Below are 113228 nucleotides of genomic sequence, written 5' to 3' on the forward strand. Positions count from 1 at the left end.
GAATGCACCAAGGGTCTGGCCCAGGTGTCCATGGAGTTCGGCGTGCCGGTCGCTTTCGGCGTCCTGACCGTTGATTCCATTGAGCAGGCCATCGAACGTTCCGGCACCAAGGCCGGTAACAAAGGTGCCGAAGCTGCCCTGTCCGCTCTGGAAATGGTCAGCCTGCTGGCGCAGTTGGAGGCCAAGTGATTAGCGACGAAAGCGATCGTTTCAACCCGCGCGAACCGCGTTCCGCCGACGCCGGCAAGCCTTCGAAAAGTGAAAAGCGCCGCGCTGCCCGTCAGTTGGCGACTCAAGCGCTGTATCAGTGGCACATGGCCAAGCAATCGCTGAACGAGATCGAAGCGCAGTTTCGCGTTGATAACGATTTCACCGATGTCGACGGTGCCTACTTCCGCGAAATCCTCCACGGGGTTCCGCAGTTCAAGACCGAAATCGACACAGCTCTCACGCCTTGCCTGGATCTGGTGATCGAAGAGCTCGACCCGGTTGAACTGGCAGTGCTGCGTCTGTCCACCTGGGAACTGCTCAAGCGCGTCGACGTGCCGTATCGCGTGGTGATCAACGAAGGGATCGAACTGGCGAAAGTCTACGGTTCCACCGACGGTCACAAGTTCGTCAACGGCGTGCTCGACAAGCTGGCCCCGCGCCTGCGTGAAGCTGAAGTGAAGGCGTTCAAGCGCTGATGAGCGCTTGATATCGCAATGGGCGAGTTTGAGCTGATCCGCAATTTTTTCGCCGCCGCGCCCTGTGCGCAGGGCGGCGAGGGCGTTGCTCTCGGGATCGGCGATGACTGCGCCTTGCTCGCTGTTCCTTGCGGGGAACAGTTGGCGATTTCTACCGATACGCTGGTGGCCGGTGTGCATTTCGCCGACCCCTGCGATCCGTTTCTGCTCGGTCAGCGCTCGCTGGCCGTCGCGGTCAGCGATCTGGCCGCCATGGGCGCCACGCCCGTTGCCTTTACCCTTGCCCTGACTGTGCCGACGGTGACCGCCGCTTGGCTGCAAACCTATGCCCGTGGTTTGAACCGCATGGCGCAGCGTTGCGGCGTGGCATTGGTCGGCGGCGATACCACGCGCGGGCCATTGAGCCTGACCGTCACCGTGTTCGGACGCGTTCCCGCTGGCCTGGCCTTGACCCGTAGCGGTGCGCAGCCGGGTGATTGGCTGTGTGTCGGCGGTGAGCTGGGCAACGCAGCCGGCGCCTTGCCGCTGGTGCTCGGTCAACGTGATACCGAACCGCAGATTGCCCAACCGCTGCTCGATCATTACTGGTCGCCACAACCGCAATTGGCGCTAGGCCAGGCCTTGCGCGGCAAAGCCACTTCGGCGCTGGACATCTCCGACGGCCTGCTCGCCGACTGTGGCCATATCGCCCTGGCATCGAAGGTGCGGCTTGAGATTGAACGCGAGCGCGTACCGTTGTCGGATGCTTTAGTGGCGTTTCTAGGTCTGCGCGGCGCTGAACGTGCGGCATTGAGCGGTGGCGATGATTACGTGCTGGCGTTCACGCTACCGCCCGTCGAGTTGCCGGCGCTGCTTGCCAATGGCTGGCCGATCCATGTGATCGGTCGCGTGGCTGAAGGTCAGGGCGTGGTGCTGCTGGATCGCAACGGCCATGACATCACCCCGCAAATCCGGGGCTATCAACATTTTCAGGAGACACCGTGACAGATCACCCGAAACAGGTTCCGGCCGAATTCGTTCCGCCGTCGGTCTGGCGCAATCCCTGGCATTTCCTCGCGTTCGGCTTCGGTTCGGGCACCTTGCCCAAGGCGCCGGGCACGTGGGGCTCGTTAGTTGCGCTACCCTTTATTCCGTTGTGGCAGATGTTGCCCGACTGGGGTTACTGGCTGATGCTCGGGATCACCATGCTGTTCGGCTTCTGGCTGTGCGGCAAAGTGGCCGACGATCTGCGGGTACACGATCACGAAGGCATCGTCTGGGACGAAATGGTCGGGATGTGGATCACCCTGTGGCTGGTGCCGGAAGGCTGGTACTGGTTGCTTGCGGGTTTCCTGATGTTTCGCTTTTTCGACATTCTCAAGCCTTGGCCGATCCGCTGGATCGACCGGCATGTGCATGGCGGCGTCGGGATCATGCTCGATGACGTGCTGGCAGGTGTATTTGCCTGGCTGGCGATGCAGGGCCTGGTGTGGATTTTCGCCTGATTCCAAGGGATATCAGGGTCAAGTGAGGGAACTAGGGATGGCTCGACGCTGGCTGGCGTTAGCGGTTTTTGCTTTGCTGAGCACCGTCGCCGGTGCGCAGGAAGCTGCGCCGCCGCCTGCGGTCATCCACCTGGCCAGCGAAGACTGGGAAGACTACACCGCCGCCGACGGCCACGGCCTGGGTTGGGATGTACTGCGAAAGGTCTTCGAACCCGCCGGGGTCAAGCTGGACATTCGCACGGTGCCTTACACCCGTTCGGTCGGGCTGGTGCAGTTGAAGGAAGTCGACGCGCTAGTCGGCTCTTACCGTGACGAAGCCGAACAGGTCGTGTACCCGCACTGGAATTTCGATTCCGACCATATTTACGCGTTGGGTCTGGCCGGTAACCCATCGCCCACCCAGGAGACGCTGGGCAAGTATCGGCTGGCCTGGGTGCGCGGCTATCGCTACGAAAACTACCTGCCGAACATCAAACGCTACAACCAGATCGAGCGCCGCACCGGGATTCTGTCGATGCTCAAGCAGGGACGCGCGGATTACTACATTGATGCACTGACCGAGATCGAAGCTGTGGTGAAAACCGCAGCCGACCCAGCGCAGTATCGGTATTCGCATCTGGCCGAGTTGCCGTTGTTTCTCGGCTTTGCCGACACCCCACAGGCGCGAGCGCTGATGACGCTGTATGACCAGCGCATGGAACAGTTGGTGAAGAGCGGCGAGTTGAAGCCGATCTTCGAGAAGTGGAAGCAGCCGTACCCGTTCGTCTCGAACTGACCACATACCCTTGTGGGGGCGAGGCAACTCGGTTGTTATCAAACTTTTTGATCGTTATGCCCGATAATTCAGCCTAAGCGTCGGTAAGAAGCTGCTGTTACAATGCCGGCCTGCGAATTTTCAGACTCTTTAGATCAGGAGCACACCGGTGCCTGTCGTCTTTGTCGCCGCTTCCAAGCTGCCCACACCCTTTGCGCAATTCACCATGCACGGTTTTCTCGATGAAGCCACCGGTCGCGAGCACGTGGTGCTCAGCCTGGGTGAAATTGCCGACGGTGCCCCGGTACTCGGCCGGTTGCACTCCGAATGCCTGACCGGCGATGCCTTGTTCAGCCAGCGTTGCGACTGCGGCTCGCAACTGGAAGGCGCCCTCAAGGCCATCGCCCGTGAAGGGCGTGGCGTGTTGCTGTACCTGCGTCAGGAAGGTCGTGGCATCGGCCTGCTGAACAAAATTCGCGCCTACGAATTACAGGACGGCGGCGCCGACACCGTTGAAGCCAACGAGCGTCTCGGCTTCGCCGCCGACCAGCGTGACTACGCCATGTGCCTGCCGATGCTCGAGCACCTCGGTGTCAAATCCCTGCGTCTGATGACCAACAACCCGCGCAAGGTCAAAGCCCTGACCGACATGGGCATCACGGTCGCCGAGCGCGTGCCGCTGCACACCGGCCACAATCCACACAACAAACTCTATCTGGCGACCAAGGCCAGCAAGCTCGACCACATGATGGGCAATGAGCATCAGGGCGAGGTTGATCGCGCGTGACGCGGGGTCAGGTGCGCCGCCGGTTGGCGGTCGACTGGTGGAAATACCTCGCACTGGCGCTGCTGCCGTTGTTTGTCCTCAACGCGCTGTTTGGTCAGGGCGAAGGGGTTCTGCCGGTGCTGGCGATGCCGTTGTTTATCGCCGGTGTGGCGTCGATGTTTGTCAGCCTGAAGTTTTTCGGCGGCTACAAACACGCGCTGATCGCCACGCAGAAGGCTCTCGACACGGCGGATGAGCCGGCGGCATGGATTGCACTCGCCGCTCGTCGTCGTACTGCATTTCTTGCCGCAGCGCTGCCCGCGTGGATCGGCGCACTGGCGGTGTTCGTCGCTCTCGAAGCCGTGCCGTTGATGCTGCTGGCACTGTCCACAGCGGTGCTGTTCTACCTCTACCGTATCCCGCGTCAACTCGGCTGATGCGCCGGTACTGGCTGGCGGTTCTGCTGCTGGCCGTCAGCGGCCCCGCGCTATCGGCGCTGCGGGTCGTCAGTCTCGCTCCGTCTCTTTCTGAAATCGTTGTTGAACTGGGTTCGGCTGATCTGCTGGTCGGTGTGCTGGATGCGGGAGAGCGTCCGGCGGAAATTGCCAGCGTGCCGTCTGTTGGCCGCTATGGCCAACTCGACATGGAACAGTTGCTCAGCCTCAAACCTGACTTGCTGTTGCTTTGGCCCGGCAGCGTCGGCCCGGCGCAGCGTGATCAACTCAAGCGCCTGGGGCTGCCGACCTTCGTCGCCGAACCGCATTCTCTTGAACAACTCGCCACGCAGATCGAAGCCATTGCCGCGCAATTGGGGCGTCCCGAACGCGGGCTGACACGGGCGGCAGCGTTGCGCGAACAACTCGCAGAACTGCGCCAGCACTATCGCCGGGAAGTGCCTTTGCGGGTCTTCTACCAGGTCTGGGACAAGCCGCTGTACACCGTCGGTGGCGGGCAGATCATCAGCGATGCGCTGGAGGTATGCGGGGCGCGCAATGTGTTCGCTGACCTGAGTCTGCCGGCGCCGCAGGTGAGTATTGAGGCGGTGTTGCAGCGCGACCCTGAAGTGATTCTGGCGAGTGATCAGGCGCAGTTGAATGCGTGGAGCGCCTGGCCGCAGGTAGCAGCGGTGAAGCAGGAAAAATTACTGTTGGTCACCGACAAAGGGCTTGAACGCCCCAGCGGCCAGATGATCGATGCAACGGCCAAGCTCTGCCAATTGATTGCACCAGGCCGCTGAAACCGAGGTGACTTCTTTCGCGAGCAAGCTCGCTCCCACAGGGGGAATGCATTCCAAATCGTGGGAGCGAGCCTGCTCGCGAAGGCGCCAGTCAGATCACTGCAGATTTCAGGTCAGAGTTGAGGAGTCCAGGTGACGCCGAACATCCACACCCGACCTTCCTCGCGATAGCCATATTGACTGCCGTCATAGCTGTAATTCGCCCGGCTGTAACCTTTGTCGAACACGTTATCGACCTTCAGATCCAGCTTGATCTCTCGGTTGAGCGCCCAACTGCTGCGCAAGCCGAATAACGCATAGCCACCCAGCGGGTTTTCATTTTTCAGATCGTCATAACTGCTGCTCACCGCCTGCCAACTGGCGCCGAGGCCAATCTGGTCGAACTGGCGATCAAGGTCCCAACTCGCGGTGCGACGTGCGCGGCGAGCCAGGGTATGGCCGGTGTCACGATCTCGCGGGTCGATGATCGCCACGCCCAGATTGCTCTGCCAGCCGAACAGTTCCTGCTTCAGCGCCGCTTCAAAGCCATTGATTCGCGCCGAAGCGACGTTCTCTGGACGTGAATTGCTGCCGAAGATGATCGCGTCTTCCAGATCCGTTCGGTAAATCGAGGCTTCCAGGCGACTGCTGTCGGTCAATTGGCTGCGCCACTGCAGCTCGTAGCTCTTCGAGGTTTCCGGCTTCAGGTCCGGGTTGCTGAAATCCGGGTAGTACAGGTCGTTGAAGGTCGGCGCGCGGAAGCCTTCGCTGTAGCTCAGCAACAGATCGTTGTCCGGATTCAGCGGCAGGGTGAAGGTACCGCTCCAGGTGTTCTGGCTGCCGAACTGCTGGTTGTCATCGTGGCGCAGGCCGAGTTCGGTAGAAAAACTGTCCGCCTGATAGCGGTGCTGGATAAAGGCAGCGCGGTTCCAGCGGCTGTCCTCGTCGAACACGGTGCTGCTGTTGACCCGGTCTTCGTACCAGTCGCCGCCGAGGATCAGGCTGTTGCGTGCATCCAGGGTCAGGTCGTTCTGCCAGTTCACCGAGTCGCGGTAGGTGTTGAACACCGTGCGCTCGTCGCTGAGCTTGTCGAAGGTCTTCTCGCGGTTTTCGGTGTGGCCAAACTCAAGGCGGGTGTTCCAGGTTTCGTTGACCCGGGCATCGACGTAACTACTGACGCTGTTGACGTTGAAATCGCTGTAGGGCTGCTGCTGCACCGACTCGAACGTGTTCATGTCGAAGCGGCCGAAGGGGTTGTCGAACTCGCTTTTGCCGCGGTTATCCAGCAGGTTGGCGCCGACTTCGATGTCGTCGGTCAGCGCATGGCTGAGGCTCAGGCTCACGGACTTGTTGCGATAGGCGTCGTGATCGCCATCGCTCGGGTACGACTCGTGGGTGCGGTCAATGCCGGCGGTTTCGTCCAGGCTGGCGCCAAGGTTGAAACGGGTTTTCTCATCGCCGCCGGACAGGCCAAGGCTGCGCTCCCACGTCTGGTTGCTGCCCAACCCGACGTGCAGACGCGGCTGCAAACCCGCCTCACTGCCACGGCGAGTGAAGATCTGAATCACTCCGCCAATCGCGTCGCTGCCGTAAATCACCGAACGCGAACCGCGCAGCACTTCCACCCGCTCGATCTGTTCGATGTTCAGGTGCTGCAGATTGCTGTCGCCCGAGGTCGAGTTGCCGATGCGCTGGCCGTCGACCAACACCAGGCTCTGCGCCGATTGCGTGCCGCGAACGTACACCCCCGGCAGACTCCCGCGTCCGCCGGTCTGCGCGACTTGCACGCCGGGTACTCGACGCAGCAAGTCCGCAACATCGCTCGGCTGCAGGCGATCAATGTCTTCGCGAGTGAACACGGTGTTGGCGGCGCTGCTGTCGTTGCGCGCTTCGACCTGACGGTTGGCGGAGATCAGCACGTCCGGCAGCTTCAGTGCCTGATCGCGTTCGAAGGTGTCAGCGAAGGCATTGATCGATGGCAGCAGAAGGAAGGGCAGGGCGAGGCGCGAGAGGTTCATGGCAATCCATCGGGATTTCAGATGTACACAAATCAAATGTGGGAGCGGGCTTGCTCGCGAATGCAGTGCATCAGTCAACACTGCGTTGATTGACGGTCCACTTTCGCGAGCAAGCCCGCTCCCACAGGGGTATTGCGCGTTACTTGTTGAGCAACTCCAGACGCTCACGAATCGAGGCTTCGATCCCGGCCTCGTCCAGCCCGCATTCGGCCAGCATTTGCGCAGGCTTGGCGTGCTCGACGTAAACATCCGGCAAGCCCAGATGCAGCATCGACTTGAGGATGTTCTCCCGTGCGAGGAACTCGCTGACCGCACCACCGGCGCCGCCCATGATCGCGTTCTCTTCGAGGGTCACCAGTAACTCATGGCTGCCGGCAATCTCGCGCACCAGCGCTTCGTCGAGCGGTTTGACGAAACGCATGTCGACCACGGTGGCATCCAGTTTCTCAGCCACCTTCAGTGCCTCGGCCAGTTGCACGCCGAACACCAGCACAGCGACTTTGCTGCCCTGGCGACGAACGATGCCCTTGCCGATTTCGATCGGTTCGAGGTCTTTGTCGATGGTCGCATTCGGGCCGCTGCCGCGCGGATAACGCACCGCCGCCGGACCGTTGTAGAGGTGGCCGGTGGTGAGCATTTTACGCAGTTCGTTTTCATCGCTCGGGGTCATGATGACCATGCCCGGGATGCAGCGCAGGTACGACAGATCGAAGCTGCCAGCGTGGGTCGGGCCGTCTTCGCCAACCAGACCGGCGCGGTCGATGGCGAACAGCACGTCGAGGTTCTGCACCGCAACGTCATGCACCAGTTGATCGTAACCGCGCTGAAGGAATGTCGAGTAGATCGCCACCACCGGTTTTGCGCCTTCGCAGGCCATGCCGGCCGCGAACGTCACCGCGTGTTGCTCGGCAATCGCCACGTCGAAGTAGCGCAGCGGGAAACGCTCGCTGAATGCGACCAGATCCGAGCCTTCTTTCATTGCCGGGGTAATCCCGACCAGACGTGGGTCGGCAGCAGCCATGTCGCACAGCCACTCGCCGAACACCGCCGAATACTTCGGCCCGCCCGCCTTTTTCGGTGCAGCGGCCGGAGCGTCCAGTGGTTCGAGCTTGGTAATCGCGTGATAACCAATCGGATCGACTTCCGCCGGGGCGAAGCCTTTGCCTTTCTTGGTGACGATGTGCAGGAACTGCGGGCCTTTCAGGTCACGCATGTTGCGCAGGGTGGCGATCAGGGTCGGCAAGTCATGGCCGTCAATCGGGCCGATGTAGTTCCAGCCCAGCTCCTCGAACAGGGTGCCGGGAACCAGCATGCCTTTGGCGTATTCTTCGGTGCGACGGGCGATTTCCCAGGCGCCGGGCAGGCGCGACAGGACTTTCTTGCTGCCTTCACGCATGCTCGCGTAGGTGCGGCTGGAAAGGATCTTCGCCAGATAATTGGACAGACCGCCGACGTTGCGCGAGATCGACATGTCGTTGTCGTTGAGGATCACCAGCATGTTGGCGTTGACTTCCGGCGCGTGGTTCAGCGCCTCGAAAGCCATGCCGGCGGTCAACGCGCCATCGCCGATCACGGCAATCGCCTTGCGATCACTGTTTTGCAGGCGGGCGGCAATGGCCATGCCCAGCGCTGCGCTGATCGACGTGCTGGAGTGGCCGACGCCAAAGGTGTCGTACTCGCTCTCGGAGCGGCGCGGGAAAGCGGCGATGCCGTCCTTCTGCCGCAGGGTGCCCATGCGCTCGCGGCGACCGGTGAGGATCTTGTGCGGATACGCTTGATGCCCGACGTCCCACAGCAGACGGTCGTCCGGTGTGTCAAAGACGTAATGCAACGCGATGGTCAGCTCGATCACGCCCAGGCCGGCACCGAAATGCCCACCGGTCTGACCGACCGTGTAGAGCAATTCCAGGCGCAATTCATCGGCCAGGGTTTCCAGCTCGGCTTCGCCTAACCGGCGCAGGCCGTCCGGCGTGTTCGCGCGGTCGAGCAGGGGCGTGGTCGGGCGCTTGCGGGGAATCTCATGAAACGTCGTGGGCATCAGGCGAATCGTTATAGGTATAGAAGATGCGGCAGTTTACCTGATGCATCGCCCCCTGCCCACGCGTTGGTCTTTTTTGGCGGATACGCCGTCAGCTGCGGCGCTCGACGATGTACCGGGCCAGCTCACGCAACGGCTCGGCTGCCGCGTCAAACGGTCGCAGGGCGTGCAGGGCCTGATCACGCAAATCCAGCGCATACGCTTTGGCCGCTTCGAGGCCGAGCAGGGCCGGGTAGGTTGGCTTGTCCCGGGCAATGTCGGCGCCCTGGCGTTTGCCCAGGGTTTCGGTATCGCTTTCGACGTCGAGGATGTCGTCCTGCACCTGAAAGGCGAGGCCGATGGCCTGTGCATAAGTCTGCAGCGCCTTGAGTTCATCTTTTTCAGCACGGCCGCTGGCCAAGGCGCCCAGTTTGACGCTGACTTCGATCAGCGCGCCGGTCTTGTGCCGGTGCATCTGTTCGAGGGCTTGTTGATCGAGCTTGAGGCCGACCGAACCGAGGTCGATCGCCTGGCCGCCGACCATGCCCGCCGGGCCAGCAGCCTGCGCCAGTGCGGTGACCATGTGCAGGCGGATGTCGCTGCTGCAATCGCTCAGGCGCGGATCGAGCAGGGCGCTGAACGCCAGGCTCTGCAAGCCGTCACCGGCGAGAATCGCGCAGGCTTCGTCGAATTTTTTGTGGGTGGTTGGCTGGCCGCGACGCAGATCGTCGTCGTCCATCGCCGGTAAATCGTCGTGAACCAGCGAATACGCGTGGATCAGCTCAACTGCACAAGCGGCGCCATTGGCTTGTTCTGCCTTGCCGCCGAGGGCTTCGCAGGCGGCGTAGGCCAGTAGCGGGCGCACGCGTTTGCCGCCGTTCATGACGCTGTAGCGCATTGCTTCGTAGAGGCGCGCCAATTCCGGCAGCGGCGCGTTGAACAGGGTTTCCAGCGCCGCGTTGACCCGGGCCTGGCTGGTCGCCGTATACGCTGCAATCATTCTGGCTGTTCCGCGTCGAAGGGTTCCTCGGCGAGTTCGCCATCGCGCTCCAGCAGCACTTGCACCTTCTGCTCGGCCTGCGCCAGCGCTGCCTGGCAGTCACGGGTCAAGCCGATGCCCTGCTCGAAAGCGGTCAGCGAGTCTTCCAGCGACAATTCACCGTTCTCCAGACGCTCGACCAATGTTTGCAGGTCGGCGAGGGACTGTTCGAAATCCAGTGCAGCTTTTTTGCGGGCCATGGCGGCGATTTCCGGTTGACGTTAAACCGGCGCGACACTAGCAGATAGGGGGGTTATGGGCAAATGAGCGGGGCGCGGCTGACCCTTGATCCTGTGGCGAGGTAGCAAGCTCCGTCGCGACAGGATTTGTAGTGATTAAGCACAGGTGAGGCTTATTCGGCTCACGCCTGTCGACTGTGCAAGTTTCCTGCAGCAATAGCACAGGTATCCGATTGTTAAAAAATCGCCGAATCGCTAATCTTCGCGCCTTCTACGACCCGGCAGTCACGGGTCTTTCAGACGAAACGCAGTTTCACCGCTGTGAAGTACCGAGGATCGGGTGCAAGGTTTCGTTCAGGCATGGCAGGAGGCATCACATGCGTTCATTCATTTTGCTGCTGATCGGCCTGGCCTGCGCGCCCGTGCTGCAGGCCGCGCCGACGGCCGAGTTGTCGGAACCGGTGGGTGGCTGGCGCTATCACGGTTTGCTCGACCGCAGCGAAAACCCGCAAGTCGCCTACCCCACGCCGCCGATTGATCGCGGCATCCAGCGCAATCGCACGATGATCCAGGGCCAGCTCAAAGCCATCGGTCATCTGCGTCCGCCGCACAGTCTTGCCGTGAATGGCAATCCACTGAATCTGTACACCGACGACCAAGGGCGTTTCGCCCGACCCTATGCATTTGGTGCGGGCTCCAACAGCGTCGAGGTGATCAGTGCCGAGGGCCAGTCGCTCAAGCGCGTGCAATTTTATGAAGCAAACAATCTGCGCACGCCGGCGCGAATTCGTCTTGTCTTGGGATGGGACGATCCGAAAGCCGAACTCGATCTGCACATAGTCACACCCGACGGTCAGCACGCCTTCTGGGCGCGGCCGGCGCTGAGCAATGGTGGCGGCCTCGACCCGGATGGCGTCGATGGCCCCGGCCCGGAAATGTTCACCATGACCGCGCCGCTGCATGGCACCTATCTGGTTTACGTCAACTATTGGGGCAACTTCGGCAACGGCGGCTATAACTTCGAGGAGACCAGCAACCAGAACGAGGTGATCACCTCGCAAATCACGCTGGTGCTCAATGAAAACACCGTCGACGAAAAACGCGAAACGTTCATCGTGCCCCTGCGGGCAATCGGTGATCTGCTGCTGGTCAAGACGTTCAACTATTAAGTATTCCGCCACGGATGAGATCGGGTTTTTTGAAGATGAGCGATAACACTGTTACTTCGGCTGCCGACACGCCAGCGGCCAAACCTTCGCGACGCTGGCCCTTACTGCTGGCCGGGTTGTGCCTGGTGGCCGGGGTGGCGGGCGGATTTGGCTGGCTGCTGCTCAAGCCCAAGGCGCCGCCGGCGGAGTTGGCAAGTGACAAGCTCGGCCTGAGCCGCCCCGACGCGTTGCTCGAGACCCGCTCCCTGAGCCAGTTGCCCAAGGATCTGCTGACCGTGCCGTTCCTCAAGGCCACGCTCACCGAAGATTTCGTCTTCTATTATGAAACCCACGCTGATCGTCTAGGGCTGATCGGCAGCTTGCGCCGGATCATCTACGAGCACGACCTGAAACTGCAGGACAGCCTGATCGAACAGCTTTTCGACCAGCCGGCCGATATCGCCTTGTGGCGCGGGGCTGATGGTCGCTTGAAAGATTTTCTGTTGGTGATGGATCGTGGCGGACTGGCCAAAGTGTTCGAACCGCTGGCGAAGGTCGCACTGGACGACACGCAGCTCAGCCAGATGGCAGAAATCAAGGTCGGCGGCGATAGCGTGCCGCTGTACCAACTGACCTACAACGCCAGCAAATCCATGTTGTTCGCCTCCCACGGCGACAAGCTGGTGGTGCTGTCGAACCCGGCCAGGTATTACGACCCGCAAAGCGGCGCCTCCGAAGAGTCGGGCCACGTCTCGCCGCAAGCGCTGGCGGCACTGCTCAACGGCGAAAAACTGTTCCCCGAAGCATTCGGCCTGCCGGCGAAAACTCCGGAAACCAGGCAACGCCTGTCGCTCAATTCCAGCGTTCTCGCCATGGGCTATCAACGCTTCATCCCGAATTTCGCCGGGCTGCGTTTCGACATGGACGACAAGGGCTGGCACAGCTACCTCGCCATGGATGAGCTGGAAAACCAGCCGGATTTCGATTTCAAACCGGTCTGGCAAGCGATGCCGCTGGGCGCCAGTGCCTGCGTGACCCTGCCGGTGGCTGCCGAACCGCAAAAACCGTTGCTGGTGAAACTCGGCGCCGAAGAGGCGGTGGCGCAGACCCTCACCGAACACGTGGCCGGCGCTGCAGGCCTGTGCTGGTATGCCGATTCGCGGTTGTACACGCCATTGCTGGTGGTCAGTCTGAAAGACGAGGACAGCAGCAAGCTCGACGGCGACCTCGGCAAATTGTTCGGTTCGATGGTCGGAGCGTTCGAGGCCAACGTTGAAGAAAACGTCTTCCCGGTGGTCGAGAAGCAGGAAGTACGGAGCCACGTCTGGCAGCGTCAGGTCAGCTCCAGCTTCGGCCCGTATGCGGCGAAAACTGCCGAGAACCCGGAGGCGATCTCCGGCAGGGCGTTCATGAAAGTCAGCCTCGCCCGCCACGGCTCGACACTGTTGTTTTCCCTTGACGACAAACTCGTCGACAAGGCCCTCGGCACCCTCGACAAACGCTTCCCGCCGATGGCCGACGTGCTGCCCAGGGATGTGCTGATGCCGATCTACTTCGGCCCCGATTCGATGGCGCAACTGATGCAGCAGGAAACCCTCGACAGTCTGCCGCAGGACATGGAGCCGGTGTTCTACAACGCCGCGCAAACCTACCTGATTCCGAACCTGCGTACCCTCGGCGGTTACGGCAAATATGCCCTGACCTTGCCTGAAGGCAGCGAGCCTGACGGCCACTGGCAGTGGCTGCCGCTGGAGTGGAAAGCGCTGTGACGGCACTGATCCGCAGCCTCGGTCTGTTGGCGTTGCTGCTCAGTGCGGGCGCCTGCGCCATCGAAGCGCCGGCACTCGATCCGCAGCAATCCCAAGTGTTCCGCGCCTGGTTCGTGCGCATCGCCCAGGAGCAACTCAGCCAGGGCCCGAGTCCGCGCTGGTATCAACAGGATTGTGCCGGGCTGGTGCGGTTTGCCGCCAACGAAGCGCTGAAAGTCCACGACGACAAATGGCTGCGCAGCAATGGTCTGTCCAATCGTTATCTGCCGCCGGAACTGTCGCTCAGCGATGAGCAGCGCCAGCTTGCCCAGCAATGGCAGCAGGGCGGCGGCAAGGTCGGGCCATACGTCAACGCGATCAAACTGATTCAGTTCAACAGTCACCTGGTCAGCCGCGACGTGTCCCAGGCACGGCCCGGTGATCTGATGTTTTTCGATCAGGGCGACGACCAGCACCTGATGATCTGGATGGGCCGCTACATCGCCTATCACACCGGCACCACCACCCCGACTGACAACGGCATGCGTTCGGCAAGCCTGCAGCAACTCATGACATGGAAGGACACCCGATGGATACCCGACGCAGCCAACCCCAACTTCATCGGCGTCTATCGACTGAACTTTCTCTCCCAATGACCGGTGCCCGCATGTTGCGACTCTGCGCTCGAATTCCTCTGCTGTTGGCGCTGTTGCTGCCACTGGCGACCGTCAACGCTGAAGATTCGGTGGCACCGAGCGGCTATTCGCCGGTTGCCGGCGAGAGTTTCTTCCTGCTGGCCGACAGCAGTTTTGCCAGTGACGAGCAAGCGATGGTGCGCCTCGAAGCGCCGGGCCGCGATTACCGCCGTTTCCGCATGGAGCCCTATGGCGGCGCCGATATTCGCGTGTACCGGATCGACAAGCCTCTGGACTTCCTCAAGCGCCAGAAGAACCTGCACCGCGTGGTCAGCGACGGCCAGTTCAAGGGCGAAGGCCTGTCCAACACCCTCGCGTACCTGTGGGACAACTGGTACCGCAAATCCCGTCGGGTGATGCAGCGCGCGTTCTCCTATGAATCGCGCAAGCAGGTCACCGAGGAAGTGCCGGAACTGAAAATGGGCAACGCCATCGCCGCGCCGACGCCGTATGACGCGCAGCCGCAGTTTGCCTTGATTCCGGGGCTGCCGGTGGTCAGCCAGTTCCGCTATCCGCTGTGGCAGGCCAAGCCGATCCAGCCTCCGACCGGGGTGAATCTGGCCGGGTCTTCCAGCGATTTCGTCAGCGTCGCGCCGGGCAACGTCTATATCCCGTTGGGCAATTTGAAGCCGGGTCTGTATCTGGTGGAAGCGCTGATCGGCAAGTACCGCGCAACCACCATGGTCTTCGTCTCCAACACGGTGGCAGTGAGCAAGATTGCCGGTGACGAATTGCTGGTCTGGGCGGCGCGCAAACACGAAGGCAACTCGGTGCCCAAGGTCAATGTGCTGTGGACTGACGGTCTTGGCGTGATGAGCAGCGGCGCGACTGATACCGACGGTTTGCTGCGCCTGAAACACGTCAGCCCGGAGCGTTCGTTCGTCATCGGCGAGGACGAAGAGGGCGGTGTATTCGTCTCCGAAAACTTCTATTACGACAGCGAGATCTACGACACCAAGCTCTATGCCTTTACCGACCGGCCGCTGTATCGTCCGGGGGATTGGGTGTCATTGAAGATCGTTGGCCGCGAGTTCAGGAATGCACGGGAATCAGTGCTGCCGGGGGCTGCGGATGTGGCTGTCAGCGTGCTCGATGCCACCGGTACCGAGTTGCAGCATCTCGATTTGAAACTCGATTCGAAGGCCGGTACTCAGGGCCGCTTCCAGTTGCCGGACAACGCGGTGGCGGGCGGTTACGAGATTCGCTTCAACTACAAGGATCAGGCCTACAGCAGCGCTTTCCGTGTGGCGGAGTACATCAAGCCGCACTTCGAAATCTCGCTCAGTCTGGCCAAGCAGGATTACCGCACCGGCGAGCCGGTCAAAGGCAGTCTGGTGCTGTTGTACCCGGACGGCAAACCGGTGGCCAACGCCAGGCTGACCCTGAGCCTGCGCGCCCAGCAACTGTCGATGGTCGACAACGAACTGCAATACCTCGGGCAATTCCCGGTGGAGCTGACCAGCACCGAACTGAGCACCGACAGCAAAGGCAACGCGACCCTCGACCTGCCGGCCGCCGACAAGCCGAGCCGCTACATGCTCACCGTGTTTGCCAGCGATGGCGCGGCGTATCGGGTCAAGACTACCAAGGAAATCCTCATCGACCGTGGCGCCGCAAGTTTCCGCTTGAGTGCGCCGCAGCGTTTCAGTGCGGTCGGCGACAAGGTTGCGTTCAGCTACGCCAACCAGGGCGGCAGCGAGCAAGGCAAAGCGGTGACGCCGAGCACCTATGCCTGGGTGCGCCTGGAAGACCAGAGCACGGGCGAAGGCAAGCTGGCGGCAACGGACAAGGGTTTCAGTGTGGCGTTTGATCGTCCGGGCACTTACAACCTGACGCTCAAGGATCAACACGGTCGCATCCTCGGGGCTACCGGGCATGCGGTCACTGGCGAAGGTGTCAAAGCCGTGCCGGGCACCGTGGAGATTGTCCTCGATAAACCTGAGTACAAAACGGGCGATGAAGCACTGGCGCTGATCACCTTTCCGGAGCCGGTCAGCGATGCGCTGCTGTCGCTGGAACGCGACAAGGTCGAAGCCACTGCGCTGCTGGCCAAGGGCGGTGATTGGCTGAAACTGGAAAAACTCAGCGACACCCAATACCGCGCGCGCATTCCGGTGAAGGATCACTTCGCGCCGAACCTGACCTTCTCCGTGCTCTACACCAAGGGCGGTCAGTACAGCTTTCAGAACGCAGGGATCAAAGTGGTTGCGCCGCAAATCGATGTGGCGATCAGCACCGATAAAGCGGTGTATCTGCCGGGCGATACGGTCACCGTTGACCTGACCACGCAGTTCGCCGGTAAAGCGGTGCCGGCGCACCTGACGGTGAGCGTCGTCGACGAAATGGTCTACGCGCTGCAACCGGAAGTCGCGCCGACCATCGACCAGTTCTTCTATCACCCGCGCCGAAATAACGTGCGCACCAGTGCCAGCCTGTCGTTCATCAGTTATGACGTGGCGTTGCCGGGCAGCCCGGGTGCGCCGGGTAAAGCCAACCGCAGCGAGCGTGGGGTGAAAGTGCTGGAGCGACCGCGTCGTGAAGACGTCGACACCGCCGCGTGGCAACCGGAGTTGTTGACCGGTGCCGACGGCAAGGCTCGCTTCACCTTCAAGATGCCGGACTCGCTGACCCGCTGGCGCATCACCGCCCGCGCCATTGCCGATGGCGGGCAGGTCGGGCAGAAAAAGCAATTCGTCCGCTCGGAAAAACCGCTGTACTTGAAGTGGAGCGGGCCAAGCACATTCCGCAAGGGCGATCAGCCGCAGCTGGGTGTGTTCGCCTTCAGTCAGGCCGAGAAACCGGTCAAGGCGGAACTGGTCACGCATTACGCTGGCGCCGAGCAACGCCTGCCGGTGACCCTGAACAGCGGCATCAATTACCTGCCGCTGCCGGCATTCGCCTTGGCTTCCGGCGAGTGGACAGCCGAACTGGTTCAAGACGGCAAAACAGCCGATGCGCTGGCCGTAAACCTCAGTGCAACCGGTGATGGCTGGCAAGTGACGCAGACGCAAAGCCTTGATGTCGTCAGCGGTGACACGCCTTTGAGTTTGCCGGCGGACGCCACGGATATCCGCCTGCGCCTGGATGACAGTCCGCAAGCGCTGTTCCGTTCCGCCCTCGATGATTTGCTCCGTTACCCGTATGGCGGCGTCGAACAAACCGCCAGCCGTTTGCTGCCGCTGAGCATTGCTTATCCTTCGCTGGCATCGAGCCCGCAGATTCGCGATCGCTTGCGCCTGATCATGCAGAACAGTCGTCTGCGTCTGGTACAAATGGCCGGGCCGTCAGCGAGTTTCACCTGGTGGGGTTACGAGGGGGAGCCGGATGCGTTCCTCACCGCTTACGCCTACTACGCCGACTGGAACGCTAGTCAGGTGTTGGCGTTGACCTTGCCGCCGGAGCATTGGCAGCGGGTGCTGGAGGTTTACGCCAGGCAAGCGCCGAACACGCCGTTGCTGCAACGAGCGCTGATTCTGTCATTCGCTAGGCAGATGCATCTGCCTGTGAATACGCTGCTCAGCGGTCTGATGGACGACCTGATCAAAGCCGGTGAAGGCAGCGCCGCAACCCTGATGGACGATGGCCAGGACAGCCTGGTGATGAGCGATCCGGATTCTGCGCTCGGTCTCGCGGCGGCGCGGGTATTGACCGCAGCGTTGGCAACGCAAGCGAAAGTGGCGCTGCCAGAAGCATTCAATCGTCAGGTGGGCGCTGCGCAACAGCGCCTGTCGGTCAGCTCGCAGCCGTTTGTCGAAGCGCTGAACCTGTCGCTGCAACCGTTTGATCTGGCCCGAGCACAAGCGCTGCTGCAACGTCTGCTGCCGCAACAATCGACCCTGGAACGTGCGCTGGCGCTGACCTGGCTGCAACGCAGCATCGCCCAAGCCTCGCCGACCATCGCCCTGACGCCGGGTGAAGGCTGGAAGAAAAACTACGGTGCCAGCGGCGAGATGTTCTGGACGTGGCAGGGTGCAGGGCCAGTGCCGGCCGTGTTGACGGTGTCCGGTACGCAAGAGCGTCCGCTGCGTGCAGCGCTGAGCTTCCAGACCCGGCAACCGCCGGTCGACCCGATGGCCGTCACCATCACCCGACGTCTGTCGCGACTGGTGCCGGGCGACAAAGCGTTCACCTTCAAACTGGAGCCGGTCGGCAGCAAGCCGCTGTCCAGCGACAGCCTGTACCTGGACGAAGTGATCCTCACCGGCAACGCGCCAAAACCGTTGCGCTACGGCATGCTCGAAGTGCCGCTGCCGCCGGGCGCTGATGTCGAGCGCACCACGTGGGGCATCAAGTTGCAGGGCAAGGACGGCACCGAACCGACCGCGCTGGAGAAGGCGCGTTTCGAACCGGGTCAGTTGGCTTACGCGGTGCCGGTGGATGCGCTGAGCGGCGAGTTGCGCCTGCGTCATCTGGTGCGGTTCTCGCAGAAAGGCCAGTTCACTCTGCCGCCGGTGCGCTTCATCCAGGTGTATGCGCCGCAGCATCAGGCCCAGGAAGCGAAAGCCGCCCTCGGTCAGGTCACGGTCAACTGACATGAACGGGCCGCTGTTGTGGCTGACGATGTGTCTGATACCCGCGCTGGCGACGGCGCAGGAGCAGCCGTTGCGCGTGGCGTACAAGGGCGAGCTGCTGTCGCTGAGTCAGACGCAGTTGATCGCCCGTGAACCCTTGCCGCCATCGCTCGATACGCCGCTGGGCAGTCTGTGGAAGCTGTTCGTCTACGCGTGGCTGGTGGATACCGGCGCGCGGGAACCGGTGTATCAATGTCGCGGGCAATCGAAGGAAGAGGTGTATTGCTGCGCAGCCGGCGGCAAGATCGAGCGTGATCAGGCGCTGGTTAAATCCTGCGGGTTGTATTTTGAACCTGCACGGTTGGGTATTGCGGCGGCGGATTGGCGTGCGTATTGGCAGGCACGACAGGCGCCGTTGTGGTTGCTGGATTTGCCGTCGGTGCAGCCGGCTCAACGCGTATCCGTCGTCGAGTTGCTGAAAGCGTTGGCCACTTTGCCGGCGCAGGATCAGGCGCGGCGGGTGCTGCTCGAAGTGCTGCTGGACGCAGCGGACGGTAATGTCGTCGGCGAGTTGGGCGGGCGTCTGCGGGTGAAAACCTGGAGCTGGCTCGGCGATCAGGACGCGCAGTCACGCCAGGGTGGATTTGCTGGCTGGACGGTCGATGGCTCGCCAGTGTGGGCGGGCGGTCGCGGGACCAGTCAGATGGTTCTGCGTCATTACGGACAGGCATTGGCGACGGTGTTGCCAGCGGCATGGCCGGCAGACGCGGGTCGTTGTGTCGAAGTCGGCCTGTTCTCGCGTTATCCGCTCAAGCGGGTTTTGACTGACGGGCGGGTGGTGGCTTCGGGGCCGCTGCACGGCGATTACCGCGTCGAATTCGCCAACGGCAATGCGCTGGATATCCACAGCAACGGCGAGCTGTTTTTGCTCGACGACAAACTTGTCGCTCGCCTGGATCGTGAAGAGTATGTCGCCCGGGTGCTGGAACGCGAAGCCAGACCCGAACCCGCCGAAGCCGCCAAAGCCCTGGCCGTGGCCATCCGCACTTATCTGCTGCAGAACGCGGGGCGCAATGGCGAGTGCCTGAGTATCGACGACAGTAGTCATCGCCAGCGTGTCGCTCCGCGTCCTGCCTCCAGCGAATCACGCCATATCGCCGCGTGGACAGCCGATCTGGTGCTGGCCGGCAGCCCCGTCACTTATCACTCCGACCAACCCGGCCCGGACAAGCTCGCCTGGCAACAAGCGGTCGAGCAAGCCAATGCGGGCCAGCGCTACGACGCGATTCTGCTCCGCGCCTATCCCCGAGCCAGCCTCAGCCGCTGGGACAACCCGGTCGCCTCCTGTGTAGCGCTGCCCGCCGCGCAAGACTGGCTGCAAAAGCAGCGTCGTGGCTGGCGTCCGAAGCTGGAAAGCGAAACCGGCTACAACGAGGTCAGCACGTTCGCCGTGTGCAAACTCGCGTTCGGCCGGCCCTTCGTTGATCGCGAGCGCCAGCGCATCTACGTGCGTGGCGTACTCAGCCTGCAGGATCGCCTCGACCTGACTCACGAATATCTGCACCTGGCCTTCGAAGCGCATCCCAATGGCCAGGATGAAACCTACATTGAAGGGCTCGCCCGTCACCTTTTGCTGGAATAGACCATGACACTCCGTTATCCACAGGTCTTGCTGCTGCTCTGCACGTTGACCGCGTTATCGCCGGTGATGGCTGCGGACGGCGTCAAACTCGACACACCGGTCGGCGGCTGGCGCACCGGCGCGCCGGAGGGCGAGGGCGAAAGCTTCCGCCAGACCGTCAACTATCCGGCTTCCTCGGTGAGCACCCCGCTCGGCCAGGCCAACACCGCCCGCATCAGAGGTGAAATCAGGGCTACGCCGAAAGGCAGCGAACCCGCACGACTGATCGTCAACGGCGTCAGCATGCCGCTGAAAGTCGACGCCAGCGGTCGCTTTGACCGACCGTTTTCTTTTCCCAACGGCAGCAACAGCGTCGAAGTGCGCAGCCCCGATGGCCAGCAACGCCATCGAACGCAATTCCTCAACGCGCGCGGCGGCGCCACCCCGGCCAAGCTGCGCGTATTGCTGGCGTGGGACAGCGACGGCACCGACCTCGACCTGCACCTCGTCACCCCCGACGGCGCGCACATCTGGTACGGCGACCGTGTCGTACCCAATGGCGCCGCTCTCGATGTTGATGTCACCACTGGCTACGGCCCGGAAATCTTTGCCATGCCGGCACCGATCAAGGGTCAGTATCTGGTGTATGTGAACTACTTCGGCGGGGGTTACCGCAGTGATGAGGATAGCGCAGAAGAGGCCGTGAAGCCGTTGACCACCGCGCAAGTGACGGTGATTACCGAAGAGGGAACACCAAGCGAAAAGATGGAGACCTTTGTGGTGCCGATGCGCGCGGCAGGCGAGTTGACGTTGGTGAAGTCGTTCAGTTATCCGTGAACAGGATTGCAACCGGTGCGCATCCAGGGCATGGATGCGCTGGGTTCAGAAGGGAGAACCGGGCAAGCCGGTGGCAGCCCTTCTGCAGCAACGCACTCGTTACTTGGCAATGGACCTGATCGGAATTTCCGGCCAGTCCAGATGCGGTGTGACCCGAATGCGGTGAACACCATATTGCGAGCCCCGGTCCGCCGCCAATTCGGAAGAAATAATCTTGAACAACGCGGTTAATCGCTCCGAGTGAACGCCGCCGTCGCGCAGGAAGATGCCGATTTTCACCGGTTCAGTGCCAGGTAAGCCCTCGGGCTCGCCCAGAATGCGCGCTGATGCGTTAACGCTGTACTTGAGCATGAACGATATTCCGATCCCGGCTGAAACCGCAGAGCTGATCGCGTTCAGGTTATCGCTGCTCAGCGCCACTCGCCACGGAATGCCATGAGCATCCAGCTTTTTCAGAGCCTTGTCCTGCCAAGGGCAACTGCTGGCAAACGCAATGATCGGAATCTCTTGCCCTGTCGGCAATTCAAAGCCATTGGCTGCGACCCAGACCAGATCCTCATCCCATACAAATGCCGGGAAAGCCTCGACAGAACTGGGGTCGGCGATAACGATTTCGAGTTTTGATTCACTCAGCAGCCTGGACAGGGTTTTACTGTCGTTGACGACAATTTCCAGGCGAACGCTTGGATGAGACTTGGTGAAGCGCTCCAGAACCGTAGGTAATGCGCCGACGGCGATGTCTTCCAGCATACCGATGCGGATGGTTTCCACTTGGCTCATGGACTCCATCAAACGCCTTATTTCTGCGCTCAGGCTCAACATCCGGGTGGCATAGGGCAGAAGTGCGCTGCCGGCGGCACTGGCAACGATGCCTTTCGGTGAGCGTTCGAGCAGCCTCACGCCCATATCGTCCTCAAGGCGCTTCAATTGCAAGCTCAGGGCGGCCTGGGTCCTGTGAAGAGTGACGGCGGCTTTACTGAAACTTCCTTCTTCTAGAATCGTCACAAATGTACGAAGCAAATCATTGCTTACGTCAAGCTTCATGCTTTCTCCCCTGAAAGGCGTTTCTCCCGGGGCGATCATACACGACTGACGAGACCGCAGGGGCGTGCTGGCCAAGCCTTATAAATACCGCTAATACCTCAATAAATATTACTTGATCGCGTTATAACAAGTCGCACAGGTAGTATTGGCCCTGCCGGTCGGGAAAGACTGGCGAGACAAGTTCTGCGAAAAGTGCACGGCTGATTAGTTGGCCCAGCGCGTTAGAGTATGCGTCGAACTGCCTGCTCTGAAATTTTTATCCCGTGGCCTCCGAAAGCAACTATTACCCACCGTTGAAAAATAGTGTGTGCATACGGCTGGGAGGAAAACGGGAAAAAACTACTACTTGAACACAATCCGCAAACAGGGAAGAAAATGAACATCGATTATCGTCAGCGACTGGAAGCGTTCGCACTGGAAGAAACCGAGCGGATGCTTAATTCCGTGCCCAAAGCGGCGGAATTTCATCGCGGAGAGTGGATTGATCAAAGTTATTATCTGCGCCACCTGGTTGAAACCATTCTGCGTATTCGCATGAATAACGAAGTGGATGCTTATGCGCTGTACAAGATCGCGGACAAAGATAACAAGCTGAGCGCCACGCTTGCTCAATATCTCGCCGAAGAATATGGCCATGAAGGCATGTTCATGCGTGATGTACAAAAGTTTGGTTTGACACTTCAAGACGTCAACGGCCTTAAGCCAACTTTTGCTACCGATAAACTCATTGGTTATATGTACCTGAGCATCGATAGAGACGGCCCGCTGCCGACCATGATCTGGAACTGGTTCGTCGAGTGGTATTCGGATCGCTACAACAAAATCATTACCGAAAACGCTGCCCAGCAGTTCGGCAAGGATTATGTGAAGGGCTCCTTCGGTCATATTCAGTTCGATGAATCTCACGATCATGACGATCTGATGTGGGGCGCGGTGAGCAGGGCTATCGATGGTTGGGGGTCCTATGAACTGGCCCAACAGTACCTGAAAAACTTTATCTCTCTGATCGGTGATTACTTCCAGGAGCTATACGAAACAACCGTCACCGAACGTTATTGATAATTTTCAGGGAGAATCTGCTTGGCTATTGTCATAGTTGAGCCGTCGTCCTCCGGCCTTTCGCTGCTCCCCGCAGCGAATCGCCTGGGCGAGACGGTATATGTACTGTCGGCGAACACGGATGACAGGAATCTGCCGGCTTCCTACGCAGACAAGGCATACAAAGTCATCCAGGCCGAAACCAATGATGCGGCCAGTATCGTCGCTGCGGTAAAAACGATTGCCGATCACGTTAGCGCCGTCATTCCAGGCTTCGAATACGTGGTGGGTAGCGTGTCTGAAGCCAGTGCGACCCTCGGATTGCCTCACTTGGGCGCCCACGCTGCACTTCAGACCCGAAATAAATACGCCTGCCGACAAACGCTGGCCTCCCACGCTGTTCGAGTGCCGCGCTTTTACAGCATCAACGCGGTAGAGGATGCAGAGCAGGCTGCGCTGCACGTGGGTTTCCCTGCAGTGCTCAAACCGATTAACGGGTGTGGCAGCCTGTTTGTGAAGAAGGTCCATGATCGTTCGCAATTGCAGCGTGAACTGGCACTGCTCGCCGGGGATGGGCTTGTTGACATGGGGTTGCGCGTCGGCACCGAGTTGCTGCTGGAGGAGTATGTTCAGGGCAATGAATACAGCATTGAGGGGTACATCGGTCCTGACGGGCCGAATATCGTTGCTGTAACCGAGAAAATTCTGGGGGCGGAACCCTATTTTGTGGAAATGGGGCATGTTGTGGATGCCTTGCTGTCACCGCAACAGCGTCAGGACGTAGAGCGCTATATCCATGCCGTGGTCAAGGCAATCGACATGAATATAGGTGTCTTTCACGCGGAGCTGCGATTGTCGAATGCAGGGCCCGTGTTGATGGAAATTGCGGCCCGCCTGGGCGGTGACAAGATCCACAGGCTGGTGGAAATCACCCACGAAGTCTCCCTGCCGGAAGTGATGATCCGCTGCTATCAGGAACGGCCGCCAGTCCATCAGAAAAAGTCCGGGGGCTGCGTAAGTTCAGTCGGATTTTTTGCGCTGGATGCACAGCAGTACACCGGAATCAATACTTCTATCATTGAAAGAGTTCGTTCTTTCAACGGCTTTCAAGAGTTTGAAGTGTATTACCAGGCAGGCGCCGAATTACCGCCATTGACTGATTTTCGCGGGCGGCTGGGCCATGTATTGCTGAGTGCGCCGACCCGGGATGAACTGAATGCGAACATGAGTGAAGCACTCGGTCTGATAGCGCAAGCCGTTTATTGATGGTCAGTCGGCACTTGACCTAACTTGAATTGCACGGAGCAACAAGGTGAACATAGTAATTCTTAATCGATGGAATGACGAGTTTTCTTGTTACAGTAACTATATTGATCACACCGTTCATTCTGTTGTTTACATCAGTACCGCCGACAATGTTGTGAATCTGGTGAATTCAGGGGCAAAGAAAATTGTTCTGGTCGACGACGTTACCGAGTTTTCCGGTCTTGTCGAAGCATTGGAGCAAGCTGTCGATACGCTAGGGCGTGTAGACAGACTTGTCGCATTGTCGGAATTCGATTTGATCAATGCAGCAAAACTGCGAGCGCACTTCAACATTCAAGGTGATTTGCCTGAACAAGTCGCCAGATTCCGCGATAAAGTCGTGATGAAAAAAACCGTTCTCGCTGCAGGCTTGAATGCTCCGGTTTACAGTGAGCTGCATGATTATCCCCAAGCCATTGCATTTGCTGAACAAAATGGCTTTCCGCTAATCATCAAGCCGCGCAATGGCGCTGCGAGTGTCGGGGTACTAAAAATCGATTCATTCGACGCATTGGAGAATGCCCGGGATGCGATGACGTTTGTGGATACCCAGATCGAGCAATATATAGAGGGTGTTATCTACCATATTGACGGTATTACCGATAACACGGGCGTCGCGTTCTCCAAGGCTTCCCAGTACGTCAATACCTGCTTCGAATTCTCCCAAGGCAAGCCTCTCGGCTCCTACGTATTGCCTGATGACTTGTTTTCTCAACGGCTGAGGAAGTTTGCCGAAGATTGTCTGTTAGCGCTGGGTATCTATAACAGCGCCTTCCACCTTGAGGTGATTTGCAATAACGACAGGTTCTATTTTCTGGAAGTTGGCGCTCGGGTGGGGGGCGGAGAAATTCCGTTCACCATGGTGGAGGTCTATGAAGTAGATCTCTACAAAGAGTGGATTGATCTGCAACTCAATGGTGGTCGTTCCGCCCTGCGTGATCGGCAGCCTGAAAGCGTCAGCTCTGGATTTGTTCTATTTCCAGAGCCTGTTGGCAAGAAGCTGATCAATATTGATCAGGATTTCAACTCGACAGCTGTCTACGCCTCGATATTTCCTGCTCAAGGGCATTTTTTCGACGGGCAGGGCGGATACGATACTATTCTGGCGCGCTTCAGGTTCCGTGCTTCCAGTGCTGAACTTGTTGAGGACGCTGTAAGAACCACGATCAATACCTTTACTTATGAGGTGGCCTAGTCACTCGTAGAGTTGCATGGCTAATTACAGTGATGCATACGCTGATACAGCGCTGAGCAAGATAGAGAAACCTTGCCCGGCGCGAGGCTTTTTGCAAAAGCCCCCTCTATGAGTGGAATTGCAGCAAGATTATCTGGTTTTTTGAAAGTCAAAGGTCAAGGAAGAGTACGTTGCGTAATCATATGTTTTCACCGGAAATTAAAAAGCAGATTAAAGCGCTCTGCGTGTATGACAATTATCACGCAGTCGTTGCGCTGCTCTTGAACTACTTTTTGATCGCAGCAGCCGTTTATCTTGCTGAGATGAATTTGTATTTTTTGCCGATAACGCTTCTGGTGATTGGCTCAAGACAGAGAGCGTTAGCCACCTTGCTTCACGAGGCCGCGCATGGTGTGTTGGCCAAAAACAAAAAGCTTAACCGGTTGATTGGTGAATTTTTTTCCGGTGGACTGGTATATCAGACCTGGAGCAGCTATAGAGCTTCACATGTTATGGCGCATCACCATAAGCTCGGGGATAAGGACAAGGACCCTGATTTTCAGTTTTACCTGAAATCCGGGGTCTATGAGAGTAAGTCCAGAAGGGCGTTCTTTTTTCAATATCTGGTATGCCCGATTTTGTTTGTGAGTAGCTTCTCCAGCTTGAAGTATTTGCTGGTTCATCGCCTGTTTCAAGATGCCAAGGCGAAGGAACTGGCAGTGCTGCTGGTGTCTCATTCTGTTTTAGCCGCTGTGGGCACCTATTTTGCTGGTGCGAAGTTTTATTTTTTATATTGGCTTCTCCCGTATCTTACGGTATTCCAGGCTATTACCTGGTTTATAGAATTGGCGGAACATTATCCAATAGTCGCCAATGCGCAGAGTAACTTGTACGCCACGCGGAATAGATTCAGTCACCCTGTTGAGCAAGTATTGACGGGTATGCATGGTGAAAATTTTCATTTGATCCATCACTTGTTTCCAAGTGTGCCGTTTTGGAATATGCAGCGTGCGCATCGAATACTGCTACAAGATACCGAGTACGCCCGGATCAACTCAACCTCCGGCGGAATATTCTGGTCGGCTAATTACGCACACTCCATGTGGTCTACACTGCTGCGCAAGCCGAAGTACAACTTTATAGAGGAAGTTAAGTCATGAAGCCAACTATCAAGGCGCCTTTATACGGTGCCCTGTTCGCCTTAAGTGCCGCTGCACTAAATGCCACGATAGGCACATTCAGCAAAGTGCTTATGCAGCACGGACTTTCACCCGGCACAATTGCATTCAGTAAAACCATGATCGGTGCGTTGATCCTGGTCTTGTTGATGCCGTTTCTGAAAATGACCTCGCCCCGTTCGAAGTGGTACCAAGTGGCGATCTGCGCCTTTTTCGGCATCTTCGCCATGTACATGTTTGAAACCCAGGCCTACGCCCATGATTCGGCAGCCAACGTCGTGGTTGCGCTGATGGCTTCAGCCTGTATCACGACGATTGTCCTGGGATACTTCTTTCTAGGGGAAAAAATCAACGCGGCGACCGTGATCGGTGCATTGCTGGCTATCGCTGGACTGTCGGTCATCCTCGGAGTGAAGTTCAATTCCGGATTCAACGCGACCGGTACGATCCTGGCCATCTGTGCCGGTACGGGTTATGGACTGTTTTCTATTTTCATGAAAAAAACCGGCCTCCAGGGCGGCTTGATTCTGACTCGGCAGTTGCTGATATACGGCAGCGTGTTTCTTTTTGTGCCTGTCGCTATTGAGCAGCCAGCGCCTTTCGACTTGAGCTACATCGTTATAGGTTGCTTGCTGGGCCTGGCTATTCTCCCAACGATTCTCGGTTTTTATTGCACGACCAAAGCCATCCAGTACCTGACCCCTTCAAAAGTGCAGATCCTTGAGTTGAGCGAACCGGTTTTCGCTGCGCTGATGGCGCTTGTATTCCTGCGAGAGCTGCCGGGGCTTTCTACCTGGATCGGCGGCACCATCATCATTCTGGGTATATCCATCGCCAACGGCTTGCTTCGCCTGCCGGTACGCACCCGCTCAAGCGTTTCCGCCGTCTGACTCCCCGCTCGCTTCGGGTGGGGAGTACCCGCCCGAACAGCCGGAATGACGGCATCGTTGATCCGCTGGAAAGACTTTCTTGTATGTACCCGGCACGATGGCTTTAGCCGAACAAAGGCGGCGCAAGTACCGCTCAGCTCGGCCCGGGGGTGTCAAACCAGGCTTTCCGGTGTGCCAACTACCTGGAAAAGTGTACGGTCGGATATTTTGGTCTGTAGAGAAATTACTATTTGCTCGAGTTCTATGCGCGCTTCTGTCTGTAGTCCGAGGCACATACCGATTCCGTCCGCGTCGGTACTAAGACGGGATGACATCGATATTTTGTAGTCTCCTGCACCTGCATTATCCATTTTGTAGGCATGAAGGTGCATTGAGTCACCTATCAAAGCCGGAGTCTTGAGGTGGTCGAATTTAAATTCCTTGCTCATGTAATTCAGGAGTTTGTCCTGGACGACCAGGACTAGCTTCTTATTGATATGTTCGAACGTCTGTACCTTGTGGTGCATTTGGACCAAAATTGTTTTTGCTGTCATCTTCCAGTTCATGCCGAAGGTTTTTTTTGATTCTTCAGCATCATCAGATCTGGGGACGTCCAAATATCTCAGCATTCTCTGGCGCTCCGGCCAAACAGTGCCCGTAGTGTCAAGGGTCTGAAGCTCTACTCCAACAAAGTCCTTTACCTTTCCATCTTTTGTCGATACCAAGAAGTAATCTACGCTTCCGCCTGGGATCGAAACCTCAGGAACAATGTGTAGCTCGTTTCCTGGCTCATGTGTTGTCAATAGATGAAAGCAGTCCGTGAATATTTGCCTGCGCTCAATCAGTCGTACTGGGCATATTATTACCGGCTCTGGCACCTTTCCATACAGTACGCTGCATGTGCCGATAGAGGTTTCTGGATTGGACTTCCGGACCTTATAGCAACGCTTGTTTGTGTAGGAGCAGCGTTGAGCTTCTATGAAACTCTTCCAGTCCGCGGAACGATTGTGTGTGCCTTTACCAAATAGTTCTATTATTTTACTCATGGCAGCGTATTGCACCTGTCTTTTGTCATCTCAAGATACTGCTCAGAAATATCTATTCCAACAGACTTTAACCCCAAACGTTGCGCTGCGAGCATCGTCGTTCCAGTGCCGCAAAAAGGATCGAGTGCAATACCTCCTGGCGGGCAAGTCGCTAGTAAGGGGATACGGCACAGATCTACCGGATATGGTGCGAAGTGGACCTCACGGCCTTGTGAGTCTTCAGGAAGAATATCCCACACATCGGAAGGTTTACTTCCCTTAGGGTGATATTTGAGGAAATAATAACCTTTATCTCTGAGTTCTTTTGCTCTGCCGGATAATCTTTCGCTGTCGGAGTGAGTGGCTCTCTGCTGGCCCCGGATAATCATTCGGAAATCTGAGACTTTGCCATTAGACAAATCTGCAAGGATATTGGTCAATGCAGCGTGTGCGGAGGTTTTTTCAATATCGGACAGTGATGTTGATAGTTCGATTTGCCGTTTGTAGCGCACGCCGGAAACACCGGTGGCTGAAACTATTGAGCCATTAACAACTTTTGACTCTCTAGGTTTTGATCTGACGGCGTCAGCATCGTAGTAATATTTTTTTGGTTGTTTGACAAAGTGAAATAAGTTTTCGTGGACGTTGCCAAGGCGGTCTTTGGTATTGTCCATTCCGCCTTTAAGTTTATTCCAGATAATGCTGTTGCGAAGTATCCAGCCTTGATTGTCAGTAAGTTCAAATACCACTCGCCAAGGGATGCCGAGGAGGCCTTTTCCGTTATAAGTATCACCGAGGTTAAGCCAAAATGATCCCGTCGACTTCAGTACTCGTTTCAGCTCAAGAAATACCGCGGCAAGATCTGCTACGAAGTCTCGATAGTCTTTTTCTAGACCTATGCCGCCGTTTTGATATTCCCGTTTCCCCCAATATGGAGGGGATGTCATCGCGAAATCAATCGACTCGTCAGGAAGAGATTTCAATACAGCGAGGCAATCTCCGTTGAAAAGGAGGGGGCGCGTGGAATGGGACTGGCCATACTTCAGAAGAGCAGGAGAGAAATCGGTCTTGATGATGGCCGAAGGTTCAAACGCTTCGCTCTCCTGCGCAGAAAATAGCGCGGGATCGTTAAGTTCTGTGTAGGTCATGAGGTGTCCAAACTGGAACGGCTGTAATGGCTACAGGATGGCTTTAAGCACTGTCCTGATAAGGACCGAATGGTACAGAGCCTCAGCAAAACGGGGCAAGCCAAAAAGTACCGTAGGTACGAAAGCTGAGCTAGACGGCTTATGGGCTGGTCAGTGGTTGTCTAAAAATACAGAAATATCGGAGGAGTAGCGCATTAAAAAGCCGGCTTGTGGCCGGCTTCTCGGGGACTGGCTTGGTTCATTTTTGGTAAACCGCGCCAGCCTTCAAAACGTACACCCGGATCTGCGCCCGGCTGTGGGACTTGGTCAGACGTTGGTCTGCCGCGTCAGGCGCTATCTGGACCGCGAGGCGGGTCGATGCGCAAATGTGGGGCGCAGGATACTGAGTTTTGCGAGGGATTCCCAGCCTCAAGTGCGGATTAGAGGCATCACAAGCGTATTAATCCTCGAATTTTACTGGCTTTGCGGGGGGGCTCTTCGCGTGCAGACTCGCTCCGTCCGGGCTTTTTGCAGGCCCACATTCAAAGAAACGGCACCACCGGTCTGCGTTTGCCCACGGTCGACCACCAGAACACCCAGCCCAATATGTGAATCCGTTGCTCGTCGATCTGCGCAGCGCGGAACACTTCGTCGGGGTATTCGGCGCTGTTGTGGCTGCGCAGGCGCAGGCCATTGCCGGGCATACGGTGCAGGTATTTGATACGCAGCATGCCATCGTGTTCGATGGCGTAGATTTCGCCGTCGACGACTTGGGTCAGGCCGCGGTCGATGGCGACGATGGAGCCGTCTTCGATGCGCTCGGCCATGCTGTTGCCGATCATGTGCGCGCAGATGGCGTCGGTGTGGCGGACTTCCAGTTGATCGAGGTGGCTGCGCAGCAGGCGGATGGACTGGTCCGGGTCCTGGATGACGTGGGTTTTGCCGGAGCCGTTGGTGAGCGCGGTTTCCTTGAAGAACACCAGGTTGATGTCATTGGGGTCGATGACCGTATAGACGCCGCGGATGGCCTGGGCATCGAAGGTGTCGCCGTTGCTGGCAGGCGCATGCAGGTGCGGTACCTCCTTCGGCCCCTCACCGGTCTTCAGCCATTCGCTGTTGACGGACAGCAGGCGTGAGACTTCTTCCATGCGATACGCCGGGACGCCCCGGGTGTACCAGTTGTGGACATTTTGGGCTTCCGTGCCCCAGAACTTTGCGAAACCCGTGGTCGAGATGTTCGCTGCTTCCAGGAGTGCCCTGAATCTTGGACCGCTAGTGTTCTTTCTCATAAACACGGAGTCTACGGCCGTGCCAGAGCGGTTTGAATAAACCGAGCGTTCAAAAAAGGGCTGAATTTTGCGACGGGATGTAAGACGTTCTTGTGGGAAATTAAACAGGTTAAAACTGCGCCGCTCAGAAATTACACGTTTTGTTTAATGTCGCCTCGCCGTGCACAAAAAACCCCGGATCAACCGGGGTTTTCTTCAAGCATCACGCAGGGTGCAGGTGCTTAGCCTTTGTAGGCAGCAACCGACTTGGTGATCGCTTCGCGGGCGGCATCTGCACCGGCCCAGCCTTCGATCTTGACCCATTTGCCTTTTTCGAGATCTTTGTAGTTCGCGAAGAAGTGCTCGATCTGCTGGATCAGCAGTGGCGGCAGGTCGGTGTATTCCTTCACATCGACGTACAGCTGGGACAGCTTGTCGTGTGGGACTGCGATGACTTTGGCATCGCCGCCGCCGTCGTCGGTCATGTTCAGGATGCCGACCGGGCGGGCGCGGATTACCGAGCCTGGAGCAACCGGGTAAGGGGTCACGACCAGCACGTCGAGGGGATCACCGTCGTCAGCCAGAGTGTTCGGAATGTAACCGTAGTTGGCCGGGTAGAACATTGGGGTGGCCATGAAACGGTCAACGAACAGGCAATCGCTGTCTTTGTCGATTTCGTATTTGATCGGCGCGTGGTTGGCCGGGATCTCGATCGCGACGTAGATGTCGTTCGGCAGGTCTTTGCCAGCCGGAATCTTGCTGTAGCTCATTGGGCGTTGCCCCCGTAGTTTGACCAAAAACACTTGGCCGGATTGACCAAAAAGTGGCGGCGATTATAGGCATATTCTGCCGTGGGCGCCATGCAGCGAAAGTGGTGCGGCACTTAGTCGTGCGCCTGATAGACCGGGTCGCTGGCCTGAAGTTGCCGCAGCCTGCCCAACGGGTCCTGACGGTAGAAAAGCATCAGTTGCGCATAGACCTGTGGATAAGCCTCGTCGAGCAGATCCGGGGCACTGAAGAAATATTCACTGGTGACGGCAAAGAACTCCGCCGGATTCTCGGCGGCGTATGGATCGATGGCGGTTTCGGCGTCGGGATTCCGGTCGAGCTGATGGTTGAGGTCGTCGTAGGCCTCCTGCATGACCTCGGCCCAGTCGCTGACGCGCATGTCCGCGTGCAGCGGTGGCAAGCCGTTGGCATCGCCATTGAGCATGTCGAGTTTATGCGCCAGTTCGTGAATCACCAGGTTGTAGCCTTCCCAGCCACCGCTGGCCAGCACGCCCGGCCAGGCGAGGATGACCGGCCCCTGCTGCCAGGCTTCACCGCTGTGTTCACCGTCCCATTCGTGCTCGATGCCACTGGCATCGCGATGGCGTTGCGGGCTGAGAAAGTCATCCGGATAGAGGATGATCTCGTGGAAGCCCTGATACCAGTTCAGATCGCCAAGATTGAGCAGTGGCAACTGCGCCTGAGCGGCAAGCAGCAGGCGCTGTTCCTGATGCAGTTCGACGCCGGGCAGGGCGGTCAGGTGTTTGTCCTGCAGGAACAGTACGCAGGCTTCGCGCAACCACTGGTCCTCGCCGGGAGTGAGACCGTCAAGAAAACTCAGGTGATGGCGCACCCGTTGCCACAGGTCATCGGCAATCGGGTGCTTCGCCAGAATGCGCCGGCGTCGCCAGGCGCTCAGCGACCACATCGGCTTAGTGCGATTGCGCTTTGGCGCCGCCGAAACGGCTGCGAACCACGCCGATGATCATTGGAATCAGCGACAGCAGGATGATCGCAACCACCAGCAACGACAGGTTCTTCTTGATGAACGGCACGTTGCCGAAGAAGTAACCGAGCGTCACCAGACCGCCGACCCAGAGAATGGTGCCCAGCACGCTGAAGCCGAAGAAGCGCGGATAGGGCATCCGCGCGATGCCGGCGACAAATGGCGCGAAGGTGCGGATGATCGGCAGGAAGCGCGCCAGGGTCACGGTTTTGCCGCCGTGCTTGTCATAGAAATCGTGGGTTTTTTGCAGGTAATCGCGACGGAAGATTTTCGACTTCGGATTGGTGAACAGTTTTTCGCCGGCCGTTCGTCCGATCACGTAATTGGTGCTGTCACCGAGAATCGCCGCGAGCATCAACAGGCCTCCCAGCAGCACCGGGTCCATGCCACCGCCTGCTGCAACGGCGCCGGCGATGAACAACAGCGAATCACCCGGCAGGAACGGCATCACTACCAGACCGGTTTCACAAAAGATCACCAGGAACAGGATGGCGTAGATCCACGGCCCGTAGTTGTTTACCAGCAAGTCGAGGTAGACGTCGAGATGCAGGATAAGGTCGAGCGGGTTGAAATCCATGGGAGCACCTGTGTGGCGGCCCGACTCGGCAGGCCTGTGCGGATGACTTCATGTAAGCCTACAAACAGGTGTAGTTTTTCTTACAAGCCGGAAAGCTCGTGATTATACGGTTTGAGAAAGTAAAAGCGTGTTGCTTTTGTAGCGGGTGATGTCGGGAAGTGAGGAATTGTCAGGGAGGCGGGAGGTGTGGGCAGGGTGAGAAAATTGCAGCCTTCGGCAACTCCTGCATCGGGAAGTATTCCCTGAAGGCATTGCCAAAGGCTGCGATCTTTTGCTTTCAGAGCTCGTCGCTGATGGGCAAAACGTAGTTCTTGAACTCGGTGTCTTCCTTGAATCCGATGGATTCATAGGTTTTCTGCGCGACTTCGTTGTTGCTGCTGGTGGACACGCGCATGCGCACGGCCTGGGTTTCCTTGGCCATTTTCTTCGCAGTGCGGATCAGGTTGTCGGCGACCAGCTGGCGGCGGGCATCTTCGGCGACATAGATGTCGTTGAGAATCCACACGCGTTTGAGCGACAACGAGGAGAAGCTTGGATAGAGCTGACAGAAACCCATGAGTTTCTTGTCGTCATCGTCGGCCAGGGCCAGGTAGATCACCGACTCCTTGCGTCGCAGGCGTTTTTCGAGAAACGCACGGGAGGAATCCGGGTAAGGCAGGGAACCGTAGAACTCGCGATACTTGACGAACAACGGGGTCAGCAAATCCAGATGTTCGAGGGTCGCTTGAATAATCCGCATGATAGGTCTCGTCTTCAAGTGGCTGTCTTCAACTGCTCTGACGGCGATGGGAAACCCTGGCGGCCGTGCATCGATCCTGCCTTAAACCGGCGCAGAAACGCAATGCGGAAACGGTTCAGGTTGTGGGCGGATCGAGTAGGAAGTTTCCTTTCATGTCCACACCGTCTTCCGACTCCAGCGTCTGAAGCTGTGCTTCGTCTTTCAGATTGACCCCCGACAACTGCCGCCGCCAAGCCTCGCGCATCAGGTAGAGCAAGCGATGCGCCGCCATGCCGTAGCTCAGGCCTTCGAGCCGGACATTGGAAATGCAATTGCGATAGGCATCGGTCAGTCCGATTTTTGGATTGTAGGTGAAATATAAACCGAGGCTGTCCGGCGAACTGAGGCCTGGACGCTCGCCGATCAACATCACCAGCATTTTAGCGCCGAGCAGCTCCCCGATTTCATCACCGACCGCGACGCGGCCCTGTTCCACCAGAACCACCGGCGCCACGGACCAGCTGTCCGCACGCATCTGTTCTTCGAGACGGCTGAGAAACGGCTGCGTATGACGATGCACGGCGAGTGCCGACAGGCCATCCGCCACGACGATGACCAGGTCGACACCGCCCGGGTGCGCAGCGGCGTAATCCCGCAGGACCTGAGCCGATTCGTCGCTGAGCTTTCGCCCCAGATCCGGGCGTTGCAGATAGCTGTTGCGATCCGCCGCCGCGCTGCGCAGCAGCAGGCTTTCGCGTCCGTGCTCTTTGAGTTGCGTGCTGAGCCCTGCGTGATCGAACGGCAAATGCACGGCATCGCGCGCTTGCGCGTGGGCGAACTGGAAGTCCAGTTGCGCGCTTGTCGGCAAACTGGTGCCGGTACGGCCAAGAGCAATGCGCGCCGGGGTCAGGCGGCGCAGTTCCAGCCAAGGGTTTTGTGGGTCCACGGGCGGTTTTTCCATGCGACTCATCCCAGTTGCGCCAGTGCCTGGCGGAAGGCCGGCGGCAAGTTGTTACCGAAGCGAACCTTGCCATCCGCCTGGGTGAAGATGCCCATGTTCGCCAGCCATTGCTCGAACTCCGGCGCCGGTTTCAAGCCCAGGGTCTGGCGCGCGTAGAGCGCGTCATGAAACGAAGTAGTCTGGTAGTTGAGCATGATGTCGTCAGAGCCGGGGATGCCCATGATGAAATTGATCCCGGCGACACCCAAGAGGGTCAGCAGGGTGTCCATGTCGTCCTGATCGGCTTCGGCGTGGTTGGTGTAGCAGATATCGCAGCCCATCGGCACGCCGAGCAGCTTGCCGCAGAAGTGGTCTTCGAGGCCGGCGCGGATGATCTGTTTGCCGTTGTACAGGTACTCGGGGCCGATAAATCCGACGACCGTGTTGACCAGGAACGGCTTGAAATGCCGCGCCACGGCGTAGGCTCGCGTCTCGCACGTTTGCTGGTCGACGCCATGGTGGGCGTTGGCCGACAGTGCGCTGCCCTGACCGGTCTCGAAATACATCAGGTTTTGCCCGAGAGTGCCGCGATTCAGGCTAAGGCCGGCGTCGTAGCCTTCCTGCAAGACATTCAGGTTGATGCCGAAACTGGCGTTGGCGGCTTCGGTGCCCGCGATGGACTGGAAGACCAGATCCAGCGGCACACCACGGTTGATCGCCTCGATTGACGTAGTGACGTGGGTCAGCACGCAGGCCTGGGTCGGGATGTCGTAGCGCTGGATGATTGCGTCGAGCATTTCCAGCATCGCGCAGATCGAAGCGATGCTGTCAGTGGCCGGGTTGATGCCGATCATTGCGTCGCCGTTGCCGTAGAGCAGGCCGTCGAGAATGCTCGCGGCAATGCCGGAAGGCTCGTCGGTCGGGTGATTCGGCTGCAGGCGGGTCGACAGGCGCCCGCGCAGGCCGAGGGTGCCGCGAAATTTTGTGACCACACGAATTTTCTGCGCCACCAGCACCAGATCCTGCACGCGCATGACTTTCGACACGGCGGCGACCATTTCCGGGGTCAGGCCGGGGGCGAGGTTGCGCAGACTGGTTTCGTCGGCGGCGTCGCTCAGTAACCAGTCACGGAAGCCGCCGACGGTCAGGTGGCTGACCACGGCAAAAGCCTGTTGGTCGTGGGTGTCGATGATCAGTCGGGTGACTTCATCGGACTCGTAGGGAATCAGCGCTTCTTGCAGGAAATGCGTGAGCGGGATGTCGGCCAGCGCCATTTGCGCGGCGACGCGCTCGCCGTCGTTGAGCGCGGCGACACCGGCGAGGAAATCCCCGGAACGCGCCGGACTGGCCTTGGCCATGACATCCTTGAGGCTGTCGAAACGATAGGTCTGGGCGCCGACCGTGTGAGCGAAACTGGCCATACACAATTCTCCGTGACGGCGCAGATCGAGCCTGCGCCGTGGTTTGCGACCGTCAGTGCAAGGCTTCCTCAGCCTTCTGGATCGCCGCGAATTCTTCTTCCGGCGTGCCTGCTACCAAGTAATGTCGACTGTAGAGTGCAAAGTAAGCAATTAACACTCCATAGATGACGGCGGCGCCAATCACCACCCGTGGGTCGACGAGAAAGCCCGCCACCACGGCGATGCAGGCCAGCACCAAGGCCACGCCTGAGGTAAAGATGCCACCTGGTGTGCGGTAAGGCCGGTCCATTTTGGGGCGGCGAATGCGCAAGGTGATGTGCGCGGCCATCATCAGCACGTAGGAAATGGTGGCGCCGAACACCGCCACCAGAATCAGCAGGTCGCCCTGCCCGGTCAGCGACAGGCCGAAGCCGATGATGCCGGGAATCACCAATGCCAGTACCGGCGCTTTGCTTTTATTGGTTTCGGACAGTTTGCGTGGCAGGTAGCCGGCCCGTGACAGCGCGAAAATCTGCCGCGAGTACGCGTAGATGATCGAGAAGAAACTGGCGATCAGCCCGGCCAGCCCTACGAGGTTGACGAAACTGCCCATCCAGGTCGAGCCGCCATAGGCTTTGCTCAACGCTTCGACCAGCGGGTTGCCGGAGGTCAGCAACGAGTTGGCGCCCGCACCGCCGGGGCCGACGATCAGAATCAGCAGCGCAAACAGAAGCAGCACCAGCATGGCGCCGATCAAGCCGCGCGGCAGGTCACGCTTGGGGTTCTTGGTTTCCTCGGCGGCCAAGGGCACGCCCTCAACGGCAAGGAAGAACCAGATTGCATAGGGAATCGCCGCCCAGACGCCGACATAGCCGAATGGCAGAAACGCACTGGCGCCCGCTGCAGCGGTGACCGGAATGTCGAGCAGGTTGGCAACGTCGAAGTGCGGCACCATCGCCACCAGAAACACCCCCAATGCCAGTGCGGCAATGGCCGTGATGACAAACATCAGCTTGAGCGCTTCGCCGACCCCGAAAATATGGATGGCAATGAAAATGATGTAGAAGGCCAGATAGATCATCCAGCCGCCGATACCGAACAGCGACTCGCAGTACGCACCGATGAACACCGCGATAGCCGCCGGGGCAATGGCGTATTCGATGAGGATCGCGGTGCCGGTGAGAAACCCGCCCCACGGCCCGAATGCACTGCGGGCAAATCCGTAGCCACCGCCGGCAGTGGGGATCATTGAAGAGAGCTCGGCCAGTGAAAAGCACATGCACAGGTACATGGTGGCCATCAGCAGCGTCGCCAGGAACATGCCGCCCCAGCCACCCTGCGCCAAGCCGAAGTTCCAGCCGGCATAGTCACCGGAAATCACGTAGGCAACGCCTAGCCCCACCAGCAGGACCCAGCCGGCAGCACCTTTTTTCAGTTCGCGTTGTTGAAAGTAATCCGATCCGACTTTTTCGAAGTCGACGGAAGCGCCGGTCGCCGGAGCGCCAGCCGGGGATTTGCCAGGCATAGGTTTCACCGTTCTTATTGTTTTATTGGCCCGATATTCCGTCAGGCATTATCGGGTTGAATGGCACACCGCTTTCGCGAGCCGGCTCGCGAAGACAATCCAAAGGGTGAAGCAGGAACACCTGCTTCACCCTGTCTGGATCAGAAGAAACCCAACGGATTGATGTCGTAGCTCACCAGCAGGTTTTTCGTTTGCTGATAGTGATCGAGCATCATCTTGTGCGTTTCACGACCGACGCCGGACTTCTTGTATCCACCGAACGCGGCATGCGCCGGGTACAGGTGGTAGCAGTTGGTCCACACGCGACCGGCCTTGATCGCGCGGCCCATGCGGTAGGCGCGATTGATGTCGCGAGTCCACAGGCCGGCGCCGAGGCCGAACTCGGTGTCGTTGGCAATCGCCAGGGCTTCGGCTTCGTCCTTGAATGTAGTGATGCTCACCACCGGGCCGAAGATTTCTTCCTGGAACACGCGCATCTTGTTGGTGCCCTTGAGCAGGGTCGGCTGGATGTAATAGCCGGTCGACAGATTGCCCTCGAGTTTTTCCACCTTGCCGCCGGTCAGCAGCTCGGCGCCTTCGCCCTTGGCGATTTCCAGGTAAGAAAGAATCTTGTCGAATTGCTGCTCGGACGCCTGCGCGCCGACCATGGTGTCGGTGTCCAGCGGATCGCCGCGTTTGATCTGGCTGACTTTCTTCATCACCGCTTGCATGAATTCGTCGTAGATCGATTCCTGAACCAGTGCGCGGGAAGGGCAGGTGCACACTTCGCCCTGGTTGAAGAACGCCAGCACCAGACCTTCAGCGGCTTTTTCGATAAAGCTCGGCTCGGCCTGCATGATGTCTTCGAAGAAGATGTTCGGCGATTTGCCGCCCAGTTCCACGGTGGACGGAATGATGTTTTCGGCAGCGCACTTCATGATGTGCGAGCCAACCGGGGTCGAACCAGTGAAGGCGATCTTGGCGATGCGTTTGCTGGTTGCCAGTGCCTCGCCGGCTTCTTTGCCGAACCCTTGCACGACGTTGAGCACGCCCGGCGGCAACAAATCGCCGATCAACTCCATCAGCACGCAGATGCCCAGCGGTGTCTGCTCGGCAGGCTTGAGTACCACGCAGTTACCGGCAGCCAGCGCCGGCGCGAGTTTCCACGCAGCCATCAGCAGCGGGAAGTTCCACGGGATGATCTGGCCGACCACGCCCAGCGGTTCATGAATGTGGTACGCCACGGTGTTACCGTCGATTTCGGCGGCACTGCCTTCCTGGGCGCGCAGGCAGCCAGCGAAGTAGCGGAAATGGTCGGCGGCCAGCGGGATGTCGGCATTGAGGGTTTCGCGGATGGCTTTGCCGTTGTCCCAGGTTTCGGTGATCGCCAGCAGCTCGAGGTTTTCTTCGATACGGTCGGCGATTTTCAGCAGGATCAGCGAGCGCGCCTGCACGGAGGTCGCGCCCCACGCGTCGGCAGCGGCGTGGGCGGCGTCCAGTGCCTTGTCGATGTCTTCGGCAGTGGAGCGGGGGAATTCGGCAATTGGCTGGCCATTCACTGGCGAAGTGTTGGTGAAGTACTGACCTTTGACAGGCGCGACGAACTCGCCGCCGATGTAGTTACCGTACTTGCTCTTGAACGAGACTTTGGCGCCTTCAGTACCGGGGTGAGCGTAACGCATGATGATGTTCTCCTTGGCTTTGTACTTATTAGAGAAACGCGCAAGTGCGCTTGCTATAAGCGTAGAGCAAAGGTTGGGCCACTGCCGTGCAGGGTAGGTAAATCAAGGGGTTGAGCGGTTTTTGTCGGACGGGCGGATTGTGCCTGTGACGGTTTCGATACAGTCTGGGTGACAGTTTGTACCGCTTCCGGCACAGCCTGTGACCGGGCAGTCTTGCCAGCATTGCAATGCGTCGGTGGCTGGAGGATGCTGGGCGTCACCTCAGCATTGGGCCGTCGAGCCTCGGGGAGAACAATAAGAAATGCACGACAACCATTTGAGTCGCCATGCCCAACAGGTTCTCACTGTTACCCAGGGCAAACCGCACCTGCAGGGGCCCGGCGCTGATCCGTCGATAGCCCGTTCGTGGCTGCGTTGCCTTGAGGACTATCACCTCGACCCGGCCCTGACCATGGCGCCGACCGTGCTCGAACACGGGCGCGTGCTGGAAAGCCGCGAGCGCCTGCAACAGGTACTGCAGATCGCCGGCAATGAAATGAGCAGTCTGCACCAACAGCTTTCCGGCGCCGGTCATGCGGTGCTGCTGACCGACGCGCGCGGGGTGATCCTCAACTGCGTCACCGCGCCGGCCGAACGCAAGATCTTCGAGCGCGCCGGGCTCTGGCTCGGCGCCGACTGGAGTGAGGCCTGCGAAGGCACCAACGGCATCGGCACATGCCTGGTCGAGCGTCAGGCCTTGACCATTCATCAGGATGAACACTTTCGCGGTCGCCACACCGGCCTGACCTGCTCGGCGAGCCCGGTGTTCGATCCCCATGGCGAGTTGCTCGCGGTGCTCGATGTTTCGTCGGCGCGCCACGATGTCTCCCGACAAAGCCAGTTCCACACCATGGCGCTGGTCAATCTGTCGGCGAAGATGATCGAAAGCTGCTACTTCCTGCGCTGTTTCGATAATCAATGGTTGCTGCGCTTTCATCTGCAGGCCGAATCGGTCGGACTGTTCAGCGAAGGCTTGCTGGCGTTCGACGGAGAAGGGCGGATCAGCGCGGTCAACCAGAGTGCGCTGAACCTGCTCGGGCATATTCGCGGAGGTTTGCTCGGCAAACCGGTGGAGGCGTTTTTCGATTGCTCGCTGGATCAGTTGCTCGGTCGCGCGAGTGCCAATGCCAGCGCCAGCTGGCCGTTGCGCACCCGTGATGGCCGCCATCTGTTTGCCGTGCTGCGCGGTGAGTCGCGCAAACCTTTACCGATTGTATCGGCGCCGGTGGTTGAAACGCCGCGTCTGTCGGGCATCTGCCTGGGTGATGAGGCGTTGCAGGCCGATTTCCGTAAAGCCCTGCGCGTATTCGAGCGAGATGTGCCGTTGTTGATCAATGGCGAAACCGGCTCGGGCAAGGAGGCCTTCGCCAAGGCTGTGCACCAGGCCAGCCAGCGATCAAGCAAAGCTTTCGTCGCGCTCAATTGCGCGGCGATTCCTGAAAGCCTGATCGAGAGCGAACTGTTCGGCTATCGCGGCGGCAGTTTCACCGGCGCGCGCAAGGACGGCATGCGCGGCAAGTTGCAGCAGGCCGATGGTGGCACGTTGTTCCTCGACGAAATCGGTGACATGCCGCTGGCCTTGCAGACCCGATTGCTGCGGGTGCTGGAAGATCGACAAGTAGTGCCCATCGGTGGCGAGCCGGAGTCAGTCAACGTGCGCATCATCAGCGCGACCCACCGCAATCTGCTGGAGCGCGTCGCGGACGGCAGTTTTCGTGAGGATCTGTATTACCGCTTGAATGGGCTGGAAGTGGCATTGCCGGCCTTGCGCGAGCGCGGCGATAAAGCGCAGCTGCTGGACTTTCTGTTGGCCGAGGAAGCGGGCGCTGAGGCGGTACTGATCGACGCGCCGGCGCGTCAGGCGTTGCTGGCGTTCAGCTGGCCGGGCAATGTGCGGCAGTTGCGCAATGTACTGCGCACGCTGGCGGCGCTGTGCGATAACGGGCGGATCGGGGTGGAGGATTTGCCGGTGATGATTCGGCAGGGGCGTCCAGTCATTGCGCCTGCGGAGTCTGGCGAACACCCACTGGAAGATGCAGAGCGGTTGGCCTTGCTCGGCGTTCTTGAACAAACGCGGTGGCACATGACCCGCACCGCTGAGCAACTGGGCGTTAGCCGCAATACGCTTTACAGAAAGCTGCGCAAGCATGGGATTGAGCGGCGGGTCAGTTAGCGCCCTCACCCTAACCCTCTCCTAGAGGGAGAGGGGACTGACCGCGGTGTTCTGGCAATTTACGTCGACCTGAAATATTGAGCCGAACTCAGGATTTGAAAGCAACCGAGATCGGCTCCCTCTCCCTCGGGAGAGGGCTGGGGTGAAGGGCGACAATCTTCAGTCGAGCCCAAATGCCAGGCCAACCGGCCACGCTCCTCACCTAAAGAGTGCGATTTCCCCCTCCCTACGCTAACCTGCGGCCATGTTTTACGAGGTCGACTATGCACATTCATATTCTGGGTATCTGCGGGACTTTCATGGGCTCGATGGCGGTGTTGGCCAAAGAGCTGGGCCATCACGTGACGGGCTCCGACGCCAACGTCTATCCGCCGATGAGCACACAGCTGGAAGCCCAGGGCATTCAACTGACTCAAGGTTACGACCCGGCACAGCTCGATCCGGCACCGGATCTGGTGGTGATCGGCAACGCCATGTCGCGTGGCAATCCGGCAGTGGAATATGTGCTGAACAAAGGCTTGCCTTACGTGTCCGGCCCGCAGTGGCTGGCTGACCATGTGTTGCAAGGTCGCTGGGTGCTGGCGGTTGCCGGTACGCACGGCAAGACCACCACCAGCAGCATGCTTGCCTGGGTGCTGGAACACGCCGGCATGAGCCCGGGCTTCCTGATCGGCGGCGTGCCGCAGAATTTCTCGGTATCGGCCCGACTGGGCGGTACACCGTTCTTCGTGATCGAAGCTGACGAGTACGACAGTGCGTTCTTCGACAAGCGTTCGAAGTTCGTTCATTACCGCCCGCGCACCGCGATCCTCAACAACCTTGAGTTCGATCACGCCGACATATTCCCCGATCTGCCGGCCATCGAGCGGCAATTCCACCACTTGGTGCGCACCATCCCGAGTGAAGGCCTGGTGATTCATCCGACCACCGAGCCGGCCTTGCAGCGGGTGATCGAAATGGGCTGCTGGACGCCGGTGCAGACTACCGGCGCTGGCGGTCAGTGGCAGGTCAAACTGCTGAGCGAAGACGGCTCGGCCTTCGAAGTGATGTTTGAAGGTGAGTCGCAAGGCACCGTCGAGTGGGAATTGACAGGGCAGCACAACGTCGCCAACGCCTTGGCTGCATTGGCAGCGGCGCGGCATGTCGGCGTGGTGCCGTCGATGGGCATCGCCGGCCTGAGCGCGTTCAAGAACGTCAAACGCCGGATGGAGAAAGTCGCCGAAGTGCGTGGCATCACTATTTATGACGACTTCGCCCACCACCCGACGGCCATCGCCACCACCCTCGACGGTCTGCGCAAACGCATTGGCGACGCACCGCTGATCGCCATCATCGAACCGCGCTCCAACTCGATGAAGCTCGGCGCGCACCGTGACGGTTTGCCGGACAGCGTGGTCGATGCCGACCAGGTGATCTGGTACGCACCGGCCAATCTCGGTTGGGATCTGGCCGGCACAGCGGCGCTGTGCACCGTGCCGTCGATTGTCAGCGATTCGCTGGAGGGCATCATCGAGCGCGTGAAGAGCCAGGCCCAGCCCGGTACTCACGTGGTAATCATGAGCAACGGCGGCTTCGGCGGCCTGCATGGCAAACTCGCCGAGGCGCTGCAATGAACACTCTTTCGCAGGACGGCGGACCGGAACGCATCACGCTGGCAATGACCGGCGCGTCTGGCGCGCAGTACGGCTTGCGTCTGCTCGATTGCCTGGTGCGGGAAGATCGCGAAGTGCACTTCCTGATTTCCAAGGCTGCGCAACTGGTGATGGCGACCGAGACCGATGTGACGCTGCCACCCAAGCCGCAGATGATGCAGGCATTCCTCACCGAATATACCGGCGCGGCCGCGGGGCAGATCCGCGTGTACGGCAAGGAAGACTGGATGTCGCCAGTGGCCTCGGGCTCCGGGGCGCCAGCGGCGATGGTCGTGGTGCCGTGCTCGACCGGGACGTTGTCGGCGATTGCCACGGGCGCCTGCAACAACCTGATCGAGCGTGCTGCCGACGTGACGTTGAAAGAGCGCCGCCAGTTGATTCTGGTGCCGCGCGAGGCGCCGTATTCGAGTATTCATCTGGAGCACATGCTCAAGCTGTCGAACATGGGCGTGACCATTCTGCCGGCGTCGCCGGGCTTCTATCACCAGCCGCAGACCATCGACGACCTGATCGATTTCGTCGTGGCGCGGATTCTCAATCTGCTGGGCATTCCTCAGGACATGCTGCCGCGTTGGGGCGAGCATCATCTGAGCAGTGATGAATAAGCTGCTGGCAATCGGGCTGGCCTTGCTGCTCACCGGGTGTGCGACCGTGCGCACCCTGGATGCGGCGAAACCGGGTGCGCCAGTGGTGTATTCCGGAACGCGGCTGGATTTGTATGCGCTGAATGGCGGCTGTTGCGCGATGGATCGGTTCGGGGCTGAGGCACCGGGTTACCCGGGCGTCGATCTGCCGGCGAGTGCTTTGCTCGATACGCTGTTGTTGCCGTTGTCATTGCTGACGGTGATTGGCGTGAGTTTTCAGGCGACTGGCGGATTGTAGGGGAGCGCTGCACACTCCACCGCCAGCAGGCTGGCTCCCACAGGTTTTCGAGTTGTCCACAGGTATTGTGTTCACTGAAGATCAGTGTGGGAGCCAGCCTGCTGGCGATAGCGATTTCAGGTTATTTGCCGAGCTTGCGCAGCTCATCCGACTCGATTACCCGCACCCCATCCTGCTCCTCCAGCGCCAGGCGCCACATCGCCCGGGCCAGTTGGCAGGCTTCGATGCCGCGATACTTGCCGGGAATCAGCTTCGACAATGGCCCGGCCAATTGCTCGGCCAGACGCGGCTCGGTGCGCTCGCCCAACAACAGCGATGGCCGGCAGATGGTCAACTGCGGCCAGTCCTGCGCACGCAATGCCTGCTCCATCTCGCCTTTGACCCGGTTATAGAAAACCGAGGATTTCGGATCAGCGCCAATCGCACTGATCACGATCAGATGTCGCGCGCCCATTTCCCGGGCACGCTTGGCGAACGCCACCACCATGTCCAGGTCCACTGCACGAAACGCCGCCTCGGAGCCCGCCTGCTTGATGGTGGTGCCGAGACAGCAGTACGCGATATCGACGCGGCCACTGAGTTGCGGCAGAAACGCCTGGGGATCGCCCACCGGGTTTTCCAGATGCGGATGTTCCGCCAATGGGCGACGCGAAGGGGCGAGCACGCGTGAAATCGTCGGCTCATTGAGCAAACGGTCGAGTAGATGTTCACCGGTCAAACCGGTGGCTCCGGCAAGCAATACGTGCTGAGGCGTCAAGTACATAGTGTCTCTCCCTTGATACTGTTCAGCTTAGTTGCTCTTTGTCACTCCGTCGTTCAATGCTGCACTTTGCAACGCTTTTCTGGCTTGCTGTTTACGCAGCAGTTGCCAGTGCGACAGCACGGTTTTCGGCGCCCAGATCTGCGGCTCCGAGGCTTCGAAATTGTCCGCCAGTTCACGCTCGGCGACGGTGGCCCTGGCCAGTTTGAAGGCTTGCTCCAGATCATCGGTCTGGTTCAGCGCCTGGGCGAACAGCGCATCGCCGAAGTAGGTGAAGTTGGCTTCTTCCGAGCAGCCGAACGACACCCGGTCAGCGCGCGAGGCGGTCATGATCAGTGTGCGTTCATCTTTCAATGCCGGAATGAAGCCGCCGGAGTAGCACGACGAAATCACGATGATCTTGTCGCGGTTTTTCAGCGGCGCCAGCACGGCGGCGAGTTCATCGGCGGGCAGGTCGGCCAGCTCCATGCGCGGCTGGTCGAGCACCAGTTCGTGTTCGGCGGTGCCGTGGCTGGTCAGGTAGATGAACAGCAAGTCTTCCGGGCCGCTGCGTTCTGCGAGGGTCTGCGCGGCGCGGCGCAGGTTCTCGCGGGTGGCCATCGGCCGGTCGCCGAGGTGGTCGCGGTGATTGACCAGACGGATCTGGCCATAGGCACCGAAGCGTGTGCTGAGCATGTTGGCGACGTAGTCGGATTCACGCAGGAACACGCTTTGTTTGCCGTCACCGCCGAGGGTCAAGGTGTACAGCTCGATTGCCGGGGTCGAGTGCGCAATGGCCGCCAGCGCATCGTCGAGCAAGCGGCCTTGGGCGAGCAGGCCGAGTTCCAGCGTGTCGGGCAGCAATTTGCCGTCGGCATCGCGCACACGCTGGCCGTTGATCCAGCTGCCGCTCATCACGTTGCCATCGGTGAGCACCAGTGTGCCGCGCCCCGTGTAACTGTCGTTGTCAAAACCGCCGATATAGAAGCTGCCGTCGGGCAGGTTCAAACGGCCCTGGCCACTGAAGCGCCAGTCGCTGAATGAACCGATATAGTGGCTGCCGTCGGCGCCGATCAGTTCGCCCTTGCCGGTCAGCGCGCCGTCCTTGAACTGGCCGAGCCACACGTCGCCGTCGGCGTTTTCGTAGCGGCCCTTGCCGTGCAATTGATTGTTCTTGAACCCGCCGACATAGATGTCGCCATCGGCGCTGTTGAACGTGCCGTTGCCTTCCAGTTGACCGTTGACGAAATGGCCCGTGAACGAGTTGCCGCTGGCATCGCCGCGCTGGCCTTCGCCGTTGGGTTTGCCGTGGGCGAACTGGCCTTGATAGGCGCTACCGTCGTCCATCTCCAGACGGCCGAGCCCGGAATACTGGTCAGCCTTGAATTCGCCACGGTAGGTCATGGCGTTTTCTTTCAGCGTGCCTTCGCCTTCGCGCCGGCCCTGCTTGAAGCCGCCGGTGTAACTGCTGGCGTTGGTGGTCAGGCTGCCCTGGCCGTCGAACAAGCCTTGCTGGAACTGGCCGCGATAGACCTCGCCGTTGCTGCCATGCCATTCGCCCTGACCATGCCACTGGCCCTTGTCGAACTGCCCGGCATACCAGCTGCCGTTGGGATAGTCGACGCGGCCCTGGCCCTGCAGCAAGCCATCGACTAGTTCACCACGATAGCGTCCGCCGTCCGGCAGGCGCGCATCTGGCGGCAACAGCGATTCGCCGTCGCCGCAAGCGGTGAGCATCAACGTCAAGGCAATCGGGGCAAGAGAGGCGAGAGATCGCATAGCGGGTTCCGGGCAATTAGGCGACCGAGTATGCCGCAGCTATGTGACCTAATACAGCCGGTAGACGGGCAGGTGACGCGAAACAGCGTGCGCTGCTTCGCATCCGGAACGATCAGACGAAGCAGAGCGACAACGGCTCGGCGATGTAGGCCGGTTTGTCCGAACCTTCTATCTCAAGTGTAGCGGTCGCCTTGAGCAGCCACTGGCCGGGTTTCTTCTCGGTCACTTCGCCTAGGTCGACCTTCAGGCGGACCTTCGAATTGACCTTCACCGGCTGGATGAAGCGCACGCTGTCCAGGCCATAGTTGACCACCATCTTCACGCCTTGCGGCAGGATGAGGATGTCTTCCATCAATTTGGGGATCAGCGATAACGACAGGAAACCATGGGCGATGGTGCTGCCAAAAGGCGTTTGCGCGGCTTTGACCGGGTCGACGTGAATGAACTGATAATCACCGGTGGCTTCGGCGAACAGGTTGATGCGTTCCTGATCGATGGTGAGCCATTCGGAACGTCCGAGTTCCTTGCCGACATAATCTTTGAGCTCTGCAACGGGAACATAGGGCATTGAGACTCTCCTTGGGTTCATCGGTTTTATAGTTTTTCAGGTGGGGGATTTGACCGCCCTGCGAACCACTGTAGATCATCATGGCGATTTGCTCAGGTCAACTGACCATGCTTTTGGCGAATGCCGATCCATAGCGCAGGCGTGCTTATAATGCCGGGCCCCTGCTGGGTGAAAAGTCAGATGGAGATGTCGGATGTTGCTACGTGGCCTGACCCTGCTGGTGCTGTTTCAATTGCTCGGCACGGCGCTCAATCACCTGCTGTTGCCAGTGCTGCCGGGACCGATCATCGGCTTGCTGTTGTTGCTGGTTTTCCTCATCGTTCGCGGTGAAGTCGGCGAACCGCTGAACCTCGCGGCCGGCAGTCTGCTGCGTTATCTGCCACTGCTGCTGGTGCCGCCGGCGGTGGGGGTGATGGTCTACGCGACGGCGATTGCCGCGGATTTCTGGGCGATTGTCGGCGCGCTGGTAGTGTCGCTGATTCTGTCGATGGCCTTCGCCGGTGTGCTCATGCAGCGCATGGTCAAGCCTCATGCGCACCGGTCGGAGAAATCCTGATGCTTTTTGACTGGCAAGGTGCCTGGGCTTCGGTCATTCATCATCCGCTGTTCGGCATCGGCATCACCCTCGGTGCGTATCAACTGGTGCTGGCGGCGTTCGAGAAAACCCGATGGATCTTTCTGCAACCGGTGCTGGTCTCCATGCTGTTGGTGATCGGCGTGCTGTTAGGCTGCGGCCTGACCTACGCCGAATACCGCAAGAGCACCGAGATCCTCAGCATTCTGCTCGGCCCGGCGACCGTGGCACTGGCGGTGCCGCTGTATCTCAATCTGCGGCGTATTCGCCAATTGTTCTGGCCGATTTTTACTACGCTGGTGATAGGTGGTGCGGTCGCCACAGGCATGGGTGTATTGCTGGGCTGGTGGTTCGGCGCCGAGCACATGATTCTGATGACCATGGCGCCGAAGTCGGTGACCTCGCCGATCGCGATGCTGGTGGCCGAACAGATCGGTGGCGTTGCGGCGCTGGCGGCGGTGTTCGTGTTGATCACCGGTGTGATCGGCGCGATCTTCGGTCCCACGCTGTTGACCCGCCTCGGGGTACACAGCCCTGAGGCGCGCGGCATGGCGCTGGGCATGACCGCGCACGCGGTGGGTACGGCGGTGGCCATGCAGGAAAGTGATGAGTGCGGCGCCTTCGCGGCGCTGGCAATGAGTTTGATGGGCGTGGCCACGGCGGTGTTCCTGCCGTTGGCGGTGTCGATGGTGGTTTAAGGATATGTCTATGAGTCTGCCGCTGTTCCCGCTGAACACCGTGCTGTTTCCCGGCTGCAACCTCGACTTGCAGATTTTCGAGGCGCGCTATCTGGACATGATCGGCCGCTGCATGAAGCAGAGCGGCGGTTTCGGGGTGGTGTGCATCCTCGACGGCCATGAAGTCGGCGTCGCTCCTGAAGGTTTTGCCTTGGTCGGCTGTGAGGCGCGTATCACTGATTTCCAGCAGCAGGACAATGGTTTGCTGGGGATTCGCGTGCAGGGCGGACGGCGTTTCAATGTGTTGCGCACGCAAGTGCAGCGCGACCAATTGATCCTCGCTGAAGTCGAGTGGCTCGACGATGAGCCCGAGCAACCGCTACAGGACGAAGACGCCGACCTGGTCGCACTGCTCAAGGCGCTGGCCGAACACCCGATGGTCGAGGCGCTGAACATGGACACCGAAGTGCTGGGTCAGCAGTCCCTGGCTAATCAATTGGCCTATCTTTTGCCATTTGCTGAAGAAGACAAAATTGATCTGTTGCAACTCGATGACCCGCAGCAGCGGCTGGATGCGATCCAGGCGCTGCTTGATGAGTTGCAGGGCGAATTGTTCGCGTAGTTGCACTCTGAATCAACTCGTGGCGGTGGCCAGTATTGTGATGACTTCGTATTTGCCTTAATTTTTATTCATCAACACGACGTTGGTGAATTTAATAATGACAAGGATGAAGTCATGACAGTTTACGAAGATGAGTGGGCGTTCTGGGACGACATAGCGGGGAAGTACATTTTCAAACACGCAGACACTGATCATAACGTTTCACATGTTATTGAGGCGGCCTGTGTTTATGCTGATCGCATGGTTGTGGCCCGTCGTAACCGAAAGGTGGGAAAAATTCCTGATGGCGACATGCCGAGAGTTTCAGTGACAGCAGCCAGTTTTCAGGCGTTTGCCGTTTCCAGATAACGTTCCTGTTTTATCAATGAATGCCGTTTGTTTTTATAAACAACGTGGCGTCTGCGTGTGAGCAATTTGTATGTCTTCAATAAAAATCAATAACCAGCCATTTTCCGTAAATCTTTATGTCGACGGCCTGCCGGTGGTACTTAACCAGCAGCGTCTGAAGCTGAGATTGCGCGATCCGCGGATCACCCGGCGCGAGCGGCTGGATGTCGAAGTGGCGCTGGCGAGTCGTGAGGGTTCGGACTTTCTTACATTGGCTGATCATGAAGATGACAAGCCGCTTTTGTTCAGGTTGATTCCGCAGGGTAACAAGTATGCAATCAAGACCATTTTAAAAGGTGATCTTGATGAGGGGTATCTGGCAATCAGTCAATCGACTCGCCATGTGTTCGTCAGTGACGTGGCTCAAAGCAGTCAGTTCACGTTGTTGAAACATGGCGTAGAAAGTGCCCGGTTCAGCGATCTGGGCAATGGTCCTTGTTATGTCTGTCTCGCGACCGAAGGTGTCAATCCGTTATACGTGACTGATGAAAGCGGTAAGCGTTATTTCAAGGATATTGATCCTAATGCAACCGAGCACGATGCCTTCAATAACACGCCTGTTGCATTCGTGCTGAAAGTTATCGAAAAACCCGCAGAGTAATGATGAGCGCCAGCCGATGCGATCCGATAGCCTCGGCAGCGCCCATCAAAGTTTTCCCTCAATAGGCGTAACGTAACATCGTGTGCGGCAAATGCCGCAGGACGAAGAAACCGAACAGGGCGACCAGCGCCGGCAACACCAGCCACCAGACTTTCTGCGGCATGGCTTCCAGCGCGGTCTGGCGTTGACTCAGCCACAGGGCGGCTGCGCATACGCAAGCCGCCAGCATGGCGCCGGCCAGAATATCGGTCGGCCAATGCGCCCCCAGGTATACCCGTGACAATGCAATCGCCAGTGCCGGGATACAGCCGAGCAGCAGCCATGTCAGGCGCATGCGCGGCGGTTGACCGCGCCCGGCCAGCACGGCCAGGCTGAGGAACAAGGCAAACGAACCCGAGGCGTGACCGCTGGGCATGCTGAAACTGGTCAGCGGTTCACTCAGGACTTCCGGTCGGACCCGAGCGAAGAACTGCTTGGTCGCGGTGTTCGCCAGCGCCGTGAACAGCAATGTACCGCCGACAAACATGGCCTGCCGCCATTGTTTGCACAACAGCAACAGGCCAGTCAGCAATGCACTAAAGATGAGCATGTTGCGGAACTCGCCGATCAGCGTGAAGGTCACCGCGATTTCGTCCAGTACTGGCTGGCGGTGTTCCTGTACGAGTGTCATCACGCCCTGATCGAGCGCCGATAGATATGGGTAGCCAATGAACAGGCCGATCAGGATCAGCAGGCTCATGCTGCTGATCCAGACCGTCGCGCGGCGATGGCGGCGCAGGCTGCTGTTGACGCTGAGGCCGACCATCGCCGCAATGCTGGCCGCGACAATTGCGGCCTCAAGCCAGAAGCCTTCCGGCAGCGGCAAGCGAATCGCCGCGCCGGTGGCCCAGCCTGGCAGCAGGTAGGCGAGGCTCCAGCCAGCGGCGGCCAGCAGGCTGACGGCGGCAAAGCGCGGGAAGGGCATGTCGCACATGCCCGCCACCATCGGCAGCATGGGCCGCAGCGGGCCGATAAAACGGCCGACCAACAGGCTGGCGATGCCATAGCGCTGGAAGTAACTCTCCGCACCCGCCATCCACTCCGGGTGATGGCGCAGCCCCGGCAGGCGCCGGATATTCTGGTGGAAGTGGCGGCCGAGGAAATACGAGATCAAATCACCGAGTATTCCGCCGAGGAAGCCCAGCAACAGGGTTTCGCTCAGCGACAGTGCGCCGCTGCCCGCCATTACGGCCACGGCAAACAGCAACACCGTGCCAGGCACGATCAGGCCGGCAATCGCCAGGCATTCCACGCAAGCGACGATAAACACCGCTGCCGCCAGCCACTGCGGATTGGCCGCCAGCCAACCGGTCACACTATCGAGCCATGGGCCCATACAAACAACTCCATTTCATTGATTGTCGCTGTGCAGGGGTTTCCGCAGGCTGGGACCCTTAGCCTTCGGCAGTTCCTGCAGGGAACAGGTTTTACACCAGGAAATAATCCCGCCCTTCGACCTGACCCCGGCGCAGCGGGTTCCGCGTACACCATTGCGCATAGGCGGCGTCGACGAAGCGGTACATCAAGTGTTCGTCGCGGCCATGGGGAATGCCCAGGCGGGTGGTCTGGATGATGTGCGCGGGCGCGGGCCCGGTGTCTTCTACCAGAAGGACTTCATGATCGAAACGTTTGGCGTCCCACATCGGCACTTTCAGTCCCAGCGCCTTGCACAACAAGGTCTGTCCGGCGCAGAGCTTTTGCGATGGTCGCGGACGACCCAGGGCGTCAGGGTTGTTCTCCAGCATCTGCGCGAGGCTTGCCGGGCCGCTGACTTCATCGATCCACGGATACGCCGACTTGATCAGCACCGCGTTTCCCGGCCCTTGGGCACTGAAGTTCAGCGAATCGCCGCCGCGGGCGTAATACATATAGATGTAGCCGCCATCCAGAAACAAAGCCTTACGCTTTTCTGTGTAGCCAAGCGAAGCGTGGCTGCCTTTCTCGGCGCAGTAATACGCTTCGGTTTCAATGATTCGCGCGCTCAGCCACAGGTCGCCGACCCGGTGGCGGATGACTTTGCCGAGCAGATCCTTGGCCAATACTTGAGCATCACGGTCGAAAAAGGCGTCCGGAAGTCCCAGCGGCAGGCGCTCGGCGCGGGGGCGAACGATCAGGTTGGACATGGCAGGCAAGGTTTATCCCGGCTGAAGAGGTCGCGATGATAACAATCCACAGCTTAATTACGGCTGAACGTCGGCGATTCGTGGTTCATTTCGACCATCCGCCCGTCACCGCTGTTAGTCCCGGGACTCGGCAGCTATAATCTGCCGCTTTCCTCTTTGCCAAGACCCCAGCAGACCATGACTGAGTCCGTTCTTGACTACATGACCCGATTGGGTCGCGCCGCCCGCGAAGCCTCCCGGGTCATCGGCCGTGCCAGCACCGCGCAGAAAAACCGCGCCTTGCAGGCCGCTGCCAATGCGCTGGATGCCGCTCGCGCCGAGCTGGCTGCAGCCAATGAGCAGGATTTGGCCGCCGGTCGCGCCAACGGTCTGGAACCTGCGCTGCTCGAACGTCTGGAACTGACTCCGGCGCGCATCGACGGCATGATCGTCGGTTTGCGCCAGGTCGCTGCGCTGCCGGACCCGGTCGGTGCGATCCGTGACATGAGCTTCCGTCCGTCGGGCATCCAGGTCGGCAAGATGCGTGTGCCGCTGGGCGTGATCGGGATCATCTACGAATCCCGTCCAAACGTCACCATCGATGCCGCGAGCCTGTGCCTGAAGTCCGGCAACGCGACCATCCTTCGCGGTGGCTCCGAGGCGATTCATTCCAATCGGGCGATTGCCGCGTGCATTCGGCGCGGTCTGGCCGAGGCCGAATTGCCGGCAGCGGTGGTGCAAGTGGTCGAAACCACGGATCGTGCCGCTGTTGGCGCGATGATCACCATGCCCGAGTACGTCGACGTGATTGTGCCGCGCGGTGGCCGGGGCTTGATCGAGCGCATCAGTCGCGATGCGCGCGTGCCGGTGATCAAGCATCTGGACGGTATCTGCCACGTTTACGTCAGTGCCCACGCCGATCTGCCGAAAGCCCAGCGCATCGCCTTCAATGCCAAGACTTATCGCTATGGCATCTGTGGTGCGATGGAGACGCTGCTGGTCGATCAAACGGTTGCGAAGGATTTCCTGCCGTCGATGGCGGCCCGGTTCCGTGAAAAAGGCGTTGAACTGCGTGGCTGCGAGCGGACCCGTGCGATCATCGAGGCCGTTGCCGCCAGCGAAGACGACTGGAGCACCGAATATCTGGCGCCAATCCTGTCGATTCGCGTGGTCGACGGTCTGGATCAGGCCATTGAACACATCAACCATTTTGGCTCCCATCACACCGACTCGATTGTCAGCGAAAACCTCGCCGATACCCGCCGGTTTGTGGCGGAAGTCGACTCGGCGTCGGTGATGATCAACACGCCAACGTGCTTTGCCGATGGATTTGAATACGGATTGGGTGCCGAGATCGGCATTTCTACTGATAAGCTGCACGCCCGCGGCCCGGTGGGCCTTGAAGGACTGACCTGCGAGAAGTACATCGTGGTCGGTGATGGCCAGTTGCGCGGCCAGGCGACGGTCTGACTTGACCGAACTCGACCTGACAGCGCCGCAACCCGGCAGCGAATCCCGTCCGCGACGCATCGGCGTCCTGGGCGGTACGTTCGACCCGGTGCACATCGGCCATTTGCGCGGCGGGCTGGAAGTTGCCCAAGCGCTGGCGCTTGATGAGCTGCGGCTGACGCCGAGCGCGCGGCCGCCCCATCGCAATACACCGCAGGTGTCGGCGCAGGATCGGCTGGCGATGGTCGAGAGCGCGGTGGCCGGAGTGCCGCCACTGGTGGTGGATGCCCGCGAATTGCAGCGGGACAAACCGTCCTACACCATAGATACCCTGGAGTCGATGCGCGCCGAAATGCCCGCCGAGACCCAGGTTTTTCTGCTTTTGGGCTGGGACGCATTTTGCGGCCTGCCCACTTGGCATCGCTGGGAAGAGTTGCTCCAGCATTGCCACATCCTGGTGCTACAGCGCCCGGACGCCGACAGCGAACCGCCGGATGCCTTGCGCAACCTGCTGGCAGCGCGTTCGGTGAGCGACCCGCTGGCCCTGAAAGGGCCGAGCGGACAGATTGCATTCGTCTGGCAGACACCGCTCGCGGTTTCCGCCACCCAGATCCGTCAACTGCTGGCCAGCGGTAAGTCGGTACGTTTCCTGGTGCCCGACGCGGTCCTGGCCTACATCGATGCGCACGGTCTGTACCGTGCGTCGAACTGAACAAGGCGTGCTTCACTGATACGAATATCCGTATCCCTGACCGCCGAATACATGAGCAAAACGAGTTTTATATGACTGACAAAGACCAAACCAAAGTAAAGCGCAAAGGCACGTTCAAGAGCGCGCCGCTGCCTGAGCCGGTCAATACCAACGAACCACTAAAGGGCGACGAGCTGGTCAAGCTGGCCGTAGCTGCCCTGGAAGACGTCAAGGGGCAAGACATTCAGGTCATCGATGTTCGCGACAAGCAGAGCATCACTGACTACATGATCATCGCCACCGGTACTTCCAACCGCCAGATCAACGCGATGCTCGACAAGGTTCGCGAAGAAGTCAAAAAGCAGGGCGCCAAGCCGCTGGGCGAAGAAGGCAAGGGCGACAGCGATTGGGTGCTGCTGGACCTGGACCTGGTGATCGTGCACATGATGACCGCCTCGGCGCGTCAGTTCTACGACCTGGAGCGCCTGTGGGCCGGTGCCGAGCAAAGCCGTGCGGCCGACGCCAAGCACCACAGCCCGGAAAACACCCACGAGCACTTCACCAAGCTCAACAAAGACCAGCTGTAAGGGATTGCTGTGCGACTGCGCCTGATCGCCGTCGGTTCACGCATGCCCAAGTGGGTGGAAGAAGGCTGGCATGAATATGCCAAGCGTCTTCCGTCCGAGCTGGCGCTGGAACTGGTGGAAATACCGCTCAATACCCGTGGCAAAAATGCCGACGTGGCCCGATTCATCCGCCAGGAAGGCGAAGCCATGCTGGCCAAGGTCGGGCAGAACGAGCGGATCGTCACGCTGGAAGTCCACGGCAAACCCTGGAGCACCGAGCAGCTGGCGGTCGAGCTTGACCGCTGGCGCCTGGATTCGCGCACGGTCAACTTCATGGTGGGTGGCCCGGAAGGGCTGGCGCCGGAAGTCTGTGCCCGTGCCGACCAGCGCTGGTCGTTGTCGCCGCTGACGTTGCCGCACCCGCTGGTGCGGATTCTCATCGGCGAACAGTTGTACCGTGCCTGGACCGTGCTGTCCGGTCACCCTTACCACAAGTAAGCCTGCCCTCATGTCTCAGCCGATCCGCATCAAGGACCACGAAAAGGACGCACGTCTGGTGCGTAGCCGCGTCGTGTTCGGGGCCATTGCGATTGTGATGCTGATCGGCGTATTGATCGCGCGGCTGTATTACTTGCAGGTGATCCAGTACGAGTACCACTCGACACTCTCGGAAAACAACCGCGTCCATGTGCAACCGATTCCGCCGACCCGCGGGCTGATTTTCGACCGCAATGGCGTGGTGGTGGCCGACAACCGGCCAAGCTTCAGCCTGAGCATGACCCGCGAGCGTTCTGGTGACTGGCAGCAAGTGCTCGACGTGATCGTCGAAGTGCTGGAGCTGACGCCCGAGGACCGGGTGATCTTCGAGAAACGCATGCGTCAGGGGCGCCGGCCGTTCGAGCCGGTGCCGATCCTGTTCGAGCTGACCGAAGAGCAGATCGCCCGGATTGCGGTTAACCAGTTCCGTCTGCCAGGGGTAGAGGTGGTCGCGCAACTGGTTCGTCACTACCCGCAGGGCGCGCATTTTGCGCACTCGGTGGGGTACATGGGGCGGATCAACGAGAAAGAGCTGAAGTCGCTCGATCCGGTCAACTACAGCGGCACCCACCACATCGGCAAAACTGGCATCGAGCGTTTTTACGAGTCGCAATTGCACGGGCAGGTGGGTTACGAAGAAGTCGAGACCAACGCTCGCGGCCGCGTCTTGCGCGTGCTCAAGCGTACCGATCCGATTCCCGGCAAGGACATCGTCCTCAGCCTCGACATCAAGTTGCAGGAAGCGGCGGAAGCCGCGCTGGGCGGGCGTCGTGGTGCGGTGGTGGCGCTCGATCCGAAGACCGGCGAGGTGCTGGCCATGGTCAGCCAGCCGAGCTTCGACCCGAACCTGTTCGTCACCGGGATCAGCTTCAAGGCCTACGCCGAGTTGCGTGATTCCATCGACCGGCCACTGTTCAATCGCGTGCTGCGCGGTCTGTATCCGCCGGGATCGACGATCAAACCGGCAGTGGCAATCGCCGGCCTCGATTCCGGTGTCGTGACGGCGTCGAGCCGGGTGTTCGACCCGGGCTACTACATGCTGCCCAACTACGATCACAAATACCGTAACTGGAACCGCACCGGTGACGGCTTCGTCGACCTCGACACGGCGATCATGCGTTCCAACGACACCTACTTCTATGACCTGGCCCACAAGCTCGGGATTGATCGGTTGTCGGCTTACATGAACAAGTTCGGCATCGGCCAGAAAGTCTCGCTGGACATGTTCGAAGAATCCCCCGGCCTGATGCCGTCCCGCGAGTGGAAACGAGCGACGCGCAAACAGGCGTGGTTCCCCGGCGAAACCCTGATCCTGGGGATCGGCCAGGGCTACATGCAGTCGACTCCGCTGCAACTGGCCCAAGCCACAGCGCTGGTCGCCAACAAAGGCATCTGGAACCGCCCGCACCTGGCGAAATCCCTCGAAGGGGTGAAACCGGTCGACGAAAACCCGATGCCGAATATTGTTCTGCGCGACCCGTCGGACTGGACCAAGGTCAACCACGGCATGCAGCAGGTGATGCATGGTGCTCGCGGTACCGCGCGCAAGGCGGCCATCGGCGCGCAGTACCGCATCGCCGGCAAGTCGGGTACGGCGCAGGTCGTGGCGATCAAGCAGGGCGAGAAGTACGACCGCTCCAAGGTTCAGGAGCGTCACCGCGACCACGCCTTGTTCGTCGGTTTCGCGCCGGCCGATGACCCGCGCATCGTCGTGTCGGTGATGGTCGAGAACGGTGAGTCCGGTTCCGGTGTCGCCGCGCCCGTGGTGCGTCAGGTCATGGATGCCTGGCTGCTCGATCAGGACGGACGTTTGAAGGCCGAATACGCCAGCCCAATCAGTGCGGAGGCTACGGCCCATGATGAATAATTTTGATCGCATGCTCTCCAGCGAGGATGTGATGCGTCGCCGCGCGACGCTGCTGCAAAGGCTGCATATCGATGGCCCGCTGCTGATCCTGCTGTTGATCCTCGCCGCCGGCAGCCTGTTCGTGCTGTATTCGGCCAGCGGCAAGAGCTGGGATCTGCTGGCCAAACAGGCCACGTCGTTCGGCATCGGCCTGGTTTCGATGATTTTCATCGCCCAGCTCGAACCGCGCTTCATGGCGCGCTGGGTGCCACTTGGATACGTGATTGGTGTTGTGCTGCTGTTGGTGGTGGACATCATGGGCCACAACGCCATGGGCGCGACGCGCTGGATCAACATCCCCGGGGTGATTCGCTTCCAGCCCTCGGAGTTCATGAAGATCCTGATGCCGGCGACCATCGCCTGGTATCTGTCCAAGCGCACGCTGCCGCCGCAACTCAAGCATGTCGGCATCAGTTTGATGCTGATCGGCGTGCCGTTCGTATTGATCGTGCGCCAGCCTGATCTGGGTACTTCGTTGTTGATTCTCGCCGGCGGCGCGTTCGTGCTGTTCATGGGCGGGCTGCGCTGGCGCTGGATTCTCAGCGTGCTGGCGGCGGCGATTCCGGTGTCGGTGGCGATGTGGTTTTTCATCATGCACGACTACCAGAAACAGCGAATCCTGACGTTCCTCGATCCGGAGTCTGATCCGCTGGGCACCGGCTGGAACATCATTCAGTCGAAAGCCGCGATTGGTTCCGGCGGCGTATTCGGCAAAGGCTGGCTGCTCGGCACCCAGTCGCACCTGGACTTCCTCCCGGAAAGCCACACCGATTTCATCATCGCCGTCCTCGGCGAGGAGTTCGGTCTGGTGGGCATCTGCGCGCTGTTGCTGATCTATCTGTTGCTGATTGGCCGGGGGCTGGTGATCACCGCTCAGGCGCAAACGCTGTTCGGCAAATTGCTTGCCGGGGCGTTGACCATGACGTTTTTTGTTTACGTTTTCGTCAACATCGGTATGGTCAGTGGGCTGTTGCCGGTCGTAGGGGTGCCGTTGCCGTTCATTAGCTACGGAGGAACTTCGCTGGTGACGTTGCTGTCAGCGTTTGGGGTTTTGATGTCGATCCATACCCATCGCAAGTGGATCGCACAGGTTTGAATAAGGTGAAGAGTGCAATGCAAGTAATGCGTGGCTGGGCGACTCGATGCGCGCCGTTGGTAGGCCTGATGGGCCTCCTGGGCAGCGTGCAGGAAGCGCTGGCCGGCGAATATGAAGGCTCGCCTCAGGTGGCCGAATTCGTCGGTGAAATGACCCGCGACTACGGTTTCGCCGGTGAGCAACTGATGGCGGTGTTGCGCGAGGCTCAGCGCAAGCAGGCGATTCTCGACGCCATTTCCAGACCCGCCGAGCGCGTCAAGCAGTGGAAGGAATACCGTCCGATGTTCATCACCGACGCGCGAATTGCCCGCGGTGTGGATTTCTGGCGTCAGCACGAGGCGACGCTGGCCCGTGCCGAACAGGAATACGGCGTGCCGGCACAAGTCATCGTGTCGATCATCGGCGTGGAAACCTTTTTCGGACGTAATACCGGCAATTACCGGGTGATCGATGCCTTGACGACCCTCGGTTTCGACTATCCTCCCCGTGCCGAATTTTTCCGCAAGGAACTGCGTGAGTTCCTGCTGCTGGCCCGTGAAGAGCAGGTCGATCCACTGACCCTGAAAGGTTCGTATGCCGGCGCGATGGGCCTGCCGCAGTTCATGCCGAGCAGCTTTCGCGCGTATGCGGTGGATTTCGACGGTGACGGCCACATCAACATCTGGAACAACCCGGATGATGCGATCGGCAGCGTCGCCAGTTACTTCAAGCGTCACGGCTGGGTTGCGGGTGAGCCCGTGGTCAGCCGCGCCGATGTTCGCGGCGAGCAGGTCGACGAGGGCCTGACCACCGGCATCGAGCCGACGAAAACCGTTGGAGAGTTGCGGGCGCTGGGCTGGTCAAGTCATGATGCGCTGCGCGATGATATGCCGGTTACTGCATTTCGCCTTGAAGGCGACAATGGCCCCGAATACTGGATGGGCCTGAAGAATTTCTACGCGATCACGCGTTATAACCGCAGCGTGATGTACGCCATGGCCGTACATCAACTGTCTGAACAGCTGGTACAAGCACGGGGCGTCAAGTAATGCAGGCATTGCCTAACAGTAAACCCCTGAAGCTCCTGGCCTTCGCTGCGTTGGCAGTGCTGGTTGCCAGTTGCTCGACCAGCCGCTCGCCGACTCCGAAAACATCGAATACCGCTGTGCGTGCTCAGCCGGGCCTGGACATCAACCGGGCCCACAAGGATGGCGCGCCGTGGTGGGACGTCGATGTTTCGCGCATCCCCGATGCCACGCCGACCCTGCACACTGGCCCGTACAAGGCCAACCCGTACACCGTGCTGGGCAAGACCTACTTCCCGCTGCAGGAATCCAGGACCTACGTCGCTTCCGGCACCGCGTCCTGGTACGGCACCAAGTTTCACGGGCAGAACACCGCCAACGGCGAGGTTTATGACCTGTACGGCATGAGTGCTGCCCACAAGACCCTGCCGCTGCCAAGTTACGTCCGGGTGACCAACCTGGACAACAACCGCACGGTGATCCTGCGCGTCAATGACCGTGGGCCGTTCTATTCGGATCGGATCATCGACTTATCCTACGCGGCAGCGAAAAAACTCGGTTATGCCGAAACCGGCACGGCGCGGGTCAAGGTCGAGGGCATCGATCCTCAGGCCTATTGGGCGGCCAAGGGCCGTCCGGCGCCGCTGATGCTCAATGAGCCGCAAGTCGCGCAGAATAGCGCCCCGGTGATCACGGCGTCGGCCGGCACCGTCGAGCAATGGACGCCACCGCCGCAGCAGCATGCCTCTGATACCGTTCCGGTGCCGATGAGTGCAAAAAAAAACGCTTCTGCACCAGCGTCTGGCCAGTATCTGCAGGTGGGCGCGTTCGCCAACCCGGACGCTGCAGAACTGCTGAGGTCGAAGCTCAGCGGGATGGTGAGCGCTCCGGTGTTCATCAGCTCGATCGTGCGCAATCAGCAGACCCTGCACCGGGTACGCCTGGGGCCGATCGGCTCGCCGGGTGAAATCGCCCAGGTGCAGAACAGTGTGCGCCTGGCCAACCTTGGTTCGCCAAGTGTGGTCACCGAGTAATACGTAGAACTTGATTGACGGTTCACTTGCGGTATCGGGGGGTGAACCAGGTTGTTGGCTCGTCGAAGAACAAAAGCCCGGCAAGGGTGACTGGAGTGAGCAACTGAACACGCGATGGCTCGTTAGAAAGTCATCTGATTAAATTTTGCCTTCGGGCAGTTTCCATTAGCGATTTCGAGAGACGGATGAACATCACCACCTTTGCCAAACGCCTGTGTCTGCTAGTCCCGCTGCTCCTCTCGCCAGCCGCCTTCGCGGCCGAGATGATGCCATCGCCACCACAACTGGCCGCCAAAGCCTACGTTCTGATGGATGCCGCCAGCGGCAACGTGCTGGTCGAGAACAATGGCGATCAGCGTCTGCCACCGGCCAGTCTGACCAAGCTGATGACGGCGTACATTGCGACCCTGGAAATCCGTCGTGGCCAGATCGGTGAAAACGATCCGGTGACCGTCAGCGAAAACGCCTGGCGCACCGGCGGTTCGCGGATGTTCATCAAGGTTGGCTCGCAGGTCACTGTCAGCGACCTGCTGCACGGCATCATCATCCAGTCGGGCAACGACGCCAGCGTCGCGCTGGCCGAGCACATCGCCGGCAGCGAAGATGCGTTCGCCGATCTGATGAACAAGACCGTGACTGATCTGGGCATGACCAATACCCACTTCATGAACCCGACCGGCCTGCCAAACCCTGAGCACTATTCGTCCGCTCACGACATGGCGATCCTGGCCCGCGCGATCATCCACGAAGATCCGGCTCACTACGCGATCTACTCGCAGAAAGAGTTCTTCTGGAACGGCATCAAGCAGCCTAACCGCAACCTGCTGCTGTGGCGCGACAAGACCGTCGACGGTCTGAAAACCGGTCACACCGAAGAAGCCGGCTACTGCATGGTGTCTTCGGCTGTACGTGACGGCCAGCGTCTGATCGCCGTGGTGTTCGGCACTAACAGCGAAGTGGCTCGCGCCGCTGAAACCCAGAAGCTTTTGACCTATGGTTTCCGCTTCTTCGAAACCCAGACCTTCTACCAGAAGGGCACCGAACTGGCTCAGGCGCCGGTGTGGAAAGGCACCACCAATCAAGTCAAGGCCGGCCTGGCTGAAGACCTGACCATGACCCTGCCAAAAGGCCAGCTGAAAAAGCTCGCTGCCAGCATGACCATGAACCCGCAACTCATCGCGCCAATCGCCAAGGGCGACGTGATCGGTAAAGTCGAAGTCAAACTGGAAGACAAGGTCGTGCACAGCGCTGACCTGATCGCGCTGGATGGCGTCGAGGAGGGTGGTATTTTCCGCCGCATGTGGGATAGCATCCGTCTATTCTTCTACGGCTTGTTCAACTGATTTGTGTTGACCTGCATGGCCCCGCCCCGATCCGGCGCGGGGCCATGTGCGTTACCACGGCTTGCGCTCTAGAGGCCGTTACGCCATGACCGATACCGAAGTAAAGGCGCCAAAGATCGAATTCCCCAATAAGGACTACCCGATTAAAGTGATCGGTGTGACAGGGGTTGGCAATAAGGACAAGATCGTCGCAATTGTCGAGAAGCATGCGAAGATCAACCATGCCCTCGATGCTGAGCGTTTTAGCCCCAACGGCAAATACACCACCATTCAGTTGCACATCGTCGCGACCGACCAGGATCAGCTGTACAACATCAACAGCGAACTACGGGCGACCGGCTTCGTGCACATGGTGTTGTGATGCCGGGCACGCTGGGCTTTCGTGAGCTCGGCCAGATGGCTTACGAGCCGGTCTGGCATGCCATGCAGCGTTTTACCAACGAACGCGGCAGTGATGCCGCCGACGAAATCTGGCTTGTCGAACACCCGCCGGTGTTCACTCAGGGCCAGGCCGGCAAGGCCGAACACTTGCTGTTGCCAGGGGATATCCCGGTGGTGCAGGTCGATCGCGGCGGGCAAGTGACTTATCATGGTCCCGGCCAATTGGTGGCCTATCTATTGCTGGATGTGCGCAAGCTGGGTTTTGGCGTGCGCGATCTGGTCAGCCGCATGGAGCGTTGCCTGATTGAACTGCTGGCCAGCTACGGCGTGAGCGCAGAGGCCAAGCCAGACGCTCCTGGCGTGTACGTCGACGGAGCGAAAATCGCTTCTCTGGGTTTGCGGATTCGCCACGGTTGTTCCTTTCATGGCCTGGCCCTGAACGTGGACATGAACCTGGAACCGTTTCGACGGATTAATCCCTGCGGCTATGCCGGGCTGGCGATGACCCAGCTGAGCGAGCACGCAGGATCGATTGAATTTGCCGAGGTAAGTGCCCGGCTGCGCGCGCAGCTCGTCAAACACCTCGACTATGCTGAGCAGACGACCCTGACGGGCGGAATCGACTGATATGACTACTGATGCAGTGCAAACCATGATCCCGACGCTCGACGTGACCGAGCGCCCGGCCCCGCGTCCCAAGGTCGAAGCCGGCGTCAAGCTGCGCGGCGCCGAGAAGGTTGCACGCATCCCGGTAAAGATCATTCCGACCACCGAACTGCCGAAGAAACCTGACTGGATCCGCGTGCGCATTCCGGTGTCCCCGGAAGTCGACCGTATCAAGAGCCTGCTACGCAAGCACAAGCTGCACAGCGTCTGCGAAGAGGCCTCCTGCCCGAACCTGGGCGAGTGCTTCTCCGGCGGTACCGCGACCTTCATGATCATGGGTGACATCTGCACCCGTCGCTGCCCGTTCTGCGACGTTGGTCACGGTCGTCCGAAGCCACTGGACGTCAACGAGCCGGAAAGCCTGGCCATCGCCATTGCCGACCTCAAGCTCAAGTATGTGGTGATCACCTCGGTTGACCGCGATGACCTGCGCGACGGCGGTGCCCAGCACTTTGCCGATTGCATTCGCGAAATCCGCAAACTGTCGCCGAACGTGCAGCTCGAGACGCTGGTCCCGGACTACCGTGGCCGCATGGACATCGCTCTGGAAATCACCGCCGCCGAGCCGCCGGATGTGTTCAACCACAACCTGGAAACCGTGCCGCGCCTGTACAAGGCTGCGCGTCCGGGTTCGGACTACCAGTGGTCGCTGACCCTGCTGCAACGCTTCAAGCAGATGATGCCGCATATTCCGACCAAGTCCGGCCTGATGCTGGGTCTGGGCGAGACCGACGACGAAGTCATCGAAGTGATGAAGCGCATGCGCGAACACGACATCGACATGCTGACCCTCGGTCAGTACCTGCAACCGTCGCGCAGCCACTTGCCGGTGCAGCGTTTCGTGCACCCGGACACCTTCGCCTGGTTCGCCGAAGAGGGTTACAAAATGGGCTTCAAGAACGTAGCCTCGGGCCCGCTGGTGCGTTCTTCGTACCACGCCGACGAGCAGGCGAAGCTGGTCAAGGCTGAGCTGCTGGGGTCCTGATCCTCCGCTGATTGCCGCACAAAATACCCGCCCTGGCGGGTATTTTTGTTTTGAGGGGCGATCACCGGCCCACAGAGTATCGGGCCATAACCCCCCTTTTGTTTGCCCGCTTTCCTGACTACTGTGTGCGCATGCCTTCACACTGGGAGCCCATGGATGACCGTTCGACCGACCCATACCCTTTTTCCGCATAAACCCGTGCCGGCGTTGCCGTCGGAAGGCGTGATCGGCGTTATTGCCCCCGCTGGCCCCGGCCCGCTGAATACCGACAAAGCGGTGCAATGGATGCGTGCGAGGGGTTATGGCCTCAAGGTATTTCCCGGCGTATACGAAAAGGACGGCTATCTGGCCGGCAGCGACGACGTGCGGCTCAACGATCTGCATGCAGCGTTCGCTGATCCCGAGGTCGATGCGATCATCTGCCTGCGCGGCGGCTACGGCACGCCACGACTGCTGGACCGGATCGATTATGACCTCCTGGGTCGCAACGCCAAACCCTTTGTCGGCTACAGCGACATCACCGCATTGCACTTGGCCATCAGTCGTTATGCCGGGTTCGTGACCTTTCACGGGCCGTTGCTCAATGCCGATCTGCTCGGTGACAAGGAACCGCCAACGGTCACTTCGTTTTTCGCCATGTTGCGCGGCCAGTTGAAGGCGGGGAGTGTGCTCAGTCACCCGGTGGCTTATCCGCTGACCACCGTCGAGCCTGGTGTCGCTCACGGGCGGCTGCTGGGCGGCAATCTGGCGATGATTGCGTCCACATTGGGCACGCCTTACGAAATCGATGTCGAAGGGGTCATCCTGCTGATCGAAGACATCAACGAGCCGTTGTATCGCATCGACCGTTTGCTGACCCAGATGCGCCTGGCCGGCAAGTTGGCCAAATTGCGTGGGGTTCTGGTCGGGGATGTGGCGGGAGTGGAAGTCGCGGCGTTGAACCGCTTGCTCAAGCAGACATTCGAGCCGTTGCGGATTCCGCTGCTGTCGGGGTGGCGCAGTGGCCATTGCGATCCGAACCTGACGCTGCCGATGGGCGCACTGGTGCGGCTGGATGCGGGGAAGAAGGAATTGATGCTGGAGCAGGATGTGGTGGTCAAGGCTTAAAGATTATTCGCCTGATAGCCAGTCTTCGCGAGCAGGTTCGCTCCCACATGGGTTCTGTGAACGACACAGATCCAATGTGGCAGCGAGCCTGCTCGCGAAAGCGAATCAGCCATACGGCAGTCGTTCTATTGGGTACGCAGGCTTTCCAGCAACCTGTGCGTCGGGTAACCATCCGCCGGCCAGCCAAACGACTGCTGGGCGCTGCGAATCGCCTTGCGCGTATTGGCGCCGATAATGCCGTCCGCCGTGCCCGCATCGTAGTTGCGCGCACTCAACAGGGTCTGCAATTCGATGCGCTCGGTGCGGCTCAGCGGCAGATCATCTTTTGGCCACGTGCCATTGATCAGGCCGCCGCCACTGAATCGCTCTGACAACAGGCTCACCGCCAACGCATAAGACGACGAATTGTTGTATTTGAGGATCGCGCGGAAGTTGTCGAGGATCAGGAACGCCGGCCCGCGGTACCCGGCGGGCAGCAACAGGGCGGCAGAAAGTTGCTCCGAGCCTGCGGGCACCTGAGCACCGTTCGGCAGGATCACCCCCAATTGACGCCATTCGGCGACGCTTTTGCGAATCGCGCCATCGGCCAGGGTGTAATTGAAGCTGCTCGGCAGTTGCACTTCGAAGCCCCACGGCTGGCCACGTTGCCAGCCAGAGCTTTGCAGGTAATGCGCGGTGGAGGCCAGCGCGTCCGCCGGGCTGCCCCAGATGTCGCGGCGACCGTCACCGTCGTAATCCACGGCGTGGGTGTTGTAGGTGGTCGGAATGAATTGGGTCTGGCCCATCGCGCCGGCCCAGGAACCGAGCATTTTTTCCGGGGTGATATCGCCCTGTTGCAGGATTTGCAGGGCGGCGATCAGTTGCGCTTGGGCAAAGCCCGGACGGCGACCTTCATAGGCCAGGGTGGCCAACGAGTTGATCACCGACTTGCTGCCCTGGAACTGGCCGAAGTTGCTTTCCATGCCCCACACCGACACCAGCGCCTGGCGATCAACGCCGTAGCGCTGTTCGATGCTTTGCAGAATGTCGGCGTACTGGTTGATCAGCGCCTGACCTTTACGCACCCGCAAGGGCGACAGCGCGCCGTCGAGGTATTCCCATACCGGGCGGGAAAATTCCGGCTGGCTGCGGTCGGCGCGAATCACGCTGGCATCGAAGCTGACGTTGGCGAAAGCACGATCAAACAGATCAGGGCGAATTCCGGCGGCCAGTGCGTCCTTGCGGAAACCTGCCTGCCATTCGGCAAAGGTCTGGGTCGGCTGAAGATCGAGAGGGTCGGCGGACGGCACTACCGGCGGGATGATCGCTGGGGCCGTGGTGACTGGAGCGGCTTGAAGAGGTTGTGCGTCGGCGGCGGTGGGTTTTTCCGCGCAGGCGACAAGCAGAATGAAGCTGGAGGCAGCGATCATCTGGCGAACAGGCCAGCGACGGGAAAGACTTAGGGGCATGCACAGTTCCAGGAAAACGAATCAGGTGCAGACCTTAACATGACCGGGGGGTACAGCGCTTCAGGCAGCCAGAAAGTAAGAAGCCTCCCAGTTGTCAGACTGGAAGGCTTCGCGGCGATAGCTGCCTTTTCCCTTGGCTGGTCGTTCCTGGCGGCTGCGGAACAGGGGTTGGGCGACGATGGATTTGGCCTTGTTGGGGCCATGCTTTGCTGGCTTTTTGCTCATGAGGGTTCTCTCATTGGGGTGGGTTCGCGGGGGAAATAATCTGCCGATGTCGGGCGTCTGTCCAGTTCCTGTTGTGTAGGAATGTTCTGGCGCTTTCGCGGCAGGGCAGGTTATTCAGCAGGCAGTGTCAGACGCTGGCCAGCCATCAACAGTGCCAACCGGCTCAGGCTCATCCACGGTGAACCCGCCGCCTGACCTTTGATCTGTGCATCGATACGCTGGGCTTCGAGCAACAGTTGCGCCCAGCGCTGCGCCGTGTAGCGTTGCAGGGCTTTGCTCATCAGCGGTTTGCGCTTGTCCCAGACGGGCGGTTTCGCCTGGCTGAAACACTTGTCCAGCGGCGTGCCCTGACTGTACTGCAGCGAGATATTGGCCAGCAGGCGCAGTTCCCGCGCGAGCGCCCAGAGAATCACCGGCGGTTCGACACCTTCACCGCGCAAGCCTTCGAGCATGCGCAAGGCGTGGGCCGGTTCACCGTTGAGCACGGCATCGGTCAGGCCGAACACGTCAAAACGTGCACTGTCGGCCACGGCGGCCTGCACGGTTTCGACGGTGATCTGTCCGCCTTCAGCCATCAACTTGAGCTTTTCGATTTCCTGCGCGGCGGCGAGCAGGTTGCCCTCGACACGTGCGGCAATCAATTCGACCGCGTCCTGGCTGGCGGACAGGCCGGCCTGGGACAAACGCTGACGAATCCAGCTCGGCAGCTGATTGGCATCGACCGGCCAGATCTGGATGAACTGGGTCTGCTGGCCCTCGACCAGCGCCTTGCCCCACTTGGTTTTCTGCGCGCTGCCATCGAGTTTCGGCAGGCTGATCAACAGCACCGTGTCTTCGGCAGGGCGCGAGCAGTATTCGATGAACGCGGCGGCGCCTTTGTCACCGGGTTTACCCGAGGGCAAACGCAGTTCCAGCAAGCGTTTTTCAGCGAACAGCGACATGCTGGCACCGGCCTGCAACAACGTACCCCAATCGAAATTGGCGTCGGCGGCGAAGACCTGACGTTCGTCGAAACCTTGCTGGCGGGCAGCGCTGCGGATGGCGTCGGCGGCTTCCTGGCACAGCAGCGGATCATCGCCGCTGATGATGTAGACCGGCGCCAGAGCACCTTGCAGGTGTTTGCCGAGTTGGGCGGGAGCGAGCTTCATAAGAAATATCGAACGGGGCGCCTGAGCGCCCCGCACGTCTTACTGCTGCGGTACTTCGAGCGGCGACTGACGCGGAGTTTCCGCTTCAGCCTTTTGTGCCGCTTCCAGCGCCTGGGCTTCGGCCCGGGCGCGGTCGTTGGCGGCCTGCTGCAGTTGCTGCAGTTGACCCGGAGTCAGCTGTTGCAGGCGCAGCATCATGCGCTGCACCAGCTCGCGGCGGGTTTCGCGACGGGCGTCGCTGGCTTCCTGATCGGAACCGACGAGGTTGTTACCGTCGTGGATGAACACTTTCTGTACTTCAAGTTTGTCGTTCAACAGCGACAGATTGTTTTCGCCACGAATGTCATAGTTCAGCACGGTGCTGACCTGGTATTCGCCCGTGCGACCGGCACCGGCGTAGCTGAGGATGCGCTGGCTTTCCTGCTCGTCAGCCAGGTACAGCTTGTACGGTGCACCGCTGTAAACCTTGACGCCGCTGGCTTCCAGTGTCTGGCGCAACTGGGTCACGGTCTCGCCATAAGCGTTACGCGCGCTCAGGTCGAGTTCCTTGATCGTCAGTGCGTTGGTGCCGGTGCCACGCAGCTGGAAACCGCAGGCGCTCAGCAGAACAGCGAGGCCCATCACCAGCAGATTGCGTTTGATCATTGTGTTGCTCCCCTTGAAACCATGTGGGCCGGCCTTGCGGCCCGAAAGGTTTTACAGGGCGTCAGGCGAACCTGACGCCCAATCCAATTTAGCTGGCGACGATGTTGACCAGTTTGCCTGGCACCACGATCACTTTGCGAATGGTCAGACCGTCGACGAAGCGCAGCACGTTTTCATTGATGCGAGCAGCGGCTTCGACTTCTTCACGGGTCGCGCTGGCCGGCATTTCGATCTGTCCGCGCAGTTTGCCGTTGACCTGAATGACCAGCGTCAGGCTGTCCTGCACCAATGCGCTTTCGTCCACAGCCGGCCAGCCGGCGTCGATGACGGCGTCAGGGTGGCCCAGACGGTTCCACAATTCATGGCTGATGTGCGGCGTGATAGGCGCCAGCAGCAAGGTCACGGCTTCGAGGCCTTCGTGAATCAGTGCGCGATCCTGATCGGTAACTTGTGCGGCTTTTTCCAGCACGTTCATCAGCGTCATCACCTGGGCGATGGCGGTGTTGAATTTGTGGTTCTGGCCGACGTCGTGGCTGGCCTGCTTGATCGCGAGGTGGATCGAGCGACGCACGGCCTTCTGTTCGTCGTTCAGGCCGGCAACGTCAACCTTGCCTGGCAGGCCTTGGGTAACGTGGGCCTGCGCCAGACGCCAGACGCGCTTGAGGAAGCGGTGCGAGCCTTCCACGCCGGAGTCGGACCATTCCGCGCTCATGTCAGGTGGCGAGGCGAACATCATGAACAGGCGGCAGGTGTCTGCGCCGAACTGATCGATCATCGACTGTGGGTCGACACCGTTGTTCTTCGACTTGGCCATCTTCTCGGTGCCGCCGATTTCCACCGGCAGGCCGTCGGATTTCAGCTTGGCGCTGATGACCTTGGCTTTGCTGTCACGCTCGAGTTCCACGTCTGCCGGGTTGAACCAGGTGTAGGCGCCGTTGGCTTCGCGACGATAGTAAGTCTCGGCGATCACCATGCCCTGGGTGAGCAGGTTCTTGAACGGCTCGTTGGTGCTGACCAGGCCTTCGTCACGCATCAGCTTGTGGAAGAAGCGCGCGTAGAGCAGGTGCAGAATGGCGTGTTCGATACCACCGATGTACTGATCGACCGGCAGCCAGTGGTCGGCGGCGGATTTTTCCACCAGGCCACCTTCAAAGTGCGGCGAGGCGTAGCGAGCGTAGTACCACGACGACTCGACGAAGGTGTCCATGGTGTCGGTTTCACGCTTGGCTGGCTGGCCGCATTTCGGGCAGCTGCATTCGTAGAATTCCGGCATGCGCGCCAGCGGCGAACCGGCGCCGTCCGGCACCACGTCTTCCGGCAGGACGACAGGCAGTTGATCTTCCGGCACCGGCACGTCGCCGCAGGCGTCGCAGTGGATGATCGGGATCGGGCAGCCCCAGTAGCGCTGACGGCTGATGCCCCAGTCGCGCAGGCGGAACTGGGTGCGCGAGGCGCCCAGTTCTTTCTTGATCAGGGCGACTTCCATGGCGTCGAACGCGCCTGCGAAGTCGAGGCCGTCAAACTCGCCGGAGTTGATCAGCGTGCCGTGCTCGCCGTAGGCGTCTTGCCACGGGGCCGGGTTGCTGTCACCGGAACTGGTGCGCACCACGGATTTGACCGGCAGGTTGTACTTGTGGGCGAATTCGAAATCGCGCTCGTCATGAGCCGGCACGGCCATGACCGCACCGTCGCCGTAGTGCATCAGCACATAGTTGGCGACCCAGACCGGGAGTTTTTCGCCGGTCAGCGGGTGCTCGACGAACAGGCCGGTTGGCAGGCCTTTCTTTTCCTGCGTGGCGACATCGGCTTCGGCAACGCTGCCGCCTTTGCATTCGGCGATGAACGCTTGCAGCTCGGGATTGTTCTTCGCCGCCAGGGTGGCCAGCGGGTGCTCGGCGGCCACGGCGACGTAGGTCGCGCCCATCAGGGTGTCCGGGCGGGTGGTGAAGACTTTCAGGGTGCCGGCTTCGCCGATGGAATCGACGTTGTACGGGAACTGCACTTCCATGCCACGGGATTTGCCGATCCAGTTGCGCTGCATGGTCTTGACCTGTTCAGGCCAGCCGGTCAGCTCGTCGAGGCTCTCCAGCAGCTCATCCGCGTAGGCGGTGATCTTGAAGTAGTACATCGGGATTTCGCGCTTTTCGATCAGCGCGCCGGAACGCCAGCCGCGACCGTCGATCACCTGTTCGTTGGCCAGAACGGTCTGGTCGATCGGGTCCCAGTTCACGGTGCCGTTTTTACGGTAGATCACACCTTTTTCGAACAGGCGAGTGAACAGCCATTGTTCCCAGCGGTAGTAATCCGGCTTGCAGGTCGTCACTTCACGCGACCAGTCGACCGCCAGGCCGAGGCTGCGCAGTTGCGACTTCATGTAAGCGATGTTTTCGTAGGTCCACTTGGCGGGCGCTACGTTGTTCTTCATCGCGGCGTTTTCCGCCGGCATGCCAAAGGCGTCCCAACCCATCGGTTGCAGAACGTTTTTGCCCTGCATGCGCTGGTAGCGGGAGATCACGTCGCCGATGGTGTAGTTGCGCACGTGCCCCATGTGTAGCTTGCCGCTGGGGTAAGGGAACATCGACAGGCAGTAGTAGGTTTCCTTGCCTGGCTGTTCACTGACTTCAAAGGACTTTTGCTCGTCCCAGAACGACTGGGCGGCGGCTTCGATTTCACGGGGCTGATATTGTTCGTGCATGGCTACTTTTGTACTGGATAGGGGTGGCCTAATCCTCTTCAACGCAGGTTCCGGGGTTGGCCCGGACGAGCTGGAAGTGGAATTACAGGAAGCGCCGTAGCATACATGACCGCGCTTGGCCTAGGGAAACCCTGATTACAGCAGTTTGGCCCGGTAAATCCGTGGCGAGGGCCGTTGGTCGCGGCGTACAGCCGGTTTGTACAGCGAAGCTAAGCTCTAACTGGGGAGTGATTCTTATCTTCAATGAGGTGAGGGATGGTGGAGCAACGGAAAAAAAACGTAACGAAACCCGAGTTGTACGAGAGGTTGATTGATCGTCTGGGTATGGCCCTGGACGCACTGAAAACCGCTGACCGGCTGCGCGATGAGCGCCCCCTGGAACTGGAATTGCGTGGCTTGAGCCCCGCCGAGTTCAAACTGGTCAAGGCCTATCTGGATCGCAGTGAACGTGAATCGCATGGCTGCTTGTCGCAAGCAGTGAAGCAACTCGATGCAGCACATTCGGCCAAGATCATCTGGCTCAAGGACAAGGCGCCCGGCAGAGACACCGACAAGGTTCGCTCTCTGCAGGCCAAGTAAGCGCATGGCAGGTCAAGAAACGGATCTTTTTCAACAGGATCCCACCCTATTGGTTGTCGCGTTGTATTAACCCACTTAGGCTTCGGGCATCTTTGGAGATGCCCGATGCCTTTTCGTTATTTCGTCAAACAACTTCTATTGCCGCCCGGCATTTTATTACTGCTGTTGCTGGCCGCGTGGTGGCTGCGCCGCACTCGGCCGCGCCTCGCCGGATTGTGCTTTGCCATTGGCTTTGGCGGCCTGTGGCTGATGAGCCTGCCAGTGGTGGTGCAATGGAGCGCCAAAGCCCTGGAGCGTGAGCCACCGCTGGCCCGCGAGGAGTGGGCCACGCTGGCGCAGCGGGCCGACGCCATCGTGGTACTGGGTTCCGGTCGCGAACGCGGTGATCTGGCCTGGGGCGAAGATCAGCCAACGGGCGTCGGTCTTGAGCGACAGCGCTATGCCGCGCGGCTGGCCAAGGCGTCGGGGTTGCCGATCCTGACCACGGGCGGACTGCATTATGGATCGCCGCCGACGGAAGCGAAGTTGATGGCTGATTCGCTGCGCGACGATTTCGACGTGACGGTGCGTTGGCAGGAAGGCGAAAGTCGCACCACGTGGGAGAACGCCAGGTTCAGCGCCGATATTCTGTTGCCTCAGGGTATCAAGCGTGTGGTTGTGGTGACGCAGGCCTGGCACATGCCGCGTTCGGTGTGGAGTTTTCAGCAGGCCGGGTTTGAAGTTGTGCCGGCGCCGGTGGGCTTTTTGGGCACCGATAACGCTCGGCCGTTCGGTGGCTGGTTGCCGGAATTCAAGTCGATCTGGCAGAGCGGGCAGTTGCTCAATGAAGCGGTGGGGCAGGTGGGGTATTCGTTGTTCTACCGCGGTGACGCGACAGCGGATTAATGCGGTGCTTCTGATGCGCTCTTCGCGAGCAGGCTCGTTCCCGAATCTGGAATGGGTTTCAATGCGGGAGCGAGCCTGCTCGCGAAGCTTTTAAAGGGTTTTCGACATCCGGCTCGCCATCAGCGCCCAGCCAAACAGCAGCACGCACAGGATGATCAACGGCCACGAACGCCATTCCAGATACGGCGTCAGGTTGTGCATTGGCACCACTTCGCCGTACAGCACGCCCTGTTCGAACTGCGGAATCTGCGCGGTGATCTGCCCGAACGGGTTGATCAGACCGGTGACGCCGTTGTTGGTCGCGCGGATCATCCAGCGGCCAGCCTCCAGCGCCCGCATCTGCGCCATCTGCAAATGTTGCAGCGGGCCAATCGAGGTGCCGAACCAGGTGTCGTTGCTGATCGTCAGCAGCAGATCGCTGCGGGCGGACAGGCCGGCGGCGAACTCCGGGTACACCACTTCGTAGCAGATGAACGGCGCAATCTGATAACCCTTGGCCTGCAACAGTGCCTGATCGGCGGGGCCACGGGCGAAGTCGGACATCGGCAGGTCGAAGAAGGCAATCAGCCCGCGCAGTACATCCTGCAAGGGCACGTATTCACCGAACGGCACCAGTTTCTGCTTCAGGTACGTGCCATCGCCTTCGCCCACCACGGTGATGCCGTTGAAGAAGCGTTTTTCATGACGAACGGTTTCGCGAATCGGTACGCCTGTGATCAGTGCCGATTTACGCTCGGCGGCGAAGGTGCCCATCATGTTCAGGTAGCCCTCGGCGGACTCCTTCAGCACCGGCACGGCGGTTTCCGGCCAGATCAGCAGATCCACCGGTTTGGAACGGAAGCTCAGATCGCGGTACAAGGCCAACTGCGCGTTGAGTTCGGCCGGGTCCCATTTCATGCTTTGTGCGACGTTGCCCTGTATCGCGGCAACGCTCAGCGGCGCGCCGGACGGACTGGTCCAGGCGTGGCCCTTGAGCGCAATGCCCGCTGCCCAAGGCCCGATCAGCAGCACCAGGCCGGCAACCACAAAACCTTTGCGAGCGGTTTGCAGCAAGCGCGGCGCGTTATGGATCAGCGCTGCCGTCAGCGCCAGCACGAACGACACCAGCCACATGCCACCGACCGGCGCCAGCCCTGACAGCGGGCCATCGAGCTGACTGTAACCGGAATACAACCACGGGAAACCGGTGAGGAACCAGCCGCGAAAGGCTTCCTGGCCGACCCACAATGCGGCAAACGCCAGCGCATCGGCCAGCGGTGCCTCGTTACGGCGCAGCCAGCGCGCCCATAGCCAGGCGGGCAGGGCGAAGAACCAGGCAATTGCGGCGGTGAACAGCAGCATCAGGAACCCGGCCAGCAGCACCGAAGCGCCGCCGAAATGGTGGATGCTGTAGTAGATCCAGCTGGTGCCGGCGCCGAACAGGCCGAAACCGAAACACCAGCCACGGCCCAGCGCCTGGCGCGGACTCAGCTCACGCAAACCGGCATAGAACAAACCGACCGCCAGCAAAGCCAGCGGCCAGATGTTGAACGGTGCCAGAGCGAAGGTGGTGATTGCACCGGCCGCCACGGCCAGCAGGTTACCGGGCCAGCCGGGGCGGGTTGTCCAGCGCATTTCAGTCCTTTAGATGTGTTACCGGGCGATTGGGGTCAGTCGCAGCAAATGAATCCGACGGCTGTCGGCGTTCAGGATGCGGAAACGATAGGCGCCGATTTCAGTGATTTCGTTGCGTTTTGGCAAGTGTCCGAACGCGCTCATGACCAGACCGCCGACGGTGTCGAACTCGTCATCGGAGAACTCGCTGTCGAAGAACTCGTTGAAGTTCTCGATGGGCGTCAGGGCCTTGATCAGGAAGTCACCGCTGGGCAGCGGCTTGATGTAGCTGTCTTCTTCGACGTCGTGCTCGTCTTCGATGTCGCCGACGATTTGTTCGAGCACGTCTTCAATCGTGACCAGGCCGGCTACACCGCCGTATTCGTCGATGACGATGGCCATGTGGTTGTGGTTGGCGCGGAATTCACGCAGCAACACGTTCAGACGCTTGGACTCCGGCACGAAGGTGGCCGGGCGCAGCAGATCCTTGATGTTGAAGTTGTCGCCGTTTTCCTTGAGGATCAGCGGCAGCAGATCCTTGGCCAGCAACACGCCCATGACGTCGTCATGGCTTTCGCCAATGACCGGATAGCGCGAGTGGGCCGAGTCGACCACTGCCGGGAGGAATTCGCGGGGTGTCTGGGTCGCCTTGATGCTGATCATCTGCGAGCGCGGCACCATGATGTCGCGCACTTGAAGGTCAGCCACCTGAATGGCGCCTTCGACGATGGCCAGCGCTTCGCTGTCCAGCAGTTTGTTCTGATGTGCATCACGCAGCAGCTCCAGGAGCTCCTGACGGTTCTTCGGCTCGTGGGCAAAAGCCTGGGTCAGTTTACCCAGCCATGACTTCTGCCCGTTGCTCGATCGATCTTCGCTCATAGCGATTACTCTGAATCCTTTGTTGTAACGATAGGGGATGGTTCGGTTTCGTCGTCCGCGTATGGATCGGGATAGCCCAGTTCAGCAAGCAACTCGCGTTCCAGCGCTTCCATTTCTTCAGCTTCTTCGTCATCTATATGGTCGTAACCCAGTAGATGCAAGCAGCCGTGAATGACCAGATGTGCCCAGTGGGCCTTTAGTTCCTTGCCTTGTTCGGCAGCCTCGCGCTCGACCACGGCCACGCAGATCACCAGATCGCCGAGCAGCGGAATGTCGAGAAACTCGTCGGGGACTTCCGCCGGGAATGACAGGACGTTGGTCGCGTAATCCTTGTGGCGCCAGGTGTGATTGAGCTCGCGACCCTCTTCCTCGTCGACCAGGCGAATGGTCATTTCCGAATCGGCGCTACGCTGGCGCAGGGCCAGTTCGCACCACAGGCGAAACTCGGCTTCACTCGGCGCATTCGCTTCAGTCGCGATTTGCAGGTCTAGCTCAAGCATTTCGCGGGGCGTCCTTGGGGGCTTCGTCACGGTTTTCGAAGCGCTCGTAGGCTTCGACGATCCGCTGGACCAAAGGATGGCGCACGACGTCTTTGGGCTGGAAGTGCGTGAAGCTGATGCCAGGCACGTCCTTGAGCACTTCAATCACATGATGCAGGCCGGACTTGGTGCCACGCGGCAGGTCGACCTGAGTGATGTCGCCAGTGATGACGGCGGTGGAGCCAAAGCCGATGCGCGTCAGGAACATTTTCATCTGTTCGACGGTGGTGTTCTGGCTTTCGTCGAGGATGATGAAGCTGTTGTTCAGGGTCCGGCCGCGCATGTAAGCCAGCGGCGCAACTTCAATGATCTGACGTTCGATCAGCTTGGCCACGTATTCGAAGCCGAGCATCTCGTAGAGCGCGTCGTAAAGCGGGCGCAGATACGGGTCGATCTTTTGCGACAGGTCGCCAGGCAGGAAACCGAGTTTTTCACCCGCTTCAACCGCCGGACGCACCAGCAGGATGCGACGGATCTGCTCGCGCTCCAGCGCATCGACAGCGCAGGCCACGGCCAGATAAGTCTTGCCGGTACCGGCCGGGCCGATGCCGAAGTTGATGTCGTTACCGAGAATTTCCTTTACGTAGCGCAGCTGATTCAAGCCGCGCGGGCGAATCATGCCTTTTTTGGTGCGCAGGGCGACGGACGCTTCAGCGGGGGCATGGTTGTCCAGTTCGACGACGGCCGACTCCTGGAGAAACAGGTGCACCAGATCCGGCGACAGCTCTGAACCTTTGGTTTCCCGGTACAGGCGACGAATCAGATTTTCCGCAGACGTGGTGTGTTTTGGGTCGCCGATCAGCTCGAACTGGTTTCCGCGGTTGCGGATCTCGATGGTCAGGCGCTGTTCGATCAAGCGCAAATGCTCGTCGAATTGCCCGCACAGATTGGCGAAGCGGCGAGCCTCAAAGGGCTCGAGGATAAAACGATGTGGTTCTATGGATGCGTTCAAGGTCGTATTTAGCCGCCCTGGGGCAATTAAGATGAAATCAAGGATAACGCCAGAGTCTTGGGTGCGAAAGCTCTTAAATAAGGTCGCCCGGTTTCAGGCTCTGGCGCTGTACCTGTGGAAGCGGGCTGGCTCGCGAAGGTGTCGAGTCAGCCACCCTGAACGTTGCTGATACAGCGCTTTCGCGAGCAAGCCCGCTCCCACAAGGGAAACGTGGCGTTATTGAATCAAAGAGCCACGCAGCGAGTGCGGTTGTGCCGCGTCGATGTGCACGTCGGCGAACTGGCCGATCAGGGTTGGATTGTCGCAGCGGAAGTTGACGATTCGATTATTCTCGGTGCGCCCTTGCAGTTCGCCCGGGTCTTTCTTCGAATAATCGGTCACCAGAATGCGCTGGATCGAACCGACCATTTGTCGGCTGATCTCGAAACCTTGCTGATTGAGGCGATGTTGCAGCGCGTTGAGGCGCTCCTTCTTCAGCTCTTCCGGGGTTTCGTCGGCCAGATCGGCCGCCGGGGTGCCCGGGCGCTGGCTGTAAACGAAGGAATAAGAGAAGTCGAAACCGACGTCGGCAATCAGCTTCATGGTCTGTTCGAAGTCTTTCTCGGTCTCGCCGGGGAAGCCGACGATGAAGTCCGAGCTGATGCAGATCCCCGGCACCGCGGCGCGCAGTTTGCGCAGCTTGGACTTGTACTCCAGTGCCGTGTGGTTGCGCTTCATCGCTGCAAGAATCCGGTCGGAACCCGATTGCACCGGCAAGTGCAGGTGCTTCACCAGCTCCGGCACCTCAGCGTGGGCCTGGATCAGGCTGTCGGAGAACTCCAGCGGATGGGAAGTGGTGTAGCGAATGCGGTCGATGCCGTCGATGGCGGCGACTACACGGATCAGATCGGCAAGATCGGCCAGACGACCATCGTGGGTGGTGCCACGATAGCCATTGACGTTCTGGCCCAGCAGGGTCACTTCACGCACGCCGTTTTCGGCGAGGTGGATGACCTCGGCGATCACGTCGTCGAACGGCCGGCTGACTTCTTCGCCACGGGTGTAAGGCACCACGCAGAACGTGCAGTACTTGCTGCAGCCTTCCATCACCGACACATACGCGCTCGGGCCGTCGATACGCGGCTCTGGCAAATGATCGAATTTTTCGATTTCGGGGAACGACACGTCGACTTGCGGCAGCTTGCTGATGCGCGCGGCGTCGATCATTTCCGGCAGGCGGTGCAGGGTCTGCGGGCCGAAGACCACGTCGACATACGGCGCGCGATCACGGATCGCCGCGCCTTCCTGGCTGGCCACACAACCGCCGACGGCGATCACCATGTCCGGGTTGGCCAGTTTCAGTTCGCGCCAGCGGCCAAGCTGGGAGTACACGCGATCCTGGGCGCGCTCACGGATCGAGCAGGTGTTGAGCAGAATCACGTCGGCGTCTTCCGCACGTGCGGTGACTTCCAGGGCTTGATGTTCACCCAGCAGATCGACCATGCGCGAGCTGTCGTACTCGTTCATCTGGCAACCGTGGGTTTCGATGTAAAGCTTCTTGGCCATGGATTAGTGTCGTCACCTGATTCAAAGAACCGCGCATTATAGGGAACAAGCCCTCAGGTTCCTACCGCTGCGCGTCCGGTGGCTATGCTATAGTTCGCGCCCTCATTTTTATCCCCGATGTTATCCGCCCGCCATGACCAAACGCGAAGCTCCAATCTACAAGGTGATTTTCCTTAACCAGGGCCAGGTGTTCGAAATGTACGCCAAGCAGATCTATCAAAGTGATCTGTGGGGTTTTCTGGAAGTGGAAGAGTTCGTCTTTGGCGAGCGCACGCAAGTGGTCGTCGATCCGAGCGAAGAAAAGCTCAAGGCGCAGTTCGAAGGCGTGGTGCGCAGCTTTGTGCCGATGCATTCGATCGTGCGCATCGACGAAGTGGAGCGTCTGGGCACTCCGAAGATCAGCGAAGCCCGTGGCGCGGTCGGCAATGTGATGCCGTTCCCGATGCCGATGCCTGAGAAGTAAGCCGTAAGACCGAGTTGCCTCATTCGCGAGCAGGGATCTTCTGAACACTGGAGATCTGCTGTGGGAGCGAGCCTGCTCGCGAAGAAGCCAGAAAAATCTATAGAGGAATCAGGGAAGCGGCGAAAACGGCGTGCGCCCATCGGCGTTCTGCAGTTCCATCAGGTATTTACGGAAAATTTGCCCGAGTACCTGGGTCGCGGTCTCGAGATCTTCCCGGGACATTTTTTCAGAAACTTCGTCGGCCGTATCTAGCGCATCTTCAGCGCCGTTGACCGCCGCCATCTTCAGCACGATGTACGCCTGAATGTTGTTGGCCTGCACGCCTTCACCGTGGAAGAACATGGTGCCGAGCTTGAATTGCGCCTGGGCGTGGCCTTGCAGCGAGGCCTTTTCGAAATAGCTCAGGGCTTGATTGAGGTCGCGCGGCGCGTTCTTGCCGTCGTAATAGAATTCACCCAACTCGTATTGCGCTTGCGCATCCCCTTCGTCCGCCGCTTTCTGGCAGGCAGCCAGTGCCTGCGTGACGTCTTGCGGCTGAGTATTGAGGGTGCAACGACCCATCGCCGGGATCAACAACGAGTTGCCGCCTGCTTGTGCATGCGCGAGCAGGGGCTGAAGGAGCAACAGGCAGCCCAAGGCAAGGGTGCGGCCGGTGCGGTTCATGGGAATCGACTTACCTCTGAAGGGCACGCGGACCCATCGAGGGATCCAATAAGCGCGCATTATGAAATAAGCAGGGCCAACCTTACAAAGTCTTTACTCGTTTTTCTGCTGCGTGGGGAATTTATCGTCCACTTTGTGCGAGATTTTTAGCAGGAGCGTCGGAAAAACCATGGAGATGTAGGTAAAAGCTGACGCTGGCGATAGCCAACGTCAGCGGTATGGCGATTACTTCAGTGCGGCGAAGGCGCGCTCGGCAGCGTCTAGCGTCAGTTTCAACTCGGCTTCGCCGTGAGCGATCGAGGTGAAGCCGGCTTCGAAGGCACTCGGTGCCAGGTAAACGCCACCTTCCAGCATCAAGTGGAAGAAGCGCCCGAACAGCGCAGCGTCGCTGGCCATCACGTCTTCGAAGGTGACGATGTCATCGGCGCCGCTGAAGTACAGGCCGAACATGCCGCCCGCCTGGGTGGTCACGAACGGAATGCCTGCCGCGTCAGCGCGTTGTTGCAGACCGTCGAGCAGACGGGTGGTGTAGTCGGTCAGCTCGGCGTGGAAACCCGGGCGGCTGATCAGGCGCAGGGTCGTCAAACCCGCCGCCATCGCCAGCGGGTTCCCCGACAGCGTGCCGGCCTGATACACCGGGCCCAGCGGTGCGATGCGTTCCATGATTTCGCGCTTGCCACCGAAGCAGCCGACCGGCATGCCGCCGCCGATGATCTTGCCGAAGGTGGTCAGGTCAGGATTGACCCCGTAGTACGCCTGAGCACCGCCGAGGGCGACGCGGAAACCGGTCATCACTTCGTCGAAAATCAGCACCACGCCATGTTTGTCACACAGCGAACGCAGGCCTTCGAGAAAACCCGGCGCCGGAGGTACGCAGTTCATGTTGCCGGCCACCGGCTCAACGATGATGCACGCCACATCGTCGCCAACTTCGGCGAGCATCTTCTCAACCGCACCGATGTCGTTGAATGGCAGGGTCAGGGTGTGTTTGGCGAACGCTGCTGGCACACCAGCCGAGCTGGGTACGCCTTGGGTCAGGGCGCCGGAACCGGCTTTGACCAGCAGGCTGTCGGAATGGCCGTGGTAGCAGCCTTCGAACTTGATGATGCTGTCGCGGCCGGTGTAACCACGGGCGAGACGGATCGCGCTCATGGTCGCTTCGGTGCCGGAGCTGACCATGCGCACCATGTCCATCGACGGCACCAGCGAGCAGACCAGATCGGCCATCTCGGTTTCCATCGCGGTCGGCGCGCCGTAGGACAAACCGTGTTGCAGCTGATTGCGCACCGCGTCGAGCACGTCTGGATGGCTGTGGCCGAGGATCATCGGGCCCCACGAGCCAACGTAATCGACGTAACGCTTGTCGTCTTCGTCTGTGACGTAGGCGCCTTCAGCGTGTTTGAAGAACAGCGGCGTGCCGCCCACGCTCTTGAATGCGCGCACGGGCGAGTTCACGCCACCGGGAATGTGTTTCTGGGCGTCGGCAAAAAGGGTTTCGGAACGAGACATGATCGGGCTCTCAATCTTCAGGATTTGAACAATTCGTTGAACGCGCGGGCGCGGCGGGTCACTTCGGCGGTGCTTTCGGCGCCAAACAGGCCGTGAACCACGGCCAGCAGGTCGACCCCGTGGGCCACCAGCGGCGCGGCGTTGTCGAGGCTGATGCCGCCAATCGCACAGATCGGCAGGTGCAGCGTGCGCTTGGCTTCGTCGAGCAGATCGAGGCTGCACGACGGTGCACCGGGCTTGGTGTTGGAGTTGAAGAAGCGGCCAAAGGCGACGTAACTCGCGCCTTCCTTGGCGGCTTGTTCGGCCAGCGCGATTTGCGCGTGGCAGGTCGAACCGATGATCGCTTTCGAACCAAGCAGTGCGCGGGTCGGTGACAGCGGGCCGTCGGTCTGGCCGAGGTGCACGCCGACGTTGAGGCGCGCTGCCAGTTCGGCGTCATCGTTGATGATCAGTTGCGTCTTGTAGCGCTCGCACAGATCGCGCAGGGCTTCGGCCTCGCGCAGGCGGCGGGCCTCGTCGCTGCTTTTGTCGCGGTATTGCAGCAGGGTGACGCCACCCTCCAGCGCCGCCTCCACATAAGACAGAAACTTGCCGCTCAGCAATGTGCTGTCGGTGATGGCATACAGGCCACGTAGTTTCATCAGGCAGACCTCACGACGTTACGAGCAGAAATCCAGCGGCAGGCGACGCGGGACGAACTGGCCTTTGCCCAGTTGTTCGGCATCGCGCAGGGTGCGCCAGGTGTAATCCAAAGCACTGCGCACGGCGCTGGCCAGGTGTTCGCCCTGAGCCAATCGACCGGCCAAGGCACTGGCCAATGTGCAACCGGAACCGTGATAGCTGCCCGGCAGACGCTGGCAGATAAAGGTCTCACGCAAGCCGTCGCGGCTGTACACGCGGTTGTGGATTTCAGTTTCGTCGCCATGGCCGCCGGTGATCAGCAGGTTTTTGACGAACGGCAGGAGTTTTTCAGCGCACTCGTCTGCACTGCCTTCAGGCAGCTCGGCGAGGATGCGGGCTTCAGGGAGGTTAGGGGTGGCAATGATCGACAGCGGCAGCAGACGCTCGCGCATCGCATAGCCGACCTCGTCCTTGCCCAGGCGTCCGCCGCCGCCGGCGCGCAGCACCGGGTCGCAGACCACAGGCAAATGCGGGTGGGCCGAGAGCAGTTCGACAACGGTGTCGACCATCTCCAGCGAACCGAGCATGCCCAGTTTGACCGCGGCGACTTCAGAGTCGTTGAGCACGGCATTGGCCTGGGCCAATACCCACTCACGGTCGAGGACGCGGAAGTCAGTGACGTTGACGGTGTCTTGCACGGTCAGGGCAGTGACGGCCGGAGCCGCATGGCAACCCTGCGCGAGCAAGGCTTCGATATCTGCCTGCAAGCCGGCGCCACCACTTGGGTCGTGGCCGGAGAGACAGAGGACAACGGGGCGGGAGCTGTAGATATTCATGGTGCGCGAGCTTACCACCAAAGCTGATTTTCGGGTTCAGTCCCTTTATACCGGGCCGATACCCTGAGCAGGAGAGCAGGCCGCATTGTCATAACCTGACCAAGTCAACAGCTCTAGCCCGCTGCTTTGCTCTGGAACGCCCGTTCTAGAGCCTTTGTAGGAAAAATTTCAATGGTGCTCAATGGCCATCAACGGCTATGCTAGGCTGGATCCAAACCAATAACAGGTAATACCGGTTTTACGTCTACTCAAAAGGAATGGGGGGGCTTCCTGACACAACCGGACGAGCCACGCTGGGGCTTCAATGCGCTATTTGCTGATGTTGTTGTTCTGCTTGCCCCTCATGGCAAGCGCTGTCGAATTCGACGAATTCACTCAGAGCCTCCCTCTGGGCCGATCATTGCAAGTGTTCGAAGACCCGAGCGGTCAGGCGAGCATTGCCGATGTTCGCGCGCAGGCCGCCGCCGGCAATTTCAAAAACCACGATAAAGCCACGCTCAACGCCGGTTACTCGCGCTCGGCGTTCTGGCTGAAAATCGACCTGCATTATCGCCCGAGCAATCCCGCCGCGCCGCGTACCTGGCTGTTGGAGTTGGCCTATCCGCCGCTCGATCATCTCGACCTTTACCTGGCCGATGCCAATGGCGACTATCGCCTGGTCCGGCAAACCGGCGATGCCTTGCCGTTCGCCACGCGCGAGATTCGCCAGAACAACTACCTGTTCGATCTCGCCTTCGAGCCGAATCAGCAACAAACCGTGTACCTGCGACTGGCGAGCGAAGGCTCGATCCAGGCGCCGGTGACGCTGTGGTCGAGCACTGCTTACCTCGAAGACCAGCCGGTGCGCCTGTATGTGCTGGGCATCATTTATGGCGTGTTGCTGGGGATGGTGGTTTACAACCTGTTCATCTACCTCAGCGTGCGCGACACCAGCTACCTCTATTACATCTTCTACATCGCCTCGTTCGGGCTCTATCAATTGTCGGTGAACGGCGCGGCGGTCGAATATTTCTGGCCGGACAACCCGTGGTGGGCCAACGCCGCGACACCGTTTTTCATCGGTTGTGCCGGCCTGTTCGGCAGCCAGTTTGCCCGCAGCTTCCTGCAGACCAAGACTCACAGCCGCTGGCTCGACCGCTTGCTGATCGGCCTGATCGCCTTCGGTGCGCTGGTCATTGGTCTGTCGCTGATGACCAGTTACGCCCTGGCCTTGCGTCTGGCGACGACGCTGGCGCTGACCTTCACCGTGGTGATTTTTGCCGCCGGGATTCTCGCCTGGTGGCGCGGTTTGCGCGTGGCACGTTACTTCATCATTGCCTGGTCGGCGTTCCTGCTCGGCGGCATCGTCAACACGCTGATGGTGCTCGGTCTGCTGCCGAACGTGTTCCTGACCATGTACGCCAGCCAGATCGGCTCGGCCATCGAAGTGGCGCTGCTGTCGCTGGCGCTGGCCGACCGCATCAATGCCATGCGCGAGCAGCAGGCGCAGACCCTGTACGACGCCGGGCAGAAGCTCGAAGTGCTCAACCAGCAACTGGCTCACAGCAACAAGCTCAAGGATGAATTCCTTGCGACCCTGACCCACGAACTGCGCACGCCGATGAACGGCGTGATCGGTTCGCTGGAATTGATGCAGACCGTCGAGATGGACCCTGAGCTTGAGCAATATCAACAGACCGCCGCCGGTTCCGCGCGGGACATGATGCGCATGGTCAACGGCATCCTCACCCTCACCGAATTGCAGGCCGGCAAGCTCAAGGCCTCGTCGTGCAGTTTCAGCCTGCGTGGCGTGGTCGAGGCGTTGCGCGTGCAATTCGATGGCAACGCGGCGAGCAAGTCGCTGGACTTCAAAGTCGATGTGCTGCCGACTTTGCCGGATCGCTTGCACGGCGACAGCGCCAAACTCGCGCAATGCCTGGAGTGCCTGCTGGACAACGCGATCAAGTTCACCCGCGTCGGAGGGCTGGCGCTGCGGGTCACGGGTAAACCGTCGACGGGCAATCGGCTGGCGCTGTCGTTCGCGGTGATCGACACCGGCATCGGTTTCACCGATCTGGGCGAGGCAACCCTGTACCAGCGCTTCTTCCAGCTCGACGGTTCGATGACCCGCGAATACGGCGGCTTGGGCGTAGGTCTGGCGATCTGCCGACAGTTGGTGGAATTACTCGGCGGCAAGCTCACGCACCGCTCGGAGCCGGGGCGCGGCAGTCGTTTCCAGCTGGATGTCGAGTTTGAGTTACCGGTGGTCGAAGTGGCGCCGAGTGCTGCGTCCGGGCCTGATCATTTGCGTTCCGCGCAGGACTGCACGGTGTTGCTGGTGGACGACAATAGCGTCAACCAACTGGTGATGCGCGGCATGTTGCTCAAGCTCGGCTTCCGCGTGCGCACCGCCGACAATGGCGCGGCGGCGCTGGACTGCCTGCAGCGCGAAAGCTTCGATGCGGTGCTGATCGATTGCCAGTTGCCGAGCCATGAGGGCGCTTCGTTATGCTGCCAGATCCATGCCTTGCCGGGTTGTGCCCACCTGCCGGTATTCATGCTCGCGTTGAGTGCGGATCGAGAGCTTTGCGCCACGGACGCAGCCATCGATTACCTGAATAAACCGGTGAAATTCGAAGATTTGCAGTCGGCGCTGGAGCGTCGGGTCCTGTGCTGCTGACAGGGTAAAAGCGCCGCCAATTCGGCTGGTATGACACTTTGACCGCTTGCGGTGCGGTGCTTAACTGAGTTTCTTGGTTGCCCAAAGGAGCCCCGTCATGAACCTGCATCAGTTCGCCGAAACCCACGAAGTCACCAACCAGCCACCGTCGCTGGACGGCACCAACCTGTACCGCATCGACCTGCCGCTGCAGGAATGGTCGCGGCGCTTTGGGGCCGGTTGGGCCGAGTCGCGGATTGATGCCTACGGTGCGCTCGCCGGTGGGCCGCTGATGGAGGCCGGGTTCCTCGCCAACCAGAACAAACCGGTATTCGCCAGCCATGATCGCTACGGTCATCGCATCGATCTGGTGGAATTTCATCCTGCTTATCACGAATTGATGCGCACGGCGGTCGAGCACGGACTGACGTCTTTGCCGTGGTCGCATCCGCAGGACGGCGCCCATGTCGCACGCGCCGCCATGACCTACCTGCACAGTCAGGCCGAGGCGGGAAGCGGATGCCCGTTGACCATGACTTTTGCCAGCGTGCCGGCCCTGCGCTTGCAGCCGAACCTCGCCGAGCAGTGGCTGCCGAAAGTCCTCGCCACTGAATATGATCCGCGCAACGTCGGCATGGCCCACAAGGCCGGCGTGACCCTCGGCATGGCCATGACCGAGAAACAGGGCGGCACCGACGTGCGCGCCAACACCACCAAGGCTTATCCGGTCGGCGTCAGCGGTCCGGGGCAGGCCTATGAACTGGTCGGGCACAAGTGGTTCTGCTCGGCGCCGATGTGCGATGCATTCCTGACTCTGGCGCAGACTGACAAAGGCTTGAGCTGTTTTCTGCTGCCGCGTCATCGTCCGGACGACACGCGCAATCAGTTCTACATCCAGCGTCTGAAAAACAAACTCGGCAACCAGTCCAACGCCTCCAGCGAAGTGGAGTTCCGGGGGGCGCTGGCGTGGATGGTCGGTGAAGAAGGGCGCGGCGTGCCGACCATCATCGAAATGGTCGCGATGACCCGTTTCGATTGCATGGTCGGCTCCAGTTCGCTGATGCGTCAGGCGCTGACCCAGGCCAGTCACCACTGCGCGCACCGCAAGGTCGGTGGCAAACTGCTCAGCGAACAGCCGTTGATGCAAAACGTGTTGGCCGATCTGGCCCTGGAAAGTGAAGCCGCGCTGGCCCTGAGCTTGCGCATGGGCAAGGCGCTGGATCATCTGGATGACCGCCACGAAGCGCAATTCGCGCGGCTGGTCACGGCGGTGGGCAAGTATTGGATCTGCAAGCGCGCGCCGGGGATGATCAACGAAGCGGCGGAATGCATGGGGGGCGCCGGTTATGTCGAAGACAGCATCCTGCCGCGTCTGTACCGGGAAGCTCCGGTGAACTCGACGTGGGAAGGTTCGGGGAACGTGCAATGTCTGGATGTGCTGCGGGCGTTGTCGAAAGAGCCGGGTGTGCTGGATGTGTTGTTCAGTGAGTTGGGCGATGGCCATGGTGACAAGCGTTTGGCCGCGCATATTCAACGGTTGCAGGCGCAGTTCAAGGACACCAGCGATATTCAGTATCGGGCGCGGCAGTTGACCGAAGACATCGCGCTCGGTTTGCAGGCCAGGCTTCTATTGGAGGCCGGAAATTCAACGGTCAGCGATGCCTTCATCGCCAGCCGCCTGAGCGGTGGTGGCCGGGTTTACGGCGCCTTGCCGCGCGGGCTGGACGTCGAAGCCATCGTCGCCCGTTCAACAGCGCAAGGCTTCTGACCTCACACCCCTCCCACAGGGGATCTTCATTGATTGGGAGATTTGGGTACACCCACAACGCCACTGTTCCCGTGACGCCACGATGCAGGCAAGATGAAGCCCTGCAAGTCAGAACACAGGAAGCTGATCGTGACCGAAGCGTTTATTGTCGTTCAAACCGCCGAACAAGCCGTGGATCGTCTGGCCGAGCTGCATGAGCGGGCCACCACTGCGCTGAACTCGGCGCTCAAGCGTTACCTCAAGGATCGCGTCGAGCCCGACGCTGCGCAGCGTGCTCTGTTTCGTTATCCCGAACTGCGTCTGACCTATCACTGCCAGGGCGAAGTCCCGCAGACCACCCGCGCTTACGCCAAGGTGCAGCTGCCGGGCACCTACAGCGTCACCGTCACCCACCCGGCGGCGTTCCGCAAATACCTGCTCGAACAACTGGTGCCGTTGATGCACGACTTCACCGTGACTGTGGAAGTCGGCGTCAGCCAGCAAAACATTCCCTATCCATATGTGGTCGAACAGGGCGATGAACTGGCCGGTTCCGGCGTCACCGCTGCCGTGCTGGCGCGAGTGTTCCCGAGTACCGACCTGTCCGCCGCCACCGATGGCATCGCCGACGGCCTCTACGATTGGGAAAACACCGATCCGCTGCCACTGGCGCTGTTCGACGCCGCGCGCGTGGATTTCTCCCTGCGCCGTCTGGTGCATTACACCGGCAGCGACTGGCGCCATGTGCAGCCGTGGATTCTGCTGACCAACTATCACCGCTATGTCGATCAGTTCATCGTCCACGGTCTGGAGCAGTTGCGCAGCGACCCGCGTTTCGTGCGTATGGTGTTGCCGGGCAACGTGGTCATTGAGAAGAGCATGGATCACGGCGAAGCCTCGGCAATCGCTGCCGGTGTGGTCTGGCACCGTTACCAGATGCCGGCCTATCACCTGATCGCCAGCGATGGGCATGGCGTGACTCTGGTGAATATCGGCGTCGGCCCGTCCAACGCCAAGAACATCACCGACCACCTGGCGGTGCTGCGTCCGCATTGCTGGCTGATGATCGGTCACTGCGGTGGCCTGCGTCAGTCGCAGACCATCGGCGACTACGTGCTGGCGCACGCTTACATGCGTCGCGATGGCATTCTCGACCGAGTGGTGCCGCCGAACATTCCGATCCCGGCGCTGGCCGAAGTGCAACTGGCGCTGCAACAGGCGGCGGCCAATGTCACTGGCGAGAAGGGCGATGACCTGAAAAAACGCCTGCGCACCGGCACCGTGCTGACCTACGACGACCGTAACTGGGAATTGCGCTGGGCGCAGGAACGTCCGCTGATCAACTTGTCCCGCGCGGTCGCGGTGGACATGGAAAGCGGCACGATTGCCGCGCAGGGTTATCGCCTGCGGGTGCCTTATGGCACGTTGCTGTGCGTTTCGGACAAACCGCTGCACAGCGAAATCAAGCTGCCGGGTTCGGCCAACGCCTTCTATGAGCGCGCGGTCAGTCAGCACTTGAAGATCGGCATCGAAGCGGTGGATCTGCTGCGCACGGAACTCAACTCGCTGCACTCACGCAAACTGCGCAGCTTCGACGAACCGCCGTTCCGCTGATTTGTTGATGGTCATTTAACGGTCAGGCTACTAGCATTGGCAGCCCTGACCGTTAGATGTACTTTTCGCCATGTCCCGTCCCCCGCGTCCACCTTCCCGCCGTCCTGGCGCGAAGCCTCAGTCTTCTTCCCCGCGCCGTGTTGCCAAGGCACCACCGGCCGAGCCGAAACTGATCCTGTTCAACAAACCGTTCGATGTGCTGACGCAATTCAGCGACGGCGAGGGGCGGGCGACGCTCAAGGATTACATTGATGTGCCCGGTATCTACCCGGCCGGACGCCTTGATCGCGACAGTGAAGGCTTGTTGCTGCTGACCAACGACGGGCAGTTGCAGGCGCGCATCGCTGATCCAAAACATAAACTGGCGAAGACCTATTGGGTGCAGGTCGAAGGGGTGCCGACCGCCGAGCAGTTGCAGCGTCTGCGTGACGGCGTCGAGTTGAACGATGGCATGACCTTGCCCGCCGAAGCGCGGCAACTGGATGAGCCTGAGTTGTGGCCGCGCAATCCGCCAGTGCGCTTTCGCGCGACCATACCGACTTCATGGCTGGAACTGGTGATTCGTGAAGGGCGCAACCGTCAGGTACGCCGGATGACCGCGGCGGTCGGGCTGCCGACATTGCGGCTGGTGCGGGTCAGGATAGGTGACTGGACAATCGAAGGGCTGGATCAGGGCCAGTGGAAGGAGGTGCCGGCGCGCTTATAGAGCGCCGGACTCGATCAGGCCGATCACCACGCTCTTGATGATGAACGCGGCGACGCCCAGGCCCAGCACGAAGAACAGAATGAACGAGCCAAAGCGCCCGGCCTTGGACTTCTTCGCCAGATCCCAGACGATGAACCCCATGAAAATGATCAGGATGCTGACAAGGGCAGTCATCATCCATTCTTCAAATACTGCTGGGTCCATTGGGTTCTCCGGCGCGGCCGTGGCTAAAAGGGCGCGGCGAGTATACGCCAAGGTGTTCGGGGTGGCATTGATCTGGGTCTGATCTGACGACTGGCCCTCACCCTAACCCTCTCCCAGAGGAAGAGGGGACTGACCGAGGTGTCTGGCGTGATACATCGACCTGAAAGATCGAGTCGATTATGGATTCACAGCAGAACGCTCAGGTCGGCGTACTTCTTCAGCATCTCTCGGTCGGCTCCCTCTCCTAGGGGAGAGGGCTGGGGTGAGGGGCTTTTGATCAGTTGCGCAGGTGGGTCAAGGGCAGTTCCGTGCTATTCAACACCTGATTCAGCACAAAACTCGACCGCACGCTGGTCACGCCTTCGATCCGCGTCAGATGCCCCAGCAACAGCTTCTGATAGTGATCCATGTCCGGCACCACCACTTTCAACTGGTAATCGGCATCCACGCCAGTCACCAGGCTGCATTCCAGCACCTGCGGCAACGTGCGAATCGCCGCCTCGAAGTTTTCGAAACGCTCAGGCGTATGCCGGTCCATGCCGATCAGTACATACGCCGTCAGGCTCAGGCCGAGCATCTTGCGGTCCAGCAACGCGACCTGGCGGGAGATATAGCCGTCGTCCTCCAACTGCTTGACCCGGCGCGAGCATGGGGACGGCGACAGACCGATGCGCTCGGCCAATTCCTGGTTGGAGATGCGGGCGTCGCGCTGCAATTCCGCCAAAATGCTCAGGTCGTAACGGTCGAGTTTGCTCATCAATCTGTCCTTGGTTGTAACTATTGCGGCGGATTATCTATCCAGGGTTAAAAATTGCGCAAGTGGTGTTTATTTCAGCAATCTTCGCAATCATCTGTCGCGGCCTCAGGCCTATTCTTATCACCAGAATCACTGCTCGGTAACACAGTCCACGCGGCCCGCCCAATCCGGCCTGCCGCGGCCGCCACCCCCACCGGGGTTGTGCCGGCCCCCGAGCTGCACACTGTCCAGAAGACGGCGTGAGGTGAGCCGACGTCAAAAGCGTCGAGCCAGGACGAAGTTCTCTAGAAGGGAGGCCGACGGGTCTCCCTTTTTTCTTGCCCGCGATTTCATGCCGAGCGCTCAATAAAGTGGCGCGACTGATAACCTGTTGCAGAACCCGGTGTGAGTATTCCCGGTCTTAGTGACAAGCCCTCTTACATTTACAGGCCCCACAGTGAAAAAAAGCATGAAATCGCGCATCTGGCGTCTGGCCGGTGTTGGTTTGCTGTGTGTGAGTGTCAGCGCCCAGGCGCTGGCCGATCAGCCGCAGAATCGTGGCCCGGATGGCGGTGGCCACGGGCAGGGCCCGCAAGGCAATAACAACGGCCAGTGGCAGAACCACGACCAGAACCGCCCGGCCTACAACCCTAACCCGGTGCGCCAGCCACCTCCGCCGCCGCAACTGCCGGCCAACAGTCTGCCGATCCAGCCACGCCCGGATACCGTGCGCCAGACCCAGGAGCCGCGTCAGGGTTACTACCGCGACGAGCGTCCACAGAACGGATACCACAATCAGCAATGGCAGACCGGCAACCGGCCCAACGACAATCGCTGGCCGGGACGCCCGGACGGGCACGGCAACGGTTGGGGCCCAGGCCCGCAGTATCGACCGGGGCATGTGATCGACCGTTTTCCGGATCGTGACTATCGCGTGCCGTATCGCGGGCAGGATTACTTCTATTCCGGCGGTTACTGGTATCGCCCGCAAGGTCCGCGCTACATCGTGGTGCAGCCACCGCGCGGGATTCGCATCCAGTATTTGCCCGACTACGCCCGTGAAGTGTGGATCGGTGGTTCGCTATTGTTCCTCGCCGCCGGTTCCTATTACGCCTATCAGGAAGCCACGCAGGATTACGTAGTGGTCGAGCCGCCAGTGCAGCAACAGCCGCAGCCGCAATCCCGGGGTTATGACGTCGAAGCCTATCCGGCCAACGGTCAGGCGCCGGAGCAAGTCCAGCAGGACGGTTATCAGTGCTATCAGTACGCGGTACAACAAAGCGGTTTCGACCCGCGCACCGCGACCTATCAACCGGCGCCCGAAGTGGTTCAGGCGTACCGTCAGGCGCAGGGCAATTGCCTGAGCAGTCGCGGTTATCAGGTCCAGTGAGAGCAGCTGCGAGCTGCAAGATTCGAGCTACAAGCTTGAAGCTTGAGGCTCGCGGCTTGTAGCTGCTTTTATCGGGTCGGCGTGCACCAGCACTTCGGCTCGCGGGTAGGCTTTGTGAATGGCGTCGGCGGCTTGATCGCTGATGCCGTGGGCCACTGACAGGGTCAATTCCCCCGGCAATTCCAGGTGCAATTGCACGAACCAGTGGTTGCCGGAGATCCGCGTGCGCAAGTCATGCGCGCCCAATACCCCCGGTACACTGCACGCCAGTTCGAGCATGTGCTGACTGACGTCTGCCGGCAATTCTTCATCCATCAGCACCGAAAAACTTTCCCGGGCGATCTGGATTGCGCTCCACAGAATGTACGCGGCAATTCCCAGACCGAACCACGCATCCAGCTGATCAAAACCAAACCCGGCAAAAATCAACGCAATCAGAATGCTGCCGTTAAGCAGCATGTCCGAGCGATAGTGCAGCGAGTCCGCACGCACGGCGTTGGAACCGGTCTGCTTGATCACCCGATGCTGCAACACCAGCAGCGCCGCCGTCAGCAGCAGCGAAAACACGATCACACCGATGCTCAGCCATGGCGCGCCAAGCGGTTGCGGATCGTGCAATCGCTCGTAGGCCTGAAACGCGATCAACAGCGCACTGCCACCAATGAACAGCGCCTGCGCCATGCCTGCCAGCGACTCGGCCTTGCCGTGGCCATAACGGTGATCGTCATCGGCCGGGCGCAGCGCGTAATGCACTGCCAGCAGATTAAGCATCGAGGTCACGCCATCCAGCGCCGAGTCGGTGAGGCCGGCGAGCATGCTCACCGAACCGCTGAGCCACCAGGCGATGGCTTTGGCGACGATCAGCGTACAGGCGACCGCCACCGAGGCGCGGGTCGCCAGCCGTAGCAGGCGAGCGTGTTCGGGACTGGAGGTCATTTAATGTCCTTTTCAGGCGGCGGGTTGCAGGCCGAACATCGCCAGTTGCTGCGTGCTGCCCTTGTGTTGAATCAGGCGTGGATCGTCCAAAGGAAAATCTCGGCCCAGCTCGCTTTCGAGAATAGCCTGCAACTTGTGATTATCGACCTGACCGTCCGGGCCGATGGCTTGCTTGAGCTTGGCCGGGTCGATCTGCGCGGTGTGCCCCGGCTCGAAATAGATTGCGCCGGTGGCGAAGTCGACGGCGAACGCGATCAGCCCGGGAATGACGTAGAACAGCAGGCCCACGGCGTCGAGCACGGCAATCGCCGGGTCGATCTTGCCGTCGATCTGACCGCGACGGTCCGGGTAGAAAATCGAACCGCACGCGGTGATTTGCGTGAGCAGCGTGGCGACCAGTACACCGCCGATCAGGCGAAAAGGTAAGCGCATGAAAAATCTCCTGAGTCATTTGAAAACGAAGCGTAGTCGTCTGGAATTAAGACCCTGACGAACGCCCGGCAGTTCGCCGTTATACTCGGCCCTGGCAGGGCGTGCCCACAGTAAATTGCGGCCTCGTCTCACCCCTACCGACATACGTTGAGGATTGAAGTTGTTTTCTCCAGATCGACACCGCGTGAAGGCTAATGAATCCTATCGGGGTTCGGCCCTCCGGGCTAAAGCTGTGAGCGCACCATGCTGCGTTGCGGGACTTGGCAAGGAAACGACCCTTACCTGCGTCCCGCGCCTTGCCTGGCACGCTCACAGCTTTAACGCGACTCGCAATTTACTGTGGGCACGCCCTGGGGAGCCAGCATGAATTCTTTGCCAATCGATGAAGTTCTACCCGCTCTGCGTGAAGCCTTGGCGAAGCGCCACGAAGTTGTGCTTGAAGCACCGCCCGGCGCCGGTAAAACCACCCGTGTGCCCTTGGCCTTGCTCAATGAAGCATGGTTGGCCGGGCAGACCATTCTGATGCTTGAACCGCGCCGTCTGGCGGCGCGTGCAGCCGCAGAACGCCTGGCCAGTGAACTGGGCGAGAAGGTCGGTGAGACCGTCGGTTATCGCATTCGTCTCGACAGCAAGGTCGGCCCCAATACACGCATCGAAGTGGTCACCGAAGGCATTCTCACCCGCCGCTTGCAAGACGACCCGGCGCTGGAAGGGGTGGGCCTGCTGATCTTCGACGAATTCCACGAACGCAGCCTCGATGCCGATCTGGCGTTGGCGCTCAGTTTGAACGGTCGCGAGTTGTTCCGGGCTGAACAGCCGCTGAAGATTCTGCTGATGTCCGCCACGCTCGAAGGTGAGCGTCTGGCCGGGTTGCTCGACGACGCGCCGATTCTGCGCAGCGAAGGCCGCATGTATCCGGTGACGATGCGCTGGGGCCGGCCGTTTCAGCCTGGCGAATATATTGATCAGCGCGTCACGCAAACCGTGCTTGAAGCACTGCACGATGAAACCGGCAGTCTGTTGGTGTTTCTGCCGGGGCAGGCGGAAATCCGTCGCGTGCATCAACAATTGGCCGATGCGCTCGGTGAGCGCAGCGACGTGTTGCTCTGCCCGTTGCATGGCGAACTCGACCTCAACGCGCAACGCGCTGCAATTGATCCTGCCCCGGCCGGCCAGCGCAAAGTGGTGCTGGCGACCAACATCGCCGAAACCAGTCTGACCATCAACGGCGTGCGTGTGGTGATCGATGCCGGTCTGGCGCGGGTGCCACGTTTTGATCCGGGCAGCGGCATGACGCGCCTCGATACCCAGCGGATCTCCAAGGCCAGCGCCACCCAGCGTGCGGGCCGGGCAGGGCGACTGGAGCCGGGCGTTTGTTATCGCTTGTGGTCGCAGGATCAGCATGAGCAACTCGCTGCTTATGGCAGTGCGGAAATTCTTTCGGCGGATCTCGCCAGTCTGGCGTTGCAACTGGGTCGTTGGGGCGTGACGCCGGACGAACTGGTCTGGCTGGATGTTCCGCCAGCCGCGGCTTATGCCCAGGCGCGGGATTTGTTGCAGCGTCTCGGTGCACTCGACGGTGATGCGCTGACGGTCCACGGTCAGGCCATGGCTGAGTTGCCGGCGCATCCGCGCATCGGTCATTTGCTATTGCGCGGTCAGGCATTGGGTCTGGCGAACATGGCGTGCGATGTCGCCGCATTACTGGGGGAGCGCGATATCTTGCGTGGCGCCGGCGCGGATTTGCACAGTCGTCTGGCGCTGTTGTCGGGCGAAGAACGCGCAGCCCGTGGTGCGCAGGGCGGGGTGCAACGAGCCCGGCAACTGGCGCGGCAATATCGCGGTTACCTGCGTGGGAAGGCGAGCGAGTCAGTCAGCGATCCTGATCATGCGCGCTGGCTCGGCGCCTTGCTGGCGCTGGCCTATCCGGATCGCGTCGCGCAGCAGCGCCGTGCCGGTGGTGCCGAATACCGTCTGGCCAACGGTCGAGCTGCATTGTTTGCTGAAACCGACAGCCTGATGAAAGAGCCGTGGATCGTCATCGCCGACCTCGGTAGTCGTCAGGGCCAGCGCGAAGAGCGGATTTATCTGGCAGCGGATTTCGATCCGGCGCTGTTCGATTCAGTGCTCGCCGAGCAGGTGCGCAACGTCGATCAACTGGACTGGGACGAGCGCGAAGGCGTGCTGCGTGCCGAGCGCCAGCGCAAGGTCGGCGAGCTGATTCTCAGCCGCGAACCGTTGACCGGCCTCGACGAAAACACGCGCAGTCAGGCGCTGGTCAATCTGGTGCGGCGCAAGGGGCTGGAACTGCTGCCATGGACGCCGGAACTGCGTCAGTGGCAGGCGCGGGTGGCGCTGTTGCGTCAGTTGGAATTGAACAATCAGGACGACAGTCAGTGGCCGGATGTCAGTGATGCGGCGTTGCTCGATACCCTCGAAGACTGGCTGATGCCTTACTTGGGCAAGGTCTCGCGGCTCAGTCATTTTGCCAACCTGGACCTGTCGAACATCGTGCGTAACCTGCTGCCATGGCCCTTGCCGCAAAAGCTCGACGAGCTGGCACCGCACCATTTGAACGTGCCGTCGGGATCGTCGATTCGTCTGGACTACAGCGAGTTTCCACCGATTCTTGCCGTGCGTTTGCAGGAGTTGTTCGGGCTGGCGGATACGCCGCGAATTGCCGGCGGGCGGCAAGTGGTCAAGTTGCACCTGCTGTCGCCAGCACGGCGCCCGGTGCAGGTCACTCAGGATCTGGCCAACTTCTGGCGCAGCACCTATGCCGAGGTGAAGAAGGATTTGAAGGGGCGGTATCCGAAGCATTACTGGCCGGATGATCCGTTGGTGGCCGAAGCGACTGCGCGGGCCAAACCGCGCGGCACCTGAAGCGCAAAGGATCGCAGGCTGCGGCGGCTTCTACAGGTCTGGAAACAGCCAATCGCTCCCACAGGTTTTGCGAAGGCTGCGATCTTTTGCTGTTAAAGGTGTGTCTTGGCCGTCAGTTGCTCGCGGCAGTAATCAGCGAACAACTGCGCCGGTCTGGTCAACTGCCCACGCTTGAGCCACGCCGCCACCAGCCCTGAACCGGTGACATCTTCGACGATGTCCACGCACACCACTTTTCTGCCGTCGTAGGTGCATTCCGAGTGCGGTTTGGTGACCAGAATCGAGAAGCCGAAACCCTGGCCGACCATCCCTCGCACCATTTCGATTGACGGCGAGCTGAACTCGATGCGTGGGGTCAGGCCCAGCTCTTCAAAGAGGCTGACGAAGTAAGTCCGGCTCGGCTGTACGTCGAGCAGAATCATCGGCTCCAGGCACAGATCGCGCAGCGACACTTGCTTGTATTCGGCGAAACGGTGATCGGCGGGAAGCAGCGCATAGGGTCGTTGCGCAGGCATCAGCGATTCGGTCTGGATCGTCGCGTCGAGTTCATGTTCGTAAAGAATCACCAGATCGAAAGCACCTGAGGTCAGGCCTTGTACCAGCTCTTGCTGTTCGCCGTCGCGGATGCGGATTTTCACCCCCGGATACAGCGCCGAGAACCCGGCGATGAGTTGCGGCAGGTATAACGGCGCGACCGTTTCGAAACAACCGATGTCGATCTGCCCGGCGACCACATCGTTGTCGGCGAGGGCGTTCTGCTCGAACTCCTTGGCCATGCGCAGCAACTCTTGAGCCTTGCGAAAAAACCGCGCACCGCTTGGGGTCAGCGATACACCCTGGGCGTGATGACGGATCAGCAGTTGCACGCCGAAGCTGTCTTCCAGGCCTTTGATCGCCGTGGAGATCGCCGGTTGCGCGATGTACAGCTTGCGCGAGGCCTCGGCAACGCTGCCGCATTCGACGGTGGTGATGAAGTATTTCAGCTGACGCAAATTGTAGGCGGCCACGGCAAACCTCAGGACGAGCGGACTCGACTTCCAAGCAATTTGTGCGCCGCCACGTCCGTTGCGCGACGATGTTTTTATCCTGCAACCATAGCCAGCCGCGCGGCGATTGGGACAAGTCATTGCCCAGTGTTTTTATTGCCTGCGAAGACATTTTTACTATTTTTAGCCCGCGCGGGCCTGAGCGACCATCGAGGCACAATAATGTCTCAGGAGCATCCGTCGTGTTCGAGCTTGCACAGTGGCAGCGCCGCGCCGTTGCATTGAAATTTCCCGACCAGGCCGTGATTGACGGCAAGCATTGCGCCGCGCAATCGGGGCTGACGTTCGCTGCGATCAACCCGGCGACCGGGCAATGTCTGGCCAATGTCGCCGCGTGTGGTGAAGAGGATGTCGACGCTGCGGTACGCAATGCCCGACAGGTGTTCGAGTCCGGCACCTGGTCGCAACGCTTGCCTGCCGAGCGCAAGCAGGTATTGCTGCGACTGGCAGATCTGCTCATGGCTCATCGCGAAGAGCTGGCACTGCTCGATTCGCTGAATATGGGCAAACCGGTGATGGATGCCTACAACATTGATGTGCCGGGCGCTGCCGGCGTGTTTCGTTGGTACGCCGAAGCCATCGACAAACTCTACGATCAAGTCGCGCCCAGTGCGCCGAATGTGCTGGCGACCATCACCCGTGAAGCGCTTGGCGTTGTCGCAGCGGTGGTGCCGTGGAATTTCCCTTTGGACATGGCGGCGTGGAAGCTCGCGCCGGCGCTGGCGGCGGGCAATTCGGTGATCCTCAAACCGGCCGAACAGTCGCCGTTTTCGGCGCTGCGTCTGGCCGGACTGGCGCTGGAGGCGGGGCTGCCACCGGGTGTGCTGAACGTGTTGCCGGGGCTTGGCGAGCAGACCGGCAAGGCGTTGGGTTTGCACGCGGATGTCGATGGGCTGGTGTTCACCGGCTCGACGCAGGTCGGCAAATATTTCATGCAGTATTCAGCGCAATCGAATCTCAAACAGGTGTGGCTGGAATGCGGTGGCAAGAGTGCCAATCTGGTATTTGCCGATTGTCAGGATCTGGATCTGGCGGCGGAAAAAGCTGCGTTCGGGATCTTCTTCAATCAGGGCGAAGTGTGCTCGGCCAACTCGCGCTTGCTGGTGCAGCGTTCAATTCATGATGAGTTCGTCGAGCGCTTGAAGGCGCAGGCCAAGCGTTGGTTGCCGGGCGATCCGCTTGATCCGCAAAGCAGTGCGGGGGCGATTGTTGACCACCAGCAAACAGCGAGCATCCTGCGTTTTATTCGCAGTGCCGAGCCGGCGGGCGCGACGCTTGTGTGTGGCGGGCAGCAACTGCGTATCAATGGCTCTGACAACTTCATTGAGCCGACGATTTTCACCGGGGTAACCGCCGACATGCCGCTGTTTCGTGAAGAGGTGTTCGGGCCGGTGCTGGCGGTTATGCCTTTCGACAGCGAGGAAGAAGCGATACGGCTCGCCAATGACAGCGTGTACGGCCTGGCCGCGTCGCTGTGGAGCGATGACCTTAACCGCGCGCACCGCGTGGCACGACAGCTTCGCGCCGGTACGGTGTCGGTGAATACCGTTGATGCGCTGGATGTGACGGTGCCGTTTGGTGGCGGCAAGCAGTCGGGATTTGGCCGCGACCTGTCGCTGCACTCGTTCGACAAATACACCCAACTGAAAACCACCTGGTTTCAGTTGCGCTGAAACCGGGTCGCCCCTTTCGCGAGCAGGCTCGCTCCCACACTGGAACCATGCCACACCGAAGAGTCCCTGTGGGAGCGGGCTTGCTCGCGATGACATCCTTTCAGTCAGAGAAAATCTTCGATCTGCACCCACCTCGCGCACCCCCGCAATCCTCGCCCCTTGGCAGTGCGCACTACCCAGTTTTTTCATCACTTGCAGCCAACAATTTCCTGATTTTCCTCACCGCGTACATCGGCCAACATCGATCCTGCCCGTCAGCCGAAGATTGTCCGCCCAAGCGTCCGCCAGAGACCAACGGCAGCAACCGCACAACGGCCGGCGACCGTACTGCCCATGACAAAACTAAATCAACAGCGTCGGGAGTGCTCCATGATCAAGTCCTTGTGTATTCGTCTCACTCATCCACTGGCAATCACCGTGCTTGCCGCCACGGTAGCGACCAGCGCTCAGGCCGGCACCCTGTCTATCGGCCACACCACGTGGGTCGGCTACGGCACCCTCTATCTGGCCCGGGACCTGGGCTACTTCAAGGAAAACGGCCTGACCGTCGAATTGCCGGTGGTCGAAGAGGCGTCGATGTACATGGCCGCACAGGCATCCGGGCAATTGTCCGGCTCGGCGTCGACCATCGATGAAGTGCTCAAGTACCGCCCGCAATTTTGCTTCAAGGCAGTCGCGGCGCTGGATGACAGCCATGGTGGCGACGGCGTGCTGGTCGGCAAGGACGTCAAGAGCCTGCGGGAGCTCAAGGGCAAGTCCGTGGCGGTCAACGAAGGCTCGACCTCGCAGTTCTGGCTCTCGTACCTGCTGAAAAAAAACGGCATGACGATGAGCGACATCACCGTGCAGAACATGACCGCAGACGATGCCGCCACCGCGTTCATCGCCGGTCGCGTGCCCGCCGCCGTGACCTGGGAACCGCATCTGTCAATGGTCCGCAACAAGCAGCAAGGCAAAGTGCTGATCGACAGCAGCAGCACCCCCGGCGTGATCGTCGATGTGGTCGCACTCAATTGCAGCGTGATCGAAAAACAACCGGAAGACGTCAAGGCGCTGGTCGCCGGTTTGTACAAAGCCGTGCAATACACCAAGGATCACCCGGAAGACGCGTACAAGATCATGGCCAAAGGCGTCGGCGGTTACCTGTCAGATCCGAAGGAACTGGCTGCTGCCGCGCAAGGCGTGCGTTTTTACGATCAGGCGATGAGCGAAAAACTGTTGGGTGCGCCGGGTAAACCGGGCGACAGCGCCGCGCTGATCAAACTGGCCAACGAAACCGCCAGCGAATTGCAGGGCAAACCGTACAACGTCAGCAACGACGAGCTGGTCGACAACCGTTTCGTCAGCCCGCTCTAGGAGGTCTGCAATGTTCAAGCGCAATTCGTGGCTGAGCCGCAGCCTCACACCGAAAACCGCCTTGCCGGTGCATGTGGTGTGGAGCGCCAGCGGCTTGGCCTGGGTGTTGTTGGTCGGCCTGTGGGCCGGACTGTCTTATGGCGGCATCGTGCCGGGAATGTTCCTGCCAACACCGGGGGCGGTGATTGAAGCCGCCGTGCGCCTGAGCCGTGACGGCACCCTCGGTACGCATGTGTGGGCCAGTGTCGAAGTGGTGATGGTCGGCTTCATTGTTTCGTCGCTGGTGGCGGTGCCGTTGGGGTTGCTGATGGGCAGCTTTCGCATCGTTCAGGCGTTCCTTGAACCGCTGGTGAATTTCATCCGGTATTTGCCGGTGACCTCGTTCGTACCACTGTTCATTTTGTGGATCGGCATTGGTCTGGAGCAGCGGGTCTCGGTGATTGTCTTCGGCGTGTTCTTTCAGCAACTGGTGATGATCGCCGACGTTTCGAAGGGCATTTCCAAAGACCTGATCAATGCCTCCTACACCTTGGGTTCCAACCGTCGCGATGCGGTGTTGCATGTGATCGCGCCGGCCTCGGTGCCTGGGGTCCTCGACACCCTGCGAGTGACCATGGGCTGGGCCTGGACCTATCTGGTGGTGGCTGAACTGGTAGCCGCCTCCAGCGGCTTGGGTTACCTGAGCCTGAAGGCCATGCGCGGCTTTCAGGTCGACGTGATTTTCCTCGCCATTGCGATCATCGGCCTGCTCGGTCTGGTCACCGATCAACTGTTCCGTTTTCTCCGCCTGAGGGTTGCCGCATGGGCTCAGTGACTGCTGCCAATCATCGTTTTATCGAACCTGTCGCAGCTCTGGCGCAAGCCGCGCCGCGTTTGCAGGTGGACAAGGTCAGCCTGCGTTACAAGAAACCTGACGGCGGCACGTTTACCGCGCTGGAAGAAGTGTCGTTCGAAGTGCCGGATCAGCAGTTTGCGGTGCTGGTGGGGCCATCGGGTTGCGGCAAGTCCAGTCTGCTGTATCTGACTGCCGGCCTGGCCGAGCCGACTTCCGGCGAAATCTACGTCGGCGGCCAGCAAGTGCAAGGCCCCGGCGCGGATCGCGGCATGGTCTTTCAGAGTTACACGCTGTTCCCGTGGCTGACCGTGCGGCAGAACGTCGAGTTCGGCCTCAAACGTCGCGGCATGCCGGCGGCGCGGCGCAAGGAGATCGTCGATTACTACGTCAACGAAGTCGGTCTCGCCGGGTTCGCCGACAACTACGCCAAGCAGTTGTCCGGCGGGATGATGCAGCGCGTGGCGATTGCCCGGGCGCTGGCCAATGACCCGCAGATCCTGCTGATGGACGAACCGTTCGGCGCCCTCGACAGCCAAACCCGTTTGCAGATGCAGCAACTGTTGCTGCGGGTGTGGGGCAACAGCAAAAAGACTGTGCTGTTCGTCACCCATGACATCGACGAAGCCATCCTGCTCGGTGATCGGGTCTATGTGATGGGCGCAAAGCCGGGGCGGATCAAGCAGATTCTCGACGTGCCCATCGAGCGCCCGCGTTCGCTGGACATGGTCATGGAACGCTCATTCATCGACATGAAACGGCAGATCTTTGGATTGCTGCATGACGACCTCGAAGAGGTGCATTGATTAATTCCTGTGGGATCTTTGGTGTTCAGACGATTCGTGATCTACGGTGCGGCGGGGAGCAGGAAGCGCGCGATCACCGGCAGGTGATCGGAGATACGCAACGTATCGTCCTGGCGCACCATCGCCTGGATGCGCTTGATCTTCGGGCTGTAGAACAGGTAATCGACCGTGCGATCCGGGCCGTTCAGGCCAGGGTCGTTGGGGTAGTGGGTCAGCCACTGCGCGCGGTCGATGCCGCTGGCCTCGTTGTTGGTCGGGATCATCGGGTATCTGTCCCACAGCAGATGCAGTTCGCTGTCGGCAGAATAGGGCGTGCGTTGCTCGGCGGGCAAACGGCGATATTGGCCCAGCGGCAGCAGGTTGAAGTCGCCACCGATCAGCCACGGCAAGCCCTGGCTTTCATATTTGTCGAGTACCTTGGTCACCGCTGTCACTTGCGCCTGCAAAGTGTTGTCCGGTTGGCGGGCGCGCTCCAGATGGGTATTGAACACCGTCAGTTGCCCGCCATCGCTGAGTGGCAGCTTGATCGCGAGCAGGGCATCCTTGGGCTGGAACTGACGGCTGATGACGTTGGCGGGCGCCACTGGCAATTGCAGGCGTTCGGCGTGCTCGATGCGATAGCGGCTGAGCGTCGCCAGTTGGCGGCCGACGCTGCCGAAGATGTGCGGGTCGGGAACGAAGTCGGCTTTCCAGTCGAATGCGCTGGCGCTGCACGGGTACAGATCGGCGACGCGCTCCTGCAGCAGTTTGAGCTGATTCTGGTAGTCGCTGGCCTTGGCGCCGTCATCCAGTTCCTGCAGCAGCACCAGATCGGGCTGTTCGTCGCGGATCACCCGCGCCACCTCGTCGAGGCTGAAGGCCATGTCTTGCTCAGTCGGCGCTTGATCGGTGCCCTGCGCCAGATCATTCCAGAACACATACCGCTTGCCCGCCAGGTACTGCACGTTCCATGTCATGACTTTCAGCGCCTGCCCGGGCACCAGCGTCGGCGGATTGCCGCTGCAACTGACCGGCAAGGTCTCGCGGGCGTCGGGGCGCCAGGTGAGGCTGAACAGCAGCCCGCCGATCAGGACGACGGCGAGCACAACGAGCAACAGGGTGTAGCGCAGTAGGCGGGTCATGGCTCGACTTGTAGCGTTACAGAAAGTGGCCCCGAGCATACCTGAGCGCGCTCTCGAAGCCCAAGCCCAGCGGTGTCAGACCGCTCCGTCACTTTTGTCAGGCAATTCGCTGATCAACATGAACAACCGGAACAGCACCACGCTGGTAAACAGTTGCAAAAAGCTGTGGGCACTGTCGATCAGCACGGCGACCAGCGGGTTTTGCGGCTCCGGGTAGACCGCCAGCGTTGCGCCTTTGAGCAGCCACAGCGGCGTCATCACGCAGAGGATGCACAGTAGAATCCGCCAGAAATGCCCACGGGTCAGGCGCAGGCTCTCTTTCATCGCCTGCAAAGGCGCCATGCCTCGCAACACCAGCAGGTATTCGCCGAACGCGAGCATGACCATCAGGATCAGGCCCGGCAGGAAGTACAGCGACAGGCCCAGCAGGATCAGCAAGGTATTCAGCGCGGTGAGCAGGGCAAGGCGCGGCCACAGGGTCGCGGCCATCGCCAGCAGGTCGCGGTTGCGCGGCGATTCGCCACGGCTGCGCGCATCGAGGAACAGGATCAGTGCGGCGGTGTACAGCGGATATACCAGAAGGCCGACGATGACGCTGATCGCCGAGAAATTGTCCGGGCCGGTGGCGTGGTCGACCACTTGTTGCAGGAACGCTTCGAAGATCACCAGCGGCAGGCACAACTGCACGATGCTGACCAAATGGCGTTTGAAAAAATACAAAGAGTCGCGCAGCACTTCGAGGGCATTCATCAGTCGGTATCGCAGGTCGAAAACAGTGGCTCACTTTAACCGATGATGGCTGGCGCGACACAAACGTAAACATTCGGTAAAGGTCATTGAAACGTTTTGTCACTGCCTCCATTACAGACGAGTACCCCGGCCAATCTGGACGAGGGCAACGTTATCCCCGGCAATCTATGAGGTCGCCATGAACAGCGAAGAGCAAACCCTGATCGATGGACTGTTTTCCCGGCTGCAACAGGCCGAAACGGAGGCAGCCCCGCGCGACGCCCAGGCCGAAGCGCGGATCAAGGAACATCTGACACGCCAACCGGCGGCGGGTTATTTCATGACCCAGGCGATTCTGGTGCAAGAGGCGGCGCTGAAAAGCCTCGACGAGCAGAACAAGCAACTGACTCAGCAAGTCCAGCGTTTGCACGCCGAACTGCAATCGGCCAAAGCCCAGAATGCTGCACCGGCGCCAGGCAGTGGTGGCGGGTTCCTGTCGAGCATCTTTGGCGGCAGCGCGCGTCCTGCGCCGACCCAGAGTGCCGCCCCGGCCTCGACTGGCGGCTGGCGTGACCCGGCACCGCAGCAAAATTACGGCGCGTCTGCACCCCAACAGAACTTCGGCGCGCCACCACCTAATTACGCTCAGCAAGCGGCTCCGGCAGCCGGCAGCAGCTTCCTCGGCGGCGCTTTGAAAACTGCGGCCGGTGTGGCCGGTGGCGTGATGCTGGCGCAGGGCATCAGCAGCCTGTTCCATCACAACCAGCAGCCGGAAGAAATCGTTGAAGTGATCAAGGAAGAACCGGCGCAGGTCGCTGACCAGAGCAACAACGGCTGGGGCGATGATCAGCGTATGGCGGGCAACGATAGCTACGGCAATGACCAGAGCGGTTTTGCCGACGCTGACTACAGCGACGACAACTCATCGTTCTTCGATGACGACGATTCCTTCGTCTGACTCGCCATTCGTCCGGAGCCCCTGAGGGCTCCGGACCGATTATTCGCGGAACCTTCCTCTTGGCTGGCATACTGAGCGCCTTTTTCGGGCCCCGCGCCTGATCCCGCTTCGTGCGCTTGCGCGCCCACAGGAACTCCGGTGAAAAAAATCGCAGTGTTCGCCGACGTGCAGAACCTCTACTACACCGTGCGTCAGGCTTATGGTTGCCACTTCAACTATGCCGCCCTGTGGGCAGACATCAGCAAGGACGGACAGATCGTAGAGGCCTACGCCTACGCAATCGACCGCGGCGACAGCAAGCAGCAGCAGTTCCAGCAGATCCTGCGCAACCTCGGCTTCACCGTGAAGCTCAAACCCTATATTCAGCGCAGCGACGGCTCGGCCAAGGGCGACTGGGACGTGGGCATCACCCTCGACATCATGGACGCCGCCGACCACGTCGACGAAATCGTCCTGGCCTCCGGTGACGGTGATTTCGACATGCTGCTCGAACGCATTATCAGCAAGCACGGCGTACAAGCGGTCGCCTATGGCGTGCCCGGCCTGACGGCCAATTCGCTGATCCGCGCCGCCAGCCGTTACGTGCCGATTGAAGGCGCGCTGCTGCTGAAGAATTGATTTGAACGGAGTTGAACCCGGTTTGGAACGCATTGCAGTCATCGACTTTGAAACCACCGGCCTGTCGCCGAACAGCCAGTGCCGCGCCACGGAAATCGCCGTGATCATGCTGGAAAACGGCCGTATCGTCGAGCGTTACCAGAGCCTGATGAACGCCGGCGTGCGCGTCCCCGCGTTTATCGAGCAACTGACCGGCATCAGCAACGCCATGCTGCGCACGGCGCCCCCGGCCGAGCGGGTGATGGAAGAGGTCAACGAATTCGTCGGCTGCACGCCGCTGGTCGCGCACAACGCCTCGTTCGACCAGAAGTTCTGGGACTTTGAACTGGGGCGGATCAAACGCACGCGGCTGCAGAACTTTGCCTGTTCGCTCCTGCTCGCCCGGCGCCTGATGCCGGCAGCGCCGAATCACAAGCTTGGCACCCTCACCACCTTCGCACGCCTGCCGCACACCGGCCAGGCTCACCGAGCGATGGCGGATGCCGAGATGGCGGCCAACCTGATGGCGCATCTGGCAGAAGAGTTGCGCGGCAAACATGGCGTGCGTGATTTATCGCATGACCTGCTGTGCAAGCTGCAGAAAGTCCCTGCCGCGAAAGTCAGCGAACACCTGCAGCGCTACCGCTGATCCCGAGCCCTACACAAAATCCTTGTAGGAGTGAGCCTGCTCGCGATAGCGGTCTGTCATTCGACATTATCGGTGACTGACACACCGCTTTCGCGAGCAGGCTCGCTCCCACAGGGGCAATCATTGTCCTCAGGATTTGCCATTGCCTTCGATCTGGCCAAGCGGCACTCGTTTCTCTATCGCGCTCGACAACACAATCGAGGTCTTGCTGAAGCCAAACTTCGCCACCCGATTGATCAACTCCTCCAGCTCCGTCATCGATCCCACCGCGGCCTTCATCATCACGCACGGATCGCCCGTCACTCGAAAGCACTCGGTCAGTTGCGGAATTTTTACCAGTTCGTCATAGACCTTCTGGCTGCCGTTCTGGTGCAGGCGCAATTCGATCATGCACTGGATCGGCAAGCCGATTTTCGACAGGTCGATTTTCGCCTCATACCCGGTAATCACCCCGGCCGCCTCAAGTTTGGCCACGCGCTCGGCGACGGCCGGGGCGGAGAGGTTCACCTTGCGCGCCAGGTCGGCATAGGACGCACGGCCGTTTTCCAACAGGGCGCTGAGCAGCATGCGGTCATATTTGTCCAAGGGGAATCTCCTGAAAATGCCAGACTTTCGAAATCTCGGTTTAACCCGGCGATCTCCGTGATTTCCAAAGTGTACCGGCGCTATAAACAGGTTTTGTAACTTATTTTTGCCTGTCAGCCTTTCTAGAATATCCAGTCCCAAGACTCTGACTTTCGAGCTGCCCATGTCTGCGCTGCGCCGTTTTTCCTTGCCGCTGATCGCCGCATTTTTTGCGCTGTACGTGATTTGGGGATCGACCTATCTGGTGATCCGCATCGGCGTCGAGTACTGGCCGCCGCTGATGCTCGGTGGTGTGCGCTTTGTGATTGCCGGCACATTGATGTACGCCTTCCTGCGCTGGCGCGGGGCGCCGGCGCCGACGTGGGCTCAGTGGAAAGCGGCGGGGATCATCGGCATTCTGCTGCTCAGTTTCGGTAACGGCGCGGTGAGCGTGGCCGAGCACACGGGTGTGGCTTCGGGCGTTGCGGCATTGGCGGTGGCGACGGTGCCATTGTTTACCTTGCTTTGCGGTTACTTCTGGGGCGCGCGTAATACTCGGCTGGAGTGGGCCGGGGTGGCGTTGGGGATTGTCGGTATTGCCATGCTCAACATGGGCTCCAACCTGCAATCGAGTCCGCTGGGCGCAGCATTGCTGATTTTCGCGGCGGCGACCTGGGCGTTCGGTTCGGTGTGGAGCAGACATTTGCCGTTGCCACAGGGCGCGATGGCCAGTGCGGTGGAAATGCTGGTCGGCGGGGTGGTGCTGCTGATCGGTAGCGCCGCGAGTGGTGAGCGCCTGCACGCCGTGCCACCGATTGAAGGCTGGCTGGCGCTGGCCTACCTGATCTTCTTCGGCTCGATCATCGCCTTCAATTCCTACATGTATTTGCTCAAACACGTGCGTCCGGCGGCGGCGACCAGTTATGCCTACGTCAACCCGGCGGTGGCGGTGCTGCTGGGGATCGTGTTTGTCGGCGAGACCATCGGCATCGAAGAAGCGCTGGCGATGCTGGTGATCATCAGCGCCGTGGTGTTGATTGGCTTGCCGCAGTGGCGCCGTCCGGCACAGCCGCCAGTCGTGGCGCCGACAGCCGTTCCAACAGAACCGCGCACGAATTAGGGTAAACTGCGCGGCATTGCATGCCCGCGTTATTTTTTCCTACGGTACTCCCATGACTTTCGCCACCCTTGGCCTGATCGAACCCTTGCTGCGCTCCCTCGAGACGCTCGGCTACCAGACCCCGACGCCGGTTCAGGCGCAAGCCATTCCGGCCGTTCTGGCCGGTCGTGACCTGATGGCCGCCGCCCAGACCGGCACCGGCAAGACCGCCGGTTTCGCTCTGCCGCTGTTGCAGTTGCTGGCCATGGAAGGGCCGAAAGTCACCGCCAACTCGGTGCGCGCGCTGATTCTGGTGCCGACCCGCGAGCTGGCCGAGCAGGTTCACGAAGCCGTGCGCCAGTACGCCGAAAACCTGCCGTTGCGCACTTACGCGGTGTACGGCGGTGTCAGCATCAACCCGCAGATGATGAAGCTGCGCGGCGGTGTCGATCTGCTGGTGGCGACCCCGGGCCGTCTGCTCGACCTGTTCCGCCAGAACGCGCTGAAATTCAATCAGCTGCAAACCCTGGTGCTCGATGAAGCCGACCGCATGCTCGACCTCGGTTTCTCCGAAGAGCTGGCGAACATTTATCGCGCACTGCCGAAGAAGCGTCAGACGCTGTTGTTCTCCGCAACGTTCTCCGATGACATCCGTTTGCTCGCCGGGCAGATGCTCAACGATCCGCTGAGCGTCGAAGTCAGCCCGCGCAACGTCGCGGCCAACACCGTCAAGCAGTGGATCGTCACGGTAGACAAGAAGCGCAAGGCTGAACTGTTCGTGCACCTGATGCGCAAGAACAAGTGGAAGCAGGTGCTGGTGTTCGCCAAGACCCGCAATGGCGTGGATGCGCTGGTGGAAAAACTCCAGGGTCTGGGTGTGAATGCCGACGGTATCCATGGCGACAAACCGCAGGCGACCCGTCAGCGTGCGCTGGATCGTTTCAAACTCAGTGAAGTGCAGATTCTGGTGGCGACTGACGTGGCTGCCCGTGGTCTGGACATCGAAGACCTGCCACTGGTGGTCAACTTCGACCTGCCAATCGTGGCCGAGGACTACATTCACCGCATCGGTCGTACTGGCCGTGCGGGCGCGACGGGTGAGGCGATCTCGCTGGTGTGCGCGGACGAAGTGAACATGTTGTCGGCGATTGAAATGCTGACGCGTCAGACCCTCAAGCGCCAGAACGAGCCCGATTTCGAGCCTGAGCACCGCGTGCCGGACACCGATGCCAGTGGTCAGGTGATCAAGAAGCCGAAGAAACCGAAGAAGCCAAAAGCGTCGGGTGGTGGCGGCAAGCGCAATCTGGGCAAGTGGGTCGACAGCGGCGAAACGCAGGCGCCGGAACCTTCGATCAAGCCGGTGCGCAAGGTGCCGGTGTTCAACACTGGGCCGCGTAAGCGCAAGCCGTAAAAGCAGCTTCGAATGGATAGCTGCAAGCTGCAAGTTAAAAGCGCTGAGCTTTAGCTTGCAGCTTGTGGCTCAAAACCTGGCGTTGTTTTAAGCCACTGCACAATCCCCAACCCCGCCGCGCGGCCGCTGGCAAAACACCCCGTCAGCAGATAGCCGCCCGTCGGCGCTTCCCAATCGAGCATCTCGCCCGCGCAGAACACCCCCGGCAACGCTTTGAGCATCAAACGCTCATCCATTGCCTCGAATGTCACGCCACCGGCACTGCTGATTGCTTCGTCCAGCGGACGGGTTTTGGTCAACGTCAACGGTAGCGCCTTGATCGCCCGGGCCAGCAGCGCCGGGTCGGCGAAGGTCGCGGCATCGGTCAATTCACGCAACAAGGCTGCTTTCACCCCGTCAATTCCCACCTGACTGTGCAGATGCTTGGCCATCGAGCGCGAACCCCGTGGTTTGCTCAGCGCCGCCTGCAATTTATCCACAGGCCGGCCGGGCAGCAGGTCGATGTGAATAACCGCCGCGCCATATTGGTTGATCGCCTCACGAATCGGCGCCGACAGCGCATAAATCAGACTGCCCTCGATGCCGGCCGCGGTGACCACGCATTCACCCAGGCGCGGAACATCGTCGTTCAAACCGATGGCGATATTTTTCAGCGGCGCTCCGGCGAATTTGCTGACCATCAATTCGCTCCAGGCCTGCACCTCGAAGCCGCAATTACTTGGCTGTAGCGGCGCAAGTCCTACACCGCGCTGCTCCAGTGCGAGCATCCACGCGCCGTCGGAACCGAGGCGCGACCAACTGCCGCCGCCCAGGGCAAGCAGGGTGGCGTCGGCTTTGACGGTGATTTCACCTGCCGGGCTGTCGATGCGCAGGGCACCGTGTTCGTCCCAACCGAGCCAGCGGTGGCGGGTGTGGATAACCACGCCACTGTCGCGCAGACGCTTGAGCCAGGCGCGCAGGAGCGGTGCGGCTTTCATGTCGGTGGGGAACACGCGTCCGGAGCTGCCGATGAAGGTTTCGATGCCCAGGCCGTGTATCCAGTGGCACAAGGCATCGGCGTCGAAGCCGCGTAGCAGCGGGGCGATTTGCGGCGCGCGTTCGGCGTAGCGCGACAGGAATGCCGGATAGGCTTCGGAGTGGGTGATGTTCATGCCACCGACTCCGGCCAGGAGGAATTTGCGGCCCACCGAAGGCATGCCGTCGTACAGATCGACGCGAATTCCAGCCTGGCTCAGCACTTCAGCGGCCATCAGGCCGGCGGGGCCACCACCGATGATGGCGACGTGAGCGGGGGAGGTGGCGGAAGTCTGGGTCATGGCGAGCACTGCGGTATGGCGGGATAAGGCGCGCATTCTAACAGCGCAGATCAATGTGGGAGATCCTTGTGGAAGTGAGCTTGCTCGCGAAAGCGGTGGGTCAGTCAGTGAAATGTTGAGTGTACCGACGCCTTCGCGAGCAGGCTCGCTCCCACAGAGGGATTTTGGTGGGCTCAATATCTGGTTGAAATTTGATCAGTGTTCTGTAGGCCCTGACCACTATGGCCTGTAGTCCCTTTCACTCAGGTTATCCACAGGCGGTTCCACAGCGATTGTGGGTAACGCAGCACAGCTCAATGACAGCCGTGTGACTGCCAGACCCGCTGCGCGCTGTGATGGAGAATGCCGTGGCGGCGGGCGAGGGCATGGCGATCCTTGCTGTAGCCGCCGCCGATCACGCCCATCACCGGGATGTCGCGGCCCAGGCAATGACGCATCACGCTTTCATCACGCGCGGCGACGCCTTCGTCGGTCAACTGCAGATAACCGAGGGCATCATCCTTGTGCACATCGACTCCGGCGTCGTAGAGCACCAGATCCGGTTGATACAGCGCCAGCAGATAATTGAGCGTGTCGTCGACGACGTTCAGGTAATCGGCATCGCCCATGCCTTTGGGCAGCGGAATGTCCCAGTCGCTTTGCGCTTTGCGTGCAGGAAAGTTCTTCTCGCAGTGCAGGGAAACGGTGATTGCCTCCGGCGTGTCATGAAGAATCCGTGCAGTGCCGTCACCTTGATGCACGTCGCAATCAAAGATCAGCACCCGGTTCACCCGGCCGCTTTGCAGCAGGTAATGGCTGATGATCGCCAGGTCATTGAAGATGCAGAACCCCGCCGGATAGTCGTAATGCGCGTGATGGGTGCCGCCGGCCAGGTGACAGGCCAGACCGTGCTCCAGGGCTTTTTCCGCGGCCAGTATCGAGCCGCCGACGGCCCGCACCGTGCGCCGTGCCAGCGCTTCGTTCCATGGCAGGCCGAGGCGCCGTTGGTCTTCGCGGGACAACTCGCCGCTCATGTAGCGTTCGATATACGCGCGGTCATGGGCGAGGGCGAGGATGTCGTTGGGGCAGATGTCGGGGCGCAACAAATCGGCGTCGTGAGTCAGGCCGCTGTCGACGAGGTGATCGCGCAACAGGCGAAACTTGTCCATCGGGAAGCGGTGATCCGCCGGAAACTCGGGACTGTAGTCTTCGTGGTAGATCAGCGGCAGTGGCATATCAATTTCATGTAGGAAATGTCGGAAAGAGTGAACGATCCTACCAGCGATGTAGACTTGCGGCATGGAAACGGAGGGCACTATGGAGCCGATACTGGAATTGGAAAGTCCGCGCCTGCTGATGCGTCAGTGGCAGGACGAGGATTTGCCGGCATTTGCGGCGATGTGTGCCGATCCTCAGGTGATGCGCTATTTTCCGGCGCCCCTGACCCGACTGGAAAGTGCGTCGCTGATCGGTCGGATTCGCGGGCATTTTGCCGAGCACGGTTTTGGTTTGTGGGCGCTGGAGCGTAAGGACAGCGGCGAATTCATCGGTTTTACCGGCCTCGGCGTGGTCGGCTTCGAGGCTCCGTTTACCCCGGCGGTGGAAATAGGCTGGCGTCTGGCCAAGGAACATTGGGGCCTGGGATATGCCAGTGAAGCGGCGTGGGCCGCGCTGCGCTGCGGCTTTGACCGGTTGGCCCTGAAGGAAATCGTGTCCTTCACCGCGCAAACCAATCTGCCCTCGGAGAAAGTCATGCAAGCCATCGGCATGGGGCACGACCCGCAGGATGACTTCGATCATCCCAAGCTGGCCGCCGATCACCCGTTGCGTCGACATGTGTTGTACCGCATCAACCGCGAACAATGGCTGCAAACCTTGCATGGCTAAGCCGACACGGACGTTTACAATGGCCGCCATATCATTGGCCCGCGCCAGAATCTGAATCGGCCGCCGCAGCCAAGACTGTGCGGCCTGTAGCGTTGTGTGAGGAGAGTCTGAATGAGCCAAGTGTTGGAAGATCTGGTCGACTTGCTGACCCTGGAACCGATCGAAGAAAACCTGTTTCGTGGCCGCAGCCAGGACTTGGGTTTCCGTCAGTTGTTTGGTGGTCAGGTACTCGGCCAGTCGCTGTCGGCGGCCAGTCAGACCGTTGAAGAGGCGCGTCACGTGCATTCGATGCACGGTTATTTCCTGCGTCCGGGCGACGCCAAGTTACCGGTGGTGTATTCGGTTGACCGTGTGCGTGACGGCGGCAGTTTCAGCACGCGCCGGGTAACGGCGATTCAGAAGGGCCATCCGATCTTCACCTGCAGCGCTTCGTTTCAGTATGACGAAGAGGGCTTTGAGCACCAGACGCAGATGCCCGTGGTGGTCGGTCCGGAAAACCTGCCGTCGGAGCTGGAATTGACCCAGCAACGCGCGCACCTGATCCCTGAACACATGCGCGAAAAACTGCTGTGCCCGAAACCGATCGAAGTGCGCCCGGTCACCGAAAAAGATCCGTACAACCCGCAACCGGCCGATCCGGTGAAGTACGTGTGGTTCCGTGCCGACGGCGCCCTCGCCGATATCCCGGCGCTGCATAAATACCTGCTGGCCTACGCTTCGGACTTCGGTCTGCTGACCACCTCGATGCTGCCCCACGGTAAATCCGTCTGGCAGAAAGACATGCAGGTCGCCAGCCTCGATCACGCGCTGTGGTTCCACAACGACCTGCGCGCCGACGATTGGTTGCTCTACGCCATGGACAGTCCGTGGGCCGGCAATTCCCGTGGTTTCTCCCGGGGCAGCGTGTTCAACCGCGCCGGGCAACTGGTCGCTTCGGTGACGCAGGAAGGTTTGATCCGTCATCGCAAGGATTGGGCATGAGCCTGAAAGAGGTGAAGCACTGGGTGTTCGACATGGACGGCACCCTGACGGTCGCCGTGCATGACTTCGCGGCGATTCGCGAGGCGCTGGCGATTCCTCCCGAGGACGATATCCTCACTCATCTCGCCGCGTTGCCGGCGGATGAAGCGTCCGCCAAACATGCCTGGCTGCTGGAGCATGAGCGTGATCTGGCGCTGGGCTCGACGCCGGCCACGGGCGCGGTGGAGCTGGTACGCGATCTGCACGGGCGCGGTTATCGCCTCGGCATCCTGACCCGCAATGCTCGGGAGCTGGCGCATGTGACGCTGGAGGCGATTGGTCTGGCGGACTGTTTTGCCGTGGAAGACGTTCTGGGGCGCGATGACGCACCGCCGAAACCGCATCCGGGCGGACTGTTGAAGTTGGCAGACGCCTGGGATGTGCCGGCCGGCGAGATGGTAATGGTCGGCGATTACCGTTTTGATCTGGACTGCGGACGAGCGGCGGGCGCGCGGACGGTGTTGGTGAATCTGCCGGATAATCCTTGGCCGGAGCTGACCGATTGGCATGCCAGAGATTGTGTCGAGTTGCGGCGGATGCTGCTGGCCTGAGATTTATGTTGTCAGAAGGGACGCCTTCGCGAGCAAGCCCGCTCCCACACTGGAGCTTCAGTGCACAGAGATTTTGTGCAATGCATCAATCCACTGTGGGAGCGGGCTTGCTCGCGAAGAGGCCTGATGCCCACCAGACACCTTACGGTTCGAACAGCGCCTTCTGCCCCTCCGGCGAGTTC

The 113228-nt window shown here is 60.1% G+C and carries 108 protein-coding genes (2 of these 108 only partly in view); 62 read left to right on the plus strand and 46 right to left on the minus strand.

Features of this window, described 5'->3' with window-relative positions:
* The 8 genes from ribH to AACY19_RS15250 all read left to right on the plus strand — a co-directional run.
* Positions 1–189, plus strand: the 3' end of a protein-coding gene (ribH, locus tag AACY19_RS15215; RefSeq protein WP_003228649.1) for a 6,7-dimethyl-8-ribityllumazine synthase. 288 nt of this gene lie to the left of the window's left edge; 189 of the gene's 477 nt are visible here — the last part of the coding sequence; its start codon lies beyond the left edge, outside the window; it ends in the stop codon at positions 187–189.
* Complete coding sequence (gene nusB, locus AACY19_RS15220; RefSeq protein ID WP_339451463.1) at positions 186–686, plus strand: transcription antitermination factor NusB; 501 nt, start codon at positions 186–188, stop codon at positions 684–686. Before ribH ends, nusB begins: the two co-directional genes overlap by 4 nt.
* An 18-nt stretch (positions 687–704) precedes the next feature.
* The gene (thiL, locus tag AACY19_RS15225) at positions 705–1670 is read left to right on the plus strand and encodes a thiamine-phosphate kinase (RefSeq protein ID WP_339451465.1); all 966 of its coding nucleotides are present in this window, start codon (positions 705–707) and stop codon (positions 1668–1670) included.
* Entirely contained in the window at positions 1667–2170 is a 504-nt protein-coding gene (locus AACY19_RS15230) for a phosphatidylglycerophosphatase A family protein (protein WP_003228639.1), read from the plus strand. Before thiL ends, AACY19_RS15230 begins: the two co-directional genes overlap by 4 nt.
* Before the next feature lie 37 nt (positions 2171–2207).
* Entirely contained in the window at positions 2208–2945 is a 738-nt protein-coding gene (locus AACY19_RS15235) for a substrate-binding periplasmic protein (RefSeq protein WP_339451467.1), read from the plus strand.
* 148 nt (positions 2946–3093) lie between these two features.
* Positions 3094–3711, plus strand: a complete 618-nt coding sequence (gene ribA / locus AACY19_RS15240; protein ID WP_016984117.1) for a GTP cyclohydrolase II — start codon at positions 3094–3096, stop codon at positions 3709–3711.
* A complete protein-coding gene (locus tag AACY19_RS15245; protein ID WP_339451470.1) occupies positions 3708–4127 on the plus strand; it encodes an MFS transporter in 420 nt (139 codons plus the stop codon). The genes ribA and AACY19_RS15245 overlap by 4 nt, the downstream gene beginning before the upstream one ends.
* On the plus strand, positions 4127–4927 hold the full coding sequence (locus AACY19_RS15250; protein ID WP_339451472.1) for a cobalamin-binding protein: 801 nt from the start codon (positions 4127–4129) through the stop codon (positions 4925–4927). Before AACY19_RS15245 ends, AACY19_RS15250 begins: the two co-directional genes overlap by 1 nt.
* Positions 4928–5040: 113 nt before the next feature.
* Here the strand turns inward: AACY19_RS15250 and AACY19_RS15255 are convergent, their stop codons facing one another.
* The 4 genes from AACY19_RS15255 to AACY19_RS15270 form a co-directional block, all read right to left on the minus strand.
* Positions 5041–6924 (minus strand): TonB-dependent receptor domain-containing protein, encoded by a 1884-nt coding sequence (locus AACY19_RS15255; RefSeq protein WP_339451474.1) that lies wholly within the window; start codon positions 6922–6924, stop codon positions 5041–5043.
* A gap of 139 nt (positions 6925–7063) precedes the next feature.
* Positions 7064–8962, minus strand: coding sequence for a 1-deoxy-D-xylulose-5-phosphate synthase (gene dxs / locus AACY19_RS15260; RefSeq protein ID WP_339451476.1), 1899 nt, complete (start codon positions 8960–8962; stop codon positions 7064–7066).
* Positions 8963–9053: 91 nt separating this feature from the next.
* The gene (gene ispA, locus AACY19_RS15265) at positions 9054–9941 is read right to left on the minus strand and encodes a (2E,6E)-farnesyl diphosphate synthase (protein WP_339451478.1); all 888 of its coding nucleotides are present in this window, start codon (positions 9939–9941) and stop codon (positions 9054–9056) included.
* A complete protein-coding gene (locus AACY19_RS15270; RefSeq protein WP_003228627.1) occupies positions 9938–10180 on the minus strand; it encodes an exodeoxyribonuclease VII small subunit in 243 nt (80 codons plus the stop codon). The genes ispA and AACY19_RS15270 overlap by 4 nt, the downstream gene beginning before the upstream one ends.
* A 356-nt stretch (positions 10181–10536) precedes the next feature.
* Here AACY19_RS15270 and AACY19_RS15275 point away from each other — a divergent pair, with 356 nt between their 5' ends.
* The 6 genes from AACY19_RS15275 to AACY19_RS15300 are packed head-to-tail and all read left to right on the plus strand — an operon-like array spanning position 10537 to position 20719.
* On the plus strand, positions 10537–11328 hold the full coding sequence (locus AACY19_RS15275) for a YfaP family protein (RefSeq protein WP_339451480.1): 792 nt from the start codon (positions 10537–10539) through the stop codon (positions 11326–11328).
* A 35-nt stretch (positions 11329–11363) separates the two neighbouring features.
* Entirely contained in the window at positions 11364–13076 is a 1713-nt protein-coding gene (locus tag AACY19_RS15280) for a DUF2138 domain-containing protein (RefSeq protein ID WP_339451482.1), read from the plus strand.
* Positions 13073–13711 (plus strand): DUF1175 domain-containing protein, encoded by a 639-nt coding sequence (locus AACY19_RS15285; protein ID WP_339451484.1) that lies wholly within the window; start codon positions 13073–13075, stop codon positions 13709–13711. Before AACY19_RS15280 ends, AACY19_RS15285 begins: the two co-directional genes overlap by 4 nt.
* Positions 13708–18282: an alpha-2-macroglobulin family protein gene (locus tag AACY19_RS15290; RefSeq protein WP_339451486.1), complete on the plus strand. Its 4575-nt coding sequence runs from the start codon at positions 13708–13710 to the stop codon at positions 18280–18282. Before AACY19_RS15285 ends, AACY19_RS15290 begins: the two co-directional genes overlap by 4 nt.
* Before the next feature lies 1 nt (position 18283).
* Complete coding sequence (locus AACY19_RS15295; protein WP_339451488.1) at positions 18284–19903, plus strand: DUF2300 domain-containing protein; 1620 nt, start codon at positions 18284–18286, stop codon at positions 19901–19903.
* A 3-nt stretch (positions 19904–19906) separates the two neighbouring features.
* Positions 19907–20719 (plus strand): YfaP family protein, encoded by an 813-nt coding sequence (locus tag AACY19_RS15300; RefSeq protein ID WP_339451490.1) that lies wholly within the window; start codon positions 19907–19909, stop codon positions 20717–20719.
* Positions 20720–20818: 99 nt separating this feature from the next.
* On the opposite strand, the gene AACY19_RS15305 is transcribed toward AACY19_RS15300, so the two are convergent.
* On the minus strand, positions 20819–21763 hold the full coding sequence (locus AACY19_RS15305) for a LysR family transcriptional regulator (protein ID WP_339451492.1): 945 nt from the start codon (positions 21761–21763) through the stop codon (positions 20819–20821).
* Between the two features lie 375 nt (positions 21764–22138).
* Between AACY19_RS15305 and AACY19_RS15310 the strand changes: the two genes are divergently transcribed.
* The 5 genes from AACY19_RS15310 (at position 22139) to AACY19_RS15330 (ending at position 27348) form a co-directional block, all read left to right on the plus strand.
* A complete protein-coding gene (locus AACY19_RS15310; RefSeq protein WP_339451494.1) occupies positions 22139–22822 on the plus strand; it encodes a hypothetical protein in 684 nt (227 codons plus the stop codon).
* Between the two features lie 21 nt (positions 22823–22843).
* Positions 22844–24067, plus strand: coding sequence for an ATP-grasp domain-containing protein (locus AACY19_RS15315; RefSeq protein WP_339451496.1), 1224 nt, complete (start codon positions 22844–22846; stop codon positions 24065–24067).
* Between the two features lie 46 nt (positions 24068–24113).
* Positions 24114–25301 (plus strand): ATP-grasp domain-containing protein, encoded by a 1188-nt coding sequence (locus AACY19_RS15320; RefSeq protein WP_339451498.1) that lies wholly within the window; start codon positions 24114–24116, stop codon positions 25299–25301.
* A 170-nt stretch (positions 25302–25471) separates the two neighbouring features.
* Positions 25472–26440, plus strand: a complete 969-nt coding sequence (gene gntB / locus AACY19_RS15325) for a guanitoxin biosynthesis L-arginine gamma (S) hydroxylase (RefSeq protein ID WP_339451500.1) — start codon at positions 25472–25474, stop codon at positions 26438–26440.
* Complete coding sequence (locus AACY19_RS15330) at positions 26437–27348, plus strand: DMT family transporter (RefSeq protein WP_339451502.1); 912 nt, start codon at positions 26437–26439, stop codon at positions 27346–27348. Before gntB ends, AACY19_RS15330 begins: the two co-directional genes overlap by 4 nt.
* Positions 27349–27500: 152 nt before the next feature.
* Here the strand turns inward: AACY19_RS15330 and AACY19_RS15335 are convergent, their stop codons facing one another.
* The 11 genes from AACY19_RS15335 to exaC all read right to left on the minus strand — a co-directional run bounded on the left by AACY19_RS15335 (position 27501) and on the right by exaC (position 39342).
* The gene (locus tag AACY19_RS15335) at positions 27501–28373 is read right to left on the minus strand and encodes a NotI family restriction endonuclease (RefSeq protein WP_339451504.1); all 873 of its coding nucleotides are present in this window, start codon (positions 28371–28373) and stop codon (positions 27501–27503) included.
* Positions 28370–29500: a DNA-methyltransferase gene (locus tag AACY19_RS15340; protein ID WP_339451505.1), complete on the minus strand. Its 1131-nt coding sequence runs from the start codon at positions 29498–29500 to the stop codon at positions 28370–28372. Before AACY19_RS15340 ends, AACY19_RS15335 begins: the two co-directional genes overlap by 4 nt.
* Positions 29501–30021: 521 nt before the next feature.
* Complete coding sequence (locus AACY19_RS15345; protein ID WP_339451506.1) at positions 30022–30768, minus strand: S24 family peptidase; 747 nt, start codon at positions 30766–30768, stop codon at positions 30022–30024.
* Between the two features lie 221 nt (positions 30769–30989).
* Positions 30990–31517 carry an inorganic diphosphatase gene (gene ppa, locus AACY19_RS15350; RefSeq protein ID WP_003205933.1) on the minus strand — a complete coding sequence of 176 codons (528 nt, stop codon included), beginning with the start codon at positions 31515–31517 and terminating at the stop codon, positions 30990–30992.
* A 113-nt stretch (positions 31518–31630) separates the two neighbouring features.
* The gene (locus tag AACY19_RS15355; protein WP_339451508.1) at positions 31631–32443 is read right to left on the minus strand and encodes a M90 family metallopeptidase; all 813 of its coding nucleotides are present in this window, start codon (positions 32441–32443) and stop codon (positions 31631–31633) included.
* A 4-nt stretch (positions 32444–32447) separates the two neighbouring features.
* A complete protein-coding gene (locus tag AACY19_RS15360; protein WP_339451510.1) occupies positions 32448–33098 on the minus strand; it encodes a DedA family protein in 651 nt (216 codons plus the stop codon).
* A 277-nt stretch (positions 33099–33375) separates the two neighbouring features.
* A complete protein-coding gene (locus AACY19_RS15365) occupies positions 33376–33837 on the minus strand; it encodes a GNAT family N-acetyltransferase (RefSeq protein ID WP_003228592.1) in 462 nt (153 codons plus the stop codon).
* A 115-nt stretch (positions 33838–33952) separates the two neighbouring features.
* Positions 33953–34786, minus strand: a complete 834-nt coding sequence (gene eutC, locus AACY19_RS15370) for an ethanolamine ammonia-lyase subunit EutC (protein ID WP_445262309.1) — start codon at positions 34784–34786, stop codon at positions 33953–33955.
* The gene (locus tag AACY19_RS15375) at positions 34783–36177 is read right to left on the minus strand and encodes an ethanolamine ammonia-lyase subunit EutB (RefSeq protein WP_339451514.1); all 1395 of its coding nucleotides are present in this window, start codon (positions 36175–36177) and stop codon (positions 34783–34785) included. Before AACY19_RS15375 ends, eutC begins: the two co-directional genes overlap by 4 nt.
* A 52-nt stretch (positions 36178–36229) precedes the next feature.
* Entirely contained in the window at positions 36230–37681 is a 1452-nt protein-coding gene (gene eat / locus AACY19_RS15380) for an ethanolamine permease (protein WP_339451516.1), read from the minus strand.
* A 140-nt stretch (positions 37682–37821) separates the two neighbouring features.
* Positions 37822–39342 (minus strand): acetaldehyde dehydrogenase ExaC, encoded by a 1521-nt coding sequence (exaC, locus tag AACY19_RS15385; protein ID WP_339451518.1) that lies wholly within the window; start codon positions 39340–39342, stop codon positions 37822–37824.
* Positions 39343–39643: 301 nt separating this feature from the next.
* Between exaC and AACY19_RS15390 the strand changes: the two genes are divergently transcribed.
* The 4 genes from AACY19_RS15390 (at position 39644) to AACY19_RS15405 (ending at position 44088) form a co-directional block, all read left to right on the plus strand.
* The gene (locus AACY19_RS15390) at positions 39644–41554 is read left to right on the plus strand and encodes a sigma-54-dependent Fis family transcriptional regulator (protein ID WP_339451520.1); all 1911 of its coding nucleotides are present in this window, start codon (positions 39644–39646) and stop codon (positions 41552–41554) included.
* 263 nt (positions 41555–41817) lie between these two features.
* On the plus strand, positions 41818–43167 hold the full coding sequence (gene mpl, locus AACY19_RS15395) for a UDP-N-acetylmuramate:L-alanyl-gamma-D-glutamyl-meso-diaminopimelate ligase (RefSeq protein ID WP_339451522.1): 1350 nt from the start codon (positions 41818–41820) through the stop codon (positions 43165–43167).
* Entirely contained in the window at positions 43164–43811 is a 648-nt protein-coding gene (ubiX, locus tag AACY19_RS15400) for a flavin prenyltransferase UbiX (RefSeq protein ID WP_102354554.1), read from the plus strand. The genes mpl and ubiX overlap by 4 nt, the downstream gene beginning before the upstream one ends.
* The gene (locus AACY19_RS15405; RefSeq protein ID WP_339451525.1) at positions 43804–44088 is read left to right on the plus strand and encodes a YceK/YidQ family lipoprotein; all 285 of its coding nucleotides are present in this window, start codon (positions 43804–43806) and stop codon (positions 44086–44088) included. The genes ubiX and AACY19_RS15405 overlap by 8 nt, the downstream gene beginning before the upstream one ends.
* 121 nt (positions 44089–44209) lie before the next feature.
* Here AACY19_RS15405 and AACY19_RS15410 read toward each other — a convergent pair whose 3' ends face one another.
* From AACY19_RS15410 to AACY19_RS15420, 3 genes are all read right to left on the minus strand, one after another.
* The gene (locus AACY19_RS15410) at positions 44210–44851 is read right to left on the minus strand and encodes an oxidoreductase (RefSeq protein WP_034153753.1); all 642 of its coding nucleotides are present in this window, start codon (positions 44849–44851) and stop codon (positions 44210–44212) included.
* Positions 44852–44878: 27 nt separating this feature from the next.
* Positions 44879–46606, minus strand: a complete 1728-nt coding sequence (locus tag AACY19_RS15415) for a C13 family peptidase (protein WP_339451530.1) — start codon at positions 46604–46606, stop codon at positions 44879–44881.
* A 112-nt stretch (positions 46607–46718) separates the two neighbouring features.
* Positions 46719–47174, minus strand: coding sequence for a MaoC family dehydratase (locus tag AACY19_RS15420; protein WP_007909575.1), 456 nt, complete (start codon positions 47172–47174; stop codon positions 46719–46721).
* A gap of 193 nt (positions 47175–47367) precedes the next feature.
* Between AACY19_RS15420 and AACY19_RS15425 the strand changes: the two genes are divergently transcribed.
* From AACY19_RS15425 to AACY19_RS15445, 5 genes are all read left to right on the plus strand, one after another.
* Complete coding sequence (locus AACY19_RS15425; RefSeq protein ID WP_339451533.1) at positions 47368–47730, plus strand: CidA/LrgA family protein; 363 nt, start codon at positions 47368–47370, stop codon at positions 47728–47730.
* A complete protein-coding gene (locus AACY19_RS15430) occupies positions 47730–48446 on the plus strand; it encodes an LrgB family protein (RefSeq protein WP_339451535.1) in 717 nt (238 codons plus the stop codon). Before AACY19_RS15425 ends, AACY19_RS15430 begins: the two co-directional genes overlap by 1 nt.
* Before the next feature lie 10 nt (positions 48447–48456).
* Positions 48457–49047 carry an LON peptidase substrate-binding domain-containing protein gene (locus AACY19_RS15435; protein WP_339451537.1) on the plus strand — a complete coding sequence of 197 codons (591 nt, stop codon included), beginning with the start codon at positions 48457–48459 and terminating at the stop codon, positions 49045–49047.
* Positions 49048–49161: 114 nt separating this feature from the next.
* On the plus strand, positions 49162–49395 hold the full coding sequence (locus AACY19_RS15440; protein WP_339451539.1) for a hypothetical protein: 234 nt from the start codon (positions 49162–49164) through the stop codon (positions 49393–49395).
* A 70-nt stretch (positions 49396–49465) separates the two neighbouring features.
* Entirely contained in the window at positions 49466–50035 is a 570-nt protein-coding gene (locus AACY19_RS15445) for a hypothetical protein (RefSeq protein ID WP_339451541.1), read from the plus strand.
* 58 nt (positions 50036–50093) lie between these two features.
* Here AACY19_RS15445 and AACY19_RS15450 read toward each other — a convergent pair whose 3' ends face one another.
* Positions 50094–51410, minus strand: coding sequence for a bifunctional DedA family/phosphatase PAP2 family protein (locus tag AACY19_RS15450; protein WP_339451543.1), 1317 nt, complete (start codon positions 51408–51410; stop codon positions 50094–50096).
* Positions 51411–51501: 91 nt separating this feature from the next.
* Positions 51502–52197, minus strand: coding sequence for a DNA-3-methyladenine glycosylase (locus AACY19_RS15455; protein ID WP_339451894.1), 696 nt, complete (start codon positions 52195–52197; stop codon positions 51502–51504).
* Between the two features lie 177 nt (positions 52198–52374).
* Between AACY19_RS15455 and AACY19_RS15460 the strand changes: the two genes are divergently transcribed.
* The 13 genes from AACY19_RS15460 to AACY19_RS15520 all read left to right on the plus strand — a co-directional run bounded on the left by AACY19_RS15460 (position 52375) and on the right by AACY19_RS15520 (position 64941).
* Positions 52375–53646, plus strand: coding sequence for a glutamate-5-semialdehyde dehydrogenase (locus AACY19_RS15460; RefSeq protein ID WP_339451545.1), 1272 nt, complete (start codon positions 52375–52377; stop codon positions 53644–53646).
* Positions 53615–54337 carry a nicotinate-nucleotide adenylyltransferase gene (gene nadD, locus AACY19_RS15465; RefSeq protein ID WP_339451547.1) on the plus strand — a complete coding sequence of 241 codons (723 nt, stop codon included), beginning with the start codon at positions 53615–53617 and terminating at the stop codon, positions 54335–54337. The genes AACY19_RS15460 and nadD overlap by 32 nt, the downstream gene beginning before the upstream one ends.
* Positions 54338–54408: 71 nt before the next feature.
* A complete protein-coding gene (gene rsfS, locus AACY19_RS15470; protein WP_339451549.1) occupies positions 54409–54903 on the plus strand; it encodes a ribosome silencing factor in 495 nt (164 codons plus the stop codon).
* A gap of 9 nt (positions 54904–54912) precedes the next feature.
* A complete protein-coding gene (gene rlmH / locus AACY19_RS15475; protein WP_009051038.1) occupies positions 54913–55380 on the plus strand; it encodes a 23S rRNA (pseudouridine(1915)-N(3))-methyltransferase RlmH in 468 nt (155 codons plus the stop codon).
* A 10-nt stretch (positions 55381–55390) separates the two neighbouring features.
* Positions 55391–57286, plus strand: coding sequence for a penicillin-binding protein 2 (mrdA, locus tag AACY19_RS15480; protein ID WP_339451551.1), 1896 nt, complete (start codon positions 55391–55393; stop codon positions 57284–57286).
* Positions 57287–57317: 31 nt separating this feature from the next.
* Positions 57318–58421 (plus strand): rod shape-determining protein RodA, encoded by a 1104-nt coding sequence (gene rodA / locus AACY19_RS15485; RefSeq protein WP_339451896.1) that lies wholly within the window; start codon positions 57318–57320, stop codon positions 58419–58421.
* 17 nt (positions 58422–58438) lie between these two features.
* Complete coding sequence (gene mltB, locus AACY19_RS15490) at positions 58439–59449, plus strand: lytic murein transglycosylase B (RefSeq protein ID WP_339451553.1); 1011 nt, start codon at positions 58439–58441, stop codon at positions 59447–59449.
* Complete coding sequence (locus AACY19_RS15495) at positions 59449–60459, plus strand: septal ring lytic transglycosylase RlpA family protein (protein ID WP_339451555.1); 1011 nt, start codon at positions 59449–59451, stop codon at positions 60457–60459. Before mltB ends, AACY19_RS15495 begins: the two co-directional genes overlap by 1 nt.
* A 185-nt stretch (positions 60460–60644) precedes the next feature.
* Positions 60645–61802, plus strand: coding sequence for a D-alanyl-D-alanine carboxypeptidase family protein (locus AACY19_RS15500; RefSeq protein WP_339451557.1), 1158 nt, complete (start codon positions 60645–60647; stop codon positions 61800–61802).
* Between the two features lie 85 nt (positions 61803–61887).
* Positions 61888–62163, plus strand: coding sequence for a DUF493 domain-containing protein (locus tag AACY19_RS15505; RefSeq protein WP_339451559.1), 276 nt, complete (start codon positions 61888–61890; stop codon positions 62161–62163).
* A complete protein-coding gene (lipB, locus tag AACY19_RS15510; RefSeq protein WP_339451561.1) occupies positions 62163–62810 on the plus strand; it encodes a lipoyl(octanoyl) transferase LipB in 648 nt (215 codons plus the stop codon). The genes AACY19_RS15505 and lipB overlap by 1 nt, the downstream gene beginning before the upstream one ends.
* Positions 62811–62835: 25 nt before the next feature.
* Entirely contained in the window at positions 62836–63834 is a 999-nt protein-coding gene (gene lipA / locus AACY19_RS15515) for a lipoyl synthase (RefSeq protein ID WP_162130488.1), read from the plus strand.
* Between the two features lie 156 nt (positions 63835–63990).
* A complete protein-coding gene (locus AACY19_RS15520; RefSeq protein ID WP_339451563.1) occupies positions 63991–64941 on the plus strand; it encodes a S66 peptidase family protein in 951 nt (316 codons plus the stop codon).
* 125 nt (positions 64942–65066) lie between these two features.
* Here AACY19_RS15520 and AACY19_RS15525 read toward each other — a convergent pair whose 3' ends face one another.
* The 5 genes from AACY19_RS15525 to leuS form a co-directional block, all read right to left on the minus strand.
* Positions 65067–66389, minus strand: a complete 1323-nt coding sequence (locus tag AACY19_RS15525; RefSeq protein WP_339451565.1) for a lytic murein transglycosylase — start codon at positions 66387–66389, stop codon at positions 65067–65069.
* Between the two features lie 60 nt (positions 66390–66449).
* A complete protein-coding gene (gene arfA / locus AACY19_RS15530) occupies positions 66450–66614 on the minus strand; it encodes an alternative ribosome rescue factor ArfA (RefSeq protein WP_186546795.1) in 165 nt (54 codons plus the stop codon).
* Positions 66615–66724: 110 nt separating this feature from the next.
* Positions 66725–67762 carry a DNA polymerase III subunit delta gene (holA, locus tag AACY19_RS15535; protein WP_339451568.1) on the minus strand — a complete coding sequence of 346 codons (1038 nt, stop codon included), beginning with the start codon at positions 67760–67762 and terminating at the stop codon, positions 66725–66727.
* Positions 67763–67801: 39 nt separating this feature from the next.
* Positions 67802–68407: an LPS-assembly lipoprotein LptE gene (locus AACY19_RS15540; protein WP_339451570.1), complete on the minus strand. Its 606-nt coding sequence runs from the start codon at positions 68405–68407 to the stop codon at positions 67802–67804.
* Positions 68408–68495: 88 nt separating this feature from the next.
* Positions 68496–71102 (minus strand): leucine--tRNA ligase, encoded by a 2607-nt coding sequence (gene leuS / locus AACY19_RS15545; protein ID WP_339451572.1) that lies wholly within the window; start codon positions 71100–71102, stop codon positions 68496–68498.
* A gap of 255 nt (positions 71103–71357) precedes the next feature.
* Here leuS and AACY19_RS15550 point away from each other — a divergent pair, with 255 nt between their 5' ends.
* A complete protein-coding gene (locus AACY19_RS15550) occupies positions 71358–71681 on the plus strand; it encodes a hypothetical protein (RefSeq protein WP_339451574.1) in 324 nt (107 codons plus the stop codon).
* 105 nt (positions 71682–71786) lie between these two features.
* Entirely contained in the window at positions 71787–72566 is a 780-nt protein-coding gene (locus tag AACY19_RS15555; RefSeq protein WP_339451576.1) for a YdcF family protein, read from the plus strand.
* A gap of 90 nt (positions 72567–72656) precedes the next feature.
* On the opposite strand, the gene lnt is transcribed toward AACY19_RS15555, so the two are convergent.
* The 5 genes from lnt to miaB form a co-directional block, all read right to left on the minus strand.
* The gene (lnt, locus tag AACY19_RS15560; RefSeq protein WP_339451578.1) at positions 72657–74180 is read right to left on the minus strand and encodes an apolipoprotein N-acyltransferase; all 1524 of its coding nucleotides are present in this window, start codon (positions 74178–74180) and stop codon (positions 72657–72659) included.
* Positions 74181–74198: 18 nt separating this feature from the next.
* Entirely contained in the window at positions 74199–75038 is an 840-nt protein-coding gene (locus AACY19_RS15565; protein WP_338583281.1) for an HlyC/CorC family transporter, read from the minus strand.
* A 5-nt stretch (positions 75039–75043) separates the two neighbouring features.
* The gene (gene ybeY / locus AACY19_RS15570) at positions 75044–75538 is read right to left on the minus strand and encodes an rRNA maturation RNase YbeY (RefSeq protein ID WP_339451580.1); all 495 of its coding nucleotides are present in this window, start codon (positions 75536–75538) and stop codon (positions 75044–75046) included.
* Positions 75531–76529 carry a PhoH family protein gene (locus tag AACY19_RS15575; protein WP_339451582.1) on the minus strand — a complete coding sequence of 333 codons (999 nt, stop codon included), beginning with the start codon at positions 76527–76529 and terminating at the stop codon, positions 75531–75533. The genes ybeY and AACY19_RS15575 overlap by 8 nt, the downstream gene beginning before the upstream one ends.
* 216 nt (positions 76530–76745) lie before the next feature.
* Entirely contained in the window at positions 76746–78074 is a 1329-nt protein-coding gene (gene miaB / locus AACY19_RS15580) for a tRNA (N6-isopentenyl adenosine(37)-C2)-methylthiotransferase MiaB (protein WP_339451584.1), read from the minus strand.
* Between the two features lie 133 nt (positions 78075–78207).
* Between miaB and AACY19_RS15585 the strand changes: the two genes are divergently transcribed.
* Entirely contained in the window at positions 78208–78537 is a 330-nt protein-coding gene (locus AACY19_RS15585) for a DUF1820 family protein (RefSeq protein ID WP_003185742.1), read from the plus strand.
* Positions 78538–78645: 108 nt separating this feature from the next.
* On the opposite strand, the gene AACY19_RS15590 is transcribed toward AACY19_RS15585, so the two are convergent.
* The 4 genes from AACY19_RS15590 to AACY19_RS15605 all read right to left on the minus strand — a co-directional run bounded on the left by AACY19_RS15590 (position 78646) and on the right by AACY19_RS15605 (position 82166).
* The gene (locus tag AACY19_RS15590; RefSeq protein WP_047296791.1) at positions 78646–79200 is read right to left on the minus strand and encodes a tetratricopeptide repeat protein; all 555 of its coding nucleotides are present in this window, start codon (positions 79198–79200) and stop codon (positions 78646–78648) included.
* 225 nt (positions 79201–79425) lie between these two features.
* Positions 79426–80709: a glutamate-1-semialdehyde 2,1-aminomutase gene (gene hemL / locus AACY19_RS15595; RefSeq protein WP_339451586.1), complete on the minus strand. Its 1284-nt coding sequence runs from the start codon at positions 80707–80709 to the stop codon at positions 79426–79428.
* A gap of 17 nt (positions 80710–80726) precedes the next feature.
* Positions 80727–81350 carry a thiamine phosphate synthase gene (gene thiE / locus AACY19_RS15600; protein WP_339451587.1) on the minus strand — a complete coding sequence of 208 codons (624 nt, stop codon included), beginning with the start codon at positions 81348–81350 and terminating at the stop codon, positions 80727–80729.
* A gap of 18 nt (positions 81351–81368) precedes the next feature.
* Entirely contained in the window at positions 81369–82166 is a 798-nt protein-coding gene (locus tag AACY19_RS15605) for a hydroxymethylpyrimidine/phosphomethylpyrimidine kinase (protein WP_277759417.1), read from the minus strand.
* A gap of 304 nt (positions 82167–82470) precedes the next feature.
* Between AACY19_RS15605 and AACY19_RS15610 the strand changes: the two genes are divergently transcribed.
* The 4 genes from AACY19_RS15610 (at position 82471) to AACY19_RS15625 (ending at position 88871) form a co-directional block, all read left to right on the plus strand.
* A complete protein-coding gene (locus AACY19_RS15610; RefSeq protein ID WP_339451592.1) occupies positions 82471–84825 on the plus strand; it encodes a 7TM diverse intracellular signaling domain-containing protein in 2355 nt (784 codons plus the stop codon).
* A gap of 97 nt (positions 84826–84922) precedes the next feature.
* Complete coding sequence (locus tag AACY19_RS15615) at positions 84923–86572, plus strand: acyl-CoA dehydrogenase family protein (RefSeq protein ID WP_339451594.1); 1650 nt, start codon at positions 84923–84925, stop codon at positions 86570–86572.
* 93 nt (positions 86573–86665) lie between these two features.
* On the plus strand, positions 86666–88165 hold the full coding sequence (amn, locus tag AACY19_RS15620; RefSeq protein ID WP_339451596.1) for an AMP nucleosidase: 1500 nt from the start codon (positions 86666–86668) through the stop codon (positions 88163–88165).
* Positions 88166–88235: 70 nt separating this feature from the next.
* Complete coding sequence (locus tag AACY19_RS15625; RefSeq protein WP_339451598.1) at positions 88236–88871, plus strand: pseudouridine synthase; 636 nt, start codon at positions 88236–88238, stop codon at positions 88869–88871.
* On the opposite strand, the gene AACY19_RS15630 is transcribed toward AACY19_RS15625, so the two are convergent.
* Positions 88866–89075, minus strand: a complete 210-nt coding sequence (locus AACY19_RS15630; RefSeq protein ID WP_339451600.1) for a DUF2788 domain-containing protein — start codon at positions 89073–89075, stop codon at positions 88866–88868. The two genes, AACY19_RS15625 and AACY19_RS15630, sit on opposite strands and share 6 nt — an antisense overlap.
* A gap of 277 nt (positions 89076–89352) precedes the next feature.
* Positions 89353–89832 (minus strand): Lrp/AsnC family transcriptional regulator, encoded by a 480-nt coding sequence (locus tag AACY19_RS15635; RefSeq protein ID WP_008081091.1) that lies wholly within the window; start codon positions 89830–89832, stop codon positions 89353–89355.
* 448 nt (positions 89833–90280) lie between these two features.
* Here AACY19_RS15635 and AACY19_RS15640 point away from each other — a divergent pair, with 448 nt between their 5' ends.
* Positions 90281–91201, plus strand: a complete 921-nt coding sequence (locus tag AACY19_RS15640; protein WP_339451603.1) for a DUF6515 family protein — start codon at positions 90281–90283, stop codon at positions 91199–91201.
* Between the two features lie 27 nt (positions 91202–91228).
* On the opposite strand, the gene AACY19_RS15645 is transcribed toward AACY19_RS15640, so the two are convergent.
* Together AACY19_RS15645 and AACY19_RS15650 are read right to left on the minus strand one after the other, a co-directional pair.
* A complete protein-coding gene (locus AACY19_RS15645) occupies positions 91229–92137 on the minus strand; it encodes a cation diffusion facilitator family transporter (protein ID WP_339451605.1) in 909 nt (302 codons plus the stop codon).
* A gap of 12 nt (positions 92138–92149) precedes the next feature.
* The gene (locus AACY19_RS15650; protein WP_007909665.1) at positions 92150–92569 is read right to left on the minus strand and encodes a hypothetical protein; all 420 of its coding nucleotides are present in this window, start codon (positions 92567–92569) and stop codon (positions 92150–92152) included.
* A gap of 363 nt (positions 92570–92932) precedes the next feature.
* Between AACY19_RS15650 and hrpB the strand changes: the two genes are divergently transcribed.
* Positions 92933–95452 (plus strand): ATP-dependent helicase HrpB, encoded by a 2520-nt coding sequence (hrpB, locus tag AACY19_RS15655; protein ID WP_339451610.1) that lies wholly within the window; start codon positions 92933–92935, stop codon positions 95450–95452.
* A gap of 92 nt (positions 95453–95544) precedes the next feature.
* Here the strand turns inward: hrpB and AACY19_RS15660 are convergent, their stop codons facing one another.
* Complete coding sequence (locus tag AACY19_RS15660) at positions 95545–96459, minus strand: LysR family transcriptional regulator (protein WP_339451611.1); 915 nt, start codon at positions 96457–96459, stop codon at positions 95545–95547.
* Between the two features lie 221 nt (positions 96460–96680).
* On the opposite strand from AACY19_RS15660, the gene AACY19_RS15665 reads away from it, so the two are divergent.
* The 4 genes from AACY19_RS15665 (at position 96681) to AACY19_RS15680 (ending at position 101165) form a co-directional block, all read left to right on the plus strand.
* Positions 96681–98171, plus strand: coding sequence for an aldehyde dehydrogenase (locus AACY19_RS15665; RefSeq protein ID WP_339451613.1), 1491 nt, complete (start codon positions 96681–96683; stop codon positions 98169–98171).
* Positions 98172–98540: 369 nt separating this feature from the next.
* Positions 98541–99527 carry an ABC transporter substrate-binding protein gene (locus AACY19_RS15670; RefSeq protein ID WP_339451615.1) on the plus strand — a complete coding sequence of 329 codons (987 nt, stop codon included), beginning with the start codon at positions 98541–98543 and terminating at the stop codon, positions 99525–99527.
* Between the two features lie 10 nt (positions 99528–99537).
* Complete coding sequence (locus AACY19_RS15675; RefSeq protein ID WP_339451617.1) at positions 99538–100341, plus strand: ABC transporter permease; 804 nt, start codon at positions 99538–99540, stop codon at positions 100339–100341.
* The gene (locus AACY19_RS15680) at positions 100329–101165 is read left to right on the plus strand and encodes an ABC transporter ATP-binding protein (protein ID WP_339451619.1); all 837 of its coding nucleotides are present in this window, start codon (positions 100329–100331) and stop codon (positions 101163–101165) included. The genes AACY19_RS15675 and AACY19_RS15680 overlap by 13 nt, the downstream gene beginning before the upstream one ends.
* 41 nt (positions 101166–101206) lie before the next feature.
* On the opposite strand, the gene AACY19_RS15685 is transcribed toward AACY19_RS15680, so the two are convergent.
* Positions 101207–102286, minus strand: coding sequence for an endonuclease/exonuclease/phosphatase family protein (locus AACY19_RS15685; protein ID WP_339451621.1), 1080 nt, complete (start codon positions 102284–102286; stop codon positions 101207–101209).
* A 75-nt stretch (positions 102287–102361) separates the two neighbouring features.
* Complete coding sequence (locus AACY19_RS15690; RefSeq protein ID WP_339451623.1) at positions 102362–103036, minus strand: YciC family protein; 675 nt, start codon at positions 103034–103036, stop codon at positions 102362–102364.
* Positions 103037–103214: 178 nt separating this feature from the next.
* Here AACY19_RS15690 and AACY19_RS15695 point away from each other — a divergent pair, with 178 nt between their 5' ends.
* The 3 genes from AACY19_RS15695 (at position 103215) to AACY19_RS15705 (ending at position 105219) form a co-directional block, all read left to right on the plus strand.
* Positions 103215–103973, plus strand: a complete 759-nt coding sequence (locus AACY19_RS15695) for a DUF2076 domain-containing protein (protein ID WP_339451625.1) — start codon at positions 103215–103217, stop codon at positions 103971–103973.
* A 138-nt stretch (positions 103974–104111) separates the two neighbouring features.
* Complete coding sequence (locus AACY19_RS15700; protein ID WP_007949802.1) at positions 104112–104591, plus strand: LabA-like NYN domain-containing protein; 480 nt, start codon at positions 104112–104114, stop codon at positions 104589–104591.
* A 22-nt stretch (positions 104592–104613) separates the two neighbouring features.
* On the plus strand, positions 104614–105219 hold the full coding sequence (locus AACY19_RS15705) for a 3'-5' exonuclease (protein WP_339451627.1): 606 nt from the start codon (positions 104614–104616) through the stop codon (positions 105217–105219).
* Between the two features lie 129 nt (positions 105220–105348).
* Here AACY19_RS15705 and AACY19_RS15710 read toward each other — a convergent pair whose 3' ends face one another.
* Positions 105349–105804, minus strand: a complete 456-nt coding sequence (locus AACY19_RS15710; RefSeq protein ID WP_064118784.1) for an Lrp/AsnC family transcriptional regulator — start codon at positions 105802–105804, stop codon at positions 105349–105351.
* Between the two features lie 163 nt (positions 105805–105967).
* Here AACY19_RS15710 and yedA point away from each other — a divergent pair, with 163 nt between their 5' ends.
* Together yedA and AACY19_RS15720 are read left to right on the plus strand one after the other, a co-directional pair.
* Entirely contained in the window at positions 105968–106903 is a 936-nt protein-coding gene (gene yedA / locus AACY19_RS15715; protein ID WP_339451632.1) for a drug/metabolite exporter YedA, read from the plus strand.
* Positions 106904–106955: 52 nt separating this feature from the next.
* Positions 106956–108293, plus strand: a complete 1338-nt coding sequence (locus AACY19_RS15720) for a DEAD/DEAH box helicase (protein WP_339451634.1) — start codon at positions 106956–106958, stop codon at positions 108291–108293.
* 50 nt (positions 108294–108343) lie between these two features.
* Here AACY19_RS15720 and AACY19_RS15725 read toward each other — a convergent pair whose 3' ends face one another.
* Together AACY19_RS15725 and AACY19_RS15730 are read right to left on the minus strand one after the other, a co-directional pair.
* Positions 108344–109609, minus strand: a complete 1266-nt coding sequence (locus tag AACY19_RS15725) for a TIGR03862 family flavoprotein (RefSeq protein ID WP_339451636.1) — start codon at positions 109607–109609, stop codon at positions 108344–108346.
* 293 nt (positions 109610–109902) lie between these two features.
* The gene (locus tag AACY19_RS15730) at positions 109903–110823 is read right to left on the minus strand and encodes a histone deacetylase family protein (protein ID WP_339451638.1); all 921 of its coding nucleotides are present in this window, start codon (positions 110821–110823) and stop codon (positions 109903–109905) included.
* Positions 110824–110905: 82 nt separating this feature from the next.
* On the opposite strand from AACY19_RS15730, the gene AACY19_RS15735 reads away from it, so the two are divergent.
* The 3 genes from AACY19_RS15735 (at position 110906) to AACY19_RS15745 (ending at position 113046) form a co-directional block, all read left to right on the plus strand.
* On the plus strand, positions 110906–111475 hold the full coding sequence (locus AACY19_RS15735) for a GNAT family N-acetyltransferase (protein WP_339451640.1): 570 nt from the start codon (positions 110906–110908) through the stop codon (positions 111473–111475).
* Positions 111476–111586: 111 nt separating this feature from the next.
* Positions 111587–112456: an acyl-CoA thioesterase II gene (gene tesB, locus AACY19_RS15740; RefSeq protein ID WP_339451642.1), complete on the plus strand. Its 870-nt coding sequence runs from the start codon at positions 111587–111589 to the stop codon at positions 112454–112456.
* Positions 112453–113046 (plus strand): HAD family hydrolase, encoded by a 594-nt coding sequence (locus AACY19_RS15745; protein ID WP_339451663.1) that lies wholly within the window; start codon positions 112453–112455, stop codon positions 113044–113046. The genes tesB and AACY19_RS15745 overlap by 4 nt, the downstream gene beginning before the upstream one ends.
* 142 nt (positions 113047–113188) lie before the next feature.
* Here AACY19_RS15745 and AACY19_RS15750 read toward each other — a convergent pair whose 3' ends face one another.
* Positions 113189–113228: the end of an alpha/beta fold hydrolase gene (locus AACY19_RS15750; protein WP_339451665.1), read on the minus strand. The gene runs 914 nt beyond the window's last position; the window shows 40 of its 954 coding nt (coding positions 915–954); the start codon falls outside the window, past its right edge; the stop codon is at positions 113189–113191.

Source organism: Pseudomonas sp. EA_5y_Pfl2_R50, assembly GCF_963970475.1.
In the GTDB taxonomy this organism is placed as follows: Bacteria; Pseudomonadota; Gammaproteobacteria; order Pseudomonadales; family Pseudomonadaceae; genus Aquipseudomonas.

Excerpts from the sequence above, each read along its gene's own strand:
- thiL (WP_339451465.1), top strand. The coding sequence starts at position 705 with ATGGGCGAGTTTGAGCTGATCCGCAATTTTTTCGCCGCCGCGCCCTGT.
- AACY19_RS15235 (WP_339451467.1), top strand. The coding sequence starts at position 2,208 with ATGGCTCGACGCTGGCTGGCGTTAGCGGTTTTTGCTTTGCTGAGCACC.
- AACY19_RS15250 (WP_339451472.1), top strand. The coding sequence starts at position 4,127 with ATGCGCCGGTACTGGCTGGCGGTTCTGCTGCTGGCCGTCAGCGGCCCC.
- AACY19_RS15255 (WP_339451474.1), bottom strand. The coding sequence starts at position 6,924 with ATGAACCTCTCGCGCCTCGCCCTGCCCTTCCTTCTGCTGCCATCGATC.
- dxs (WP_339451476.1), bottom strand. The coding sequence starts at position 8,962 with ATGCCCACGACGTTTCATGAGATTCCCCGCAAGCGCCCGACCACGCCC.
- ispA (WP_339451478.1), bottom strand. The coding sequence starts at position 9,941 with ATGATTGCAGCGTATACGGCGACCAGCCAGGCCCGGGTCAACGCGGCG.
- AACY19_RS15270 (WP_003228627.1), bottom strand. The coding sequence starts at position 10,180 with ATGGCCCGCAAAAAAGCTGCACTGGATTTCGAACAGTCCCTCGCCGAC.
- AACY19_RS15275 (WP_339451480.1), top strand. The coding sequence starts at position 10,537 with ATGCGTTCATTCATTTTGCTGCTGATCGGCCTGGCCTGCGCGCCCGTG.
- AACY19_RS15280 (WP_339451482.1), top strand. The coding sequence starts at position 11,364 with ATGAGCGATAACACTGTTACTTCGGCTGCCGACACGCCAGCGGCCAAA.
- AACY19_RS15290 (WP_339451486.1), top strand. The coding sequence starts at position 13,708 with ATGACCGGTGCCCGCATGTTGCGACTCTGCGCTCGAATTCCTCTGCTG.
- AACY19_RS15295 (WP_339451488.1), top strand. The coding sequence starts at position 18,284 with ATGAACGGGCCGCTGTTGTGGCTGACGATGTGTCTGATACCCGCGCTG.
- AACY19_RS15300 (WP_339451490.1), top strand. The coding sequence starts at position 19,907 with ATGACACTCCGTTATCCACAGGTCTTGCTGCTGCTCTGCACGTTGACC.
- AACY19_RS15305 (WP_339451492.1), bottom strand. The coding sequence starts at position 21,763 with ATGAAGCTTGACGTAAGCAATGATTTGCTTCGTACATTTGTGACGATT.
- AACY19_RS15310 (WP_339451494.1), top strand. The coding sequence starts at position 22,139 with ATGAACATCGATTATCGTCAGCGACTGGAAGCGTTCGCACTGGAAGAA.
- AACY19_RS15330 (WP_339451502.1), top strand. The coding sequence starts at position 26,437 with ATGAAGCCAACTATCAAGGCGCCTTTATACGGTGCCCTGTTCGCCTTA.
- AACY19_RS15335 (WP_339451504.1), bottom strand. The coding sequence starts at position 28,373 with ATGAGTAAAATAATAGAACTATTTGGTAAAGGCACACACAATCGTTCC.
- AACY19_RS15340 (WP_339451505.1), bottom strand. The coding sequence starts at position 29,500 with ATGACCTACACAGAACTTAACGATCCCGCGCTATTTTCTGCGCAGGAG.
- AACY19_RS15345 (WP_339451506.1), bottom strand. The coding sequence starts at position 30,768 with ATGAGAAAGAACACTAGCGGTCCAAGATTCAGGGCACTCCTGGAAGCA.
- ppa (WP_003205933.1), bottom strand. The coding sequence starts at position 31,517 with ATGAGCTACAGCAAGATTCCGGCTGGCAAAGACCTGCCGAACGACATC.
- AACY19_RS15355 (WP_339451508.1), bottom strand. The coding sequence starts at position 32,443 with ATGTGGTCGCTGAGCGCCTGGCGACGCCGGCGCATTCTGGCGAAGCAC.
- AACY19_RS15360 (WP_339451510.1), bottom strand. The coding sequence starts at position 33,098 with ATGGATTTCAACCCGCTCGACCTTATCCTGCATCTCGACGTCTACCTC.
- AACY19_RS15365 (WP_003228592.1), bottom strand. The coding sequence starts at position 33,837 with ATGCGGATTATTCAAGCGACCCTCGAACATCTGGATTTGCTGACCCCG.
- eutC (WP_445262309.1), bottom strand. The coding sequence starts at position 34,786 with ATGAGTCGCATGGAAAAACCGCCCGTGGACCCACAAAACCCTTGGCTG.
- AACY19_RS15375 (WP_339451514.1), bottom strand. The coding sequence starts at position 36,177 with ATGGCCAGTTTCGCTCACACGGTCGGCGCCCAGACCTATCGTTTCGAC.
- eat (WP_339451516.1), bottom strand. The coding sequence starts at position 37,681 with ATGCCTGGCAAATCCCCGGCTGGCGCTCCGGCGACCGGCGCTTCCGTC.
- exaC (WP_339451518.1), bottom strand. The coding sequence starts at position 39,342 with ATGCGTTACGCTCACCCCGGTACTGAAGGCGCCAAAGTCTCGTTCAAG.
- AACY19_RS15390 (WP_339451520.1), top strand. The coding sequence starts at position 39,644 with ATGCACGACAACCATTTGAGTCGCCATGCCCAACAGGTTCTCACTGTT.
- mpl (WP_339451522.1), top strand. The coding sequence starts at position 41,818 with ATGCACATTCATATTCTGGGTATCTGCGGGACTTTCATGGGCTCGATG.
- ubiX (WP_102354554.1), top strand. The coding sequence starts at position 43,164 with ATGAACACTCTTTCGCAGGACGGCGGACCGGAACGCATCACGCTGGCA.
- AACY19_RS15405 (WP_339451525.1), top strand. The coding sequence starts at position 43,804 with ATGAATAAGCTGCTGGCAATCGGGCTGGCCTTGCTGCTCACCGGGTGT.
- AACY19_RS15410 (WP_034153753.1), bottom strand. The coding sequence starts at position 44,851 with ATGTACTTGACGCCTCAGCACGTATTGCTTGCCGGAGCCACCGGTTTG.
- AACY19_RS15415 (WP_339451530.1), bottom strand. The coding sequence starts at position 46,606 with ATGCGATCTCTCGCCTCTCTTGCCCCGATTGCCTTGACGTTGATGCTC.
- AACY19_RS15420 (WP_007909575.1), bottom strand. The coding sequence starts at position 47,174 with ATGCCCTATGTTCCCGTTGCAGAGCTCAAAGATTATGTCGGCAAGGAA.
- AACY19_RS15425 (WP_339451533.1), top strand. The coding sequence starts at position 47,368 with ATGTTGCTACGTGGCCTGACCCTGCTGGTGCTGTTTCAATTGCTCGGC.
- AACY19_RS15430 (WP_339451535.1), top strand. The coding sequence starts at position 47,730 with ATGCTTTTTGACTGGCAAGGTGCCTGGGCTTCGGTCATTCATCATCCG.
- AACY19_RS15435 (WP_339451537.1), top strand. The coding sequence starts at position 48,457 with ATGAGTCTGCCGCTGTTCCCGCTGAACACCGTGCTGTTTCCCGGCTGC.
- AACY19_RS15440 (WP_339451539.1), top strand. The coding sequence starts at position 49,162 with ATGACAGTTTACGAAGATGAGTGGGCGTTCTGGGACGACATAGCGGGG.
- AACY19_RS15445 (WP_339451541.1), top strand. The coding sequence starts at position 49,466 with ATGTCTTCAATAAAAATCAATAACCAGCCATTTTCCGTAAATCTTTAT.
- AACY19_RS15450 (WP_339451543.1), bottom strand. The coding sequence starts at position 51,410 with ATGGGCCCATGGCTCGATAGTGTGACCGGTTGGCTGGCGGCCAATCCG.
- AACY19_RS15455 (WP_339451894.1), bottom strand. The coding sequence starts at position 52,197 with ATGTCCAACCTGATCGTTCGCCCCCGCGCCGAGCGCCTGCCGCTGGGA.
- AACY19_RS15460 (WP_339451545.1), top strand. The coding sequence starts at position 52,375 with ATGACTGAGTCCGTTCTTGACTACATGACCCGATTGGGTCGCGCCGCC.
- nadD (WP_339451547.1), top strand. The coding sequence starts at position 53,615 with ATGGCCAGTTGCGCGGCCAGGCGACGGTCTGACTTGACCGAACTCGAC.
- rsfS (WP_339451549.1), top strand. The coding sequence starts at position 54,409 with ATGACTGACAAAGACCAAACCAAAGTAAAGCGCAAAGGCACGTTCAAG.
- mrdA (WP_339451551.1), top strand. The coding sequence starts at position 55,391 with ATGTCTCAGCCGATCCGCATCAAGGACCACGAAAAGGACGCACGTCTG.
- rodA (WP_339451896.1), top strand. The coding sequence starts at position 57,318 with ATGCGTCGCCGCGCGACGCTGCTGCAAAGGCTGCATATCGATGGCCCG.
- mltB (WP_339451553.1), top strand. The coding sequence starts at position 58,439 with ATGCAAGTAATGCGTGGCTGGGCGACTCGATGCGCGCCGTTGGTAGGC.
- AACY19_RS15495 (WP_339451555.1), top strand. The coding sequence starts at position 59,449 with ATGCAGGCATTGCCTAACAGTAAACCCCTGAAGCTCCTGGCCTTCGCT.
- AACY19_RS15500 (WP_339451557.1), top strand. The coding sequence starts at position 60,645 with ATGAACATCACCACCTTTGCCAAACGCCTGTGTCTGCTAGTCCCGCTG.
- AACY19_RS15505 (WP_339451559.1), top strand. The coding sequence starts at position 61,888 with ATGACCGATACCGAAGTAAAGGCGCCAAAGATCGAATTCCCCAATAAG.
- lipB (WP_339451561.1), top strand. The coding sequence starts at position 62,163 with ATGCCGGGCACGCTGGGCTTTCGTGAGCTCGGCCAGATGGCTTACGAG.
- lipA (WP_162130488.1), top strand. The coding sequence starts at position 62,836 with ATGATCCCGACGCTCGACGTGACCGAGCGCCCGGCCCCGCGTCCCAAG.
- AACY19_RS15520 (WP_339451563.1), top strand. The coding sequence starts at position 63,991 with ATGACCGTTCGACCGACCCATACCCTTTTTCCGCATAAACCCGTGCCG.
- AACY19_RS15525 (WP_339451565.1), bottom strand. The coding sequence starts at position 66,389 with ATGCCCCTAAGTCTTTCCCGTCGCTGGCCTGTTCGCCAGATGATCGCT.
- arfA (WP_186546795.1), bottom strand. The coding sequence starts at position 66,614 with ATGAGCAAAAAGCCAGCAAAGCATGGCCCCAACAAGGCCAAATCCATC.
- holA (WP_339451568.1), bottom strand. The coding sequence starts at position 67,762 with ATGAAGCTCGCTCCCGCCCAACTCGGCAAACACCTGCAAGGTGCTCTG.
- AACY19_RS15540 (WP_339451570.1), bottom strand. The coding sequence starts at position 68,407 with ATGATCAAACGCAATCTGCTGGTGATGGGCCTCGCTGTTCTGCTGAGC.
- leuS (WP_339451572.1), bottom strand. The coding sequence starts at position 71,102 with ATGCACGAACAATATCAGCCCCGTGAAATCGAAGCCGCCGCCCAGTCG.
- AACY19_RS15550 (WP_339451574.1), top strand. The coding sequence starts at position 71,358 with ATGGTGGAGCAACGGAAAAAAAACGTAACGAAACCCGAGTTGTACGAG.
- AACY19_RS15555 (WP_339451576.1), top strand. The coding sequence starts at position 71,787 with ATGCCTTTTCGTTATTTCGTCAAACAACTTCTATTGCCGCCCGGCATT.
- lnt (WP_339451578.1), bottom strand. The coding sequence starts at position 74,180 with ATGCGCTGGACAACCCGCCCCGGCTGGCCCGGTAACCTGCTGGCCGTG.
- AACY19_RS15565 (WP_338583281.1), bottom strand. The coding sequence starts at position 75,038 with ATGAGCGAAGATCGATCGAGCAACGGGCAGAAGTCATGGCTGGGTAAA.
- ybeY (WP_339451580.1), bottom strand. The coding sequence starts at position 75,538 with ATGCTTGAGCTAGACCTGCAAATCGCGACTGAAGCGAATGCGCCGAGT.
- miaB (WP_339451584.1), bottom strand. The coding sequence starts at position 78,074 with ATGGCCAAGAAGCTTTACATCGAAACCCACGGTTGCCAGATGAACGAG.
- AACY19_RS15585 (WP_003185742.1), top strand. The coding sequence starts at position 78,208 with ATGACCAAACGCGAAGCTCCAATCTACAAGGTGATTTTCCTTAACCAG.
- AACY19_RS15590 (WP_047296791.1), bottom strand. The coding sequence starts at position 79,200 with ATGAACCGCACCGGCCGCACCCTTGCCTTGGGCTGCCTGTTGCTCCTT.
- hemL (WP_339451586.1), bottom strand. The coding sequence starts at position 80,709 with ATGTCTCGTTCCGAAACCCTTTTTGCCGACGCCCAGAAACACATTCCC.
- thiE (WP_339451587.1), bottom strand. The coding sequence starts at position 81,350 with ATGAAACTACGTGGCCTGTATGCCATCACCGACAGCACATTGCTGAGC.
- AACY19_RS15605 (WP_277759417.1), bottom strand. The coding sequence starts at position 82,166 with ATGAATATCTACAGCTCCCGCCCCGTTGTCCTCTGTCTCTCCGGCCAC.
- AACY19_RS15610 (WP_339451592.1), top strand. The coding sequence starts at position 82,471 with ATGCGCTATTTGCTGATGTTGTTGTTCTGCTTGCCCCTCATGGCAAGC.
- AACY19_RS15615 (WP_339451594.1), top strand. The coding sequence starts at position 84,923 with ATGAACCTGCATCAGTTCGCCGAAACCCACGAAGTCACCAACCAGCCA.
- amn (WP_339451596.1), top strand. The coding sequence starts at position 86,666 with ATGAAGCCCTGCAAGTCAGAACACAGGAAGCTGATCGTGACCGAAGCG.
- AACY19_RS15625 (WP_339451598.1), top strand. The coding sequence starts at position 88,236 with ATGTCCCGTCCCCCGCGTCCACCTTCCCGCCGTCCTGGCGCGAAGCCT.
- AACY19_RS15630 (WP_339451600.1), bottom strand. The coding sequence starts at position 89,075 with ATGGACCCAGCAGTATTTGAAGAATGGATGATGACTGCCCTTGTCAGC.
- AACY19_RS15635 (WP_008081091.1), bottom strand. The coding sequence starts at position 89,832 with ATGAGCAAACTCGACCGTTACGACCTGAGCATTTTGGCGGAATTGCAG.
- AACY19_RS15640 (WP_339451603.1), top strand. The coding sequence starts at position 90,281 with ATGAAATCGCGCATCTGGCGTCTGGCCGGTGTTGGTTTGCTGTGTGTG.
- AACY19_RS15645 (WP_339451605.1), bottom strand. The coding sequence starts at position 92,137 with ATGACCTCCAGTCCCGAACACGCTCGCCTGCTACGGCTGGCGACCCGC.
- AACY19_RS15650 (WP_007909665.1), bottom strand. The coding sequence starts at position 92,569 with ATGCGCTTACCTTTTCGCCTGATCGGCGGTGTACTGGTCGCCACGCTG.
- hrpB (WP_339451610.1), top strand. The coding sequence starts at position 92,933 with ATGAATTCTTTGCCAATCGATGAAGTTCTACCCGCTCTGCGTGAAGCC.
- AACY19_RS15670 (WP_339451615.1), top strand. The coding sequence starts at position 98,541 with ATGATCAAGTCCTTGTGTATTCGTCTCACTCATCCACTGGCAATCACC.
- AACY19_RS15675 (WP_339451617.1), top strand. The coding sequence starts at position 99,538 with ATGTTCAAGCGCAATTCGTGGCTGAGCCGCAGCCTCACACCGAAAACC.
- AACY19_RS15680 (WP_339451619.1), top strand. The coding sequence starts at position 100,329 with ATGGGCTCAGTGACTGCTGCCAATCATCGTTTTATCGAACCTGTCGCA.
- AACY19_RS15685 (WP_339451621.1), bottom strand. The coding sequence starts at position 102,286 with ATGACCCGCCTACTGCGCTACACCCTGTTGCTCGTTGTGCTCGCCGTC.
- AACY19_RS15690 (WP_339451623.1), bottom strand. The coding sequence starts at position 103,036 with ATGAATGCCCTCGAAGTGCTGCGCGACTCTTTGTATTTTTTCAAACGC.
- AACY19_RS15695 (WP_339451625.1), top strand. The coding sequence starts at position 103,215 with ATGAACAGCGAAGAGCAAACCCTGATCGATGGACTGTTTTCCCGGCTG.
- yedA (WP_339451632.1), top strand. The coding sequence starts at position 105,968 with ATGTCTGCGCTGCGCCGTTTTTCCTTGCCGCTGATCGCCGCATTTTTT.
- AACY19_RS15720 (WP_339451634.1), top strand. The coding sequence starts at position 106,956 with ATGACTTTCGCCACCCTTGGCCTGATCGAACCCTTGCTGCGCTCCCTC.
- AACY19_RS15725 (WP_339451636.1), bottom strand. The coding sequence starts at position 109,609 with ATGACCCAGACTTCCGCCACCTCCCCCGCTCACGTCGCCATCATCGGT.
- AACY19_RS15730 (WP_339451638.1), bottom strand. The coding sequence starts at position 110,823 with ATGCCACTGCCGCTGATCTACCACGAAGACTACAGTCCCGAGTTTCCG.
- AACY19_RS15735 (WP_339451640.1), top strand. The coding sequence starts at position 110,906 with ATGGAGCCGATACTGGAATTGGAAAGTCCGCGCCTGCTGATGCGTCAG.
- tesB (WP_339451642.1), top strand. The coding sequence starts at position 111,587 with ATGAGCCAAGTGTTGGAAGATCTGGTCGACTTGCTGACCCTGGAACCG.
- AACY19_RS15745 (WP_339451663.1), top strand. The coding sequence starts at position 112,453 with ATGAGCCTGAAAGAGGTGAAGCACTGGGTGTTCGACATGGACGGCACC.